Genomic DNA, 113,235 nt, shown 5'->3' on the forward strand with positions numbered 1-113,235 from the left:
CTGCACGCTGCCGAACCAGCCCACACCCACCGAAATCAGGCGGCTCCACCATCATCCCAGTCCCACCCCGAACAATCACACCAGGAACAAAACCGATCGCGCGCGATCGGCGACTCCCGCACGCCCAATGGATCACCCAATACCGAAATGGTCAACGGCGACCGACACCGACTACGTCGGCGGATCAACGCTCAACACACCGCAGGTCACAGGTACTGAGCAAATTCACTTCGATACGCCTGGAAGCGATCCTTGTCCGTGTCAAGCTCTTCCAGGATATCTATCAGAAAATCAGCATTGAATTTTGACAGTCGCGCGTAAAGAACCCAAATACCGTCACGGGCGCGTTCTATGCAACGGTCCACCAGGTCATGGTTTCCCAACTCCGTCTCGGATTCGTGCGGTTCGCCGAGAATGATGCTGTGCAACGCATTGAGTAACTCGCTCTCCACCCAGACCGGAGGATTCTCCGCATATGCGGCCAGAATCACATCCAATGCGGGAAGGGCCACCTCGTAGACCATTGACTGCACTTCAAGGCGATCCTCCAGGCTGACACCCACAGACTCGGCGGCATCCTCCGCGTCAAGCAGCCGCGTGAACACGTCCGCGATACCAAGGCCGCCGGATTCTGGCGCCCGGTAGGCAGACCAGTCATGTCTGCGCACCTCAAGTCTAGCGGCCCGCGCTTTCATAGCGGTCATCCGTCCTGCTAGTGGGAGAACAATGCTCTGGGAACGATGTTTTCCTCAGGAATCATACTTGAGCACCTCCGGCAGATCGCCTTCTCCTCCCACACCTTCTTGCCCCCGGGAGTTCTCTGGTATGCAGCAGCCCGGTTAAAAAGGACGTCTTTCATGTCCCAGCCGGTTTGCTGCAAGATATTTCCTTCAGCGCACTTACCCCGCCCCGAACACCCGACGGCGATGTCTCCCGTCTTGATGTTGATCGCACTCGTCCAGGTCCGCGTCTTGCCCGTACGCAAAGGCTCGCCTGCCTCATCCCGCAGAGCGTTTCCGTCACTCACCCGCGATTCCACGGTCCATGGACCCTTGGGAGAGTGCACCTTCACGGTCGGCTTGAAGTCGGCGCCGGCGCTCTTCGGACCGGCGTTCTTGCCGGCGCCCGGAGAACCACCACCGTTAGCCGGGCTCTCGGGTTTGGCAGGGGAGGTGTCCTTGGCTCCGGAGGGAGCGTCCTTCGGAGCCGCCGGCGGGTCCGGCTTCGGCGGAGTCGCCGCCTTCGGGACTGCCGGAGGAACGACGTCGTCCGCGGCTTTGGCCGCATCCTTGGCCTTGTCGGCGGTCTTGGCGGTGTCAACGGCAACATCGATGGCATCGACGGCCTCGTCGGCGTACTTCACGCCCTTTGCCGCGGAGGCGCCGTATCCGGCGATCGGGATCGCTGAGGCGAAGGAGAGCTTCGAGTCCACGTAGTTGCCCTCGGCGGCATACCAGACGCCGTTGATGAGGTCGGCAGCCTCACCGAACGCGGGCACCAGGCCGATGACGTCCAAGGCCAGGTGACCGGACTTGCTCCAGCCCCACCACATACCGGAAGGGTCGGGGAACGCGAACGGATTGTTTCGACCGTAGGCGAACGCGTTCAGCTGCTGCGGGTCGGCGAAGTCGATCACCGGGTCAGGCGAGAGGAAACGACCGGTTGCCGGGTCGTACTCGCGAGCTCCCACGTGAGTTAGACCCGTGACGGCGTCGTTCGTGCCGCCGACGAATCCCCTCTCCCCCGCCCAGGCTCCGGTGCTGCCGCGCACACCGCCGAACGGCAGCGTACGGCGCTGCACCACCTTCGAATCCGCCGCGTTGATGGACAGCTCGCTGGTGCCGTTCTGCCCACCTGCCAGCCACATCACGCCGGCCTTGATGCGCATCGCCACGGTCATGCCGGCGTAGCTGTAGTAGCGGGTCGCCGTGACCTTCTGGGTCCTGACGTCGGTGGTCGACGTGTCGAGCTTGAGCTCCATGCCGCCGAGGTAGAGCGTCACCGCCTTGCCGGTGATGTCCCGGCGGATCAGGCGGTTGCCGGAGGCGTCGTAGAGAAACGAGGCCACCACCACGCCGGCCTTGAGGATCTCGGAGACCCGGCCCTCAGCGTCCCAGCGGTACTCCTCGCCCGGCTTGCCGGCCAGGTTGCGCTTTCGGGTGTTACCGATCTCGTCGTACTCGTAGGTGTCAGCAGTCGTCACCACCTTGCCCGCGGTCGTGCTGGTGATGTCGGTGCGCTTGACCGCGTGTGCCGGCTGCGCGCCCTTGCCGAACGGGGTGTAGACCTTCTTGACGTCCGTGCCGGTGGAGACCGTCTTGTGGGTGGTCTCTTCGGTGCGGTTGCCGGAAACGTCGTACTTGAAGCTCTGCCAGTACGGGGCCGCGCCGCCGAGCACCGATTCGACCGGCGTGGCTGCGCAGGCGGTCGTCGCCTGGGCCCAGGCTTCGGTCAGCCGGCGCAGGTAGTCGTACTGGAAGCACTGGACGTCGGCCTTGGTGCCGGTCTGGCTCGGCTGGTCAGTGCGCGGCCGTCGCGGAAACGCAGCAACGGATCGGTAGGACGCACAGCACCGCGCATGGTGGCGTGCTCGTCGAGCTTCGCGGCGAGTTCCAGGGTGACCGGCTGCCAGCGAAGGGTCTCGCCTTTCTCCCGCAGCCGCACCAGACCCCGTCCACGATCAAGGTCCATGACCCGTAGTCCGAGGGCACCGCCGCGTCGGCATGCGGTCTCGGTGTGCAGGCGCAGCAGCAGGGCATCGAGCACGGCATCGTTGCCGCAGGTCCGGGCGACCCGGTTGATCTCGCTGAGCTCGCCCGGTGTCAACGCGCGCCGGCAACTGGGCAGCCGACGCGGCATAGCGACCCGGTGTGGCCGGGCTGGCGCCCACGGCGACAAATCCATCGGCGATCGCCCGGGTGAACAGCGCCCGGGCCGCGCTGATCGCGTTCTCGCCCGCGTGCCGCCCGCCTCGGCCATTGCGTCGCTGGCGGGCGGTGCGGGTGATGAGTGTCTGATCGTGGTCATGGGCGTCACCGGGCGGATCGGGCGGTACTTGGTCGCGGCGGTTCGGGTGGCTGGGCGCCAGACGGTCCCCACCGCGCTCTCGACCGGCACGGACGTGTTCTCCGGTGCTGGGCTCGACGCGGCGCTGGAGGGTGCCGACGTCGTGGTGGACGCGACGAACTCACCGCGTTCGGACGAAGTTGCGGCCACCCGGTTCTTCCTGACCGGGATGGGCCGGTCGCTGTACCACTTCTCATGGAACTCTGCACCGCCGACGAGGTCCTACGGTTGCTGCCGACGCAGTTGCAGGCGCTCACGCTGCCCGACCTGGCCACGGTCCTGACCGAGGTAACCCTGCTCATACCAAGGATGGGCCACGTAGACGGTGGCCCTCGCCTACATCGGAGAGTCTCCGGCTCGACCTTTCCCGCAGCACTCGAATCTGGCAACCTAGCCTTTAGTGACCGAACAGTTACTACAAGTGGCGGTGGTCTGGTTGACGCAAATGTCGTTGTTCGGGCCGCCCGAAGGTGGGCCGGAGCCGAAGCCGCCGATCGGCCAACTCGTGCGGCTCAACGTACTGATCACCGTGAAGGCAGCATCGAACCCGTCAGAGCGCTACGGCGAGACCGTCTGCGTTGCCGGGCTGAGCACAGATCTGCAGCGGCGCGGCTGGATCCGGCTGTACCCGATCAACTTCCGGGAGTTGGCCAGCGACGACCGGTTCCGCAAGTACGACGTGGTCACGGTGAACGCGAAGCCGAACCCGCAGGATCAACGGCGGGAGAGCTTCCGGCCGATCATGGAAACGATGGTGACCGATCGGCACCTCGAACCATGGAAGCCGCGCCGCGCGCTGCTCGACGAGTACGTCGAAGACTCGATGTGTCGCCTCAACCGTGCGGCCCAAGCCAACGCGAATGCCCAGTCCCTGGCCCTGGTCCGACCGCGGACGGTCGACGGCCTGGTCGTGGAGGCACACCCAGGCTGGACCCCGGACGAGCAACGCAAGATCGACGTCTACATAACCAGCCCGACCTGTTCAGCAGCTCCGACCGCACGGCGCTCGAGCCACCCAGGTTCCGTGCGAGCTACCGGTATCACTGCCATGAACCTGGCTGCGGCGGCCACCGGCAAGGCGTCCTGGACTGGGAATTGGTGGCTTTCCAGCGGCGTCTGGTCAGCGCGGGCGACGATGAGCTGCGCCGCCTGATTTCGGCGAAGTTCCTGGACGAACTGTGCGCTCCGAGCCGGGACGTCGCGTTCTACGTAGGCAATCAGGCCAAGCGGTCGCACGTATTCAGCGTGATGGGCGTCTACTGGCCGCCTAATCGGCCCCCGCCGCGTCAGATGCGCCGCTGAACTTCCTGGATCACGACTTGGCGGTGGCAACGGCTCTCGTCCGCCTCGAAACACAGGACCGCGACGCGCTCCCGCCGGCCAGCCTCGGCGACCGCGTCCAGTGCCGTTCGGGACTCCGGCCGACGCAATAGTTCCGCGAACAGCGTCCGCGCGTCCTCACGGGCCGCATCGGAGCCGGCGAAACCCGGGCGGTTCTGCTTCGGGTTTCCGAGCTCCCGCCGATGCTCGTAGAGGCCCCGCTTGCGCGACAGCGGGGTCAACCGGACGTCGACCAGCCGGGAGACGCCCATCGCTCGCAGCTTCGCGATGAGCTTTTCCGCGGTCTGCCCCTCATAGCCCACGCCGACCAGGCCATGCGGAGGACGCCGACTCGTTGTCACATGTTCCACCCTTTCACAACGCGGAACCGCGATCGCGCGGTGCGGGTCGTCCGCTCGCCGCCTTCCGGGCGGACCAAGAGGTGGATTTTCGATCCGTATACGCAACGTTTACACTAGGCTCGTGGAGGAGAACTACGAGTTCAGCGACGATAGCTACACCGCTCTGGGCGCCGCGGGCGTGGCATGGCAGGACGCGGTGTTCGTGCTGCGTCAGAGCCGGCCCGTCGTGCGCAGGCACATCGGGGCGGTGCTCAACGTGGCGGGCAGGGACCGGCAAGGGCGCTGGCTGGCCGTGGCGTTGATCGAACTCGATTCACACCGTGACGACCAGTACACCGTCGCGGGGGCGCGATACCTCGATGACGCGGAGATCGCCTCGATCGAGCGGATGCTGAAGGGATGACCATGACCGACAACAGCGATATCCAAGCCGCACTCGACAACCACGACTGGACCGGTGCCGAGATCGTCACCGACCGCCCCCGCGCGAAGATCGTGCACTCCGTACGCCTTCCCGCCGAATGGTCCGAGGCCCTCGAGGCCGAAGCTGATCGACGCGGCACCACCCCGTCACGACTCATGCAGGACTACATCGTCGCCGGGCTTCAGCACGACGCGGCCGCACCTGAAGGCATCGTCACGATCAGCAGGGCAGCGCTGCACCAGGCCATCGACGCGGCGCTGACCAACGCCGCCTGAGGATGCCGATGGGGTTCCGCGCCGATGGTCGCGATTCGATCGACGACTCCGCTCGCGGAACCCCCGGCCACCACGATCGGTCAAGTTTGGAGCTAACTCCGCGCTTCGGCCCAGAAGGGCGTCCGGCCGGGAATGACCAGCGGATGAGTGCCACCGAAAACCTCGGTGAACGCCCACGCGACGTCGGCCAGTCTGTATGAGGCGATGTAGGTGGGTGTCGCGCCTATCCCGCTGAGGGTGTGCCCGGCGAACGCTGCGGCCAGCGCGTAGGACCAGGTCGTGCGCTCGACGTTGGTGATCGTGGTGTGCCGGAACCAGTGGGTACTGAGGCCGATCTCGTCGGCCCACGCAAGCCGGTGGCGTACCCGCAGCCAGAGGCTGTCGAGCCGACGCCGGGTCCAGCAGTAGAGCGGGCAGGCGGGCTGCTGGAGATACTCCATCATCACGACAGAAACTGGTTGCTCTCGGACGCGGCTGCCTTTCTCGTCGAGCAGGATGGCTTGACGTGCTGGGCGCAGCTTGTCGGGTGTCAGGTTGAGCAGTCCCTCTCGGCGGCAGCCGGTTTCGAGCAGAAAAGTCAACAGTCCAGTTTCGTTGTCGCTGACGACGGCGTAGACGTCGGCGATCTGCTGGTCGGTGAGCGCGGTTCGCCGGCTCTCCGGCCGGCAGGGCTTCCGAACGGCTTTGGCAGGGTTGTGTCGTAGGTGACCGTCGGCCACGGCAATGTCGAAGAGCCTGCGGCAGGCACTGATGGCATGTTCCCGGGCGCTGGAGCCATTGACGGAGGTTCGCCGGCGCACAGCCATGGCTTGGGCCCACACACCCAGCTCGGTGACATCCGAGGTGACGACTTGGTCGATTTTACGGTTACCGTGCCGCTCGGCCAGCAGCTGCAGATACGAGGCGTAGAGGTCGCGGGTATTGGGTGCCAAGCCGACGAGTGACCGCGGAATCATCTCCGCAACGGTCGGCATACGCCTAGGCATCTTGGTCTCCGGCGGCACAGACTCGAACAACAGTGCCCGCCGGCCAGGGCAACGGTGTCTCGAGCTGACCGCCCTCGACGACGGCACGGCGAACGGACATCCCACGGACAGCCGGCAACAGCCGGGGCCGACTCTCGAGATGCAGCGACGTGATGTCGACGCAAGCGGCGGACGCAGCCGGGATCATCGGTGGTTGAAAGCATGTCATAACGGCCAGATCGGCCGCAAAGCTCCCCAACTTATGACCGTGCTTCGCCTCACGTGAGGCCGGAAAACGGGTTCACCGCTGGCCTGGCGAGGAAGACCCACTCGCCGGCCACCGCATGGCTTCGACATCGACTGCCTGAGATAGACGACAGTTGCAGATCGGTTGCCGAATGTCGCCGCAACCCACTCTGACACCAGATAGACGCATTGCTGAGGCAACGACGTGTCACGATGACCGTTCTACACGCGAAATCGGGTCTATGTATCCACTTAAACCCGACATATACTGAAATTGTGTCCGGAGATCGACACAAACCAATACCCTATCGGTGCCGATCATTGACCTTGAGCTGACTGTAGCCTGACTGCTTGATTGCTGGACGCATTGCCCGCCAGACCGCAACGCCAAGCAGAAGTGAGATCAGAAGGCCAGTGAGGTGATCTCAACAAGGAATGGCAGCTGATCTGGTACGACACGGGCAGATCGGTCCGTATCGGATGGTGCTGGAGACAGGCGTGGAGCCATCGATAGACAAGTCCTTGCGACAGAAACCAGTCTTCGAGAGGGCTCCACGTGATCGTCTATCCTGCCATGCTCGACGTGCCCAGGGAACCAGGGCTATTGCGTTGTCGGACGGCAGGGCTCAGAACTGGGGATTCGTGGTGTGAGTGGCCTCTGTGGCCACCCTCGAACCAACCCACGGGACACCCATGGGTGTCGACGAATTTTCTATGGTCCTCGAGGGATCATACAAGGCTCGCGCGCGACGGGTTCAAATAGTCGAGACTATGACTCTCAAACAGCGTTTCGAGAGCCTCGACCCCGTTCTCCTTCTTGTAGTCCCGTTCGGCCGACGTGATAGGAATCAACCATGCGACGGCCGTTCGCCCACTTTCGCATTCGAATGAGCTGAACTCGGCCGCCTCCACATAGGGAAACGAGAGGAAACCATGATCCAGGCTCGACCCGTCCCAGAGCTCCTTGCCGAAGTTCACTGTATGTCCGAGTCCCAAACGCGTACTGGTCAGGTGAAAGTGGGTTAGCGAATAAAGGAACTCAACTGCCCGAAGGTTTCTGTCGGGCGTGACTATAAACGCCTCGATACCATCTGGCTCGCCGCCGCTCATGCCGTTAGTGGCGTAGCACCAGGTCTGCTCACGTTGGAACTCCAGCACACTGAACCAGGACGGCAATTCAGAGAACCTGCCGGCGCTCAGTTGATGCCGCCGCGGGACGACCTTCCAGTGATCAACGAAGTGCGCCTTCGCGCACTGATCAAAACTCACAACCCTCACCCCCGAAGAACTCGCCGCGCATCTCCATTGAGTACTTTTGCATATCACGGCCTTGCCGATTGGAGTCCGAGCGATCCTGGAGCCCCATTCTGGATCTGTCGCTTCCGCTCGCTCGAAGCTCGGCCTCTGTCATCTCGATTCCCGGCTTCTCACCGATACTCGGATCACCCTCGTAGTATCGCTTGACAAGAGGCGGATCATGGTCAACAACCTGCCCCGATCCGGCCCCAAAAGCCTTACGATCAGCTCGAGTTGGAGTCCTACCGTAATGTCCGCGCCTGCTGTAAGGCGCGCCGCCAGCCTCGTCGTTATGGACCAGCACCGGGGTGTTCCCGGCCATCACATAGTACGTGTGGAGGTCCGCAACGGTGAAGTTGTACATCCAGCGGGTGCCTGTGTACGAACGTACCGCCAGCACGGACTTCGGAGAGCCGTCTTCGGAACGAAGTTCATTACCGGTCGTCAGCGCACTGGCGTCGACCCATGCGTAGGCAGACTCGTCCCAGAACGGGTGTTCGTCGGTAGTGCGGATCAGTGCCTGGTCGCCCGCTGCGGTGCGCACGGTGAGGTCGGTGAGCTCGCGGTCGTCGTTGACGAATGTGGCGGTGACTACGCGGGATTCCGTGCGGCCGATCTCCGGGTCGGTGGCGAGAACCTCGTCGCCGACCTTGATATCAGCGATCTTCTTGGTGCTGCCGTCTGCCATCAGAACGAGCGTCTCTGGCGCAAAGCTGTTGGTCTTGCACGAAGTGCGCTGCGGTGGTTCGGGCTTGAGTTCTTTCGGCGTTGCGCCGGACTTCGCCGCGGTTTTGGCTTTGTAGTTGGCGGCGCCGTCGCTGCAGGCCACTTCTAGGCACATAGCTACGGAGCGGTAAAACTGGACTTCGGCCAGGAACTTGCCGGAACATTCCTCTGAGCCTGTCGCGCATGCGAGGAAGACGTAGTTATAGGCCTCCCAGGCGCAGGATGCCGCGCAGCCGTAGTCTCCCAGCATGTCGGTCTGGGCGTACTCGTCCATCCGCGGCAGCAGCTTGTTCAGGTCGGGGCCGCCCTTGGGCATCACGATGTTGTTGACGGATTGGCGGCCGTCGTCCCGGGTGGTGACCTTGACGCCGTGCCGGCTGTGCCGGTTGCTGAAGCCGGCGGGCCGGTTCTTGGTGTTGTTGTCGGACCAGCCTTGCGGCCGTCCCTTCTTTCTGGCCTTCGGGGCGACCGGAACGGCGTTGTTGCAGGAGCTGATGCCCCCGCCATTGCCGCAGTCCGGGCGCAGGCCGGAGGGGTCGGACAGGGTGATCGGATTATTGTTGGCGTAGGAGTAGCCGTTCCACTGCTGCGGATCCATCAGGTCCTGGACCGGGTCGACCGAGAGGAACCGGCCCAGGACCGGGTCGTAGACGCGGGCGCCGACGTTGACCAGGCCGCTGGCGTCGATGTCGCCGCCGACGAAGCCCTTGACCGTCGGCCACTGCACGGCCTCGCCGCGACTCTCGCCGTAGGGCTGCTGCCGGCGGAGGGTGACCTTCTGCGTGGACGCATTCACGGTGACCGACTGGGTGCCCTGGTGGTCGCCGAACAACCAGCTCAGCGACTGGGCCGCCGGCGTCCGGGTAGCCACGGTCTTGCCGCTGAAGGAGTAGTAGCGGGTAGCGGTGGCCGTACCGCCGGTCGGCACCTTCAGCTCGGTGCCGGGCAGGTAGAGCGTGGTGCCGGTCTTGTCGCGGTGGACCAGGCGACCGCCGTCGGGATCGTAGAGGTTCGACGTCGTCGTGACGCCATTTTCCGCGATCGTGGCTTGCTTGCCCTCGCTGTCCCAGGTCAAGGTCTGTCCCGGGCGGGTCCACGCATTGCCGGAGTCGTCGTAGGTGAACGCTGCCGTGTTGGTTGTGCTCTGTCCCGGCAGCGTCGTGATCGTCGCGGTTACCGCGTGCGGGCGAACAACGCCGGCACCCGGAGTCGGCACCGTGTAGTCGGTGGTCTTGTCGCCTGTACTGGTGTGCTCGACCTGCTTGGTGCGGTTGCCGAGCGTGTCGATCGTCCAGTCGGTCCAGTAGGGCGCGGCACCACCGAGATTCGCCGCCGACGGCTCGACTGAGCACTCCACGCCGTTCTTAGGTGTCCAGGCGGAGGTAAGCCTCTGCAAGACGTCGTAGCCGAAGCACTGGTTGTCGGACGCGCCGACCTCAGGGGTGTCCGCGATGGCGAGCAGGTTGCCGTTGTGCTCCCAGTCGTAGCGTCGGCTGGACACCGTGCCGGTCGAGGTCTCAGGCTTGACCTTGACTTCTTTGACGCGGCGGGTGTCGTGCTCGTAGCTGACCGATTCCCGGGTGTAGACGCTACTGGCGGTCTTGAGGGTGGTCATGGTCGGTTCGGCGAACGCGCTGTAGTCCTGCAAAGCGACGTACGACCCGACGAGCGACAGGTTGGTGTCGAGGCTGGTGGGCAGACCAGAGGCGTCGTTGAACTGGGTCGTGACGGTCTCGGTGACCAGGCCGCCGGTCGCCGGGTAGGTCATGCCTGCGGGGGCGCCTGTGTAGGCCGAGTAGGAGTATCCGTAGACGTAGGTGCCAGCTAATCCGTTCTCTGCGGCCGGGATCACGTATTGCTCGCCGGAGATGTCATACCGCTGGGTGAAGCCGCGTGCCTGCCACTTGTAGGCGTTGCCGTTGTCGTACCGGATCGACTCGGTCATCTCGCCCTTGAGCGGGACACCGGTGTAGAGCTTGTCGTAGGTCCACGACGTGCGCTTGTTGGCTGCGGTGACGGCGGTGTCGTAGACCGCGGTCGGGCGGCCCATCCAGTCGTAGGTGTAGACGAGCTTCATACTGCGCGCGTCGGTGGTCGACTCGATCTCGTCGTATTGGGTGTAGGTCGAGGTGGTCTTGCCCTTGTCGGGGTCGACGCTTTCGATCTGACGTCCCAACAGGTCGTACTTCATCGTCCAGATGTTCTGTGACGAGTCCTGGACTGACGTCAGTTGGTCCTTGGCGTCGTAGCCGTAGGTGGTGGTCAGGTGGGGCCCGGAGGAAGCGCCTGGTGTGGTGTACTGCCAGGCCTCGGTGGTCCGGCCGAGGGCGTCGGTCACCGTCGTGGTGGAGGTGCCGCCCTTGGGCGGGACGACGGTCGTGCGGTCGCCCTCGTAGATGTTTGTGGTCCGCCAGCGCTCCACGACGTTTGCCACGCCGTCGCCGGCTCGGTAGGCCACAGCCGTCGCCCGGTCGGCCCGATCGAAGTAGGTCAGGTTCTGGCTGGGAATCGACCATTCTGGCGTCGAGTACAACGTCCCCGACGCGTCACCCTCCTCGGCGTGCGCACCGAATGTCGTCTCTGCACGGCCATGCGCGTCGTAGATGGTGTCCGTGACCACTCGGCCACCCCCGACGGCTTCGCCCTGGGTCTGCCGGGGACGTAGGAGGGCGTCGAAGATGTCGTAGACAACATCGGTGGTGCCGCCCGAGTTGAGGATCTCGGTCCTCACGTAAGGGTATGCCACCCGTGCGGGGTCGTAGTGATAGCTGTACTTCGAGGACGGCAGTGACTCGTGACCCGAACGGGTCCAGCCGATGTCCCACACCTGGGTGGTGCGGCCGAGGGCGTCGTACGCGGCCTCCGTCACGCGCCCGTTCGGGTCGGTGACCTTGGTCGGACGTCCCGCTGCGGCGTTGAACGTCGTGGTGGTCGCCCAGCCGAGCTGATTGGTGTCGGTACGTGTGGTGACCAGGCTCTTGGCCGGGGTCAGCACCGTGGTGACGGTGTTTCCGCGGTCGTCGGTGGAGGACTCCTGGCGGCCGAACTCGTCGAACGCCGCCTTGCTGGTGGTCTTCCACTCGGTGCCGCCGGCGGCTGTCCAGTTCTTCATCGTGTCGGCGCGGGTCAGCGCTCCGTACACCGGTGCCGTCGAGGAGGCGTCTGCGCCGTCGTAGAAGCTGATGCCGTCAGAAAGCATCTGGTCTGCCCGGGTCGGCGCGGTCGCGCAGGGCAGCGCCTTGACCGTCACCTGCTTGACCGTGGCCAGTAGGTGCTTCGTAGTGCTGCGGTTGTACGTCGTGGTCGTGCACTTCTCGTCGCCGGACGTCGAGACGTCGCCGTTGTCTTGGATCGTCGTCGGCATGCCGTAGTCGTCGTACGACGTCGTCGTGCTCGTTGTGCTCCAGCCGCGGGCACCGTTCACACCCAGGGCCGTCGCGGAGTACTGTACGCGAGGCGCGACGTATCGTGCGGTGACCGTGTCACCGTTGATGGTGCGGGAGGCAGTCGGGTCGGAGCGCCACGGGACGCTGACCGTCTTGCTGACGGGTTTGTCCTCGGTGCCGTTGTAGACGACCGACTCACGGACCATGCCTGCGAACTGGTCCTCGTCGTAGACGGTTTCGGATCCCAACGAGGCATCGACCGTCACAGTGCGCGTACCGCCGCTCGGGGCGGCCTTGTCGCCGTGCATGCCCCGCAGGTAGGTGGTCTTGGACAGTGACTGGTCCGCGTTACCGACCTTGGTGGTGACCGTGGCGAAGCCGCGGAACTGGTTCCACGTCTTGCGCTTAGGGTTGATCAAGCCGTCGTCGTCGGCGTAATGCCAGGCCGGGGTGCCCTCGTAGGCGTAGAAGGTGTTGACGGTCGGCGCCTGGTGACCGTCCTGCAGCTGGGTGTCGCCCTCCGAGACCCTGGTGACGACGTACTTGTGCCACCACTCGGTGATGTCCGCCCCGTCCGGGTCGTACGGGTCGGGCCCGATCACCGGATAGCAGAGCTTGGTGTTGTTCTGCGGCGTCGACGGCAGGTTGCCGGTCTTGCATTCCGGCAGCGAGTATTCGACCTGGATCTGCGCGCCGGTCTCGGTGAAAATGTTGCTCAGCCGCTGCCAGTTGTTCGTCGTGTTGGTCTTGGTCAGTACCCGGTTCGGCAGCGCAACCGGGTCGAAGGTCACCGGCGGCAGCGTCACCGTGCCGCCGACATGGCCCGCATGAACGATCGACTTGAGCCACAGGCCGCCCTTCTGGCCGTCGCCCGGCGACGGGAAGGAGTGCTCGAACGTGTACGAGTCGATGTTCTGCCAGTCCGCTGGTGCCTTGGTGGTGTCCCAGACCCGGGTCGTGACCTTCTTGAGGCGCTGGGTCGACCAGAACGTGGGGGTCATGTCGTCGCACTCGGTCGCCGAGGCCTTGCACTCCTGGTCCCACGGGGTGTCCGGCCAATGCGAACCGTCGTGCTCGGTGCAGTCCGACAAGCACCGGTCGGCGGTGTCAAAGATGACTTGGGCCAGCGGCTTCACGGAGCGATCGGCGCTCCCCCGGTCCCACGTGCCGTAGTCGATCCGTGCCAGCGTGCCGCCACGGACGTAGGAGACGTTCGTCGTCTCTTTAGCCTCGGCGCCGTACTGGTTCGTCTCCTTGTTGTACCAGAATGACGTGGTGTTGCCGCGGACGTCGATCGCGTAGTCCAGGTTCCAACGCCACGCCTGGGTGACCAGGGAGTCATGGAACGAGGTGGCGTGTCCGGGCTCGCCGGCGTGGTTGCTGTAGACCGGGACGGTCCAGGCCGAGTTCGTGTCGGTGCTCTGCCCGGTCAGTTTGTTCTGTCCGAAGAAGTACTGGGTGCCATCGGTGGAGGTAACCTTCCAGTGCTCGCCGTCGTTGTCGTCGTTGGCCGCCCCGGTCAGCCGTTCGATCTTCGAGCCGTCCTCGGACCGGGCGTGCCAGCCCTTTCCTGCCTCGTACACCAGCTCGGCGCTGCTGCCTCCCAGCGACATGGTGGCATTCTGGGAACGCCAGCACAGGTCGCCGGTGTACTCCGGGTTGTTGTCCCCGCCTTTCTCGTCTTCCGAGCACGGTACGTAGCGGCGCTCGATGAAGCCGGGCGAGTAGTCGAAGCCCTCACCGATCCAGGACGGCTGGTTGTTCGTCGCCGACGACCGGCCGTCCACGCTTGCCGAGGAGTACGACAGGCCCACCTCGGGCTGCGGGCCGCCCATCGCGACCGGGACCTTGATCGGGTACGACCAGTTGAAATCACCCGTGGAGCCGCCGGCTGACCAGGTCGACGACGGGGACAAGGATGTCGCCCCGAAGTCACCGGAGTCACCGGCGGAGGCAGCCGCGACGGCCACCAGCGATGTAGCGGCAGTGGAGGCTGTCACCGTCTTCTTCGCCGCGTCGTTTTTCGACGGCAGCGGTGTCGCTACACAACTTTCCTTGTCCGGTGTGGTGAGCGCACACTCGGGCAACGACCACATTCGCAGACGCGACGACCAGTTGCCGCCGTACGCGTGCTGGAACTTCGCATAGTCCACGGTTAGCTCGGCTGCCCCGGACACCCGGGCCACCACACCGGCTCGCCAGCGCTGCGGCACCTTGGCGCGGTCCACCACCACAGCGGACGGCGCGGCATTGGTCGTGGTGCTGCGGGCGGCGTTGTTCTTGTGCGGCGTGGCCACCACCGGGGTTCCCGCGGCCGGCCAGACCGGCGGCGGAAGCCGCAGGTCTGGAACATCCTTGTGTTTCCGGGCTACGCCGCGAACCTCTTTACCGTCGTCGCCGAGCGGTACGGACTGGGCGGTCAACGGGCCACTGGGCTGGGGCGGTTTCGCCTGAGCAGCGGGGACCATCATCGTGGACGCCACCAGGATGCCCGTTGCCGAAGCGGCGATCAGTCGTCTGACGCGATTCATCATCGTCCTATCGCCGCTCATGCGGTCTGCTCGTCATAGAGTGTCTCGATCTGAGCGCTGGTGAGCGCGCCCTGGTACGTCTGGACGTCATCGACGCCGCCGTACCAGGGGTCGGTGAACCTGCCCGCCGCGTTGTCCGAGGAGTACCACGCGCCGCCCACGATCAAGGGTCCGTTGGCCTGCCAGGCCGACGCCCAGGTATCCGTGTCCTGCAGGGCACCGTTGACGTAGAGCCGCATCTGCTTGGTCCCGGCGTCGTAGACCACAGCGAGATGGGCGAACGAGCCCTCGTCGTCGATGTCGAGGGCGCGTGGCGCGATCGTGTGGACCCATGTCTCGCCCAGGTCCGAGTCGATCGTCGAGGTCATGACCTCGAAGCGCTGCGCGGTAACACCATCCACCGTGGATTGGCGGGTTCCCAGATAGAACGCCGATTGCTTGGTGCCCTTGGGCGCCAGGGCAGTCATCGACGTGGTCACCGAGTCCACGTGGACCCAGGCCGACACGGTGAACGACTGGTCCGTCCGCAGTACCGGAACATCGGCGGCGTTCTTCTGCGTCACGCCGTACTCGCGGGTCGCGATGCCGTAGAACGGGTCCGCCGGGTCGTCGTACAGCAACTGCCGGGTGTCGAGGCCCAGGTAGCTGCCCCGTGAACCGCTCGAGATCTCCGCACCCTGGGTCAGCCGAACGTCCCGGCTCCAGGCCGCACCATCAGGAGCCGAGCAGGTATCGGCGATGGACGGGTCGTAACACGGCACCGCCGTCTCGAAGTCCCATCGGCCTACCTCGACCGGCTGAAGAATACCGGGCTCGTTGACACCGCCCGAACCCGGCTCGGCGGCGCGCTGACCGGTGAAGTCATGCTGAACCAGTGCCCGATCGAAAACCTGCACGTCCGCCACACCACCGACCAGGTAGTCGGTCCAGACGCTGCTCGACTGCTTGCGGTTACCGATGCGCAGCTTGCCGGTGCCGGCCCACGCGGCCGTCGCGTTGGCCTCCGCCTTCTGCACCCCGTTCACCCAGAGCCGCAGCTTCTTCTCCGCGGCGTCGTAAACCCCGGCCACGTGAGTCCAGCGGCCGGCGACGGCGGTGTTGATACCGCAGACGACCGTACTGGCCGCCTCCGTAGCATCGGAGACCCGCGTCGTGATGCAGAACGACTTGTCGGCCACGCCGTCGCTGTTGCGGTCGTCCGGACGGTACTGCAACTGGAAGTTGGCCACTTGGTCGCCGTCCTGCGAGACGATCGTGCGGTAGCCGCTCGTGTCGTCCACCCGGACCCACGCCGCTACCGCGAAACTCTTCGTCGTGTCAACCACTCCGGTCGCGGTGGTCATCGACCCGTTGCCGCTGAAGGTGGCATTTTGGCCGCCAATCAGACGCTGCTTGTCGGTCCACGTCACAGCGACCGGTGTCTCCAGCGAGGCGTCGGCCTGCTGGAAGGGCGCGGGATTGACGGGCAGCGCGGGCTGGGCGTCTGTCAACTCGGAGCCGGCTTCGGTGCCCGGATACGTCTCCAGCCCCCACCGCGCGATCGGCGGTGACGGGCGATCGACCGTGAACGTCAACGACCCGTCACCCTCGTTGAGGGTGCCATCGATGGCCTGCAGATACAGGACGTTCTCGCCGTACCGAGGCGCGGTCACTGTGACATCCACGGCCTTGCCGGTCACACCCGCGATGGTGCCGGCGGCGGCCTCGGTCAGCACCGCCTCGTTCCATCCGTAGCGGAACTTCGTGACGTCGGTGGCCGGCGAGCTGATTCGGACGGTGCCCTCCTGCCCCGGCCCTGCCGGGGTCGACAGCATGGTGGCGCTCACCGCCGGATCAGAGGTGTCCACCTTGAAATAGCAGTAGGCGGAAAAGGAACTGTTGATCGAATACGGTGCCGAGTCGGTCCCCATGACCCGGAACGCGTATGTCCTGCCGTCGACGGCTCCGGCCACCCGGTTGCTCATGTCCCGGGTGTTGGCCATCGTGGTGGTCGTCACCGGCGAGGTCTTCTTCACCAGGGTGGTACCGGAGACCTCGTACCACTCCCAAGTGCTCTTGATCGCCTGGCTGACGTCCGCGTCCGGCATGACCGCCGAGAAGTACGGGTTCGTGAGGCCGATGCTGATCGTCGTGCTCCGACAAGCGATACCGTTGACCTGCAGAGAGTTCGGGACACCGGGCTTGGCGTCGATATCGGCGATGAGCTTGGCATCACCGGGGAAGAACTTCTTCCACCGATCGGTGGCGCTCTCGTAGCCCTGGGTCTCGTTGCCCGCGCTGAACGCGATCGTGACCGTCGAGGCGCCCTTGCTCGCTACTCCGCTCAGCAGCGTGGTGACATTCCCGCCGGTGAAGTTGACGGTCATGTCGGGCTGCGGCGAATCGGAGCAGCCGCTGCCCTCGTTGGCGTGCGACTCCGCCGCCGACAGGTGCTGCAGGAAGGGTTTCGACGACTTCCAGGCCGTTCGCGGAGTCGCCGAGATCGGGTTCGAGCTGTACATGTGGGTCCATGTGTTGTCGCAGGACCAGGTGTGGTCGAGCGTCATCTGCACGTACGCGGACTCGATGTGTTTGCTCTTCAGGGTCGAGGTCGAGAACTCGAAGTACGACCGGTAGATCCGTCCGTCCGGGTCCTTGCCGACCCGTGCCCGCGACACATCACTGTTGTTCGTGTTGTTGTTCGTCGAGTACGCCCAACGGTTCTTGCCCTTGCTCCACGCCGGGTCGATGAAGACCGGGAATGTGGCATTCCCGCCGAGTAACGCCTCGTCCGGGCGCAGCACCAGGTCCCCGGAGGCGGTCACCTCGGTCTGCACGGGGGCCGTGCGCGCCGTATCGCCGGGCGCTCCCGCGGTTGACGGATCACCGGCGGCGCCCTGCACCGCAGCTGCTGCCTTGGCGGAGCTCTTCGCCGTTGTCACTGCGGTGCGTGAATCCCACATCGCCGGCGCCGGCGCCGATGCCAGCACGGCTCGACCCACCACAGCCTGCAGCGACCCGTCCCGCAGCCGCGAAACCTTCGCGTCCCCACCGAGTTCGAAGGTGATCTTCCGCAGTTCCGTATTCGTCGCAGCAGCAGCCGACTTGACCGCCAACACGTGGGAGAAGCCCAACTCCGTTGGTCGCACGATCAGGTCCACGCCCGGCATGACCTCGGCGTAGGTGGCCGTGGTACCGGCCAGCTTCGGTGCGTGCAGCGGACCGCCTGGCCAGCTCAACGTGAGCGTCTTTCTGCCATCGACCAAGGTGACCAGGGGACCTTTGCCATCGGCCGAGAAGCGCACATCCGCAACCGAAGCCCGAGGACGCACCGTACCGTCGGCGGCGTGCTCCAACGACAGATCCACGTCGGCCCACGAGCCATCGGAACGCTCGACTCGCTGCGGCACGGCCGTCGTCTCGTACGTCAGCCGCCCATCCGGCTCGGCAAACAGCTGCTCGTACTCCGTGCGATCGGCCATCACCTCAACCCGCGCGCCGGACTCTTCCGCGAGTTTCATCGCCGACTTCTCATCCGGTGCGGTCGCCGCAGCAGGCAGCCGCAGCGGCCCCAAAGCCGGCGGCACAGCAGCCGCCGCCACCGGTGATGCGACTACGGCAGCGACCAGGATCAGCGGTGCGCAAACCCATACCGTCGAACGCTTGAGAACCTTCGAGCAGGCATGAGCCCACACATCGACCACCACAGTGAATCCCCCGTTACGTGGAGCAGCGAGCGAACTCTAGAGGCATCGACGAACCCCTGTAAAACAAGATCACAAACAGCAACCATAAAACGGACACCCAGGCAGGAAAGCGCTGCGCCCGGTCACCCACGGCAAGGACCTACACGTCACTCCAATGACGAAACGCGCACCGCACCAAACCTACGACGCAATTCGACCACTATGGACATCGACCGCAGTTCACAGGCGAAATCACTACCGCTCACACCACTTCTTGGCACTCGATTCACCGTGACCGACGCTACGGTCCTCAGCACGGACCGGACCCCGCGACGATCAGACAGGGACAGCGGTACCCGGGCAAGGCAGACGCCGTAGCCCTCCATGCCCGGGCCGTTACACGCCGACGCATCGGTAGTCACGAGAACGTCCGGGGCCAACTCGGCCACGCCCGCACTCACTGTTCGTGGTAGAACTTCGCCCATGACGCCACGCGACACCGATGCCCCCGCGTCGCCTGAAACCTCGGCGCCAGCTTCGGCCGGGACCCGGTCCCTCCGACGTCGCTGGATAGTGGCCGCCGCTGCGGCGACCGCCGTGATCCTGGTCGGCGGCGGCGTCGGCATCGCCTACGCCCTCAGCACCGAATCGAATCGTCCCGACAACCTTTACGCCATCACCGTCATGCTGGACCCCGACGTCACCGCGGATCAGCAAGCAGCCGTGGAAGAAGAACTGAAGGGCTGGAACCCGACCATCGGGCCGGTGTTCAGAGGTTCCGGCGCCATCGCATCCATGGCCGCCGACGTGTACCAGGACGATCCCGAAACACTCGAGCGCGCCGCGGACATGCCGCTGCCGGCCATGATCGTCATGACCGTCGAGAGCCCCACCTTCAACTGCGAACCCGTACCCGCACTGCGCGAGCTACCCGGCGTGCAAAGCATCATGATCGACGGTGCCGCCAAGACCGGCGGCCGGCACGGCCGAATCGAATGCCCGTAGCACACACCAGTTCGGCAGACCCGCGAGAGCCAATGCGGGATTCGACTCGACAGCCGACACCACCACCCCATGAGGCATGACCTCGGTCCTGTGGGCAGAATCCGGTACCCCAGAGCACGGGAGCGTGTCCTCCGTCATCGCGTCCCCTCGGCCACTTGCGTCACGACCCGAGGGAAGACGCCTCCCCGTTTGTCAGCTCTGTTCAGCCATGCCGCATACCGCCAGCACAACCCTGCAGGCCCAAGAGCACGGTCCCGTCTCGAAAGGTTCTCCAGGGCGGGTGGTGTACGCCGAGCACCTTCGATCATGATGACCGCATGAACACAGGGAAGCGGCTGCTGGCGATCGGACTCCTGCTTGCGCTCGAGGGCTGCACCTCGCACGCCCCGGACGAAGCGCCGGAGACCTCCGCCCCGGCCGTGCCGCCCGTGGCCGTCGATGTACCCGCGGAATTCGTGGGCTGGTGGGACGGTCCCGGACCGGACGACTCCGGCGCAGACCCGGGGCAGGCGCCGAACAATCTGATCGGTCCGCACTACGGCGTACGGGTGTCCCAGGTCAAAGCCCTGCCACTGCTGCCCCTCGACGCTGCAAGGCGCGCCGCACTTCGGCAACCCGCCGGTGCGTCACCGCTGCAGCCGCCCACCACGACACCGATGACACTTCGGGCGGCTCCAGGACAGCAATTCGTCCTCGCCTGGCTAGCTAGCCAGGCAGGACTCGACGGCCAGGTCGCGACCGGGCTGGGCGCCGTGAACACCACCGTGAGCATCGGCGGCAGGTCCGTCGCGCTCGGGAAGCTTCCCACCGAGACGGTCCTCATGGTGTCCGCCCCCCAGGGCGCCGAGGTGCGGCTGGTGACCGGGGACCCAGGCCACCTGCAGTCGCTGGACCTGCGTACGGGCAAACGCCGCACGGGACCACCCGCGGTGTACGCCGACTTCCCCTCGTACCTCGGCGGCACCAGCAGCGGGTCACCCGGATACGCCCGGCTCCGCGCGAAGGGCCAGAACTATTCCACCACGCTTTTCCAGTGGGAAGCCGTGCGCAAACCCTGGGCCGGCGGCCTCGGCTACGCTCCGCGCGGCAAGGCATGGCTCGCGGTCGTAGTCAAGCTCGCCACTCAGCGGGACGTCACCGACAGCGGTGAACTCTCCCTCTCCCTGGACCCCGCCACCGCATTCCGGGTTGGCGGATCCAAGCCGGTACCCGGTTCCGTCAAACGCGTGGCCGACGAGGAGAACGAGGAGGCGGACTACAGCTTCGTCGTCGCCGTTGACGACGACTTCGGCAAGGGCACGCTGCACATCTCCCTGGACGGTGGAGAACTCCTAGTTGGCGGCAAACCGCGACAGTTCAGCGTCGTCGAAACCAAGGGCCTGTCCGTACCCTTCACCCTCCGGTGACGCCTCACCAACCGGACACCAAGCGAGCTTCTCCGCCTTGATGCAGCGGGTTACAGCCTTGGGTCTGCCGGCTTCAGGTAGCGCTGGCCCTCGTAACCGGCCGCGATGCCGTCCATCATCGTGTCGAGCGCCCGGCCCGGCCGCTTAACCTCGTCCCGGCCGCGGCCCGGACGGATCCGGTGGCCGAGGTTCTGCGGGCCGACCTGGGCGATGATCGGCAGCGCCCGGCGCACCGGCGCCATCACCCACCACACCAGCAGCGGCGCGAACAGCGCCGACGCCGCCAGCCTCGCCCGGGAACGTGTACCGCCGGCCCCACTGGCGCTGGGCGATGCTGAACTGCACCGGGCTGCCCAGCTCGACCAGGCAGTAGAGGCTGTAGTCGGCCACCCCCAGCGGCACCAGGGCCAGCCTCAGCACGTCCGACCGGATCCGGCGCAGCCGCCAGCCGACCTGGCGCAGGTACTCGACGACCAGCGGAGCGATCAGCAGAACACTGAACAGCCGGGTGAAGTTCACCAGGAACACGGTGATCGACCGCCGATCAGGCCGGGGTAGAGCTCTCAGCGCCTCCAAGGGATCATGAGGGTGCCGTGCGAGCTGCCGACGCGATCAGAGCCTTGGCCACCGTTCCGATGACGACCGGACGGAGCAGTGCGAGTTCGCCGATGACCCCGGTCCAGGCGTCGTTCTGCGGGACTCGGCTATCAGCAGGTCGGCCCGGGCGGGAAGGCCTCGGCGGCTATGGCCATCAGGGCCGCCGAGCGGATGTGCACCCGGGTGGTGCGCCGGGCAACCTCTACGGCCAGGTCGAGGTAACCCTGGGGGTGCCGAAACTCGTCCGGGACCCTGGCCAGGCCGTTCGTCTCGCGCCATGATCGAGTTGTGCGCATCCTTTGCACGCATTCAGGGATCGCAGCTCGATAGTTTGAACGGGCTCGACTCCGGAACGCCTGTGCTCTGCGACCGACTGACCTCAGCAGGTGCAGGGTTGTTGTCCGCGCGGGGTGGCTGTAGTCCGTAGGCGTGACAGTTCAGCGGTGCTGAGCGTGGCGACGGTGAACCGTCCTGGTCGGGGTATCGCCAGACCTGTCTGGCGAGTGGTAGCGGTGGGAGGAGCACATCTTCTCGAATCGCGGTGATCGCTATGCCGTCTCCCGCTTCCTCGTCTCCCGCTTCCTTCGATTCGTGGTTGGAGGCGCCGGTCACCGTGCGGCGGCGCGACCGGTCGACCGGCCCACGGCGTGGTTCGGGTGGGCTGCGGTTCGCGTTCTACGGGCGGATCTCGACGCTCGAGTATCAGGATCCGGTGTCCTCACGGGCGTGGCAGGTGGAGGCGGCCGAGCGGGTGGTCGCCGGGCGAGGGCGGATCGTGGCCGAGTTCTTCGACGTCGGCAGGTCCCGGAGCCTGCCGTGGCCGCGGCGTCCGCAGGCGGCTGCCCTGCTGGCCGCAGCGCAGAATCCGGATCGTAGGTTCGACGTGGTGGTGGTCGGGGAGTTCGAGCGGGCGTTCGCCGGCGGTGACGCGCCCGTGGTGATCGCCTTGCTGGCCTCGTTCGGGATACCGGTGTGGCTGCCCGAGGCACGCGGCCCGGTGGACTTGGCAAAGCCTGAGCATCAGGCGTTGTTGTTGATGTTGGGGCATCAGTCGGAGCGGGAAGTCCTGCGCAACAGGTTCCGCACCACGGCGGCGATGGCGGCGCAGGTCCGCGAACAGGGCCGCCATCTCGGTGGGCGGCCGCCGTACGGCTACCGACTCGTCGATGCCGGCCCGCATCCGAAGGCGATGCACGCCGGTTGGGGACGTCGTCAGCATCGTCTCGATGTGGATCCGGTGACCGCGCCGACAGTGCGATGGATGTTCGCGTGCCGCCTCGAGGGAATGAGCGCGGCGGGAATCGCGCGGCTGCTCAACGAGCGCGGTGTTCCGTCGCCCGGAGTGTATGACCAGGGCCGCAACCCGCATCGCAGCACCGCGGTGTGGACGCTGCGGACGGTGGCCGCGATCCTGGCTAACCCGCGGTACACCGGCCGGCAGGTCTGGAACCGGCAGTTCACCGATCATCGGGAGGCCGTGCCCGGGAATCGCCGGTCCAGCCGAGGCCCGGTGCGGGTGTGGAACCCCCGCTCCGATTGGGTGATCTCCGACGACCACACCCATCCCGCACTGGTCAGTGACGCCGACTTCCTGGCCGCGCAGCAGATCACCGCCCTCGCGGTACCAGCGGACGGCCGGGTGCACCGGTATCAGCTGACCGGCCTGCTCGTCTGCGCGCTCTGCGGGCGGCGCCTGGAAGGCCACTGGGTGAACCGGCGGCCGGGCTACCGATGCCGACACGGCCACACCACCGCCCAGGTAGCCGAGATGGAAGAGCCGGGCTGGGTGTACTGGTCGCAAACCCGCATCGTCGAGCACCTCGTTGCCACCGGCAACAAGGACCTGGCAGGTGTCGTTGACGCCGGCGACCTGGCCGCTCGTCTGCGGGCCCGGGACGCGCTGATCGTGTGCGGCCCGGACACGATCGCGGTCGACGAACCCCTTCCCGACGACACGGAAGCCGAAGTCGCATCCGCGGATGACGTTCAAACCACCGGCCAGCTCACCTTGCCGATGCCAACCCGGTCGCTCCGGCCGTCAGCCGAGAGAAATCCACGACCAGATCAGTGGATACCGAGGCCGAGACGGGAAAACGCACAGCCCCCATCGAGATCTATCCAGAATGTGAATGATCTCTTTGGGGGTTAACGTGTCCGGAGGGGGACTTGAACCCCCACGTCCGATAAAGGACACTAGCACCTCAAGCTAGCGCGTCTGCCATTCCGCCACCCGGACAAGGTGAGCACAGCATAACCGGGCCGACCTGCGGCTTGCATCCGCAACCCGCTGCCCGGGTGGGCTGCACAGGAGAGAAATATACACGCCCCCTCCCCCGCCCTCACACCACCCCTGACCCCGGACATACCCGGGCATCCCGGCCGCCCGTACTGGCGTAGGCGCAGTGTTGCGGGCAGCATGGCCTGCGTGTCCCAGCCGTCCCCGCTTCTCGCCGCCCGGCAGCGTGCCCTTGCCCTTGCCGATTCCGGTGATCTGGGGCAGGCGCGCGCTGTGCTCGAGCATGCCGTCGACCTGGGCCGGGCCAATCTCGGTGAGGACGATCCCGACGTTCTGCTGACCGCGCAGCAGCTCGCCGCCGTGCATCAGCTGGCCGGTGATCCGTCCGGGGCGCGGCGGGTGCTCGAGGAGGCTTATGCGGCCGGGCAGTGGCGGCTCGGGGATGCCGATCCGGTCATGCTTCTGATCTCGTTCGATCTCGGTGTGGTCGCCGAGGAGATGGAGAACCGGCATGAGGCCCGGCGGGCGTTCGGCCGGGTGGCCGCGCACGGGCCGGCCGTGCTCGGCGCGGAGCACTGGGCCGTTGTCCGCGCGCGCTCCTACCTCGGCGAGGACCCTCCGACGGTCCGCATGGAGCTGCCGGCCGAGCAGCTGCAGCGCTTCCAGGTTCCCACGCAGCGCGCGGCACCCCAAGACCAACAAGCACCGGTACGCCCGCAGCGCCCGGTGGCGGAGCCCTCGCCCCGTTACTTCCCCGCGCCACAAGAGGCCAGCGCTCCGCAGCCCGCACCCCCGGCCCCAATCTCGGAGCCCACTCCCCACTGGTTCCCCGCGCCGCAAGACGCCAACGCGCCTCAGCCCCTCACGGCGGAGCCGCCTCCCCACTACTTCCCCGCGCCACATGAGGCCAGCGCGCCCCAGTCCTCCACGTCAGAGCCGCCTCCCCACTACTTCCCCACCCCGCAGTCGGCGCCGCCGGGCTATCAGCAGGCCGCCGCCAGTCCGGTCCCGGCCGGATTCCAGCCAGGGCTGCCGGTGCCCCAGTCCGGTGGCCCCTACTTCCAGCAGTCCGTGCCACAGGTCACCTCCACAGCCCCGATCACCGATAGACCCGGCGATTCGTCGTACTCGCGGAAGGCGCCTGCCCTTTTCGCGGCTATTGCCGCGGTTTTCGGGGTGATCATCGCGGTGGTCGCGTTGGTTGTTGTTCTTGCCGATCGGGGTGACGATCCGGCCTCTGATGTGCCAACTCTCAGCGGGCCCGCCCCTAGCGATGTGCGCATGCGTGACTACGGATCGTCGGTGAAGCTCTTCTGGGCCGATCCCGCCAACGGGCGGGCCTCCTTTGTCATCACCGGTGGGCGGCCCGGTGAACAACTACGCCCCATGGGTCAGGTCGGGCCGACCACGACGACCTTCGATCTCAACGGGCTCAACGCTGACCTGGACTATTGCTTCGCGATCGTGGCCGTCTACACCACCAGCCAGTTCTCCACCTCGCCGCAGACCTGCACCAGCCGCTCGCCACGAACGAGCAAACCTTCGCCCGGCAAATGATGATCACTCTGGGCGATCACCACTGTCCACAACCGTGACTCACCGGGTGTCCACACCAGCCGCCATCCCCCTATGATGGCCTGCGTCCTGAACGGGGCGCCGCCGGCAAACGGGGAGGTAGGCACGCCGTGGCCAGTGCAGATGACGTGATCGGCCAGCGCAAGCGCCGCTGGCGCAGTCGTGGTGGCCTCGTCACCATGGGCACTGTCCTGAGCCTCGTCGCGGGCCTGGGACTCACCGTGCTCGGCCTCGGCGCCGCCGATCAGGCCGTCGCCAGCTACGACGCCGCCTCCTGGGTCTGGAGCAAGACCAAGGGCGAGGTGGCGCGGATCAACGGTGTCACCGCCCGGGTCGACACCCGGGTCAACGTGCCCAAGGCACGCGGCCACCAGATCGAGGTCGCGCAGAACGACCGCTTCGTGATCATGCGGGATCTGCAGACCGGCGTCGTCAGCTCGATGGATCTCTCCTCCCTGCAGATCTTCGTCAGCCCCGCGCCCGCTACCGGCGGCATCGGGGTCAGCGTCGCGCTGCGCGAGGACGCCGCCTTTGTCATCGACGCCGTTCAGGGTGAGGTGCGCCAGCTCGATCCGCGCACGCTGACCCCGATCGGCGAGCCGCTGCGCTACCCGCCCGGCATCACCGGCGGCGTCTTCGACGGTGCGGGCCGCTTGTGGATCGCCGTGCCCAGCGAGGGCACCGTGTCGGCCATCACCGCCGCCCCGCTGCCCGACAACTCCGCGACCGGTGGCGCCGGCGGTGGCCGGACCGCGGTCGGCCCCGCCCAGATCCGCACCGAGTCGGTGGCCGAGTCCAGCCACGACCTGGCGCTGTCCACCCTGGAGGACGGCGTCGCGGTGCTCGACCGCACCACCAACCAGCTGACCACGTTCCGCGGTGACGCCGAGGGCGTCTCGACCGTGCTGCCGCTGACCGGGCCGGGCATTCTGCCCGAGCACACCGACGGCGCGGTCGTGCCGGTCACGGTCCCTGACACCCGCCAGGTGTACGCGGTGCCCGAGCGCGGCGGTGTCGCGCAGTTCGCGGTGCCCGGCGACGGCAGTGAGCTGCAACCCGCGGTCGCCTGGGAGGGCTTCTTCTACGTCGCCGACGAGTCCACCGGCACCGTGCACGTCTTCGACGCCGCCGGCCGTGAGCAGCAGGACATCGGCTTCAAGAACGCCGGTGGCCCGCTGGAGCTCGAGGTCCGGGAGAACTACCTGTTCATCAATGCGCCCGGTTCGTCGACCGCCCGCGTCGTCGACAACGCCCACCAGGTGCGCGTGGTCGACAAGTACGCCGACGACGTGCTCGGTGGCGACCCGCCGCCCACCCCGCCGGACCCGCCGCCGCCCCCGCAGAAGCCCAAGAAGCCGCCGGTCGCCAAGCCGGGTGCGCCGCGCAACGTGCGCGCCGCCGCCGGCAACGCCGAGGTGCGGGTCACCTGGCGGGCCGCCGCCGCCAACGGCGCCGAGATCAGCAAGTACGTGGTCGAGGGCGCGGACAAGACCTTCCAGGTGGGCGCCAACCAGCGTTCGCTCAACGTCACCGGGCTGACCAACGGCGAGACGTACCGGTTCGCCGTACACGCGGTCAACAAGAAGGGCGACGGCCCGGCGCGCACCAGCAACGCGGTGCGGCCGACCGCCGAGGTCCCCGACGCGCCCACGGCCGCGAGCGCCGAGGCCAGACCCGACGGCACGGTCGTGGTCGACTGGCCGGCCGCGAACGGCCAGGGCCTGGAGATCGAGCGGTACGCGGTGACGGCGGTCAGCGACGGCACGTCCGCGCCGCTCGGCGAGGCCAAGGGCGAGACCAGCCTGACCATCAAGGACGGCGAGCTGGAGTACGGCAAGCAGTACGCGTTCACGGTCGTGGCCGTCAACGAGCGTGGCGCCGGCTCCAAGGCGTCCCCGATCAGCAACAGCGTCGTGCCGTTCACCAGGCCGGACCGGCCCGGGAACATCGACGCCGCCACCGTCAGCGACCAGGCCGGCGCCATCCGGGTCACCTGGACCGCCCCGGCAGAGAACGGCCGCCCGATCACCCACTACGCCGTGACGGCCGGCGGCAGGACCACCGACGTCACCGACGGCACCGGCGTCACGCTCAACGGCTTCGACACCGGCGCGACGGTGTCGGTCGAGGTGCGCGCGGTCAACGAGGCCGGCGACAGCGAGGCGGCGACAGCCACCGCCAAGACCCTGCCCCAGCCGGTCGTGACGATCACCGGCTCGTCGGCGACCTTCAACACCGCGACCGTGACCTTCAGCGTCAACGCCGGTGGCGCCCAGGCCACCTGCACGGTCAAGGCGAACAACGGCGGCGGCGACGCCTCCGGCGGCTGCTCCAGCCTCAAGGTGACCGGCCTCAAGCCGAGCACCAGCTACACCTTCACGGTGACCGCCAAGACCGCCGCCGGCACCAGCGACGCGCGCACCCGCACGCAGGAGACCGACGCCCTCTACGGCACGGCCACCTGCAACAACGGCGAGAACGGCGACACCGCCACGTACTGCAACGAGGATCGTGACGGGCGCAACGGCAACGAGATCTTCGCCAGCACGTCGCAGGAGAGCAAGCAGGTCGGCTGGGCCAAGCCCGGCACCCGGCTGCAGGCGTACTGCAAGGAGAAGGGCACCAGCATCGACTCCTACATCTACAACAACCACAAGGAGTCGAGCTGGTGGGTGCAGGTGAACTACTCCGGTAAGAACTACATCCCGTTCGCCTGGCTCAACCTCGACGGTGGCGACGACATCAACGACCTGCCCACCTGCTGAGGACCCCACCTGTGAGCAACGAACCCCTGCCGCCCCAGCACATCCAGGGCTTCGCCGCCGTGGCCGCCCAGCTCGCCGACCGGATCGGCGCCGTCGTGCTGGGCAAGCCCGAGGTCATCCGGCTCGCGCTCACCGCCATGTTCGCGCAGGGGCACGTGCTGCTCGAGGACGTGCCCGGCGTCGGCAAGACCACGCTGGCCCGGGCCATGGCCGCGGCGGTCCGGGGCCAGTGGCGGCGCATCCAGTTCACGCCCGACCTGCTGCCCTCCGACGTCTCCGGCGTGACGATCTTCAACCAGGCCAGCCGCGGCTTCGAGTTCCACCCCGGCCCGGTGTTCGCCAACATCGTCATCGCCGACGAGATCAACCGGGCGTCGCCGAAGACCCAGTCGGCGCTGCTGGAGGTCATGGAGGAGCGCCGGGTCACCGTCGACGGCGTGCCGCACCCGGTGCCGCAGCCGTTCCTGGTGGTGGCGACGCAGAACCCGGTCGAGATGGACGGCACCTACCGGCTGCCCGAGGCCCAGCTCGACCGGTTCCTGGTCAAGCTGTCGGTGGGCTACCCGGCCGAGGAGGTCGAGGTCGAGGTGCTGCGCGGGGCGGCGCTGCGCTCGCCCGACGCGCTGGAGCCGGTCACCGACACGGTCACGGTCGGCGAGATGGTCAAGATGGCGCTGCGGGTGCACATCGCCGATCCGCTCTACACCTACGCGGTCCGGCTGGCGGCTGCGACCCGCGACCACCCGCAGGTCCGGGTCGGGGTCAGCCCCCGCGGGGTGATCGCGCTGACCCGGGCGGCCTCGGCGTTCGCGCTGATCAACGGCCGCGGGTACGTGCTGCCGGAGGACTTCAAGGCGCTGATCGGGCCGGTGTTCGCCCACCGGGTGCTGCTGTCGCCGGACGCCCAGCTGCGCGGGGTGACCGCGGACGAGGTGCTGGAGGACGCGATCCGCTCGGTGCCGGTGCCCCTGCCGGACAATCAGCGCGTCGGGGCATGACCGCCTGCTCCCCGCACCTGCGGCAGAGCCGGCCGGCCCGGCCCGGCGGCAACCACCACGCGCCGCAGAGCCCAGCGGACCGGCCCGGCGGCAACCACCACGCGCCGCAGAGCCCAGCGGACCGGCCCGGCGGCGACCGCCGTGCGCGGCTGAGCTGGGCGGGTTGCGCGTGAGGCGGCTCGGGGGTTTCACCGTGCGCGGGGCCGGTGTTCTTCTTGCCGCGGTTGCCCTGCTGCTGGGCGGGTTTCGTTACGGCTACCCGGATCTGGCGTTGCTCGGGGCCGCCGCGACGGTTGCCGTGCTCTGTGGGGTTGTCTTCGCGGTGTGGCGGCCGGGGCTCGGTGTCGAGCGGGTCGCCAGCCCGGATCGGGTTGCTCGGGGTGAGCCGGCCACCATGACGCTCACCGTGCACAACACCAGCAAGCTGCGGGCCGCCAACCTGGTCGCCGCGGATCGGTGCGGGTCGTCGACCGTTCCCGTTCCTTTGTTGCGGTTGCGGCCCGGGCGGGACACCACCGTGCAGTATCCCGTGCCCACCCAGCGGCGCGGGGTGGTGCCGGTCGGGCCGTTGCGGGTCACCCGGACCGATCCGCTCGGGCTCCTGACGTTGTCGCGTACCTATGGTGGGGTCGCCACCGTCTGGGTGCATCCGCGGATTCATCTGTTGCGAGCGGTTCCGGCCGGGATGGCGCGCAGTCTGGACGGGCGGATCGACAAAGTGCCGCAGGGCACCATCACGTTCGACTCGCTGCGGGAGTACGTCATCGGGGACGAGCTGCGGCGGGTGCACTGGCGCAGTTCCGCCAAGGTCGGTGAGCTCATGGTGCGGGAGCAGCTCGACACCAGCGAGCCGACCATTGTCGTGCTGCTCGACGACCGGGGCGGGGCGCATCCGGAGGTGCGGGACGGCACCGCCGACTCGTTCGAGGCTTGTTGTGAAGCGGCTGCCTCCATTGTGGCCGCCGCCGTGCGTGAGGACCTTCCGGTGGCGCTGCATCTGGTGTCCGGGCCGGCGCCGGGGCCCTTCCTCGATGTGTTGACCGAGGCTGAGCTGCGGGCCGGCGACCTGACCCAGACGTTGCGGAGCCTGCGGCAGAACCGGATCGCTGACACGCTGGTCTACCTGACCGGGCCCGGTGGGCGGGCCGACCTGGGCGCGGTCAGCGCGTTGCGGGGCGCCTATCCGGTGGTCATCGCGGGGCTGTTCGGGGATCGGGACGCTGCGCCGGTGTCGGCCGGGGGCGGGCTCATCGTCATCGAGGCCGAGGACGGCGCACAGTTCGCCGGCGCCTGGGACGGGGTGCGCGGGTGGTGAGGTGGGCGCGGGCTGCGGTCGTACCGGTGGCTTTGGTGTTGGTGGTCGGTCTTTCCGGTGTGGTGCTCGGGCGGATCTATGCCGATGCGCTGCTCATGCAGCTCGTCGCGGGCGCGGCGCTGGGCTCGGTCGGGGTGAGTGTCGCCGCGCGGCGGCTGCCGTCGTGGACGGTTGCGCCGCTGTCGGTGCTGCTGCTCGCCGGTTACACGCTCGCGGCGCTGCGGGTGGCCGCCGACCGGGCCGAGCTGGCCGGGGCGCTGCCGGCGATCGCCGCCGACGCGCTGACCAACGGGATTCCGCGGCTGCTCACCGCGATGATCCCGGTCGAGTCGACGCCCGACACGGTGGTCGTGCCGGTGGTGGCGGCGTGGCTGGCCGGGCTGGCCGGCGCCGAGGTCGCGGTGCGGTCGGGGCGGGTGCTGCTCGGGTGCGCGCCGGCCGCGGCGCTCTACGCCGGCGCGCTGTACGTCGTCGGGCCCAACGCCGGGGCCGCCGGGTGGCCGACGCTGCTGTTCGCGGGGCTGGTCGCGGTGGCGCTCGCGGTCAGCGCCCGGCCGCCGGCCGGACCGTCGCTGTCCGGCGTACCCCCGAAGACCCGCGCGGCCGTGCGCGGCCGTGCGCTGGCCGGTGCGGCCGCCGGCCTGGTGGTCCTGATCGGCCTGATCGTCGCGGTCGGCCCGTGGGTCGGCGGCCGGGTCACCGCGACCCCGGTCGACCCCCGGCGGTACGTCGAACCGCCGCAGGTGGACAGCCTGGACGAGAGCCCGTTGAACCGGATCTCGGGCTGGGCGCTGACCCCGGAGCAGCGGCTGCTCGAGATCGGCCCGGCCGCCCCCGGCACCGGCCCGGTGCGGCTGCGGCTCGCGGTCCTGCCCGACTACGACGGGGTGACCTGGCGGGTCGGGGCCACCTACCGCAACGCCGGGCGGGTGCTGCCGAGCGCGCCCGCGCTGCCGGACGTGCCGGTGCGCCAGGTCACCCAGGACATCACCGTCGACGAGCTCACCGGGCGGCTGCTCCCGGTGGTGCCCACCCCGACCGGCGTCAACGGGGTACGCGTCGCCTACGACCCGGCCACCGGCACGCTGATCAGCCCCGAGGGGCTCAAACCCGGGGTGCGCTACACGGTCACGTCGCAGACCCAGGAGCCCGACCTCAACCTGCTGCCGTCCGCGGACTCCCCGACCGGCGACGAGGTGGCCCGCTTCCTCACCATCGGCGCCGGGGTGCCGGAGCCGATCAGCCGCCTCGCCGAGCAGCTCTCCGACGGCAACGCGGGCGCGTTCGACCGGGCTGCGGCCATCGAGGAGTTCCTGGCCGAGCACTACCGCAAGGTCGCCGACGCGCCGAGCGGGCACGCGTACCCGAACCTGGAGTTCTTCCTGTTCGGGCCGCGCGACCAGGGCGGGCAGCGGGGCACGTCCGAGCAGTTCGCGGCGTCGTTCGCGCTGCTCGCGCGGCTGACCGGGCTGCCGACCCGGGTGGTGGTCGGCTTCGACGCGCCCAAGGCCGGCGGCACGGTCACCGGCGGCGACGCGCTCGCCTGGCCGGAGGTGCTCTTCGACGAGCTGGGCTGGGTGGCGTTCGACCCGCTGCCGAAGAGCGACCAGCCCCGGCCGGTCGAGGAGGACTTCACCCCGAAGCCGTCCCCGCCGCCGACCTCCGACCCACCGCCGGCGTCGGAACAGGCGAGCGCCTCGGCGCCGCCGGCGGCGGTGGCTGCGCCGCCGGTGGCCAGGGACGGCGGGCCGGCGGGGGTGGTGGTGGCTGCCGGGGCTTCGGGGTCGGTGTTGTTGGTGCTGGTCGCGGCGGGGTTGACCGTGGTGGTGTTGCGGCGGGGGTTGCGGCAGCGGCGGCTGGGGGCCGGGGCGGCCGAGGAGCGGATAACCGGGGCATGGCTGGAGTTCACGGACGCGTTGCGGTTGGACGGGCGGCCGGTGCCGGTTCATCTGGCGGCCGGTGAGGCGGCGGCGTTCGCGGCGCGGCCGCCTGAGGTGCGGCCTGGCAGGGCGCGGAGGTGGAGATCCGGGCGGGGAACGGGTGCTGTTCCGGACGCGGTCGGGACTGTGCACGGCTCCGCGGAGGAGGCTCGCACGGGCACGGGCACGGGCACGGGCACGGGCACGGGCACGGGCACGGGCACGGGCGCAGGCGTCGTCGGCTCGGGCACGGGCGTCGTCGGCTCGGGCACGGGCGTCGTCGGCTCGGGCACGGGCGTCGTCGGCTCGGAGGATCCGGATCCGGACGCGGGGTCGGTGGGTTGGCGGCCGGAGGATGCGCCGGTTCGGCGTGACGCGGTGCCGGTGCGGGCTGCTGTCCCGCCGGAGGGTTTTGAGATGCCGCCGCTGGACGAGCTGGTGTCGGCCGTGAACACGGTGGGGTTTGCGCCCGGCGCGGCCGATGGGCGGCAGGCCGAGCGGGCGGGGCAGCAGGCGGTTGCCTATGCCGCGGCGCTGCGGGGGAAGAAGTCCTGGTGGAGACGGTTGTGGTGGAGTCTGCATCCCGGCCCGCTGCGCTGGCACCGCGACCGACACCCGGCGGGCCGCTGACACCCGACCCCGCGACCGTGCGCAGCCAATGGGTGATCCTGCTCCGCGAACGGGTGGCGCCGGCGGCCCGGAGGATTTCCAGCCCGTGGGCGGGTGGTGCCGGCGGCCCAGGTGATTTCCGGCGTCTTGGGCGGGTGGTGCCGGCGGCCCGGGTGATTTCCGGCCTCGTGGGCGGGTCGGTGGTCCAGTCGAAGCCGTAGCTCGCCCACGTGGCGCGTAGGGTCGACGGGTGAACCTGCGGGACTGGCTTGTCGGGCTCGGTGTCGCCCTCGGGTGTCTCGTGGCGAGCTGGGCGCTGCTGCTCGTGCTCGCCCGGCGCCTGCCACCCGGCATTCTGCGGGATCTGGCCGCGTTCATTCCCGATTGCGTCACCACCGTGCGGCGGTTGCGGAAGCATCCGCAGGTGCCGCGGCGGGCCCGGATCGCGATCATCATTGCCGGGATCTGGGTGGCCAGCCCGATCGATCTGATCCCCGAGTTCATCCCGGTGATCGGTCCGCTGGACGACATCGTGGTGGTCGCGCTGGCCCTCCGGTACGCCGGACGGCAGGTCCCGCGGGAGGTGCTGATGGCGGCGTGGCCCGGCGAACCACGGCTGCTGGAGCGGCTGCTCGGCCCGGCGCCCAGCCGGCCCGGCTGACCGGCGCCACCGCCGGGCAAGCAGGCCGGGGCAACGCCAAGCGACCAGGCCGGACAACCGCCAGGCGACCAGACAGGGCCAGCAGGCCGGGCGAGCAGACCGGGCCAGCAGAGCAGGCCAGCAGACCGGGCCAGCAGACCGGGCCAGCAGACCAGGCCAGCAGACCGGGCCAGCAGACCAGGCCAGCAGACCGGGACGCTGCCGCGGCGCTGTCGGTTCAGCCGTGGTCGGGATCGGGGTCTGGCGCTGCTGAGATGACTGCGCGCAGCTCGGCAGCTACCTCGGTGATCAGGTCGGTGAGTGAGGTGTCGCTGCCGGGCGCCACCCAGCGGGCGAACGCCAGCCGGAAGACCGTCACCCCGGACTCCGTGGCCAGGGTCGCCGTGGTCTCCCCGGTGCCCTTGGCGCGCAGCGCCGCCGCGATCGCGGCGGACAGTGAGCGCATCTTGTGCAGTTCGCGTTCCTGCAGCTCGGGGCTGCTGTCGATGATGGATTGACGCACCCGGACCAGGTCGAGGCGGTCGGCGAAGAGCTCCTTCGCCAGCCGGTGGAAGGCCGTGATGACCGCCTCGAACGGGGCGGCGTCCGTCTCGGTCACCGCCCGCACCGCCACCTCCTCCAGCAGCCTGCCACCGTCGAAGAGCGCCTCGCGTTTGTCGCCGAAGAGCCGGTAGAAGGTGCGTTTGTCGAGGCCGGCGCGGGCGGCGATGTCGGTGACCGTGGTGTTGTCGAAGCCGCGCTCGCGGAACAGTTCCATGGCGGCCGCCGCCAGGCGGCCGCGTGCGTCCGGTTGCCAGCGGGCCATGCCGGCGATGGTATCCGATGTCACATTGTGACATCTTCCCGCTCAGCCATGTCACAGTGCGACATCGCGGTGTACGGTCATGTCACGTTGTGACATCACCTTCGGGAAGGATCCACCATGCGCGTCTTCGTCACCGGGGCCTCCGGCCATCTCGGTTCCGCCGTCCTGCCGGAGCTGCTCCGCGCCGGGCACCAGGTTGTCGGCCTGGCCCGGTCCGACGCTGCGGCCGCCGCCATCGAGAAGCTCGGCGCCCGGGCGCGCCGCGGCGACCTGTCCGACCTTGACGTGCTGCGAGAGGAGGCCGCCGCCTCCGACGGGGTCGTGCACCTGGCGTTCCGCCACGACCTCATGCTCAGCGGCGACCTGGCCGGCGCCGCCACGGTCGACCTGCGGGCCCTCGCGGCACTGGCCGACGGCCTGGACGGCTCCGGCAAACCCCTGGTCGGCACGAGCGGGACGGCCATGCTCGCGATGGGTGGAGTCGTCGGCCGTCCCGGCACCGAGCGCGACGTCTTCCCGGGCGGCGGTTACCGGATCGACGCGGAGAACTTCGTGGCCGGGCTCGCCTCCCGCGGGGTGCGTTCCAGCATCGTGCGGCTCGCGCCCACGGTGCACAGCTCGCTCGACCACCACGGCTTCATCACCGTCATCGTTGCCGCCGCGCGGCAGCACGGCTACGCCGCCTACGTCGGCGAGGGCGCCAACCGCTGGCCGGCCGTGCACACTCTCGACGCCGCGGATCTCTACCGGCTCGCCCTGGAGAAGGCACCGGCCGGGTCGCGCCTGCACGCCGCCGCCGACGAGGGTGTCCCGTTCCGGGAGATCGCCACCGCGGTCGGCCGTAACCTCGGCATCCCGGTCCGGGGCATCCGCCCCGAGGAGGCCGAGGGGTACTTCGGTTTCCTCGGGTCGTTCGCGCAGATGGACAATCCGGCCTCGTCCGCGATCACCCGCGAGTTGCTCGGCTGGCACCCGAGCCGCCCCGGCCTGATCGCCGATCTGGACGCGGGACACTACTTCCAGCCATGACCGGTCCCGGGTTCGGTGGCTCACGTCACTGACCCGGGCACCCCGGGCGCGCCGCGCGGTGGCTTCCCGCAGGCTTCGGCGGGAGGACTTTCTGACATGTGTGCCGCCTGCGGAGTTCCCGCACACGCGCCGGTGACTGCCGTCGTACCCCGGAAGTTTGCCGCGCTGCGGAACAAGGACTGCCGTCCTTACCTCTTCGGGGCCGCGCTCGCGATGATGGCCGACAACATCGAGCACGTCATCACGTACTGGGTGCTCTGGGAGAGGTTCCATTCGCCCGCGCTGGCGGGCTTCCAGGTGATCAGCCACTGGCTGCCTTTTCTGTTCTTCTCCGTGTATTTCGGTGGGCTGGCCGACCGGTTCGACTGCCGCCGGGTCATCCAGGCCGCACAGGCGCTGTTCGCGCTCGTCTCGGTCGCCTGGGGTGTGCTGTTCCTGACCGGCTCGCTGCAGGTCTGGTCGGCGTGTGTGCTGCTGGTGCTGCACGGGCTCGCCGGGTCGCTGTGGGGGCCCGCCGAGCAGTTGATGCTGCACGACTTCGTCGGCGGCGACGAGGTGCCCAGCGCCGTGCGGCTCAATGCCACCTTCAAGAGCCTGGGTGTGCTGTTCGGGCCGGTGATCGGCTCCGCGCTGCTGCTCGGGCTCGGGCCGACCGCCGGCATCTTCGCCAACGTCGCGTTCTACCTGCCGCTGACCGTCTTCCTGTTCCGGACCCGGTTCACCGGGCACAGCCGTGCCGACGGGGCGCCGCGGCGGCGGATGGGCGTTGTCGACTCCGTGCGGGTGCTGCGTCAGGTCAGCGCCAACCGGACGCTGGTCAGCATGATCATTCTGGGTGGGCTGGGGTCGTTCTTCGTGGGCGCCTCGATGCAGTCGTCGATGCCGATCTTCGCCGGGGATCTGGGGGCGGGCAGCGCCGGCACGGCGTACGGGATCCTGCTTTTTGCCAACGGCGCGGGCGGGGTGATCGGCGGCATCCTGCTGGAGGCCACCGGCCGGTTGCGGCCGACCGTGCCGGCCGCCGTGGTCAGCACCGGCGTCTACGGGCTCAGCACGCTGCTGTTCGCGGTGTCGGCCAGCTATCCGCTGTCGGTGTTGTTGCTGGTGGTCGGCGGGGTCGCGAACCTGGCCTCGATGTCGATCGGGCAGACGCTGGTGCAGCTGCTCGCCCCGCCCGCGGACCGGGGGCGGGTGATCGGCGTGTACGGGATGTCGACCAACGGGCTGCGCTTCGGCAGCGGGATCACCGTGGGGTTGTTCGGGGCGGTGGTCGGGATCCACTGGTCGCTGGCGGTGAGCGCCGCCGCGTTGTGCCTGGGCACGGTGCTGGCCGGCGTCTCGGCCCGGCGCGCCTGAGCACCCACGTACCGGGAGCGTTGCGGGGCACGCCTACGGTGGACCGGGGGTGCGTGGAGATGTCGGACGTGCGTAAACCGTGGCTGCCGCCGCGCTGGTTCATCCGGCTCGCCTGGTCGGTGCACCGCGGGCTGTACCGCTTCTCCGGCGGCCGGGTCGGGCTGTGGCGCCCGAAACCCGGCAAGTGGGGCGCCATGCGGCTCACCACCAGCGGGCGCCGCACCGGCCAACCGCGCAGCGTGATCCTCGGCTACCTCGAGGACGGGCCGAACCTGGTCACGATGGCCATGAACGGCTGGGGTGACGGCGAGCCGGCCTGGTGGCTCAACCTGCTGGCGCACCCGGACGCGAGCGTGCAGCTCGCCGGCGGGTCGCACCCGGTGCGCGCCCGGGCCGCCGTGGACACCGAGCGCGACCGGCTGTGGCAGCGCTGGCGCGAGATCGACAAGGACCTCGACGCGTACGCCGCGCTGCGCTCGTCCCCGACCGCGGTGGTGGTGCTGGAGCCGCGCGCCGGGCAGGGGTGACCCGGCTCAGTTGCCCACGCCGAGGGTGGCCATGAACGCCGACGGATAGCGGTCGCCGCGGGCCGCGCCGGGCGGCACGGCCTTTTCGATCGCGGCGAGGTCGTCCGCGGCCAGGTCGACCGCCGCCGCCGGCAGCGCCTCGGCCAGCCTTTCCCGGGTACGGGCACCGACCAGCGGCACGATGTCCGGGCCCTGCGCGGCCACCCAGGCAATCGCCAGCTGGGCGACCGTGCAGCCGGTGGCGGTGGCGATCCGGCGCAGCGCCTCCACCAGGGCGAGGTTGTGTTCCACGTTCCCACCGGCGAACCGGGGGCTGAAGCCGCGGCTGTCGCCGGGGGTGGCGGCCCGGTCGGTGGACCAGTGCCCGGAGATGAGCCCGCGGGCCAGCACCCCGTACGCGGTCAGCCCGATGCCCAGCTCCCGCAGCGTGGGCAGCACCTCGGCCTCCACCGCCCGGGACAGCAGCGAGTACTCGATCTGCAGGTCGGAGACGGGGTGTACGGCGTGCGCCCGGCGGACCGTGGCCGCGTCGACCTCCGACAGGCCCAGGTGGCGCACGTACCCGGCGTTGATCATGTCCTTGATCGCGCCGACCGTCTCCTCGATCGGCACCGCCGGGTCCAGCCGGGCGGGACGGTAGATGTCGATGTGGTCGACGCCCAGCCGGGTCAGCGAGTACGCGAGGAAGTTCTTCACCGCCTCAGGGCGGCCGTCGACGCCGCCGAACTCGGGTCCGGGGCCCCGCAGCATGCCGAACTTGACGCTCAGCCGGTAGCTGTCCCGGTCCCGGCCGCGCAGCGCCTCGGCGACCAGCAGCTCGTTGTGGCCCATGGCGTAGAAGTCGGCGGTGTCGATCAGGGTGACGCCGGCGTCCAGCGCGGCGTGCACGGTGGCGATACTTTCCGCCCGGTCGGCCGGGCCGTACGCGCCCGACATGCCCATCGCTCCCAGGCCCAGCGCGGAGACGGCCGGCCCGGTGCGTCCCAAGGTTCGTGTCTGCATCATGGCCCCACCCTGCGCCGGGGCCGGCACCGGCGGGAGCGGAGCGTTCATCGTGGGAGCGCCGCTCCCTGGCTGCGCCGGCGCCGGGCGGGGCACGATGGGCTCATGCACCGTGCCGAGCTCGCCGACTTCCTGCGCCGCCGCCGCGAGGCGATCCGCCCGGCCGAGGCCGGCATCGCCGACGGGCCCCGCCGGCGCACCACCGGCCTGCGCCGCGAGGAGGTGGCGATGCTGGCCGGCATGTCGGTGGACTACGTCGTCCGGCTTGAGCAGGGCCGCAGCAGCCAGCCCTCGACCCAGCTGCTCGGCGCGCTGGCCCGGGCGCTGCGGCTGTCCGACGACGAGCGCGACCACCTGTTCCACCTGGCCGGCCACCGGCCCGCGCCCGGCGACGGGGTGGCGCGCCTGGCCCGCGCCGGGCTGATGCGCATGCTCGACCTGCTCGGTGACACGCCCGCCCTGGTGCTGTCCGACCTCGGTGAGGTGCTCGCGCAGAACCGGACCTCGCTGCTGCTGATGGGCGATCTCACCCGGTTCACCGGCGACCGGCGCTTTGTCACGTACCGCTGGTTCACCGACCCGGCCGCGCGGGCCGTGCAGCCGGGCGAGGAGCAGGAGCAGCACGCCCGGCGGCTCGTGGCCGACCTGCGGGCGGCCGCCGGTCGGCGGTCCGGCGATCCCGCCGTCGCCGGGCTCATCGACCGGCTGCAGGTTGCGAGCGCGGACTTCCGCCGGCTCTGGGCCGAACACGAGGTGGCGGTGCGGCGCGCCGACCGCAAGACCCTGCTGCACCCGCGGGTGGGCCCGATCGTGCTGGACTGCGAGACCCTGGTCACGCCCGACCAGCATCAGCAGCTGCTGGTGCTCAGCCCGGCCGACGAGCGGTCCCGGGAGCGGCTGGAGCTGCTGCGGGTGCTCGGCGTGCAGGAATTCGCCGCGGACGTCAGCTCTGGGCCTTGACCGCGACCAGGTAGCCGTCGGCCTCCGGGCTCCACTTCAGGTCGACCGCGCCGCTGGTCGCGGCGGCCTTGCAGAACTGCAGGAAGCTGCGGTAGCCGAGCTTCTTCTCGCTGAACTCCGGCGCCACCTTGCGGACCTGGTTCTTCAGCCCGGACAGCGCGGTCGACCCGTCGCCACCGGCAAGATCAAATACGACGGTACGGAGCAGCGCGAACGCCGCCTCCCGCCCGCCGTGCTCGGGCAGCGTGACCTCGGGATCACCCTTGGCCGACCCGCCGATCAGCTCGACCACGGTGTTGCCGGCGAGGTGGCGCAGCAGCTCCCCGAAGGCGCGGAAGCCGTAGTCGGCCTCGTTGAAGGTGGGATCCTTGCGCAGCAGCGTGCGCTTGAGCGTCGAGGCGGTCACCGTGCCGCTGGAGCTGCGCTGGAGCCCGGCCACGGTCTGCGCGACCAGCGCGGAGAGCGAGTCGATGTCGCGGACGGGCTCGTCCGGGACCGGCTGCGGCTCCGGCTCGGGCACCACCACCGGCTGCGGCGGGCTGACCGGACGGGTGGTCCGCGACCGCGGCGGCGGCGCCTCGACGCCCTCGAGCCGGTCGTAGTAGAGGAACTCGTCGCACGCCGGCGGCAGCAGCGCGGAGGTCGACTTCTCGACGCCGACGCCGATGACCCGCTTGTTGAGCTCGCGCAGCTTGTGCACCAGCGGGGTGAAGTCGCTGTCGCCGGTGCACAGCACGAACGTCGAGATGTACGACCGCTCGAACGCCACCTCCAGCGCGTCCACCACCATCTTGATGTCGGCGGCGTTCTTGCGCGAGGCGCCCATCCGCTGCGGGATGTCGATGAGCTCCACATGCGAACGGGTGAGCATCCGCCGGTCCTCGTCGAAGTACGACCAGTCGGCGTAGGCGCGCCGGACCACCACCCGCCCCCGCTCAGCGAGCGCGTCGGCGACCGGCCGCAACTCGAAGGACTGGCCGCCGAGGTGGTCACGCGCGCTGATCGCCAGATTCTCGTAGTCCAGGAACAATGCGATGCGCTCTTCGTGATCCACCCGGTCAGCGTACGCGTGGTGAGCGGCCGGCAGGTTCGACAATGGGGTGGTGGTCAAGATGCGGGTGACGCTGATCGTGGTGCTGCTGGCGATCACGCTGGTGGTCACGCTGGCGTGGTCGCTGCAACGGCGGCTGATCTACTTCCCCGACCGGACGGCGCCGCCACCGGCGGACCGGGCCCTCGCCGGGGCCCGCGACGTCACCCTGCGCACCACGGACGGGCTCAGCCTGGGCGCCTGGCTGGTCACTCCCCCACCGGGCACCCCCGACCGGCACCGGGCGGTCCTGGTCGCCCACGGCAACGCGGGCAACCGGTACGGCCGGGCTCCGCTCGCCACCGCCCTGGCCGCCCACGGGCTGACCGTGCTGCTCGTGGACTACCGCGGCTACGGCGGCAACCCCGGCAGCCCGACCGAGGACGGCCTGGCCCGCGACGTCCAGGCGGCCCGGGCGTACCTCATCGACCAGGCCGGCTTCCCCGCCGAGCAGCTGATCTACTACGGCGAGAGCCTGGGCGCAGCGGTGGTGACCGCGCTGGCCACGAGGCACCCGCCGGCCGCCCTGGTGCTGCGGTCGCCGTTCACCGACCTGCCGGCGGCGGGCCGGGAGCACTACCCGTTCCTGCCGGTACGGCTGCTGCTGCGGGACCGGTTCCCGGTCGCCGACCTGATCGCCGGGGTCACCGTGCCCACGCTGGTCGTCTACGGCACCGCGGACACGATCGTGCCCGCGGCGCAGAGCCTGGCCGTGGCCGAGCGCGCCGGGGGTCCGGTGCGGGTTGTCGCGGTCGAGGGGGCGGACCACAACGACGCGGTGCTGCTCAACGGGCGCCAGCTCATCACCGCGATCGTGGAGCTCACGCTCTGACCGATCAAGGCGCTATCGAGCGGACGGCCGCCGGCAGGGTGAAGTGCATCCGGGTGCCGCCGCCCGGGTTGTCGTCGGCGCGGATCCGGCCGCCGTGGCGTTCGACGATCCGGGCGCAGATCGCCAACCCGAGCCCGGTGCCGCCGTAGGCGCCGGATGCGTGCGCGCGGTGCAGGTTGGCGAAGATCGCGGTGTGCTGACCGTCGGGAATACCGATGCCGCGGTCGCGGACCTGTATCTCGACCCGGGGGTCGGCGCCCGGTTCCGGATCGGGCAGCTGCGCGGTGACCTCGATGCTGGCCGGATGCCCCGGCGGGGTGTACTTCAGAGCGTTCCCGATCAGGTTGTCAAAGACCTGGGAGATGCGGGCCCGGTCGCCGTGCACCCACGGCAGTTCCCCGACGATGAACGTCCCCGCGGTCGAGTCCGCGTCGAGGTGCTCGGTGCGGGCCGCCACGACCTCGTCGACCAGCGCCCTCAGATCAAAGTCCTCGTGTTTCTGCTCAGCCTCGACGGCGGCGTAGCTCAGCAGGTCGTCGATGAGCCGGCTCATCCGGGCCGCGCTTCCGCCGGCACGCCGGAGGACGTCGATGACGGTGGGGGCGGTGTCGTCGGTCAGCTGCGGAACGACGAGGTCGGCGATCACTTCCAGGTAGCCGATGACGATCGCCAGCGGTGCGCTCAGGTCGTGCGCGGCGACCGCGGCGAACATCTCCAGCTCGGTGCGCTGCGCGCGTTCGTCGGTGACGTCACGGTAGACGGCCACCGCCCCGGGGTTGCCGGACTCGGCGCTCAGCGGCCGGCCGCTGACGGTCAGCAGGACGCCGCGGGGGTGGGCGGCACTGCGCACGAGGATCTCGACGCCGTCACAGCTCTCCCCGGCCAGCGCCCGGGCCAACGGCGTCTCGTGGGCCGGGAACTCGGTGCGGCCATCGGGCCGGAACAGCCCGAAGGGCGGCCCCGCGACGGCGCCCCCGGAACGCTGCCGGACCCCCAGGTCCTCGGCCGCGCGGTTGCACATCACCAACGAGCCGTCCTGGGCGACGACCTCCACGCCGTCGCTGATGCTGTCGACCACGGCGTGCAACAGCTCGGCCTGGCCGCGGGCGTACGCCTCTTGGCGTGCCCTTTCGAAGTCCCGTTCGGCGGCCGCGTCGGCGGCGGTGGCCGCCGCGGTGACCATCAGTTCGGCGGTCGAGGATGCCTCCTCCAGGAGGTCCGACACCGCCTGCGCGGCGACCTGAGCGGCGGCCTCGGTGTCGCGGCGGGCCCGGTCGGCGGCCCGCACCGCCGCGGTCGCCGCGCTCACCACCATCGCCTCCGCGGTTGAGGCAGCGTGGGCGGCGAGCTCCTCGACCAGGTCGGTGCGGCGCGCGCCGGCGTGGCTGCGGCTGGCGGCCAGCAGCTTCTCGGCGGCAACGGTGGCAGCGGCGACCATCGCCGCGGCGGTCGCGGCGGCTTCGCTGACCACCTCCTCCACGTTACGAGCGGCAACCTCGGCGGCGGCGAGCGCCGTCTGCTGCGCCGACCGCGCCGCCTTGTCCGCGGCCGACCTCGCGGCGATAACCATCAACGCGGCGGTCTTGTCGGCCTCCTGGACGATCTCGGCGGCCACCCGCGCGGCCGTCGTCTCCGCCGCGAGCACCTCCGCGGCGACGGACTCCACCGCGACCGCGACCGCCTCCGCGGCACTGACATCCGCGAGCGGGGCCCTTTCCCTGATCACGAGCTCGTACGGATGCTGCGCGGAGGTCATGACTTCTTCTTTCGAAGGCGGAACCTCAGCTCGGCCCTGGTCGGCCGAGCTTGGGACGCGGGGGGTGTCACCAGCGTACTGTCCGGCCCGACCGAGCGTGCCGAACCGGCCACGTTTGTGGTCCGGATCTGGAGACGGGCGACTCACCGGCCGCGGCGGCCCGGATCGCTGTCAGCGGTTCGGCCGGGCCGGCGTCCTTGACCAGATTCCGGACGCCCCGGCGCGCAGGGCGGCGACGAGACGGGACGAGCACAGCCTGCAAGGACGCGGTTGGGCCGGATCAACAGCGCCTGTATCGAAGCCGCCGCCACGACATCGTGAGGCTGGATCGGTGTGCCGCGGCCGGACCGCCCTCGCCGCACCCGGCCAGGAGTTTCGGCGGCACCACGCTTGCTGCTGCAGATCAGCCTCTCCATCAAAGCGAGGGAAGTTCTGTGACAATTCCCCTGACCGGAGGACGGCGGCGCGAAACCGGGCGAATCGGCGATGGCGCGACTGCCCGGCGGGCGGAAAGATCGCCGATCGTGACAAGACGCAGCGGCCGGCCGTGGTTCCTCGGTGGAGCCGCTGTCGCGGTGATCGCCCTGGCTGTGTGGGCGCTGCGCCGATCCGAGATCGGCGATGTTGACCCGGTGAGTGCCGCGATCGGGCTCACCGGCCTGCCGTTGACGGTCGCAGGGCTGGTTCTGGCGTGGCAGGACCGCCGACGGCAGCAGACCGACACGGACGGCCTGGCCGTGCACTTGGCGCGGGCGGTCCGCCGCCGTGAGGAAATGGCCCGTCGGCAGCTGCTCGGCCGGTCCGCACACGCGATCGACCTGCAGTTCGACCTGCGGCAGGCGCCCGGACACGACGTGACGGGCGCCCGTCGTCAGGGCCGGCTCACGGAGCTGGCCGGCTACTACGACGATCTTCGACCACATCGCATGGTCATCACCGGCGCGGCGGGTGCGGGCAAGACGCTGCTCGCCATCGAGCTGATGCTGAAGCTGCTCACCGACCCGCCGGGGGCCGGCCCGGTGCCGGTACGCATCTCGGCCGCGACATGGGAGCTGAGCGACGAGCCGGGTGCCAAGCGGGAGGCCGACGCCGATCTCGTCCGCCGCTGGCTGGTCGATCACCTGGCCGGCGTCTACCGGATTCCCCGGCGGAGTGCGCAAGCGCTCGTCGATGAGGGCCGGCTGCTGCCGGTCGTCGATGGCCTGGACGAGCTGGACGCCACCGACCAGCCCGGATACGCCTCCCGGGCGGGTCGCGCCGTTCGCGCGCTCAACGCCTATCTTCAGGTTCACCCGCAGGCCCCGCTGGTCGTCACCTGCCGCAGCACGCACTACGGGGCGCTGACCGCCGATCACCTGCGGATCGAGGATGCTGCTCGGGTCGAGGTGCGTGCGGTCAGCGTGGCTCAGGCCCGCACGTTTCTCACCGCCCGGGCCGCAGATCTGCGGCGCTGGCGGCCGGTGCTGGACCGGATAGCCCGCGATCGGCACGGCCCCCTTGCGGTCGCACTGGCCACCCCGTGGCGGCTGACGCTGGCCGCGGTCGTCTACGAGCAACGCAGACGAACCAGCGAATTCGTCCGTGATCCTGCCGAGTTGCTCGATCCGTCCCTGGCCACCGCTGAGCAGGTCCGCGACCACCTGCTCGAGCTGTTCATCCCAGCCGCATCGGGCAACACCGGTGACGCGGCTCGCACCCGCCACAGGCTCGCGGTCCTGGCCTCCTACCTGCACGAGAACATCCGCCAGGGCCGTCGCCTCGGCGACCGGCCACTGTCGGGCACCGATTTGGTGCCCCACGAGCTGTGGCCGCTGGCCGGCGTCCGGCGTGTGCACGCGGTGACCTTGGCCCTGCTCGCCGCGCCCTGGCTAGTGCTGCTCGGGATCGCCACGCGCCGGTTGATGGATTTCTCGGACATCAACCTGCTGGCAGCCGGGGCACTGATCGCCCTGGTCCTCGCCGGGGTCGCCCGCGCGCTGCTGGTGCCGTGGCCGGAGCCGCAACGCCTGAGCATCAGCCGGCTGCGCACCCGGCGCTCGGCCGGTTTCCTGGCGGCACTGATCGGGTTCGGCGCGGTGATCGGCTTCCTCCTCGGCGCGGTCGCCGTGCCGGAGATGGAATCCGACTACCCCCTGGTGATCGGCGGCCTGGCGGCGGGGGTTGCCGGTCATCCGCGGCAGGCGTTGGCGGTCGGGATCGTGGCCGGCCTGACGGTCGGCGTCGCGTTCGGCGTCGCCCGCCCCCTCGGGGTCCGGGTGCCGAATCCCCGCACGATCGTACGAGACGATCTCATCGCATGGTTGGCATGCGGCCTGGCGTTCGGCGTGGTCGGCGCCTTGGCGGGCGGCATCGCGGTGGCGGTCACCTCCGCGTTCACGTTCGGTTTTCACATCTCCCGCCGGGGCGGCATCGCCATGTTCTTCACGATCGCGGTCGCTGCAGGCTTGTCCGCCACTCCCGTGACCGCCGCGGTAGGCGGCCTGGCGTTCGGACTCGCCGGCGGCCTGGCGTTCGGCCGGTTGAGCACGTTCTCCGAGGATTCCGACGTCCTGGCAGTCGGCCTCGTCGGTCTGCGCTACCTGGCGTTTCTGCTCTGCACCCGCTTTGCCCCGCACCGGCTACCGTGGCAACTCGGTCGCTTCCTCGAACGCTGCCACAGCGCGGGCTTGCTCCGAATGGCCGGCAACGGCTACCAGTTCCGCCACCGCGAACTTCAGGATCATCTGGTGCCGGCTGAGTGAGTCTCTGGTAGATGACTTACGACCACCTGACCGACGGTCAGTATGCGCCGTGAGGCGCTGTTGATTCGAGCGGAGGTGGGAGACCTTCGCCGTTGGTCCTGTCGCAGTAGGACAGCGGAGCCGAGGGCAGCCTGATCCGGGTGGTGCCGGGGAATTCCTTGGGTTTCTTGTTGCGGTCTCCGCAGGGCGGCATCATTTCGCCTCTGCTTGCCATCCACCCGAACAGATCCGCCCGAGGGCGTCGTGCTGGATCACCACAGTTTGAGCTGATCCGGATTGTCGTTCAGCCACTGCAGCGGCTGCGGCCAGACGTTGAGAGGCGGACGATTCGGGGTCTGGAGCAGCTTGACGTACTCCTGCGCCGGCACGGGTAGGTCGCAGGCAGGGCGTTCTTGAACGATCATGTGGTGACAAACGAGGTTCTCGATCCAGTAACGGTAGATGAACTGCTCGAAGTCCGGTGCCGCCCAGGTCGCGGACCGCAGGAAATCAATGGGCGAAAAGGCGGAGGCCTCTTCCGGGTCGTCGTCCGCATCTGGGGTGAAGAGCTCGGCGCTGCCGAGAACGGGGCACGAGCCGTCCGCGGCCAGGTAAAGGTAGTAGAACCAGCATCCCTGCTGATCGTGCATGAACCGCAGAAGGAAGCCGTGCTCCTCGACCGGGCTCGGAGCGAGATCCGACATCTTCCAGCCGTTGCCGGTGACGGACGGGACCCTTCGTTGCAGCTCGGCGCTACTCATGAAGGTGACGAACGAGGCCGGAAGCGCCAGGCCGGACCGCGCCAATCGGCGATCGACCTGGTGCAGCGCATGTTTCGGCACCGGGACCGGCTCCATGAAATGCGCGTCCGTCCCGGCCGGCCGGGCGGTCAGCCAGTCGAAACGGCCGGTGAACATGTGCTCGGGAAGCGGCGGCAGTCGGTCATAAGTCTCGTCATCGCAGAACCCGTCGGGTGTGAACTCGTAGTCGAGCGCCGCCCACCACTGCCGTTTGAACCGAACCACCGACATATTATGAGCTGCGGTGATCGGCGAGAACCCACCCGCCTGGTGGAGACGGTGTTGCGGCAGATCTCGGCCAGCTTCGAACTCGCGGTGCCCGGCGCCGCTCTCCGGCACCTGAGGCATCGGGCGGCGGTGCCCACAACGCACACCGCTTCCGCGCGCGCCGGCAAGAAACAGCCAGCCAACGAGACGGACCTGCCTGAGGCCGGTGCACCCGCCGCGCGTCAGGAACGTGGCAGCGTGCCCATGATTGCCGTGATGATGGCGAGCCGCAGTGACGTGTGCAGGTCGACGTGGAGCACGGCCAGGGCGGGTTCGGCCTTGTAGACGGCGAGCACGCTGGGCGGCGGCGAGCAGTACGTGGACAGTGCACCGGCCATGATCAAGGCGTGCAGGCAGACCGTCTGGGTGCCGTCTCCCAGCTCCGGCACGTGCTGCCGGATGAGGTCGACCATGCGAGCGAGGCTGTCCAGAGAGGCGCGCTTGTGGCGCATCACGACCTCGACCGAGACGTTGTGCTCCAGGACGCCGCCCTGCGCGCCGAACAGGTCGCACAGCACCACCCGGTCGGCGAGTGAACGGCTGAGGACCTCCGCCAGCTGCTCCGCCCGGTCCGCCGCGGGGAGCCCCGCGGTGATGCCGGCGGCCAGCTCGTCGGTCAGCTCCGGCAGCCAGTTCTGCAGGAAGTAGTCCAGGAGCTCGAGCAGCACCGCCTCGCGGGACTCGAAGTAGCGCAGCACGTTCGACTTGGCCAGGCCGACGCGCCGGCTCAGCTCGTTGAGGCTCACGTCGGCCACCGGCATCTCGTGGAGCATCGCCGCGGCCGTGTCCAGGATCGCCCGGCGCCGCATCTCGCGCTGCTCGTCGCTGCGGGCCCGCTGGAACGTCATGATCGCCATCCTAGCTTACAGACCGACGGTCTCTTGACAACAGACCGACGGTCTCTTAACGTTGCCCCTAACAGACCACCGGTTCTTTAGGAGACGACATGAGCGGCAAATGGACTGAGCGCGACATCCCCGACCAGCGCGGGCGGGTGGCGATCGTGACCGGCGCCAACACCGGCCTCGGCTTCGAGACGGCCCGGGCGCTGGCCGAGCGGGGCGCCTCGGTGGTGCTGGCCGTGCGGGACGTCGAGAAGGGCAAACGGGCCGCCGCCCGGATCAGCGGCGACGTCGCCGTACAGGAATTGGATCTGACCTCGCTGGAGTCCGTCCGTGCCGCGGCGGCCGACCTGCGCGCCGCCCACCAGCGGATCGACCTGCTGATCAACAACGCCGGCGTGATGTACACCCCGAAGCAGACCACCCGCGACGGCTTCGAGATGCAGTTCGGCACCAACCATCTCGGGCACTTCGCGCTCACCGGGCTGCTCCTCGACCGGCTCCTGCCCGTGCCCGGATCCCGGGTGACCACGGTCAGCAGCGTCGGCCACCGCATCCGGGCCGCGATCCACTTCGACGACCTGCAATGGGAACGCTCGTACGGGCGGGCCGCCGCGTACGGGCAGTCCAAGCTCGCCAACCTCATGTTCACCTACGAGCTGCAGCGGCGGCTCACAGCCCACGGCACCACCGCCGCGGTGGCCGCACACCCCGGCGTGTCCAACACCGAACTCGCCCGCAACTCCCCGGCGTTGCTCCGGTTGCCGCTGACCTGGCTCGCGCCGGTGATCACCCAGAACCCGGCGATGGGCGCGCTGCCGACGCTGCGCGCCGCCACCGACCCGGCCGTGCTGGGCGGGCAGTACTACGGACCCGACGGGATGGGCGAGGTCCGCGGTCATCCCCGGCTGGTCACCTCCAGCCCCGAGTCGTACGACGTGGGCGTCCAGCAGCGCCTGTGGGCCGTCTCCGAGAAGCTCACCGGGGTGGAGTTCCCCGTCTGACCGGCTCGTCCGCGGTCGGAGCACTAGCACCACGGGAGGAGGCGGCGCGGGGAGCCGGCCCCCGGATCTCCGATCGTGGGTGGATGGCAGGGGGCGGGCACGAGCCGACACTGGGCGGACCCCTTACCGAAAGCAGGTCCGTCCGTGCTCGCCACGCTCTCCGATCGCACCGCGTCGATCGTCTTCGTCCTGGTGACCCTCGGGGTCTCGCTGGGCACCGCCGGCCTCGCCGGAGGGCTGATCCTGGCCTTCTCCCCGCTGCTCGTGGTGCTGGTGATGCTGCTGGTCGTCACCCGCGAGGGCTACGGGCGGGCCGGCTGGCGCCGGCTCGGGACGGGCCGGCTCGGGCTGCGCTTCTGGCCGCTGACGATCGCCGCCACCGCCGGGGTCAGCCTGCTCGCGACCGCCGGGGTCGTCACGTTCGGCTTCGCCCGGTTCGCCGCCCCGCAGCAGCCGTGGCTGCCCGACGTGCTCGCGCTGTGCGTAGCCGGCCCGATCCTGGCGTTCGCGGAGGAGATCGGCTGGCGCGGTTATCTGCAGCCGCGGCTTGCCTTCCTGGGCGAACGGGCGGCGATGCTCACCGTCGGTGTCGTCTGGATCGGCTGGCACCTTCCGTACATCCTGTTCACGCCGCACTACCACAGCGACGGGAACCGGGCCCTGGTGCTCACGCTGTTCTGCGGCTCCGTGATCGCCTTCTCGTTCCTGATCGGCTACCTGCGGACCCTGTCCGCCAGCGTGTGGCCGGCCGTGCTGGCCCACTTCGCGCACAACGCCACCTTCGCCGCGCTGACCATCCCGATCGCCACCGAGCGGCCGGTGCTGGTCAACGAATACCTCAGCGGCGACACGGGACTGTTCGTGCTGCTCGGCACCGCCGCATGCGCTGCCGCGATCGGCGTCAGCCGGGCGCGGGCGAACCGTCTGCCGGTCCCAGTGTCTGGGCGAGGATGACGGCCTGCACCCGGTCGCGCACCTCCAGCTTGCGCAGCACCGAGCCGATGTGGGTCTTGACGGTGGACTCCGCCACGTGCAGCCGCGCGGCGATCTCGGCGTTGGTCAGCCCCAGCCCGATCGCCGCGAGGATCTCGCGCTCCCGGGCGGTGAGCCGCGCCAGGGTGGACGGCGCGGCGGCCGGGCGGCCGGCGGTGGGCGCGGCCGGCGCCACGAGGACGAACGAGTCGATCAGACGGCGGACCAGCCGGGGCGAGACGGGCGACTCGCCGGCCGCCGCGGCCCGGATCGCTGCCAGCAGTTCGGCCGGGCCGGCGTCCTTGACCAGATATCCGGACGCCCCGGCGCGCAGGGCGGCAACGAGCAGGTCATCGGAGTCGAACGTCGTCAGCATGACGACCCGCGGCGGGTCCGCGGCGGCCAGCAGCCGCCTGGTGGTCTCCACGCCGTCGAGGCCGGGCATCCGGACGTCCATCAGCACGATGTCGGCGCGGTGCTCGGGTCGCCGCAGCGCGTCGAGTGCCGTCTGCCCGTCGCCGGCGGACCCGACCACCAGCAGGTCCGGCGTCGCATTCAGGATCATCGCGAAACCGGCGCGGACGAGTTCCTGATCGTCGACGAGAAAGACCCGGATCGGTGCGGCCGGGCTCATCGCCGCACACCCCCGGCCGCGACCGGGATGGTCGCCTCCACACCGAATCCGCCGCCCGGGCGCGGACCGGCGGCCAGCGCACCGTCCAGGGCGCGGAGCCGTTCCCGCATCCCGCCGATCCCGTGACCCGGTGCGGCGACCAGGTCGAGGACACGACCGGCGCCGTCGTCCTCGACGCGTACCCGCACGGCCTGCGGCGTCCGCTCGACGGCGACCCGCGCCGTGGCCCGGGCTCCGGCATGTTTGAGCACGTTGGTCAGCGACTCCCGGACCACCCGGAGCACGGCGAAGCCCACCGCGGCGGGCAGCTGCTCGAACACGGCGGGGTCGGCGTGCACCTCCACCGGCAGCCCGGCCGCCCGCACCGCCGCGACCAGTTGCCCCAGGTCGCTGCGGCCCACCGACAGCCCGGCCGGCTCGTCCGCCGCCTCGGGATCACGGAGCACGTCGATGACGCCGCGCACCTCGGTCAGGGCGGTCCGCGCGGTCCGCGCGATGGTGGCAAGGGCCGCCCCGGCATCGGCGCGGTCCCACGGCTGCGCGTGCTCGGCGGCGTACTCGGCCCCGTCGGCCTGCACGATGACCACGGTGAGCGAGTGGGCGACGATGTCGTGGATCTCCCGGGCGGCCGCGACCCGCCCCCGCTGCGCCAGGAACCGCTCACGCTGCGAGCGGCTCTCCGCCAGCCGCGCGTGGGCCTCGGCCAGCGCCCGCATGTTGGCCTCGCGACCCCGCACCACGTTGCCGATCAGCCAGATCAACCCGGCGAAGACCGCGAGAAACACGCCGATGACCAGGGCGTTACGGGTGTAGTCCGGCTCGGTGCTCCACCGGAAGCCGGCCGCCAGGCACCCGGCCAGCGCCGCACCCAGCGCACCCAGCCGCACCGGCAGCGACGCCACATGCGCGGCGACCGTGTAGATCACGAGTGCCTGAGCGATGTTGGCCGGCAACGGAATCGGCAGCACCACGAGCTGAACCACGAAGATCCCGGCCGACCCGGCCAGCACAGCGACCGGCCGGCGACGCCGCAGGGCCAGCGGGAGAATGGTCGCGGTGGCGACGACCAGACCGGCCGGACCGGCGAGCAGGCTCAGCAGTCCGAAGACCGACCAGATCACGCCGGCGAGGAGTCCGTCGACCAGGAGCGGACGGGTTCGGGCCCAGCGGTCGGCTCGGGCTGCGAGCACCGTGCTCTGTTCCACAGCCCTCCCACCCCGTGCCGCCCTGGCCGGCCCCAGCTTAACCACGACCGGTGCGGTCACCAGGGGGCACCGACCGCGGACAACCGCGAACTCGTCCCTGCTGGGCGGCGGCGGAGTCGACGGCGTGATCCACCGCAAGGGCGGCCGCCGGGCCGACCACAGTGGAGGTGGTGCGCCTCGTGCTCTTCGACGAGCAGACCCGCCAGCTCGCCGGCCCCGTCTATCGGGGCTACCTCCGGGACCGGCCCGCGCGGTTCAGATCTCGTCGAGCCGGAAGCCGACCTTCATGGTGACCTGCACGTGCTCGACCTCGCCGTGCGCCAGATGACCACGGATCTCGGTCACTTCGAACCAGTCGAGGTTGTGCAAGGTCTGCGACGCCCGCTTGACGGCGTTACGGATCGCCTGGTCGACGCCGTCGGGGGAACTCCCGACGATCTCGGTCACGCGGTAGGTGTGCTCGCTCATGCCGTTCCCTTCGCAGCCACTGCCCTGGGATGGTGAAGTCCCGCTCATTATGGCGGTGAGCCTCGCCGGGCGCGGCCATGTCGGCGCACGGCTCCTCAGGAGACGCCGAACTCGTCCTTCATGACCTTGGCGACCGGCGACTCGGGCCGCTGCCGGGGCACGCCGTCGACGGTCACGTCGACCACCTCGTCGAAGAACGCGACCAGGCCGGCGAGCGGCGACGCGTCGGGCAGCGGGTCCGGGTAGGTCCAGGCCAGGTTCTCCCCCACCGCGAACGACAGGTACGTGGCACGCCCCTTGTACGGGCAGGCCGTCACCATGTCGCTGGGCAGAACCGCCGCCTTGACGTCCTCGCGCGGCAGGTAGAACCGCGGGTGCAGCTTCGTCTCGAACACGAGTGTCGGGGTGTGCGACTCGGCGAGCAGCACGCCGTCCCGTTCGATGCGCACGTGCCGGCTGCTGCGCCGCGCGTCGACGCGGGAGAACGGGTCACGCGGGTGGGAGAACACGGGCTCGTCCTCCTCCGTCCAGTCGAACGCGTCGAAATCGAACACGATGTGACCGGTGAGGTCCGTGTCGTCAGGCCGGAACGCGGCGCGCTCGCGAACCTCGTCCCCCACCCGGACGTCGTACGTCTGCCCGGGCGTGGAGTGCGCGGCGAACGGGATGCCGGGATGCAGCACCGGCGCGTCGCTCTCCGGAGCCGGCTCGACGGGTACGAGGTCGGCTCGGACATCCTTGTCCGGCACGGCGTAGGTGGGCACGATGCGGCGCGGTTCCCACAGCAGCAGCGCGGCACGGCTGTCGACGACGAGCCGGCCGCCGAGCCGGGCGCGGACCCATTTGTCCGTCGGTTCGTGCCGCAGCACCCCGAGCAGCCTCATCATCTCGTCACCGACGTTCCGACTCATGCCGGCAAGTCTTGCCGCTGCACCCACGCCCGGGCGCCTTTCATCGGATTCTCGACTTCCCGGGTGACGGGCTGACGCACAGTGATTCAGGCTACGAGCAGACGAAGGCCCAGCTCCGCCGCGTCGAGGGCAACGAGGTCCCGGTTGCGTTCGGCCCACCGGCCCGAGGCAAGATCCTCACGGAGTGCGCTCACCGCCCGCTGCTCGGCCTGCGGGCCGACTCTGGTCCAGACCGATACCGCGCGGCGCACATGCTCTTCCAGGTACGCCTCGGGCCGGCGCCAGTGCGCCTCGAAGAAGCCGTCCTCGCAGTCCCACGGGATGAGCACCGGCTCCGCACGTCCGCCGATCGCGCGGGTCAAATCGGCCAGCGACGGCCGGCCGGCGAGCAGGTCGGCGAACTCAGGCAGGTAGTCGCGGGTGAGCCAGAACCGCTGACGCCAGCCGGTGTCATCGGCGTCGTAGGTGAACACCACCACTCGGCGGGCCACTCGCCGCATCTCGCGCAACCCGGCGACCGGGTCCGGCCAGTGATGAACGGTGCTGACCGCCATCGCGACGTCGAAGGACTGATCCCCGAACGGCAAGTTGTCCGCGCCGGCGGCCACGCACGGCGCCGCACCCACAGGGCGCTGCGCCCGCATGACCGCCGAGGGTTCCACCGCCGTGACGTCACGGTCATGCGGTTCGTACGAGCCGGTTCCAGCCCCGACATTCAGTACTGTCCGTGCGTCCCCGAGCGCCTCCCAGATGCGCGCGGCGATCCGCGGCTCGGTGCGCCGCGTCGCCGGGTATGCGGATCCGATGGCGTCGTACAACTGCGCGCCGAACACCCTCAGTTGTTCCGCCGGCGTCGTCCTGATCCCCATCGCCCGTGCCTCCAGCTCTCGGTCTATAGCAGTCACCATGACCGCGGCGCGGTCGCGCTGTTCCACCAGCAGACCGCGCAGGAGGCGCAGGTGCGCAACCGCGTCGGCGGCCGGGTCGTCGATCAGTTCAGCGATCTCGCCCAACCCGAAACCCAGCCGCCGGTAGGCGAGGACCTCCTGCAGCCGCTCCACATCGCCTGCGGAGTAGACCCGATATCCCGCCGCGGTTCGCATGGAAGGCCGCATGAGCCCGATCTCGTCGTAGTGATGCAGCGTGCGCACGGTTACGCCGGCCAGCTCGGCCACGCGTCCCACAGTCAGGTGCTCCTCCACACCAGCGACTATGTGGCATGACGCCACGTGAGGGACAACCCCGTCGCTCCGAAGGCACGATTCCAGGGCACCGATCTTCGACCGCGGATGCTCAGATGGGTGCATGCAGAGACTGAACAGACAGACGAGCCCGGCCGGCGTGTCGACCGGCCCCTCGGGCGGCCGCGTCGGGCTGTGGATCAGCGGTTTGGTGGTGGTCGCGCTGGTCCTGCTGGGCACCGCGATCGCGCTCTTCTCCGGTTTTGACAAGACCACGGGCGGCCAGGTCGGCGTGGTGCGCAACGGCGGCGCCTTCGACAACAACCGCATCCGCCAGGTCATCACGCCCGGATCGGGCCTGACCTGGACGGGCATCGCGTCGGACACCCACAAGTACCCGGCGCAGCAGCGCTTCTACACGATCACCGCGGACACCTCCCGCGGCGACACCAGCGGCGTCGACGTGGTCACCACGCCGTCCAGCGACGGCGTCGACATGGGCATCGAGGGCACCATCTACTTCACGCTCAAGCTCGACGAGGCCAGCATCAAGGGCTTCGACGAGAAGTTCGGCACCCGCCAGTTCCGCGGCATCGACGGCGAGTTGCGCCACGCCTACGACGACGAGGCCGGCTGGGGCACGTTCCTCGACTCGATCGTCCGGCCGGTGATCGAGAACGACCTGCGCATCCAGGTCAACAAGTTCCGGTGCGCCGAGCTCGTGTCCAGCTGCGCGCTGGTGCAGAACACAACGCCTGGGACGGCCCGGCCCGCGCCGGTCAACCCGGCCGGCACGCAGAACAACACCAACATCGCCAAGATGCAGGACGCGGTGAACGAGAGCCTGCCCAAGGATCTCGACGACATGCTCGGCGGCGACTTCTTCGAGGGGATCCGCTTCAATCTCGCCCGGGTCACGCTGCCGAAGAACGTGCAGGACGCGGTCAACAAGGCACAGGCGGCGTATGCGGCGGTCAGCGAGGCACAGGCGCGGGTGGCCCAGGCGCAGGCCGACGCAGACGCGAACAAGAAGCGCCAGGAGGGCTACAACGCCTGCCCGGCCTGTGCTCAGATCGACATCATCAAGGCGTTCCCGCCCGGCCTGACCACGTACGCCCCGGGCGGCGCGGCGGCCGTACCGCTGAAGTGAGGTCCTGATGCGTGCCGTCGCCCTGCTGATCGGCGTGCTCGCGGTCGCTCTGCTGGTGGTGGCCGTCGCCGCCGCGGCCGGCGCGGCCGCACGGCGGCGGCAGGCCCGGCTGGCGGTGGCGGCCCGGTGGCGCATGCGCCACTACGCCGATCGGGGCAAGACGGTGGTGACGGTGGCGCTGACCCCACCGGACGGGCGGGTGATCGAGGAACACGTGGTCGACCGTTTCCCCGACGGCGACGCGAGCTGGGAACAGCGGTTCCTCACCGCGCGCGAGGAGGCGGAGCTGCGGGCGTTCCACCTCAACGCCGACCGCCCGGAGATCGGCGGCTGACCGGAGGCGTTCGGCTGGAAAACCTGAGTCCGGCCCGGCCGGCACCGCCCCGAGGCGGTGTCGCCCGTTCGGGTGTCACCCCTCGCTCCGCGGCGACATGCGCGTCACCCCGCCGAACGCTGGTTACGCTGCGTCAGCCCGATCCGCCATCGGCAGGGAGAGACCGGCAATGCAGCACCTGTACGCGCGGCGCCTGACGGGCATGCTGGCGGTCGCCGGCGTTCTCCTCGCCATCGGGGCGGGCCCGGCCCGGGCCGACGGGATCCACCGGGGTGACCCGATCTCGGTCGCCTTCCCGGACATCGAGGTGCCCGCGGGCGGCACCGCCATCGATCTGCTGGGACCGAACCTCTGGTCGACGGGCCCCACGAAGCTGACGAAGGCGAAGGTCGCCTACGACCTGCGCGGGGCCGCCGGGGTGCGGCTCACCCCGGGCGAGAGCGGCGGCAGATGTGTGCAGCCTTCACCGACCCGGGTCGTCTGCTCCGATCCGAGAGTGCTCTCGTTCGAGGGCGAGACGATCGAGCAGTACCTGCCCGTGGTGGTGAGAGCAGCCAGGACCGCCAAGGCCGGCGACACGGGGACGGTGACCATCACCTTCTCCGCCGAGGGACTGGCGCCGATCACCGGCACCAGCAAGGTGCGCGTCGTTGACGGCCGGGAAGACCTGGCTGCCACCGGCCCGTCGGCCGGGTCGATCGGCGGGATCGGCCTGCTGGTGCTCGGGGCCGGCGCGGTGAGCGTGCTGGCCGCGCGGCGCCGCCGAGCCCGCTTGCTCGCCTAGCGGGAGCGGCGGCAGCGATCGTCCCGGCGACCACGGTGGCCAGCCCTGCCAAGAAGGCCGACCACCTGCCCGGAACGGGAGGCCGCCCCGATCAGAAAGGCGCAGGCCCCCGTCCAGCCAGCGACATCAGAACCTGAGTAGCAAGCAACCGCCGAACCCCCGTGACCGCGACCTCTCCGATCTGGTCGTACGGCAGCTCCAACTGCAATCCGTCGCTGGCCTCGCGGATCTCCGCACTGACCTGGTCCGGGCGGAACGTCCCGCTCCACCCGTCGAGATTGCCGCGGTTGTTGGTCCCGAGCGAGGCCATTCCCTCCACGCGTGCGCCGTCGGCGAGGATCAGCGTCGCCGGGCCCGAATACGTCGTCATAGTGCTCAACCGTAACGGTTCGGCCGGTGCCGTGGCGCGACGCACACGGCACACGCCCCTCGCGCTCAGCGCTTGTCGTGGATCGTGACCGCGTACCCGTCCGGGTCGGTGAAGGTGAACGTGCGGCCGAACGGGCTGTCGAACGGCGGGGTCACGATCGGCACGCCGGCGGCGGCGAGCGCGTCGTGCAGGGCCTGCGCGTCCGTGCTGTGCAGCCACAATGCCACCCCGAGGCCGGGCCCGCCGGGCGCGTCCAGGTCGACGCCGGGCAGCGGGGCGCGGACCGCGAACGGGATCGGCGTGGTGGCGAACACGACCGCGCCGGGCGGGCTCGCCGGGGCCCGGTCCAGGCCGAGGTGGTGCTCGTAGAAGGCGGCGGCGCGGTCCAGGTCGCGAACCTGCAGGGCGATGAAGTCGGGTCCGGTGACGGTCATGGCACTCTCCTCGGTATGTCAAAGTCCTGACATGGCCCAGCGTATGTCAGGATACTGACATGACGCAACCAGAGCTGGTCGGCCCGGTCGAGAACGCGGTCGGCTACGTCCTCAAGGAAGCGGCGGTGGCGCTGCGGGCCGCCCTGGACGCGGTGCTGCGGCCGCTGGATCTCACCGTGTCGCAGTACGCCTGCCTGGAGCTGCTCGGGCAGCGGCCCGGGCTGTCGAACGCCGACCTGGCCCGCGGCACCTTCGTCACCCGGCAGTCGATGAACGTGGTGCTCCAGGGCCTGCAGGCCCGCGGGCTGGTCACCCGGCCGGCGACCGCCGCCCGGGGCCGCGAGCTGCCCGCCGTGCTCACCGAGGAGGGCCGCCGGCAGCTGCTCGCGACCAGCGCGGCCGTGCGCAGCGTCGAGAAGCGGATGTGCGCCGGGCTGAGCGCCGACCAGCAGCAGGTGCTGCTGGAGACCCTCGCGGCCTGCGTGCGGAACCTGACCGCCGGGGTTCAGCCCAGCAGCGACGGCACCGCCGAGGCGAACGCGTTGCCCGGGTCGTAGCGGCGCTTGGCGGCCAGCACCCGGTCGAGGTTGGCGCCGTAGGATTCCCGGGCGCGGTCCTCGTGCTCCGGGCCCAGCAGGTTGGGGTAGCCGCCGGGCAGCGCGACCGGGTCCAGCGCCGTGACCACCGAGTCGGCCCAGGCGCGGTGCCGGTCGGCCGAATCACCCGGCTGCCACGCCGCGATCACCTCGACCGCCTGGTGCGGGGCCCGCTGGGCGAAGGCGGTCGCACCCGGGTCGACCCGGGACGCGGCGCCGTGGAACCGGTTGACGATCAGCGCCGAGTACGGCGAGGACACCTCCGCGGCCCCGGTGACCAGCGCCTCCGCCGCAGCCGGGGACACCTCCGGGATCCAGCGGCTGCGCAGCAGGTAGTGGCTGCCGTCGAACATGCTCGCGTCGAACATGCTCAGCGCGGCCGAGTACGGCATCACCCCGATCTGATCGACCACCGGGTGCCCGAGCGAGCGCAGCCGGGCGACCAGCCGCTCCCCCACGGCCAGGTCGTCACCGCTGAAGAACGGGCACAGGAACGCCATCGGTCCCCGCGGCCCGGGCAGGAAGCCGGTCATGATCGTCAGCTCGTCCGGGGCGCCGTCGGTGATCTCGGCGTAGCCGGCCAGCACCGCGGCGCCCTCGGCGAACGGGAACATGAGCATGCCGGCGAGCACGGCCGGCTGGTGGTGCAGCCGGTACCGCAGCTCGGTGACGACGCCGAAGTTGCCGCCACCGCCGCGCAGCGCCCACCACAGCTCGCTGTCGTCCTCCGGCCCGGCGGTCACCGTGCTCCCGTCGGCCAGCACGACCTCGGCGCCGAGCAGGTTGTCCAGCGCCAGCCCGTACCGGCCGATCAGCGCGCCGTAACCGCCGACCGTGGTGAGCCCGGCCAGGCCGACCGAGCGCACCACGCCGGTGGCGGTGACCAGCCCGTGCGGCGTCGCCGCGGCCAGCAGGTCGGCGGTGAGCGCGCCGCCCTGCACGGTCGCGGTCCGCCCGGGCGCGTCGATCGTGACGCCCCGCATGCCGGCGAGGTCGACGACCAGGCCGCCGTCGCGCAGCGCCCGGCCCGCCCAGTCGTGGCCGCCGGCGCGCACCGACAGCGGCAGGCCCGCGTCGCGGGCGGCCCGGACGGCGACGCTGACCTCGGCCGGGTCGGCGCAGCGGGCGATCACGGCGGGCCGGGTCGTGACGGCGGCGTTCCAGACCTGGCGGGCGGCGGGGTAGGCGGGGTCGCCCGCCACGAGCAGGCGCTCGCCGAGCCGGGGCCGCAGCGTGCGGACGGCACCGTCGACGTCGGCCGGTGTGCTGATGGCGGTCATGACGCCTCCTGAGCAGGCGGGCAGGTGCGGCGACCGTACCTCCGCGGTCACCGTGCGTGCCGTCGTGAATACGACTCCCCGGGGCTGATCCGCCGGTCGCCGCGCCGACTAGGGTGGGCTCGCCTCATCGTCCGGCCGGCTGGGAGAGTCATGCACCATCAGATGTTCGTGGACGGCGCCTGGGTCTCCGCGCTCTCCGCCGCCACCACCGTCGCGACCAGCCCGGCGACCGGCGAGGAGCTCGGCACGGTGCCGGAGGGCGACCGGGCGGACGCGCGCGCGGCGATCGCGGCGGCCCGGCGGGCCGCACCCGGCTGGGCGCGGCTCTCGGCCTTCGAACGGGCCGCGCTGCTGCACCGGGTCGCGGACGTGATCGAGACCCGCCGCGACGAGCTGGCCCGCACGCTGACGCTGGACCAGGGCAAGCCGTTGCGCGCCGAGGCGTACGACGAGGTGGACGAGCTGGTCACGTACTGGCGGATGGCCGCGGAGGACGGCAAGCGGCTGGGCGGGCTGCTGCCGAACTCGGCCGGCACCGGCAAGCGGGCGCTGCTGGTGCGGCGCCCCCGCGGGGTGGTCGGGGTGATCACGCCGTGGAACTGGCCGTACACGATGCCCGCCGAGCTGATCGCGCCCGCGCTGGCCGGCGGCAACACGGTGGTCTGGACCCCGGCGCCGTCGACGGCCGTCTCGGCCGTCGCGCTGGCCGGCTGCCTCGCCGAGGCCGACCTGCCGCCGGGGGTGCTCAACCTGGTCACCGGGCCCGGCCCGGTGGTGGGTGACGAGATCGCCCGGCACCCGGGTACGGACGCCGTCGCCTTCATCGGCTCGACCGCCACCGGGCGTTCGGTGGCGAGCGCCGCGGCGGGCAAGGCGACGCTGCTGGAGATGGGCGGCAACGGCCCGCTCGTGGTGCTGGCGGACGCCGACCTGGACCGGGCCGTCGAGGGCGCGCTGCAGGCCTGTTTCCTGTGTGCCGGGCAGAGCTGCACCGCCGGCGAGCGGCTGCTGGTGCACCACGCGGTGCGCGACGACTTCGCCGAGCGGCTGGCCCGGGCCGTCGGCGAGCGGATCCGGCTGGGCGACCCGCGCGACGACGCCACCACGATGGGACCGCTGAACAACGCCGGCGTCGCGGCCAAGATGGACGAGCACGTCGCCGACGCGGTGCGGCGCGGGGCCAAGGTGCTGACCGGCGGCGCCCGCGCCACCGGCTTCCCCACCGACCTGTACTGGCCGGCCACCGTGCTCACCGAGGTGCCCGCCGACGCCGCGGCCGCCACCGAGGAGACCTTCGGCCCGATCGCGCCGATCGTCGGCATCGGCGGCCTGGACGAGGCCATCGCGCTGACCAACGCCTCCCGGTACGGGCTGCTGGCCGCCGTCTACACCGCCGACCTGAGCGCCGGGCTGGCGTTCGCGGACGCGGTGCGCACCGGCTGGGTCAACATCAACGAGTCCACCAACTACTGGGAGAGCCATCTGCCGTTCGGCGGCCGGGCCGGCACCGACAGCGGCCTGGGCCGGGTCGGCGGAGCGCACCCGATGGAGGCGTTCACCGAGCTGCAGACCGTGATCATCGGCTGACCCGCCGGGTCAGGACAGGGCCGTGCGCAGGGCGGCCCGGGCCCGCCGCGCGCGCGACTTCACTGTGCCTTCCGGTACGCCCAGCAGCAGGGCGGTCTCGCGTACCGTCAGACCGTCGAGGGCCGTGGCCCGCAGCACCTCACGCAGCTCGGCCGGCAGTTCGAGCAGGGCCTGCTCGAGGTCCTGCCCGACGCGCCCGGCCAGCGCCTCGTCCTCGGCGGCGGGCGCCGTCGCCGCGGCGAGCGGCACCGGCGGCAGCCGCCCCTGCCGGGCCCGCCGGCGGAACGCGTCGATCAGCCGGTGCGCGGCGATCGTCCAGAGCCAGCCCACCGCGCTGCCCCGGGCGACCGGGCCGGCGAAGCTGCCCGCCGCCCGCCAGACCGCGAGATAGGTCTCCTGCACCACGTCGGCGACCAGGTCGTCGTCGGCGCACCGGCGACGCAGCCGGACCAGCAGCCACGGTGAGGTGCGCCGGTAGAGCTCGTCGAACGCCCGCCGGTCGCCGGCGGCCGTGCGCCGGAGCAGTTCCCCCTCGTCGGCCGTGGCCGGGCCTCACTTCCGGTTGAGCCAGCGGTCCAGCCACGCGAACGCCTCGTCCTGCATCTCGCGGACGAACACGTGCCCCAGCCCCGGCCAGACCTTGGTGCTGAGCCGGTGCAGGGCCCGCTGCGAGGCCCAGACCGACCGCATCCTCGCATACGCCGCCTCGACCCCGGCCGGGGTGAACAGCGGATCGGCCTCCCCGTCGAGCAGCATCATCGGCCGGGGCGCGGCGATGCTCGCCACGTCCGGGATGTCCAGGTAGCGGTACAGGCCCGGGTGCAGCATGAAGAACGCCGACTGGCCGCGCAGCGTGTTGTTGCCCGGCACCATCATCTCCTTCAGGCCGGTCATCCAGCACGCCGAGACGGTCGCGGCGATGTGGTCCGACAGCGCCGCCACCTGCCACGCCCGGTAACCGCCCATCGAGAAGCCGACCGCGGCGATCCGCCGCTCGTCGACCTCGGGCAGCGACGCGAGCATCGCCGCCGCCCGCACGTCCTCGTACGCCAGCAGCCCGGCCGGCGACGACCCGAGGTTGAAGAGGTTGGCGGCCAGCGCCTGCTGACCCTCGTAGGCCAGGCCGCCACGGTCACCCCAGCCGAGGGCGTCCACGGCCAGCACCGCGTACCCGCGGGCGGCCAGCTCGTTGCCGAGGAAGCGGCCGCTGAAGTACCGGTCGGCCCAGGCCCGCGCCGACGCCCGGCGGGTCTCGTCGGCCCAGGGCTCGATCAGCTTCTCCTTGCCGATGTCGAATTTGGCGCCGTGGTCGTGCAGCAACAGCACGGCCGGGAACGGCCCCGGACCCTCCGGCACCAGCATCAACGCCCGCACCCGGCTGTGCCGGGTCACATCGAACAGCACCGAACGCTGCCGGTACCCGTCGCGCGGCTGCTCGTCGACGATCTCCACCGCGAACGGCGACCGGTCCTCGGGCTGCCACAGCAGCTCCTCGACCTTGCCGCGGGCCCGCCGCCGCCAGGCCCGGAAGTCCCCGCCGCGGTGCCGCCACGCCAGCGGGAAGGTCAGCTCGTCCTTGAGCCGCTCGGCGAAGACCGGCATGTTCCCGGCGACCACCGAGGGCCCTTCGGCAGCGACGGACATGCCGGCCGCGGCGGCGGCAGCGGCGGTGCCGGGGAGCTGGCCGGCGGCCAGGGCCACGGCCGGCAGGGTGACGAAGGCGCGACGCTTCATATATTCCCCTTGGTCGATGGATACCGACCGTAGGGAGCGCGGCTCGCCACTGTCAATCCACGCCGCGGGAGTCAGATCAGCTCGCGCGCCAGCAGGCCCATCGTGTACTCGTCGTACCAGCGGCCGTCGCGGCGGAAGACCTCCCGCAGGCGGCCCTCCTGCACGAAGCCCACCTTCCGGTACGCCCGCACGGCCGGCTCGTTCTCGGTCACCACGGTCAGGATGATCTTGTGCAGGCGCATCTGGTCGAAGCCGTACCGGCAGACCGTGCGGACCGCGTCCGTGGCGTGGCCCCGGCCCCAGGAGTCCTTCTCGCCCAGGTAGATGTCCAGCTCCGCGATGCCGAGCTCGGGTTCCGCCTGGCGCAGCCGGACCAGCCCGATGAGCCGGGCGTCGGCCTGGGTCTCGACGCCGAGCAGCAGGTCGCCGTACTCGTTGCGGTGCGCTCCTCGGTCAGCCACCTCGTCACCCGGGCCAGCGACTGCGGATAACCGTCCTGCATCCAGCGCATGACCTGCGGATCGTGGTTCCACCGCCACAGCGCCTCGGCGTCGGACGGTTCCATGGCCCGCAGGCGCACCAGCTCACCCATCATGATCATAGGGGTACCACGGCGCCGCGACGCGGACCGATTCGGGACCGGGTTTCCGGGGTAGGGAGAGACGATGAAGCTCGGCCTCCGTCTCACCACGGCCTCCGCCCTCGCCCTGCTGGTGCTGGTGCCGTTCGCGCTGATCGCGGCACTCGTGGCCGGCGGCTGGGCGCCGCTGCACGACCTCGACGAGGCCGTCACGAACTCGCTGCACAGCTGGGCCCTGGGTCACCCGCACTGGACCACGGCCAACGTGTGGTGGACGAACGTCTTCGCCCCGTTCCCGCTGCGGGCGGCCGCGCTCGGGCTGGTGATCTGGCTGCTCCGGCGCCGGGCGAAGCGGCTGGCGCTCTGGGTGGTGACCACGATGGTGGTGGGCGGGCTGCTCGGCGTGGTGCTCAAGCTGCTGGTCGGCCGGCACCGCCCGGACCTGCTGGAGCCGGTGGCCCGGGCGACCGGCTTCTCGTTCCCGTCCGGGCACGCGCTGAACGCGGCCCTGACCGCCGGGGTGTTCGTGCTGGTCCTGCTCCCGGTGGCGCGTGGCGCGTGGCGGTGGGTGCTGTGGGCGGCGGCGATCGGGGTGACGGTGCTGACCGGGCTGAGCCGGATCGTGCTGGGAGTGCACTGGACCAGCGACGTGGTGGCGGGCACGCTGCTGGGCGTCGCGGTGGTCACGGCGACGGCGGCGGCATTCCCCCGGCTGCGCCACGAACCGGTGGTGGAACAGGGCCTGGAACCGGACCTGGCGGACGCAACACCACGCTGACCGCCCCCTCTCAGACCGCTCGAACTTCGGCGAGCCGCTTGACCGCGTACTCGTCGTCCCAGCAGACGGCGGCTTCCCACGCGGCCGACGCTTGCGCGGCGAGGTCGAACGCGCCGTCGTCGAGCCCGGCGGCGTTGCCGGGCAGCACAAGATCAAGATCGGGGACGTCGACGTGCGACTCGTCCCAGTCGATCAGCGCGACCCGACGCGCGGTCATCCGGACATTGCCCAGGTTGTTGGAGTCGCCGTGGACGACGCAGGTCCGCCGCCCGGCAAGCCGCGCCCACGCCGCTCGGCACCGAACGACACCCTCAGCGGGCATCGCACCGAGGTCGATCCTCGTCCCGGTCTCGGCGTGCAGGAGATCGGCCGACGACCGCCAACCCGGGCGCTGCGGCCAGCCCCGGGTCAACCGATGCAGCTCCCGGAGCGTGCCGGCCACGCGACGCCAGTCGGCGGGCGTCTCGGGCGGTCCGCCCTCCAGATAGGTCATCACCAGCAGACCGTCGGCGAACAGCCGCCCGTCGCTGGTCGGTATCGGCACGGGCACCGGCAGACCCGCCCGGTCGAGGTGTTGCAGCAGCGCGGCCTCCCACGCCAGATCAGCATCGCTGCGGACACCGAGACGACCAACCGCGAGACGCCCGCTGACGCGCACGCTCCACACGTCGTTGGCGACCCCGCCGGTCAGCGGTTCGACGCGGGCGGCGCCTGCACCCCACTGCCCGAGTGACTCCCACCCCACCGGCCACATGCTACGAGGTTCAGGACGGGCCGGCAGCGCGGAAAGCGTCGAGCTCGGTGTCGGTGTCCAGCTTGGTCAGGTGCGCGGATCGGGCCACATCATGGCGGCGCAGTCCAACAGCACCCGGGCCTCCGCACGGTCGGTTCTCTGACAGGGAGTCGGACGGTACGCGGTCACCGGGGCCGCTCCGGTCCGGTTGCGGGACAGGCGGTACTACCGTGGCGGCGTGGAGACGCTGGCTTGTGGGCATGTCGCGTTTGCCGCGCCGTCGCGGATGTGTCCTCATCTGGTCCGGCCCGTACGGGAGGGTGTCGAGCACGTCCGGCTGCTGACCGGCCGGCGGCTGGAGTTCGATCTCGCCTGCGGGCAATGTGATGCCGCCGGGAAGCCGGTGACGCTCGTTGAGGTGTGCGAGGGGTGTGCGCAGCGCCTGGACGAGGATGCCGAGCACGGCAGCCTCACCGCGTGGCGGGGGCAGCCGGGCGTCGACGAGCGGCCCGAGGCGGTCGACCGTAGCGTGGTCGACTGGCGGTTGCCGGAGCTGACCGGGCCGGTCATCGACCTCGCGCCGTTCGGCGCGGATCCGGGCTGGCTGGCCCTGACCGCCGACGGCACGATCGCCGAGCTGGATCCCGACGCGGACCGGTGCGCCGTGCTGGCCACCGGCGTGCTCGTCGCCGAGCCGGACTACCAGCCGTGGGCGGGCCGGCCGTTGACGCCGCGGCTGCACGTGTCGGACTGCGGGCGCTTCGCCGCCGTCGTCAACGACTACGGGCGGTACGGCCGGGTCGTGGACCTGCACCGGCCGGGCACGACGACCCTGCGGCTCGACAGCGGCAGCTACCGCACCAACCTCGTGCCGTTCTCGCTGGTCTTCGCCCGGCACGAGGGCCGCGCCGTGGTCGTGCACCGCACCGACTGGAACCGTCTCGACGTGCACGACGCCGAGTCCGGGCGGCTGCTCACCGACCGGGCGCGTGAGCCGGTCGGTGCGGGGCAGCGGCAGGCGCACGATCTGGACTACTTCCACGGCCGCCTGCACCTGTCGCCCGACCAACGCTGGCTCGCCGACGACGGCTGGGTCTGGGCCCCCGTCGGGATGCCGGTGTCGTGGAGCCTGGAGCGGTGGCTGCGGGACAACGTGTGGGAGTCCGAGGACGGGCCGTCCTGGCGCCCGCTGTGCCAGCGCGACTACCGCTGGGACACCCCGATGTGCTTCGTCGGCGACACCCTGGTAGCGGTCAGCGGCATCGGCTACGACGACATCGCCATGCTCGACGGCGTACGCATCTTCAGCGTCGTCACCGGGGCCGAGGTCAGCACGTTCGCCGGGCCGGTCGGTGCGCTCTTCGCCGACCGCAGCCGGCTGTACGCCGCCGCGCCCGGCGGGTTGCAGGTCTGGGACCCGGTCACCGGGCACCGGACCGGCAGCGTGCCGGGTTTCGTGCCGACCTGCCACCACCGCGCCGCCGGTCAGCTGGCCGCCGTGCAGGACGGGGTGCTGCGGCGCTGGGACACCGCCGGCGGGCACGGAAAGTAGCGGGAGGCGGCCTCAGTGGCCGGCCCGGGTCAGCCGCGCCACGGCCCGCTGCTTGAGGGCGAAGCCTTCCTTGGCCGCGTCGCGCAGGCCGGCCACCAGCGGCGAGCGGGACCGGCGCGCCCACGGCACCGGGACCTCGGTGGTGCCGTACTTGGCCTTGTAGGAGTTGCCGCCGACGAAGTCGAACTCGGTCACGCCGCGTTCCTTGGCCCAGCGCAGCGCGTGCCAGATCAGCGCCTCGTTGGGGCGCAGGTGCTGGTGCTCGCGCCAGCTGGCGCCGCCCCAGAAGTACATCGTGCGGTGGTGCCAGGGCAGCACCGCGGTGGCGATGCAGCGGCCCTCGCCGTCGCGGGCGCGCAGCAGCAGGATCCGGCCCGCCGGGGCCAGGTTGCCGATCAGGGCGCGGACCCGCTCGATCGAATAGGTCGGCACCAGATTTTGTTTGGCGAATACGTCGCGTAGCTGATTGTAGAATTCCCCGGCGAATGCCGGGTCGCCCGGATCCGCTTCTTCGATGACGACTCCGGACTTGCCGGCCTTACGGATATTACGGCGGCAGGCACTGGCCATCGCGCCGAACAGCGCATCGGCATCGGGGCGCAGGTCGATCACCGCGGTCGGCGCCGCCGCCCAGCGCAGCCCCAGACCCTCGAGGTCCGGCTCGGTCAGGCCGCGGTCGCGGATCTCCAGGTGCGCGCAGCCGAGCTCGCCGAACGCGAACGGCATCAGGGCCGCCAGCGCGGCCCGGCGCGGCACCCCGGGAGCGAGGTTGAAGCCCACGTAGGAGGTGGTCCAGCCGGCCATCGGGCTGCCGAGAATCCGCAGGCCGTAACGCTTGGTCACCAGCCCGGTGAAGTGCCCGACGGTACGCGCGCCGTCGGTGACCGTGGCGAGCACCGGCTCGGCGCGCTGGGTCTGCGCCACGAAGCGCAGCCACTGCTCGGTGTGGAAGATCAGGCGGTCGTCGTAGGTGGCCCGGTCGGCCCAGAGCGCAGCCGTCGGCTCCACCCGATGCAGTGCCAGCATGAGATCCCCTCGGCGGCGCTGGAAGAAATAGGCCCTGTGCCGGATGATGCCCCGCCGTCCGTCCATTCCGCAAGGACCGTCCGGACGGTTCCCGAATTGATGTGAATACTCTTCATGTTCATTATGACAATTGCTACTGACGCACCCCGGCCCGCATTTGTCAGGGTGGGTGGGACACCGGAGCCGACGCAGCAGGGGGTGGCGCGACATGGCATCGCCGGCCGGATTCAAGCGACGGCTGAACGAGCTCGGGCTGCGCAGCAGACTGCGGGCCCGCCCGCGCGTGCAGGGCCGGATCCTGGCCCCGGCCGGGATGTTTCGCCGGCTGCCGGCCACCGCCGGGCTCTACTTCCCCTTCTACCACGACGTGCCCGCCGAGTACGCCGGTGATCTGCGCCGGCACCTGGCCGCGTTCGCCCGGCGCGGCCCGCTGGTCTCCTGGGACGAGGCCCTCGACGTGCTCGCCGGGCGCCGCCCGCTGACCGGCCCGATGTTCTGCCTCTCCTTCGACGACGGGCACCTCAGCTGGCGCGACGTCGTCTCGCCGCTGCTGCTGGAGCTGCGGGTGCCGGCCACCTTCTTCCTCACCTCCGGGCTGGTCGGCCGGCCCGGCAACCTCACCTGGAACGACTGCCGCAGCCTGGCGGTGGCCGGGCACCACTTCGGCTCGCACACCGTCACCCACCCCCGGCTGGCGGATTCCGACGACGACGCCGCGGTCCGGGAGATCCTCGACTCCAAGAAGGAGATCGAGGACCAGCTCGGCGTCGAGGTGCGCGACTTCGCCGCCCCGTACGGCAATCCCGCCGTGGATTTCCTCGACCGCGACCTGCGGACCGTGCGCGAGGCGGGCTACCGCAGCTTCGCCACGACGTTGCGGGCGCCGATGCACCCGGGCGACTCCCCGATGTGGATCCAGCGCCAGGGCCTGCACCCGGCCTGGCCGCTCTGGGCCGTGCGGACGCGTGTCCATGACTGAGCAGCGCATCTACCTGTCCCCGCCGGACGTCGGCGAGGTCGAGCGCAAGCTGCTGCTCGAGGCGTTCGACTCCAACTGGGTGGCGCCGGTCGGTCCCGACCTGGACGCCTTCGAGGCGCAGGTGGCCGAGCTGACCGGGGTCCGGCACGCGGTCGCGCTCAGCAGCGGCACCGCCGCGCTGCACCTGGCCCTGACCGCGGCCGGCGTCCGCCGCGGCGACACCGTGCTGGTGCCCTCCTTCACCTTCGCCGCCACCGCCAACGCGGTCATGTACCTCGGCGCCCGGCCGGTGTTCCTGGACAGCACCGCCGACTCCTGGAACCTCGACCCCGGGCTGGTCGCCGAGGAGCTGCGGCTGCGGGCCGGCCGCGGCCAGCTCCCCCGGGCGGTCGTCGCCGTCGACATGTACGGCCAGTGCGCCGACTACGACCCCCTGCTGGAGGCCTGCGACCGCTACGGCGTCGCGCTGGTCGAGGACGCGGCGGAGGCGCTCGGCGCGACCTACCGCGGCCGGCCGGCCGGGTCGTTCGGGCTGGCCGGGGTGCTGTCGTTCAACGGCAACAAGATCATCACCACCGGGGGCGGCGGCATGCTCGTCACCGACGACGGCCGGGTGGCGAACCGCACCCGGTACCTGGCCACCCAGGCCCGCGAGCCGGTGCCGCACTACGAGCACCGCGCGGTCGGCTACAACTACCGGTTGAGCAACCTGCTCGCCGCGGTCGGCCGCGGCCAGGTGCAGCGCCTCGGCGAGCTGGTCGCGGCCCGCCGGCGCACCGCCCAGTACTACCGCGCCACGCTGGGCGACCTGCCCGGGCTGACCTTCATGCCGGTCGCCGACTACGGCGTGCCGAACTGGTGGCTCAGCTGCCTGCTGGTCGACGAGACGGCGTTCGGCGCGGACCGCGACCGGATCATCGAGCACCTGGGCGGGCAGAACATCGAGGCGCGGCCCGCCTGGAAGCCGATGCACCTGCAGCCGGTGTTCCGCGACTGCGTGATGCGCGGCGGCGCGGTCAGCGCCGAGCTGTTCCGCCGCGGGCTGTGCCTGCCGAGCGGCTCCGCGCTCACCGACCACGACCGGGAACGCGTCGTCGCCGCCGTCCGCGCGGTGGCCCGATGACCGCCGAGCGAGAGGGCCGGGACGGCATGCGCATCGTCTACATCCACCAGTACTACTGCAACCCCACGATGACCGGCGGGATCCGCTCCTACGAGCAGGCCCGCCGGCTGGTCGCCCGGGGCCACGAGGTGCACGTCATCACCACCGACATCACCGGCGGCAGGCGGTCGCTGGGCTGGCGGCGCACCGACGACGACGGCATCCAGGTGCACTGGTTCTCCGTGCCGTACTCCAACCACATGTCCTTCGCCCAGCGGCTGCGCGCCTTCGCCGAGTTCATGATCGTGGCGGCGGTGAAGGCCACCGTGCTCAAGGCCGACCTGGTGTTCGCCACCAGCACCCCGTTGACCGTCGCGGTGCCCGGCGTGCTCGCGGCCAAGCTGCGCCGGGTGCCGTTCGTCTTCGAGGTGCGCGACCTGTGGCCCGAGGTGCCGATCGAGATGGGCGTGCTGCGCAACCCGGTTGCCCGGTGGCTGGCCGGGGCGCTGGCGAACCTCGCGTACCGCAGCGCCGAGGAGGTCGTCGCGCTCTCCCCGGGCATGGCGGCCGGGGTCACCGCGCGCCGGCCCGGCACCCGCACCACGGTGATCCCCAACGCCGCCGACCTGGCGATGTTCGAGGTGGCGCCGGAGGCCGTGCGGGGCTTCCGGGAGCGGCACCGCTGGCTCGGCGACCGGCCGCTGATCGTCTACACCGGCGCGCTGGGCCGGGTCAACGGCGTGGAGTACCTGGTCCGGGCCGCCCGCCGGATGGCCGAGACAGACGCCGAGGCGCAGGTGCTCATCGTCGGGCACGGCAAGGAGTGGGACGAGACCAAGCGGCTGGCCGCCGAGTACGGGCTGCTCGACCGCACCGTGCACATGTGGGAGCAGGTGCCCAAGGCCGACCTGCCGGTGATCCTGGGCGCCGCCACGCTGTCGTCCAGCTTCGTCCGGCCGATCCGCGCCCTGTGGGACAACTCGGCCAACAAGTTCTTCGACGCGCTGGCCGCCTCCCGGCCGATCGCCGTCAACTACGGCGGGTGGCAGGCCGACCTGCTGACCGAGACCGGCGCCGGGCTGGTGCTCGACCCGTACGACGCGGACGGGGCCGGCGTGCTGCTGGCCGCGCACCTGCGCGACGAGGTGTGGCTCAAGCAGGCCCGCGAGGCCGCCCACCGGCTCGCCGTCGAGCGGTTCTCCCGGGACCTGCTCTTCGCACAGTTCGAAGCCGTCCTGGCACGGTCGGCGGCCGGCCGCCACCGGGGCCTCGCCCGCGCGGGCCAGACGATCGGGGAGAAGCAGAGTGGAACTGCGTGAGTACGTGCGGGCCTGCCGGCGCCGGTGGGTGTGGATCGTCCTGCCGCTGCTGCTGGCCGCCGGGCTCGCCGCCGGGCTGACGCTGACCGCCGCGCCGGCCTACCGCTCGTCGATGGTGCTGTTCGTGACCACCGGCAGCGGCGACCCGGACGCCAAGGCGAGCCGGCTCAACTCCTACATCGCCCTGCTCACCGGCCCGCGGGTGGCCGAGACCGTGATCACCAAGCTGGACCTGCCGCTGAGCACGGCCGAGGTCCAGCGCAGCCTGTCCGCCCAGGTGCAGGACGGCACCGACCTGCTGGTGGTCTCGGCCACCGACGCCTCCGCCGAGCGCAGCGAGGCCATCGTCACCGCCGCCACCTCGTCGCTGGTCAGCCTCGCCAAGCAGCTGGACCCGCCGGCCGCCGCGCCCACCGACGGACCCACCCCGTCGGTCACCATCGCGCAGCAACCGGTCACCACCCGGGTGCCCGGCAACCTGGTCCGCAACATCGGCTTCTCCGCGGTGCTGGGCCTGCTGATCGGCGCCGTCGCCGTCGCGGTCCGCGAGGCCACCCGCAAGACCGTCGCCGAGGAGGACGACCTGCGCCGGCTCGGGCTGGGCGCGGTCGGCGTCATCTCCCTCGGCGGCCGGTCCGGGCGCAACGGCTACCCGGACGAGGCGCTCGCCGAGGCGTTCCGGCGGTTGCGCAGCCTGCTGCCCGACTTCGCCGGCCTGCACGAGGGCACCGAGCGCGGCACGTCGCTGCTGCTCACCGGCGCCCAGCCGAAGGAGGGCACCACCGCCGTCGCGTGCGGCCTGGCCATCGCCATGGCCGAGACCGGCGCCTCGGTGGTGCTGGTCGACGCCAACCTGCGGACCCCCGGGGTCGGCCGCTACCTGGCGCTGGACACCAGCCGCGGGCTGGCCGACGTGCTCTCCGGCGCGGCCGCCGTGCCCGACGTGCTGCAGGACTCGCTGGACGGCCGGCTCACCGTGCTGCCCTCGGGCCGGCAGCCGGCCGACCCGGGCGAGATCCTGGCCTCGCCGCGGCTGAGCGCGGCCCTGCGCGCCCTCACCGAACGCTTCGACGTGGTGATCGTGGACGCGCCGCCGCTGCACGGCGTCGCCGACGCGGCGGTGCTGAGCAAGGTCACCGACGGCGCGCTGCTGGTGGTCCGCGCCAACCGCACCCGTACGGTCGACGTCGAGCGCTCGATGGACCTGCTCGAACGGGTGGGCGCCAAGCTCGCCGGCGCCGTCCTCAACGCGCTGCCGAAGAAGCTGCCCACCGGCGGCTCCTGGCAGCCCAGCCCCGTGGTGCCGGCCACACCGTCCGATCCGGAACTGGTCACCGAGCTGTTCGGCGCCGACCCGGCCGCAACCGCCGACGACCCGGCCGGCGGCGACGGCGAGCCCGCGGCCGCCCGGCCGCACCCCGGCACCGTGCGGGGCCGCGCCCAGGTGGTCAAGGCCACCGTCGGCACGCCCGAGGAGGCCGAGCAGCAGCCGCGCGACGAATCCGGCACGGCGGTGATCCGCGGGCAGGCCCGGGTCGTCGTCGCCCAGCCCGCCGACGAGCCGGCCCGGCCCGAGCCGCCGCACCTGCCGGTGCAGCGCACCCCGGACGAGAAGCCGCAGCCCGGTGAGTGAGCTGCAGGCGGAGCGCGCCACGCCGCAGGCGGGCACCGCCGCCGCGCCCCGGGGCCGCCCGGCTGCCTGGCTCACCGCCCAGCTCCGCGAGCCGTACGTCAAGCTGCTCGCCTCGCAGGTGCTGACCGGCGGCGTCGCGCTGGCCGCCAACGTGCTGATGGTCCGCGCGCTGAGCCCGTCCGGCCGCGGCGAGGTCGCGCTGATCCTCCAGGTGGTGTACCTGGCCACCCAGGTGCTGCTGCTGGGCACCGAACGCAGCTTCGTCGCGAGCTACCACGCCGTCACGCCCGCCGCCGCGGTGCGGGCCTACGCCCGGCTGCTCGTCGTGCCCGGCGGCCTGACGCTGGCCGTCGCGGCCGGCTTCGCCGTGCTGGCCCCGGACCGGCTCGATCCCGGCACGCTGATCATCGCGCTGATCGTCGGCTACGCCGCCGCCGAGGCCACCAGCCTGGCGACCCGGGCGATCGCGATCTGCGTCGGACGGGTGCGCGACTTCCTGTACGCCCGCATCATCGAGTCCCTGCTGCTGCTGGCCCTGCTGGTCACCCTGTTCGTGGCCGGCGCCACCCACCCGGCGGTGTGGATCCTCGCCTACCTGATCTCCGGTGCGGTGCCCACGCTGGCCTACCTGATCGTGTGGCTGCGGCTGCCGGCGCCCGCCGCCCCGCCGCTGGCCCACAACCGCACCGTCCGGCGGGAGGGGCTGGCGCTCTTCCCGGCCGCGCTGTCGAACATGGCGATGCTGCGGGCCGACCGCCTCGCGCTGCCGGTGCTGGCCTCCACCTCCGCCCTCGGCCTGTACGCCGCCGTCGCCACGATGACCGAGCTGCTGGCCTGGCCGCTGCGCGCGTACGCGGACTCCCGGCTCGGCAAGTGGCGGGCCACCCACCGCGAGGGCGCCCTGGACACCCGCCCGATCGTCACCGCCGCGGCCGTCTACTGCCTGGTGGTGGCCCCGCTCGCGGCCGGCGCGCTGTACCTGCTCATCGTGCCGCTGTTCGGCGCGCAGTACGCCCCCGCCAAGGTCGTGGTGCTGCCGCTGGTGGCCGCCGCCGGCCTCTACGCCGTCTCGCGGATCAGCCTGGGCCTGCTGATCGCCCGCGGGCACAGCGCCCTGGTGTCCGCCGCCGAGATCACCGGCTTCGCGATCAGCTTCGCCGCGTACCTGCTGCTGATCCCGCCGTACGGCATCCTCGGCGCCGCGTACGGCTCGCTGCTCGGTTACGGCTCCTGCCTGCTCTTCGCCCTGGTCGCCAGCCGGCTCACCCGGGACCGGGCCGGACGGGAGCCGGCATGAGCTGGCTGCGCAGCCCGCGGGTCTTCCTCGCCCCCGCCCTGGTGCTGATCCTGGTCGCCATCGGCGGGCGGTTCACCCTGGACCGGGCCGGCTTCCTCGACCTGGCCTGGGTGGACCTGCGGGTGATCGGGCTGCTCATCGCCCTGGTCGTGCTCGCCGTCGACGTCGCCCGCCGGCCCCGGGCGCCGGGCGGGCGCCGGCGCGAGGGCTGGCTGGTGGTGACGCTGCTGTTCTTCCTGTTCCAAATCGCCTCCGGGCTGTGGGCGCCGTCGGCCTCGCGGGTCGGCCCGCAGACGCTCGACCTGGTGCTGCTGGGCGTGCTCACCGTGGCGTACTACGTGTACACCCTCGGCGACCCCACGGTGGTCGTCCGCACCACGTTCCTGCTGTTCTTCGTCGCGGCGATCGTCTTCGCCCTCGCCGCGCTGTTCATCAACGGCCCCGGCGAGCAGGGCCGCTACTCGGCGTTCGGCGGCGGCCCGAACGTCTTCGTCCGGATCGAGATCCTCGGCGTGATCAGCGCCGTGGCCCTGTACCTGTGCACCCGCCGGATCCTGCCGCTGCTGGTGATCCCGCTGTTCCTGCTGGCCGCGGTGCTGAGCGGGTCGCGGGCCGGGCTGCTGGCCGGGGTGGCCGTCGGCGTCGCCGCCCTGTTCAAGATCCGCAGCCGGCTGCGGACCGGCCCGGTGGTCGCCGCCGGCGTCGTGCTGGTGCTCGCCACGGCCACGATCTGGGCGTTCGCCCCACCGGCGTTCACCGACCTGTTCCAGGAGCGGTTCGTCGAGCAGACCGTGCAGCAGCGCTACCTGTCCGACCGCACCGACATCTGGGCGGCCGCGTGGCGGATCGCCGTCGAGCACCCCATCGGCGGCGCCGGGCTGGACGGCTTCTACGGCCTGATCGGCGTCAACCAGGCCGTCGAGTACCCGCACAACTATGTCCTCGGCGTCGCGGCGGAGGGCGGCCTGATCGGCATCGGGCTGCTGACCGCCGCGATCGTGCTCTGGGCCCGGACCGTGCGCGGCGGCGGCGCCCGCCCCCAGGCCACCGGGCTCGCCGTGGCCGCCGCGGTCTTCGTCGGGCTGAGCAGCCTGTTCTCCGGCGACTACTACGACGCCCGGCTGGCCTGGCTGTTCGCCGCCATGGCCGCGGCGGCCGCGGTGGCCCCGGCGCTGCCGGCCACCAGCACGCCGCCCGTGCCGGACCGGGAGCCGGTGCCGCGATGACCACCGACCACCTGAGAATCGGCCGGCGGGCGGTGCTGCTGCTCGGCCTCGCCTCGCTGACCGCCGCGAGCGCACCGCCACGCGCCGACGTACCGACGATCATGCAGCCGCTGCCGGCGGCGCCGGCCGCCCCGCCGAGCCGGGCCGAGATCAAAACCGTGGCGCACTGGGCGGCGGTGTTCGAGCAGAGCTGGGACTACCAGTACGCGAACAGCCTGCCGCTGAGCCGGTCGGCGGACAGCTGGGACCACTACGACCTGTCCTACTCGCTGGACGCGTGCGTGGCGATGTTCCGCGCCACCGGCGAGCGCCGTTACCTCGACCGCGCCCTGGAGTTCACCGAGAACGTGGCCGGCTCCGCCCGGCCCTCGACCGACCTGCGCGCCAGCACCTTCCGCGACGACTACCGCGGCTGGGCGTCGAGCAAGACCGGGCAGGGCGGCGACGAGGTGCCGCTCTACGAGAGCTACTTCTGGCGGTACGGGACCGCGCTGCTGGTCGCCATGCGCGACAACCCGGCGGTCCGCGCCGACCCGGACTACCGCGCCCGCTACGACCGGCTGCTGGACTTCGCCGAGACGCACGTGTTCGCCAAGTGGCTGGCCCGCGGCGCCGGCGAGACGATCTACCGCGAGCGCACCCACATGGCGGCGCACTGGGCGCTGATCGGGCTGCACCTGTCCCGGATCACCGCCGATCCGGCCCGCCGCGCGCGGTACCTCGAGGTGGTCGGCAACATCGACCTGCACCTGCCGGGCAGCGGCGCGAGCCTGCGCGGGCAGTTGCGGCGCCACCCCGTCGAACCCACCGCGTACTTCTGGAGCGACGTCTGGGGCTCGGCCCGGCGGCCCGGGCAGGACGTCAGCCACGGCAACGGCGTCATGGCGTACGTCGTCGAGGCGCGCGACCGCGGCCGGCCGTGGACCCGGGACGACATGGCGGCCTTCGGGGCGCTGCTGACCAAGGTGATCTGGCCCGGCGGCAGCATCTACCGCGCGTACGTCGACGGCACCGGCGCCGACAACGGGTGGTTCTCCGACGGCTTCGTCAAGCTGGGCCGCTACGACACCGCCGTGCAGCTGCGGCTGGAACGGCACGAGGTGGTCAACGATCAGTTCGCCGCCAACATGGCGCTCAACGCCCGGATCCTGCGGTCGTAAGGGAGGCATCACCGTGAAGGCTTCGCTGCTGGAACCCGCGGCGCGCGAGTGGAAGGAGGCGCTGCAGCAGACCCCGCACGACATGTACCACGAACCGGCGTACGTCGAGCTCGACGCGAAGCTGTACGGCGGCACGCCGACCGCCTTCTCCTACGCCGAGCCGGGCCACCGGCTGCTGCTGCCGTTGATCCTGCGCGACGTGCCGGGCTCGGACCTGCGCGACGCGCTGTCGCCGTACGGCTATCCCGGCCCGATCGGCAGCGGCGACGCCGGCTTCTGGCAGCGGGCCTGCGCCGCGCTCCTGGAGACGCTGCGCGCCGAGGGCATCGTGACGGCGTTCGTCCGGATGCACCCGCTGCTGGCCGCGCCACTGTCCACTCTGGAGCAGTTCGGCACGCTGGTGCGGCACGGCGAGACCGTCTCGATGGACCTGACGGTCGACCTCGAGGAGATGTGGAGCCAGACCCGCAGCGACCACCGCAACCACATCAACCGGGCGCGCCGGGCCGGCACCCGGATCGTCTTCGACGACTGGGACCGGCTCGGCGAGTGGGTGGAGGTCTACCACGACAACATGCGCCGGGTCGGCGCCACGTCGTACTACTTCGTCACCCGCGAGCACCTGGCCGCCCTGCACGACGCCGTCGGCGACCGGATGCACCTGGCCGTCGCGCTGGAGGGTGACGAGGTGGTCGGCGGCAACACGTTCTTCACCCACCACGGCATCGCCACCGGCTACCTGTCGTCCACCCGGCGGGCGCCCCGACGCTACGCCGACGAGCTGCTCTACGACGAGGTGCGGCGCTGGTGCAAGAGCCACGGCGACCGGGTGTTCCACCTCGGCGGGGGCAAGGGCGGCAGCAACGACTCATTGTTCTCGTACAAGGCGGGCTTCTCGCCGGGCCGGCACGCGTTCCACACCTGGCGGGTGGTCGCCGACCCCGTCGCGTACCGCTCGCTGGTGACCGGCCACCGGCCCGGCGCCGACCCGGACGACCGGTCCGGCACCTTCCCGCCCTACCGTTAGGAGCTCGGCATGCGCATCACCTGCGTCGGCGGCGGCCCCGCCGGCCTGTACTTCGCGGTGCTGGCGAAGCTGGCCGACCCCGCGCACGAGATCACCGTGCTGGAACGTAACCCGGCCGGCGTCACGTACGGCTGGGGTGTGGTCTTCTGGGACGACCTGCTCGACGACCTGTTCCGCTACGACCCGGTCAGCGCCGAGCGCATCTCGCAGGCGGCCTGCCGCTGGGACTCCTACGAGGTCCGCGCCACCGGCAAGGCCGTCACCCACCTCGCCGGGTACGGCTTCAGCCTGGGCCGGCGCGAGCTGCTGGACATCCTCGCCGCCCGGGCGCGGGAGCTGGGTGTCGACGTCCGGTTCCGCGATGAGCTGACCGAGGTCCCCGACGCCGACCTGGTCGTGGCGAGCGACGGCGCCGGCAGCCGCATCCGCGACCGGTACGCGGAGCACTTCGGCGCCGAGATCGAGGTGGGCCGCAACAAGTACATCTGGCTCGGCACGCCGCACGTCTTCGACACGTTCACGTTCGGCTTCGAGCGGACCTCGGCGGGCTGGATCTGGTACCACGCCTACCCGTTCGACGGCGAGACCAGCACCTTCATCGTGGAATGCACGCCGGAGACCTGGACCGGGCTGGGCCTGGACCGGCTGGACGCGGCCGCGGGCTGCACCCGCCTGCAGGAGATCTTCGCGGCCCACCTGGACGGCCGGCCGCTGATCGACCACCGCGCCGAGGCGGGCGGCACCGGCTGGCAGAACTACCGCCGGCTGACCAACCAGCGCTGGGACCACGGCAACGTGGTGCTGATGGGCGACGCCGCGCACACCACCCACTTCGCGATCGGCTCGGGCACCAAGCTGGCGATGCAGGACGCGATGGCGCTGGCCGACGCGATCTCCGGCGGCGACGACCTGGCGGTGGCGCTGGAACGCTACGAACACCGCCGCAAGACGGCGCTGGCCCCGCTGCAACGCGCGGCCAAGGCCAGCAGCGAATGGTTCGAGCGGGTGCCGGACTATGTGGACCTGCCGGCCAAGCAGTTCTCGTACGCGCTGTCGAACCGGCGCGGCGAGTATCCGATGTGGCGCTACGTGCTGCACCTGGCCACCCAGAACGCGGTGCCGCGCACGCTGCTGCGATGGGCGTTGAGCGCCCGGCGGTCGATCCGGGCCCGCCGCCGGCCGAGGCTGGCACCGGCCAACGCGACGCCGGAGCGGCAGCGGGAGCCCGCCCGGACGGGCTCGGGGACGACGCCGGGCTGACCGGCGGCGACTGGGTGCGGTCGCGGATCCTGAGCCGGCGCGAGTCTTGACGGTGCCCTCGCTCAGGTACAGCCGGGAGGTGATGTCTTTGTTGCGGGCGCCCGCCGGATGAGCCGCAGCGCGGCGCGCCTGGTGTCGTGCGCCCGATGCTCGCGTCGTTCACCAGCGGCTTCGCGGAGCCCGAATCCTGGACCCGCGTTTCCTGGAGCGCATCTGACGGATCATGGTCAGCTCCGGTCGGTCGACTTTCGCCATTCATCGCCGTCGCAGCCTCTACGGCAGCCTTCCCGCAGATCTTGATGAGCTAAAACGTTCCAGCCACACCCCACCGCTACAAGGTCCACCACTGGCACCCCTTTCCTCCTGAGATGACCCCTCAGCCTCCACACACCCCCCAAGGGCCAATCGCGCATACCGGACGAACCCGGCTACAGGCTGGATCACGGGGAGAACCGTGATCCAGAAATGGCGAAAGTCGTAACGGTCTTTGAGCTTGTCGTACGGGTGGCGACGGCCCGGGATCGTGTGCGGGACCCGCCGGGCGCGTAACGAGCGCCGGTCGCCTTCGACCCGTACGCCTTGTCCGCGAGTAAATGGTCAAGCCGCTTGCAGGGCCGGCCCTGACCGCCGGGCCGGGCCACCGCAACGTTGTCCAACAGCGGCACCAACTCTCTGGTATCGCTGGCCTGACCCGGTGTGAGCCGTCTGAACAGGCTCCGGCCACGTCCTTCGGCGAGCAGATGGGCGTCAGCATCGGTCTGCAGACGCTGCTCGATCCTGGCCCGGGTCCCGTCCTGTTCCCACCGCGAGAACCGGTGATCACGCCACCGGCCACCACGCTGCGGGTCCATGCTCGGCAGCAGCGGCGCAAGCCGTTCCCAGTCCCGGTCAGTCAGATCACCAGCCACGACATGACAACGATCGGTCATCGATGCCGGCAATGATCCGTCAGATACGTTCTAGGCTGGAGCTAGAGGCCGTTCATGGCGGGCAGGCTGACCGTGATCAGCAGCGGGGCCGCCAGTAGCCACAGCCACCACCGGGCCGACCGGTGCCGCCGCAGCCAGGCCAGGATCAGGCACACCGCGGCGGCGCCGGTCAGCACGAACACCAGGAGCCACAGGTACTGGTGACCCTCGTTGCCGGCGGTGCCCCAGGAGGTCAGCTCCGGCAGGAACCACAGCAGCATGAAGGCGTTCAGCAGCAGCAGCGGCACGACCGGAACGGACACGACCCAGATCGCCGTGGTCCGCAGCGCCGGCTGCCCCTGCGCGTTCATCCGGCCGCCGGGACGTCCCGGCGCACCACCCAGTGGTTCTTGCCGAGCCGGCGGGTGCGCCGGAAGCCCTGGCTCTCGAACATCGCCGCCGTGCCGTTGTGCAGGAACGACGAGGAGGGCTTGCGACCCTCGGTGTCCTCCGGGTAGCTCTCCACCGTCCCGCCGCCGCGCCGGGCGATCTCCCGCAGGGCGCCGGCGAGCGCGGCGGCGGCGACCCCCTGCCGGCGGTGTCGCTTGTGGACGTAGAAGCAGGTGATGCGCCACTCCGGCAGGGTGTCGAGGCCGGCCTGGTAGGCGCGGCCGTGCTTGATCCGGGGCAGCTCGTCGGTGGGGCCGTACTGGCACCAGCCGACGCAGTCGGTGCCGTCGTAGACCAGGGCCGCGTGGGTGGTGCCCTGCCGGACCCGTTCCTGCTTGGCGGCCCGGTGCTGCGCCGCGGTGGTGCCGCGGGCCAGGCCGTCGGCGTGGAAGCCCATGCACCAGCAGCCGCCCCACACGCCGTTCTGGCCCTCCACCAGCCGGGCGAAATCCGGCCAGGTCGTCTCGTCGAGGTACTTCACCTGAAAACCGGTCATCGCTGGCCCCCGCGGCTGAGTGCGTCGGCGGAATTCTAGACCGGCCGGGCCCGCGCCGCCGTCTCAGAACAGGGTCAGCGGCCCGATCGGCGCGGGCACCGGCAGCGCCTCGAGCCGCGGCACCCGGGCCCGGACCTCGGCGTGGAAACGGCGCGCCAGCAGCGGGGCGTCGGCGTTGTCCGGGGTGTGCACGAACACGGTCGGCGAGCGGCCCTCGCGCAGCCAGCCGGCGGTCACCTCGACCCAGTGCTGCCAGCCCTCGACGGTCTCCGCCGTGGCGTCCCGGCCGAGGTAGCGGACGATCGGCCGATCGGTCAGCGCCCGCGAACGGCGCGGCATCCGGGGCTTCTTGGTCCAGGCGTCGCGCTCGGCGTCGCTGGTCGGCGGGTGCCGGAAGAACGCCGTGGTGTCGAACGGGACCCATTCGGCGCCGGCGTCGGCCAGCACCCGTTCCAGCCCGGCCGTGGCGCGCTCGTCGGTGAAGAACTCCGGGTGGCGCACCTCCACGGCGTACCGGTGGGCGGTGGGCAGCCGGCGCAGGAAGCGGTCGAGGACCGGCACGTCGGCGGGGGTGAACGAACCCGGCAGCTGGATCCAGAGCGCGTGGGCCCGCGGGCCGAGCGGCTCGATCGCGTCCAGGAAGATCCGCAGCGGGTCGTCGACGTCGGCGAGCCGGCGCTCGTGCGTGACGACCTTCGGCAGCTTGAGCACGAACCGGAAGCCGGGCTCGGTCTGCTCGGCCCAGGAGACCACGGTGTCCCGGGCCGGCGTGGCATAGAAGGTGGTGTTGCCCTCGACGGCGGTGCACCAGCCGGCGTACGCCCGCAGGCGCTCACCGGCCGGCAGCGGGTGCGCCACGAACCGCCCCTGCCAGGACTTGAGCGACCACATCGCACAACCCACCTGAAGCCGCATGAGTCCGAAATTATAGGTGGCCCTCGCGTCGCGCCTCGCCGGTGGCCTGCGGGTGTCCGCCGCGCGGGCTCAGCGGCGGGCACTCGGCGAGCAGCGCCCGCACGTAGGCGGCGGCGACCACGGACGCGTAGCCGCGCCAGCGACGGGTGGTACGGGCGTCGCCGTAGTCGCTGATCCCGCGGACCACGAACCATTCGAGTCCGCCGGCGAACCCGGCGCTGCCGATGCCCTTGCCCTCCATCTCCAGGGCGATCATCCGGTGCGACTCCGCCAGCGCGTCGCGCACCTTCGCGCTGCGCAGGGACCGGTCGGCGCTGCCGATCATCCCGAGGTGCACCTTGGGCAGGCCCGGGAGGTGACCGGACGCGTCGGCCGGCGGGTGCGCGACCGTGCGACCCGCGTCGTCGGGGTCGCCGACGACATCCGTGCTGTCCGCGGGCCGCGCGTAGCCGGGCAGGGGCGCCAGCGCGACGTCCACCCACTTGTCCCACGGCCGTTCCCCGCCGATCTCCACCGCGGCGAGGAACCGCGCGAGCCGGACCAGCTGCGGGGACGGCAGCGGGAAGGACTGCCGCGGGCGCCGGCCGGCGTCGGTCTCGACCACGTGGTCGTAGTCGGCGATGCCCCAGGTCGCCACGGCGATGTCGCCCAGCCGCACGTGCCGCTCGGGGTGCCCGGGCCGGGGCACCCCGCAGGCGATCCCGCACATCACCACGGTGTCCACGGACGGGAAGCTGCGGATCAGGTTGGCGCACGCCTCCGCCGCCGCGGTGTTGCCGGTGTCGCCGAGCAGCGTGAGCACGACCTCGTGCGGCCGGTCGGCCGCCCGGCTCGGCAGCCGTCCCCGGACGTACAGGGCCCGGTCGCCGGCGACCGTGTGCGGGTGGCGCGGGTCGTCGAGCACCGCCCGGACGGCCGCGAACTCCTCGGGCAGAGCCGTCACGACCCCGAACACCGGCCCGGCTCCGGCCGTGCCGGGGGCCGATGCCAGCCGGTCGCCCTCGATGACGTTGTGGTTCCCGCTGACGAACCGGTTCGCATGGACGTCGCCGTGGATCGTGAAGTTCTGGTCGGTCGTCATGCCTGCCCCTTGTCCCCGAAGGTGTTGCTGTTGCCGAAACCGACCATGTCGGCGCGGACGTTGCCGACGTTCCAGTTCTGGATGTTGGTGATCGCGAGTCCGGTCGCCAACTGCTCGACGTCGATGCCGTGCTCGCGGAGATAGGCCTTGATCGAGGTCATCAGCCGGTCCCGCAGCCGGTCGTTGATCCGGATGAGGTCGCGGATCACGAAGTGGTCGAGCTCGTCCGGGTCCGCCCAGCAGACGCCCTCGCGGACGGACATCACGGCGCCGAGGTCGTAGAACCAGCCGTACCGGGCCGCCAGCCGCCAGCGGCTGCGTTGCGTCAGCCGGTGCAGCCACTCGGCGACCGACGCGGCGCAGCGCAGCGGGCTGCCGAACACCGCCGCGGGCGTGTGCCTGGTCCAGATCCGGATCGCCCGGCCGCACTGGTCCCGCAGCCGGATCGGCACGGTGTCGATCAGGGCCCGCACGTCGGGCTGGATCGGCGGGATGACCAGCGGCACGAACTCGATGGACAGCGTGCCGCCCTGCAGCAGCGGGCGGACGAGGATGCACACCGCGATGTCCCCGCCCCGGCAGACCTCCTGGACGTAGAAGTAGACCCGCCGGTCCTCAGCCCGGTCGGACTGCCGGAGCTCGCGGGCCAGGTACTCCCAGTCGACCCGGGAGCGGGGCAGCGGCTGCTCGGCCGCCACCAGGTCCGACTCCCAGGCGATCTTCCGGCCGTCGACGTAGAGGCGGTGCCCGGCGGTCAGCTGCCGGGCGGCCGAGCTCTCCACCGCGTTCTCGATCGCGAACTGCGCCTCCAGCCACTCGTGGAAGTCCACGATGTCGAAGAGCTCGAACGAGTCCTCGGTGCCCGCCGCGCGTTTGGTCACGTCGATGTCGGTCTTCCACGGCCGGACGATGAAGCCGTTGCCGACGAACGGCGCGGCGGCCCGTGACTCGCTGTACGCGACCACGTTGGCCGTGGCGAGCTGCCCGACCCGCCGTTCCAGCTCGCCGTTCAGCCGGGCGGCCAGCTGCCGGGCCGGTGGCGCGCCCGCAGCCAGGACGGCGGCCGCGCGGCGGTGGGCCCAGGCCGACTCGCCGACCACGACGAACCAGCCGAGCGCCAGCCCGGTCAGCGCGACGGCCACGCAGGTCCACAGCACCGGCTGGGCCAGCACGAGCCCGGCCGCGAGCGCCGCGAGGAGCGCCGTCGCGGCCAGCCACCGCAGCGGTCCCTTGCGGTGCCGGTCCCGGCCGTTGCGCCAGGCCCACGTGAACCACGCCCGGAGCGCGCGCTTGACCTGCCGCCGGCCGGCCCAGCCGGCGATCGTCAGGGCCAGCACCAGGCTCGCCCGGAGCAGCCCGAGCTCGGCGGTGAGCCGTACCAGGATCAGGCCGCCCACCGAGAACGCGATCAGGCAGCAGAGCGCGTCGCGGAACCGCCGCAGCCGGCGGGCCGCGCCGGCGTGCCGCAGCAGGGCGACCGGGTCCTCGGTGAGCGAGGGCGCACCCGCCTGCGGGCGCCCGTTCATGATCCGGAAGGTGTAGTCGGCGAAGCCCTCCACCAGATGAGCCGCCGCGCACAGCGTCTGATCCACGGTACGGCGCTCGGGTGTCCCTTCCCTCGTCCTGAGCCGCCGGGGTGGCGGTTTCAGCACCGTGGTCACACGTCCTCCTCGGAACGGTCGCGGGCGGCCCGGACGGACACCGACTAGGCTCTTCCGTGCGGGGAGCCGCAAGGCCAGGGTGATCAGTCGGGAACCGGTATCGAGACTGATTCGCGCCACCGGCACCGCACAAGTCCAACAGACCAACTCCGGACGCCGGCGGGTTCGTCCCAGCTCAGACGAGTCCGGCGCCGTCCGGCCGCGGACACGGCGAGGACCCCATGAGCCTCAGGATCTCCGGCACCGATCCGGCGACGGCCCTGCGCGATTTCTGCGGCCTCCTGCGCGACCTGCGCAACGAGGCGGGCGGGCCCACGGTCATGTCGCTGGCCGCGGACAAGTCGATCCCGCTGCGCCGGGCGCACATCTTCGCCACCCTCAGCGGGAAGATCGCCAGGCCACCGAGCTGGCGGTTCGTCGAGGCGTTCGTGCGCAAGTGCGCGACGTACGCGCACGCCCACCAGACCACTATGGAGATCACCACCGACCTCCGGGAATGGGAACGCGAGCACAAACGGCTCCTGCGGCTGTGGGACCGCCACCGGCGCGAGCAGCACACGGCCGACTCCATCGCGGACCGGCTCGGCAAGGCCCGCGGCCGGGTCCTGACCATGCAGGACATCACGTACTACCCGGTGCGCACCGCCGACGCCGGGGCACCCCGGCGGCTCGCGGTGGTGACCGGCGACATCCGGCAGGTCCGGTGCGCCGACGTCTGGGTGAACTCGGAGAACACCGAGATGGAGATGGCCCGGGTGCACGAGTTCTCCGTCTCGGCGATCATCCGGTACGAGGGCGCCCGGCACGATCCCCGGGGACGCATCGCGGAGGACCTGATCCAGCACGAGCTGTCGGCCAGGGTCGCCGCACACCGGCCGGTGGAGCCGGGCTCCGTGGTGGTCACCGGCCCGGGAGAGCTGCACCGGCGCAACGGCGTCCGGCACCTGCTGCACGTCGCCGCCGTGTACGGCGAGCCCGGCTCCGGCTTCCACCAGATGAACGAGGTCAGCCGGTGCATCACCAACGCGCTGCAGGCCGCGGAGAAGCTCGAGACACCGGACGGCGACCGGCTCACCGTGCTCTTCCCGCTGCTCGGTGCGGGCAGCGCCGGCGGCGACCTGCGCCGGACGGCCACGCAGCTGATCCACGCGGCCCGCAACTACCTGAGCGCGGCCGCGGCGACCCGCATCGGCACGGTCTTCTTCCTCGCCTACACCGACGTCGAGCTGCGGGCCTGCCAGGTCGCGCTGCGCACCGCGGGGCTGCGACCCGAGCCGTGACCCCGCCCGCCCTCAGCGCAGGGTGATCACGTTGCCGGAGATCAGCGCGGACGCCTCCGACGCCAGGTAGGCGATCACCTCGGCCACCTCGGCCGGCGTGGCGACGTGCACGTGGGCGGTGCTGCCCGCCACGAACTCGCGGACCGCGTCGGTCACCCAGCCGGTGTCGGTCACCGGTGGATGCACGACGTTGGCGGTGATGCCCAGCTCGGCCAGCTCCACGGCGGCGGACATCGTGTAGCTCGTCTGCGCTGCCTTGGCCGCGCCGTACGAGACCTCCTCCGGAAAGCCCAGCGCGCCGCCGGAGGTGAGGCCGATGATCCGCCCCCAGGTCGCCCCACGCGCGGCATGCCGGCGGGCGAACTCGGCGATGAGCAGCGCCGGCGCCATCGCGTCGACGGCGAACTGTGGCGCCCAGGTGGCCTCGGTGACCGGCTGCATCACCCGGCCGTGCTGGTCCACGACCCGCGGGCTGAACGTGTCCTGCACCCAGCCGGTCGCGTTGTTGACCAGGATGTCAACCGGCCCGAAGGCCGCCTCCGCCCGGTCGAACAGCCGCCGCGGCGCCCGCGGATCGGTGAGATCCTCGTCGACGGCGAGGGCAGCCCCGCCGCGCTCGCGGATCGCGGCTACAACAGCGTCGGCGGTCCGCGCCCGGTTGCGCCGGTAGGCATCCGGCACGGCCGGATCCACCGGATCCTGGATCGACCGGTACGCGCAGACCACGGCGCAACCACGCGCGGCGAGGGCCTCGGCAGTGGCCGCACCGATCCCGTGGTTGGCACCGGTCACCAGGGCGACGTGCGGAGCGGGGGTGAGGGGCATCGACGCAGCCTGCAACACCGCCGCCCACTCGGCAACATCGTTTCCCGGCCGTGCGGCCACCCGGCGGGGACGGGGCCCGGCGGGTCGCCGGTCAGGGCGTAGGCAGGGCGGCGCGGGCCGACCGGATCATCTCCACCGCCTCGTCGCCGGTGCGGCCGTGGTCGAGCAGGTCCTGCATGATGTTGCGGAACAACTTGGTCGTCTCCGGCTCTGTGGTCAGCGTGTCGTGGCCGGCCGCGGCCTCGACGAACAGCACGTCCGGGTGGCTCTTGCCGAGCTGCAGCAGCTCGAAGGTGCCGCCGAGCCCGGAATGGTGCACCAGCTCCAGCGGGGCCACCCCGACCGTGTACACCGAGGTGTCCGCCGCCAGCGCGGCCAGGTGGTCGAGCTGGCGGCCCATCGCCTCCGGGCCGCCGACCGGGCGCCGCAGCACCGCCTCGTCGATCACCGCCACGATCCGCGGCGGGTCGGGCCGGTGCCGCCGCTCCCGGAAGGCGCGCTGCCGGTCCATCCGCAATTTGACCCGGGCCAGCACCTCCTTGTCGGTCGGGCTGCGGCGCATCGCCAAGGCGGTGATCGCCCGTCCGTATTCCTCGGTCTGCAGCAGCCCGGGAATGAACAGAAGCTGCCAGATATTGATGGTGGCGGCCTCGTTCTCATATCCCACGAAGCGCCGGAAATCGCCGGCCAATCGGTGTTCGCTGTACCACTGGCGGGCCCGGGAGGCCTGGGAGAGGCCGGCGAGCGCGGCGACCTCGTCCTGGTCGGCGACGCCGTAGTAGGACAGCAGCGCCCGGACCTCGAGGGGCTGGACGGTGACGTCGCCCTTTTCGACGCGGGTGAGCTTGGATATCGACCAGCCGGTGTGGGTGGCGACGGTCGTCATGCTCAGCTCGCTCTTTTCGCGGAGCTCCTTGAGGCGCAGACGCACGAGCTCGCGCGCGACGGTGGGCCCGACCTCCACCGCTGGCGGAATGCCGGCCGGATCACCCATGTCCGCCATGGCCCCAGTCCATCCCGTCGGCGAAACACGACCGTCCTGTCTGCGCAAGGCGACCAGCAGAATCCTAGCTCGCGAACGCTCCCGGGCGGGTTGTGGCCGGCGCGGCGGCGAAGGTGCCGAGCACCTCGGCGATCCGGTGCACGTCGGCCGGGTCGCAGCGGTGGTCCACCGGCACGGTCAGGATGCGGGCTGCCAGGTCGGCGGCTTCCTCGTCGCCGCTCCACACCCCGTGGCGGTCCTGCCGCCAGTGCACCGGTGCGAAGATCCCGTGCCCGGCCAGGTGGGCCAGCAGCGCGTCGCGGACCGGTTCGGAGCCGCAGAGCAGCTGCACCCGGAACGGCGCCGACGCCGCCGAGCCTCCGGTCAGGACCTGCCAGCCGGGGCTGCGGACCGCCAGCGCGCCGATCAGCGCGTGCGCGTTGCGGGTGCTGGTGGCGCGCAGCCCGGCCAGGTCCAGCAGCGGCAGCATCGTCCGGGTCAGCGTGATCGCCGGGCCGGCGCTGCCCAGCAGGGTCTGTTCGCCGCGTTGCTGCAGGGCGCGGAAGCCCTCCTTGGGCACCGGCCGGCCGTCGAGCCAGGCCTGCTTGAGCAGCATCGCGGCGAGCTTGAGGTGGGCGCCGGGGCTCTCCGGGCCGCGCGGGCGGGGCAGGTCGAGACCGCGGGGCGACCACAGCAGACCGCCGTCCGGCAGCGGCAGCGTCTTGCGCAGCGAGGCCACCGCGTACGGGGCGGTGCTGGCCCGCGCCCAGGCGCTGAACGGGTCGTGCGAGTGGTCCTCCACCACGGTGATGCCGGGGTGCGCGCGCATCCAGGCGTCCCACGGCTGCTGCTGGTCACGGCCGAACAGGTTCTGCGCCAGCACCACGTCGCCGGTCGTGGCGCGCAGCGTCTCCAGCCGGGGTCCGCGGCCGTCCGGCAGGTGGCGGTACCAGGCGATCGGCACGTACGCCGACAGCGCCTCGGCCACGCCCATGCAGAAGAACGACGGCACGTGCAGCCGGCCCCATGGTGCCAGCCGGCGCAACAGTGTGCTCAGTGCCCCGCAGGCGGTGGCGAACAGCTCGTACCGGTGCGGCAGCAGGGGATCCGGCGTGGCCGCGAGGGCCGCCGGGTCCCAGGGGAACTCGGAGCCGATCTCAGGCCGCACGTCGGACATCCTCGGCCGCCCGCTGGATGTTGAGCTCGTCGATGTGCACCGGCGGCTCGCCGCGGTGCAGGGTGGCCACGGTGCGCCAGAGGATGCGCAGGTCCAGCGCCGGCGACCGGTGGTCGACGTACCAGCGGTCCAGCGCGAACCGCTGCGGCCAGTCGATGTCGTCGCGGCCGTTGACCTGAGCCCAGCCGGTGATGCCGGGCTTGACCTCCAGCCGCCGGGCGTCCTCGGCGGAGTAGTGCGCGACCTGTGGCAGCACGTCCGGGCGGGGCCCGACCAGCCGCATCTGCCCGCACAGCACGTTCACCAGCTGGGGCAGCTCGTCCAGGCTGGTGCGCCGCAGGAAGGCGCCGCAGCGGGTGATCCGCGGGTCGTTCTCCACCAGGCCGAACGGGTCGGTGATGCCGAGCTCGGCGCTCAGCGCGACCGAGTCGTGCACCATCGTGCGGAACTTGAGCATCCGGAACGGCACGCCGCCGAGCCCGGCCCGGTCCTGCACGAACAGGATGCCCGGGCCGTCGGCGATCCGGATCCAGGCCGCGATCACCAGTATCACCGGCGACAGCAGGACGAGAGCGAGAGCGGCGGCCAGTCTGTTGAGACCTTCCCCAAGCACGGCGACTCCTGACGGTTAGAGCGACTCGACGTTCGGTCCGGTGACGCGGTGCCGGGTGTCCAGGACGTAGCCGGCGTGCTGGACGACCAGGTCCAGGTCGAAGCTGTCGTGGTCGGCGAGCAGCAGCACCGCGTCGGCCGCGGCGAGCTGGTCCGCGGTCGCGGCGACCCGCACCACCCGCCGGTCCACGTGGCCGTCCTCGACCACGTGCGGGTCGGCGGCGCGGACCTCCGCGCCCATGTCCAGCAGCAGCGAGGCGACCCGGCGGGCCGGCGACTCGCGGGCGTCGCCGGTGTTCTTCTTGTAGGCCAGCCCGAGCAGCAGCACGGTCGAGCCGTTGACCGCCTTGCGCCGCTGGTTGAGCGCGGCGACCAGGCGCCGCACCACGTAGTCCGGCATGTGGTTGTTGATGTCGTTGGCCAGCTCGACGAAGCGGAAGCTCTGGCCCAGCGTCCGCTGCACCCGCCAGGACAGGTACGACGGGTCGATCGGCAGGCAGTGCCCGCCGACCCCCGGGCCGGGCACGAACGGCAGGTAGCCGAACGGCTTGCTGGACGCCGCCTCGATCGCCTCCCAGACGTCGATCCCGAGCTCGTGGGCGAACACCGCCAGCTCGTTGACCAGCGCGATGTTGACGTGCCGGAAGGTGTTCTCCATGAGCTTGGCCAGCTCGGCCACCTTGGGGTCGGAGACCGGCACGGTGTGCTCCACGACCGAGTCGTAGAAGGCCCGGACGTGCGCCAGCGAGGTGGGGTTGATGCCGGAGACGACCTTGGGGGTGGTGACCAGGCTCCAGGTGCGGTTGCCCGGGTCGATGCGCTCCGGGCTGTAGCCGAGATGGAAGTCGACGCCGGCGATCAGCCCGGAGCCCTCCTCCAGCAGCGGGGCGACCAGGTCGGTCGTGGTGCCCGGGTAGGTGGTCGACTCCAGCGCGACCGTGGCGCCGGGACGCAGGTAACGGGCCAGGGTGCGGGCGGACTGCTCGATGTAGTTGAGGTCGGGCGTACCCTCGCGCAGCGGGGTCGGCACCGCGATCACCGCGACGTCGAAGCCGGCGCAGGAACGCGGGTCGGACGAGGGCTGGAAGGTGCCTGCGTCGAGGATCTCCTGCAGCGCCGCCGAGCCGACGTCGTCCACGTAGGACTCGCCGGCGGCGAGCCGCTTGATCCGTTCGGCGTCGACGTCGAAGCCGACCACCGAGTGGCCGACCTGGGCGGCGCGGACGGCCAGCGGCAGCCCCACGTACCCCTGTCCGGCGATGACGACCCGCATGCGTGCTCCCTTCGAGCCTGGTTGCCGCTACGCGGCGGTGGTCTTGTTGCGGTTGCGCCCGGTGCGGTTGAGCGCAACCGGCGCCTGGGCCACCCGGGCCGGGGACAGCGCCGGGCTCTCGGCCAGCCAGCGCAGCACCGCGATCAGGTCCTCGCGCGGCGCCGCCGGGTCGAGCAGCGACAGCACCGCGCCGTCCAGCGGCGGCACCGGCGCCTGCGAGATCAGCGGGTGGTGCGGGCGGTGGTCGGGCTCGTCCGGCCCGAGCAGGACCTCGGCGAGCTTCTCCCCCGGCCGCAGCCCGGTGAAGACGATCTGGATGTGCCGCTCGGCCGCGTCGGCGATCCGGCGGGCCACGTCGTGGATGCGCACCGGCTCGCCCATGTCGAGCACCAGCACCTCACCCGAGCTCTCGATCGCGCCGGCCTGGACCACCAGCCGCACGGCCTCCTGCACGGTCATGAAGTAGCGCGTCATCTCGGGGTGCGTGACGGTGATCGGGCCGCCGGCCTCGACCTGCGCGGCGAAGGCGGTCAGCACCGAGCCGCGGCTGCCCAGCACGTTGCCGAACCGGACGCTGCAGTAGGTGCCGCGGGCCGCCTCGTCGGCGGCGGCGGTGAGGCGTTCGGTGATCCGCTTGGAGTAACCGAGCACGCTGACCGGTTCGGCGGCCTTGTCGGTGGAGATGTTCACCAGCCGGTCCACGCCGTGCCGCAGCGCGGTCTGCAGGATCTGGTACGTGCCGATGATGTTGGTCTTGAGGGCCTCGGAGGGGTGCATCTCCAGCAGCGGCAGGTGTTTGAGGGCGGCCGCGTGGAACACCACCTGCGGCCGGTGCTCGGTGAAGACCTCGTCGAGGCGCTGCTGGTCGCGGATGTCGGCGACGACCAGGTTGCGGTCGTCGAGCATGCCGCGGCCGTCCAGCGAGAGCTGCACGGCGTGCAGCCCGGACTCGTCGCGGTCCAGCATGACCAGCTCGGCGGGGTGGAACCGGGCGACCTGCCGGCACAGCTCCGAGCCGATCGAGCCGCCGGCGCCGGTGACCAGCACCCGCCGGCCCGCCAGGTAGCCGGCCACCGCGGCCAGGTCGATGCCGATCTCGCGGCGCCCGAGCAGGTCGGCGTGGCTGACCGGCCGGATGTCCTCGACGCTGACGGTGCGGCCGAACAGCTCGACGACCGGCGGCACCACCTTCAGGTCGACGTTGAGCGGCCGGGCCAGCCCGGTCAGCTCGCGGACCAGGTCGGCGTTCGCGCTGGGGATGGCGATGAGCACCGCGTCGGCGCCGAACCGGCGGACCACCTCGGCCATCGCGTGCCGGTCGCCGGACACCGGCACGCCCATGATCCGCAGCGTGCGCTTGGTGGGGTCGTCGTCCAGCAGCGCGACCGGCACGTACGGGCTGAACGGGCTGCGCAGCATCGCGCGGATGACCTGGGTGGCACCCTCGCCGGCGCCCATCACCACGACCCGGGTGCCGGCCTCCGGCGAGGGCCGCAGCCGCTGGTCGTCGATCAGCCGTACGGCGTAGCGCACCCCGGCGGCGAGCACCAGCGCGATCAGGCCCGCGCCGATGATGGCCGAGCGCGGCACCAGCCGGCCGAGCAGGGTGTCCAGCACGAAGACCACCGGGGTGGTCACGGCCGCGGTCTTGGCCAGCGCGGCGATCTCCTCGAAGCAGCCGTACGACCAGCGGCCGGTGTAGAGGCCGAAGCGCAGGCCGGCGACGGTCTGCACGACCGCGGCGACCATCGCCAGCACCAGCAGCCGGGACAGGTCGACCCGGTAGAGGTCGCCGTCGTGGCGCAGCAGCGTGGCGATCAGCAGGGCGACGGCCAGCGCCGCCGCGTCGACGCCGGCCCGGGCCGCACGGCCGGGGAGCGCGGCCCGGAGCCACGGCGCCATCCGGGGGCTCCGGGCCCGCCACTCTCCCGGCGCCGGGTCGCCCGCGGTGGCGTCGGGCGATGCTCGCCGTACCTGCATGGATTTCCCCCCTGTGCGAACTGGTCAGGAAAAAGGGAGCGCCCGCAGCACTCATTCCGGCTTGGCGAAATGGCGCGGGCCGCTCGTCGTTCATTGCTTTTCAGCGCTTGTGAATAAAGGTTGCCAGTCGCCGCAGAAGCAGCACAGTAGCAATTGTCACGGCCTACATGAATATGTTTCACGTACGGCACGCGGGGTGATCAGGAGCCCTCGATCGCTTACCGCGCAGGCACTTTCGGCCCCGTGATACCTCCGTTCGGCCGGTTCGCGAATGCGTTTTGGGCCATCGGCGGCTTTCACGTTCGACATGACATCTGCGACTTCCCTTACCCGCGACAACTCTGACAGCGTCGTTGTCGCGGGCGCCGAACCAGGAGCAGAAAATGACGTCTTACCGCGCGCACATCGGCACCGGGACATGAGGGTGCTGCACGTCATCAGCACGCTCGCGCACGGCGGCGCCGAGCACCAGCTGCGGCTGCTCGTGCGCCGGCTGCCGCACGACTGCGAGGTGGTCACGCTGTCCCGGCCGGGAGCGGTCGCGGAGGCGTGGCGCGCCGACGGCACGACGGTGCACGAGCTCGGCGACGGCGGGAACCCGGCCACCACGGCCCGGTTGCGCCGGCTTATCCGGCACGGCCACTTCGACGTGGTGCACACCCACCTCTACCGCGCCTGCGTGCAGGGCCGGTTCGCCGCCCGGCTGGCCGGCGTCCGGCCGGTGGTGGCCACCGCGCACCACCTGAGCGAGCGGTCGGTCGAGGGCCGTCCCGCCTCCGCCGGGGTGCGCGCGCTCTACCTGGCCGGTGAACGCGCCGGCCGGGCCACCATCGCGGTGACGCCCGCGGTGGCCGGGCGGCTGCGCGCGTGGGGGGTGCCCGACGCGCGGGTCACCGTCATCCCCAAGGCGCTCGACGCCGCCGAGTACCGCTACGACCCACAGCTGCGCGCCGCGGCCCGGGCCCGGCTGGGCATCGCGCCCGGCGTGCCGGTGGTGGGCGGGGTGGGCCGGCTGGAGCACGGCAAGGGCTTCGACCGGCTGATCCGCGCGGTCGGCGCGGCGCCCGGCGCGACCCTGTTGCTGGTCGGCGACGGCCCGGCCCGGGTGGCGCTGGAACGGCTCGCGGTCATCGAGGGCGTCGCCGACCGGGTCCGGTTCGCCGGGGCGGTGGGCCACGTCCGGGAGATGCTCTGCGCCATGGACGTCTTCGCCTCACCCGCCGGGCCGGACAGCTTCGGGCTGGTGGTGCTCGAGGCCCTGGCCGCCGGGCTGCCCGTGCTGTACGCGTCCTGCCCGCCGCTGGAGGACCTGGCCGCGACGCGGGCCGCCGTACCCGGATCGCACCGGCTCTCCGCGCGCGACCCGGAGTCGCTGCCCCGGGCTCTGCGCACCGAGCTGCTCTGTCACCAGGAGCGGCACGGCGCCCGGCTGCCGCCCCGCTCGGCCGGCGACCGCTACAGCGCCACCGGGCTGGCCGACTCGGTCGCGCGGGTCTACGACCGGGTGGCCGGCCGGTGAGCCGGCGCCGGCTCCGGCTCGGGCCGGGCCAGCGACCAGGGCCGCAGCAGCCGCCGCCCGGAGGCTGAGCGCAGCACCCGCCGCAGGAGCAGGAAGCCCAGCAGCGCGCCCAGCGAGTTCGAGATCAGGTCGTTCACGTCGGCCCAGCGGTTGCCGTGCCAGGCGAGGTTGATCACCGCCTGGGTGATCTCGATGGCGAGACTGCCCAGCAGGCCCACCAGCACGACCCGGCGCCGCTCGCGGACTCCGGCCACCAGGTACAGCACCGCGGCCAGCGGCAGCGTCATGACGATGTTGAGCAGGAAGTCGTCCACCCGCATCGTGGTCAGCGGGACCAGGATGATCCGGTAGAGCTCCGCCGGGCCGGCGCCCGGACCCCAGGCCAGGTGCAGCGGCAGCAGGGTCGCGCCGATCACCGCGACCGCGTACCAGCCGGCCAGCCACACGGTGGCCAGCCGGCGGGCGCTCACCATGCCGCGCCGGCGCAGCAGCAGCCAGGACACGACCATGAGAACGCCGCCGAGCGGCAGCAGGATCGGCAGCGCCGGCACGTCGAGCTGGTGGGATGGCATCCGGGTCAACGGTACGTCGCCCGGCGGCGGATCCCGGGGCTCAGTGCAGCCATCCGTCCTTGCGGGCGATCCGGATCGCGTCGAGGCGGTTGCGGGCGCCGGTCTTGGTGATGACCGCCGACAGGTAGTTGCGCACGGTGCCGCCCGACAGGTAGAGACGCCCGGCGATGTCGCTGACCGACTCGCCCTCGGCGGCCAGGCCCAGCACCTCGAGCTCGCGGGTGCTCAGGCCGCGGTCGGTGTTGAGCGAGGCGGCCTGCAGCAGCGGCGAGACGACCCGCTCACCGGCCGCCAGCCGGCGGATCGAGTCCGCGAGCACCGCGCCGGAGACGTCCTTGAGCAGGAAGTTGAGCCCGCCGGCCCAGCGCCGGGGCGGGAGCATGCCGCGCTTGGCCGGGTCGCAGAGCAGCAGCATGGCGCAGGACGGGATGGTGGCGTGCAGCTCGGCCGCGATCGGCAGCACCTGGCTGACCATGTACTCGGTATCGATGACGATCACTGTTGGCCAGAGTTCCGCAGCCCGCTGGGCAAGGTCGTTGCCGAACGGCAGCGTGCCGACGTAATGGAGATCAGGCTTGGCCTCGAGGAGCACCCGGACCGGAACGCCGAAGTATCCCTCGTCTCGAACCACCGCTACCCGGATCATCGCACCACCTTCACCGATGGACCCCCGGCTTGTGGCCGGACGTCGATTGTCGGGAACGCCTGACCTCCCCAGGTTTACTTCGGAGACGCCAGTCGAGTAGATCGCCGATCGGTATCGACAAATCTGCACACGCCATCATGTACAACAACGTTTTCCCAGCTCACGGCAGATTCGTGCCGATGAATTGCCGCACTGATCGACACCTGTCAACTTACCGCCGGGACGACTGCCGGACATCCGGGATAGCCGATCGACCGATGCAGGTATGCCGGATCATCACGATGGGCAACCAGATTGACGCGCTCGGTAAGCCCGACACCTGATGGGAAAATTGTGCGTGTCACTCTTATCGCGTTTCCTGGGACAATCGGGGAAAGTCAGGCCTGGTTTTGCGCGTGGCCCGCAGCGGGTACAGCGCCGGGCATGGCAGCTATCGCGGTTCAGGCCCTCAAGCGGGTGTTCGCCCCCGTCGCCGTGTTGCTCGGCGTCATGATCACCCTGGGTCTGCTCATCACCAAGGTCATGATGCACGTGTGGCCGCTCACGGTCGAGGACTCGGTCAACCGCGAGCTCGAGCGTGACCGTACCCACGAGGTCAGTCTGGTGTCGCTGATCTTCAGCACGCTGGCCAGCACCCCGGCGATCATCGCGGTGACCGTGCTGGCCGCGATCGTGCTGCGGCTGACCCTCAAGCGGTGGCGCGAAGCCGTGTTCCTGTGCGCCGCGGTGTGCGCGCAGGCCCTGGTCTTCTTCCTCACCACGCTGGTCATCGACCGGCCCCGCCCGGACGTGGTGCACATGGACACCTCGCCGCCGACGTCGAGCTTCCCGTCCGGCCACACCTCCGCCGCGGTCGCGCTCTACCTCGGCCTGGCCGTGATCCTGTTCCGGGTGGCGAACCGCACCTGGCTCGAGCGCGCCGCCTGGCTGCTGCTCATCGTGCCGATCGGCGTGGCGCTGACCCGGATGTACCGCGGCATGCACCACCCCAGCGACGTCCTGGCCTCGTTCCTCAACGGCGGCGTCTGCGTGCTCGTGATGACCCGCGCGATCCTCAACCGCGACGGCATCCCGGGGCCCGGCTCCCGGACCCGCCGGCTCACCAGCGCGAAGGTGTGAACATCGGCGCCGGCTGCCACTGCACCAGGGCAGCCGTCGCGTCGTCGCGCAGCTCACCGTTCTCATAGGACACGATCTCGTGGATCAGCTTGCGCATCGTCTCCGCCGGTGAGCCCTGCGCCAGCGCCGCGACGATGAAGTCGACCAGCCGGTCCAGCCCGAACAGCTCACCGTCGGCCGACCGGGCCTCGGTGATCCCGTCGGTGTACAGCATCAGCGTGTCCCCCGGCTCCAGCAGCAGCTCGGTGACGCCGGGCGGGCGGGGCAGCATGTGCCCGAGCCCCAGCGGCAGCGCGGTCGGGGTGGGCAGCGCGGTCAGCGCCCGGCCGTCGCGGATGTGCAGCTCCGCCGGATGCCCGGCGGCGATCCGGCGGTAGACCCCGGTCGCGGTGTCGAGCTCGCCCAGCACGGCGGTGACGAACGCGCCGGGATACTGCGCGCGGATCCACTTGTCGATCGACCGGTACGTGTCCACCAGGTCCAGCCCCGAGCGCCGGGCATTCCGGTACGTGTTCAGCGTCAACGTGGTCAGCGCGCTGGCGCTGATGCCGTGCCCGACGGTGTCGAACAGCGCGATGTGCACGATGTCGCCGTTCGCCGCGTAGTCGAAGGCGTCCCCGCCCACGTCGTAGCAGGGTTCCAGGACCGCCGTGACCAGGGCGCTGTTCGCGGCGAAGGTCAGCGGGGGCAGCTGGTTCCAGATGATCTCGGCGGCCAGCTGCATCGGCAGCCGGCGCCGGGTCCGCTCCACCGCGTCACCGTAGAACCGCCGGCTCGCGATCAGCTCCGCGACCAGCGCGGCGATCACCCGGAAGTCCCGGCGCTGCCGGTCGTCCGGCTCCACGTGCAGGTGGACCTCGAGGACACCCAGGCGTTCCGCGCCGTGCAGCAGCGGCAGCCAGAGACAGGCCTGCTCGGTGGTCGGCTCCGCGGTGCAGAACGAGACCCCGGCCAGCGTGCCGTCGACCTTGCGCGGCTCCGGGTCACCCGGGGTGCCCTGCAACGGCCACAGCGAGAGCTGCTCGTAGTCCACCAGCAACACCGTCACGCTGACGGCGTCGAGCAGGGGCGCGACCTCGGTCAGCGCCAGCGGCAGGTCCTCAGGCCGGCTGCGATAGCGCAGGTCGAGCAGGCGCCGTACCGCTTCCATCGAGTCGGACACGCGGATCACCTCCATCATGCCCTTCCCCGAACCTCGGCCCGCCCAACCACCACGTCACCGGGATCCCGCGGCGGACACCGAGCGTCCGCGTGGTCCAGGGACTCCAGGATCCACCGCGCCGTCAGCGCCTGGTGGTAGGTGTCACCGTACTCGGCGAACGGGCGCACCCCCTGCCGGCAGGGCCAGGCCTTCCCGGCGCTACCCGGCGTACTCGCCCCGTTGTGCGTGGCCATCAACGCGTGTCGGGCGGGCGGGTCGCGGCCCGACCGCCCTGCTGGATGTTCTTTGGCGGCGAATTGGCCGCTTGCTAACCGTTGCTTGACCGACTGCTGGGATACCGATCTCTAGCGTTGGGGACGTCCGTTGAGGGCACCCCCGGCGATCGGATTCGTTCGGTCGTGCTGCGTTCGACGGACCTCCCCTCGTCCGCGATCCAAGGAGAAACCTCGTGAAGCTCAAGCTCATCGTCCCGGTCGGCCTGCTGGTGATCGGTGGCCTGTCCGCCTGCACCGGCACGGACACACCGGCGGCGACCCCGGCCGGTAACCAGCAGGCGGCTGCCGCCGAGGCGACGCAGGCTCAGGAGCCTGGCGAGAAGAAGAAGGAAGAACCGCTGACCGGCGAGGTGAAGGAAAAGGCGGAACAGGCCGCGCTGAAGAAGTACCCCGGTGTGGTGAAGAAGTCCGAGTACGACGTCGAGAACCCCGGCATGCTGGCCGTCGAGATCGAGCAGTCCGGCGGCGAGGTGGAGGTGTACCTCGACAAGGACTACAACGTGATCAAGACCAAGGACGAGAAGGGCGAGGCCGAGGACGACTGACCCCGCACTGATGGCAGGCTGGACAGATGCGCGTGTTGCTGGTCGAGGACGACAACCGGATCGCCGGCCCTCTCGAGGAGGGTCTGGCCCGCTTCGGCTTCACCGTCGAACGGGTCAGCACCGGCGCCGCCGCCCTGTCCGCCGCCCCGTCCGATCTCGTCCTGCTCGATCTGGGCTTACCGGACATGGACGGCATCGACGTCTGCCGACAACTGCGCACCGTCTCCGCCGTCCCGGTCATCATGCTGACCGCCCGATCCGGCGAATCCGACCGGATCGTCGGGCTGGAGCTCGGTGCCGACGACTACCTCGCCAAACCGTTCAGCCTGCGCGAGCTCATCGCCCGGATCCGCGCCGTGATCCGCCGCGCTCAGGCCGCCCCGGTCCCGGCCACCACCGCCACCACCCCGCCTTCACTGGGGTCGGGCACCGGAGCACAGCAGCTCGGGCCGCTGCGCATCGACCGCCGCACCCGGCACGTACACATGAACGGGCAGCCGGTCGCGCTGTCGCCGAAAGAGTTCGACCTGCTGGCGCTGCTCGCCGAGGACCCCGGCGCGGTCTGTTCCCGGCAACAGATCATCGACACGGTCTGGGACCCCAACTTCTTCGGCCCCACCAAAACCTTGGATGTGCACGTCGCCGCGGTACGCCGCAAGCTCGGCGACCCGGCCACCATCGAGACGATCCGCCGGGTCGGGTTCCGCCTCACCCTCACCGGTACCACCCCGTCGGCCGACTCGCAGGCCGTGGCGTGACCCGGCGGCTGCTGGTCAGTTATCTGTCGCTGACCCTGCTGGTGCTGCTCGCCCTGGAGATCCCCCTCGGGCTGCTCTATACGCGGGGTGAAACCGACCGGTTCCTGTCCGCGATCGAACGTGACGCGGTGGTGCTCGCCGAGAACGCCGAGGAAGCCATCGAGAACGGCGACGTCGCCGAGGTCCCGGACATGCTCGCGGAGTACGCCCGCAACACCGGCGGCCACGCCGTGGTCGTCGACCCGGACGGCAGCAAGGTCGCCCGCTCGGCGGGCACCCCGACCGACGCCGACCTGGCCGCCGATCCGGACATCGCCGCCGCGCTGCGCAATCAACGCCGCTCCGGCACCCGCGTCACCGCCGACGGTGCTCACGAGCTGTATGTCACCGTGCCGGCCGCCTCCGGCCGGACGATCCGCGGCGCCCTCCGGATCACCTACCCCGCAACCGCCGTCACCGACCGGACCACAGCAGCGTGGTGGCTCCTCACCGGCGTCGGGCTCGCGGTCCTGCTGATCGCCGCCGCCGTCGCGTCCGGCCTCGCCCGGTGGATGACCCGACCCGTGCGGGAACTCGAAGCAGCCACCACCCGGCTCGCGTCCGGCAGCCTCGACACCCCGCCACCGGCTGACCTCGGGCCGCCCGAACTGCGCCGCCTCGCCGCGACCTTCACCGACACCGCCGGCCGGCTGCAACACCTCATCGCCGCCCAGCGGTCTTTCGCCGCGGACGCCTCCCACCAGCTCAAAACCCCACTCACCGCGCTGCGGCTACGTCTGGAGAACCTCGAACCCGCCCTCGATCCCCGCGCGCTGCCCAGCCTGGACGAAGCCGTCGCCGAGACCGACCGGCTCACCCGGATGGTCCAGGGCCTGCTCGCCCTGGCCCGCCTTGAGGACGCCGCCACCGACCGCATCCCGGTCGACGTCGATGACCTCGTCACCGACCGCGCCGCGAGCTGGGCACCGTTCGCCGCCGAACATGACGTCACCCTCACGGTCACCGGCCCCACCGTCGGCCGGGCATGGGCCGCCCCACACGCCCTGGACCAGATTCTCGACAACCTGCTCGCCAACGCCCTGCGCGCCGCACCGGCCCGCAGCACCGTCACCATCAATCGGCGCCCCACCACCGACGGCATCAACATCCACGTCATCGACCAGGGCACCGGGATGAGCGCCGCCGACCGCAAACGCGCCTTCGACCGCTTCTGGCGCGCCCCCGACGCCGGCGACGACGGCTCCGGCCTCGGCCTGGCCGTCGTCGCCCAACTCGTCCGTGCCAGCGGTGGACACATCACCCTCGACCCGGCACCCCGCACCGGCATCGACGCAGTCATCCACCTGCAACCCGTACAGCCAGGCCGTTCCCGGACCGACCGCAAGTGACCCAACCCCACAGCCGCACGGAACCACCAGCCCAAAGCCCACCCGGCGGGTCCACCAGTTAGGCTGGCCTAACTCGAGCGGGGGGTGGGCGTGGCGCAACCGGAGTCGCTGGCGGATCTGCTGGGTGGGCGGCGGGCCGCGCTGGACGCGACCGTGCCCCCGGTGGTCTTCGTGGCCGGCTGGCTGGCCGGCGGGCGCTCGGTCTGGGTCGGCGCCGGCGCCGCGCTGGTCGCCGCGCTGGTGGTGGCCGGCTGGCGGCTGCGGCAGGGTGACAAGCCGCGGGCGGTGCTGATCGGGCTGCTCGGGGTCTGCGTCGCCGCGCTGGTCGCGCTGCGGACCGGGCGGGCCGAGGACTTCTTCCTGGTGCAGATCGTCACGAACGCCGCCAGCGCGCTGGCCTGGGCGGTCAGCATCGTGATCCGCTGGCCGCTGCTCGGCGTCATCGTCGGCGCGGTGCTGGGGCAGAAGACCCGCTGGCGGCAGGACCCGGAGCTGCTGCGGGCGTACTGCCGGGGCAGCTGGGTGTGGGTCGCGCAGTATCTGGTGCGGCTGGCCGTGTTCATCCCGCTCTGGGCCGCGCACGCGGTGGTGGCGCTGGGTGTCGCCCGCGGCCTGCTCACCTGGCCGCTGGTCGCCGCCTGCCTCGCGGTGAGCTGGTGGGTGATCCGCCGCAGCCTGTCGGCCGGCCACCCCGGGCTGCGGCATCCGCGCTCAGCGGTCGACGCCCACGCCGACCGGATCCCGTGACTCGGCCATCTCGTCGAAGCCCTGGCGGTGCATGGCCCCCCACTCCGCCTTCCGGCCGTGCAGGGCGCCGAACGCGCCGGCCACCTGCCAGGCGGCGAGGATCTGCCGGTAGCCGAAGTTCTCCAGGATCGCCGCCGCCACGCCGCGCAGCAGGTCGCTCCAGCGCGGGTAGCGGTGGAACGACACCTCCTCGATGAACAGCGAGATCAGGCTGATCAGCAACCCGTAGCCGTACGCGACCAGCACGAAGCGCCAGACGAACGCGACGTCGACCGCGCCCGCCCAGAGGCCCAGCGGCAGCAGCACCAGGGCGGACAGCTCGATGAACGGCGCCAGCAGCTCGAAGACCACGTAGTACGGCAGCGCGATCAGCCCGATCCGGCCGTACCGGGGATTGGCGATCATGCCGCGGTGCTTGCGCAGGATCTCCGCGATGCCGCGGTGCCAGCGGCGCCGCTGGCGGCCCAGCACCCGCAGGCGCGACGGCGCCTCGCTCCAGCTCACCGGCTCGGCGACGAAGATCACCCGGTAGTCCTGCCGGCGCCGGCGCAGGTGGTGGTGCAGCCGGACCACCAGCTCGGCGTCCTCGCCGATGGTGTCGGTGGCCATGCCGCCGATCTCCACCACCAGGTCGCGGCGGAAGACGCCGAAGGCGCCGGAGATGACCACCAGGCCGCCGAGCCGCGACCAGCCGGTCCGGCCCATCAGGAACGCGCGCAGGTACTCGACCACCTGGATCCGGACCAGCCACTGCCGGGGCATCCGGACGTCCACCACCCGGCCGCCGACCACCTTGCAGCCGTTGGCGATGCGGACCACCCCGCCGCACGCCGCGACCCGCAGCGGATCGTCGCCGAAGGGCTTGGCCACCGACAGCAGCGCGTCCGGGTCCAGCACCGAGTCGGCGTCGACCATGCAGATCAGCGGGTGCCGGGCCAGGTTGATGCCGACGTTGAGCGCGTCCGCCTTGCCGCCGTTGGTCTTGCGGACCACGGTCAGGGTCTCCGGGTTGGCGCGGGCGACGTGCACGGAGAGCACCTGCGAGTGGTACGGCACCTCGGCCGGCACCACCCGCGGCACCTCGACCAGGTCGAACTCGGCCCGGAGCAGCTCGAAGGTGGCGTCGCTGGAGCCGTCGTCGACCACCACGACCTCGTAGCGCGGATACCGCAGCGAGGTCATCGCGGTCACCGCCGCGACGATCCCGGCGCCCTCGTTGTACGCCGGCACGATCACCGACACCGGCAGGGTCAGCGGGCTGCGGAACATGTCGTCGGCGCCGGCGAACGGCGCCCGCCGCAGGTGCCGGGCGAACTCCAGCCCGGCCATCACGACGAGCACCAGGTAGCTGCTGTTCAACGCGACGAAGTACGCGAAGATCCCGACGTCGGTGTACCGCAAAACCTCGCGGACCAGCTCGGCCGTCACGCCCCGGCCCCCACCCGGTCGGCGCCGACCCGGGCCAGCGCCAGCGCCTCCTGGGCGTGGCTGGCCGACACCGACGGCCGCGCGTGCGCACCGGTCCCACCGTCCCGGCGCTGTTCGGCCTCGACCGCGGCGACCAGCGCGTCGGTGCCCGGCTCCCCGAGCCGGCGCAGCGCGTGCGCGGCCTCGTGCGCGACCTGGAACTGCTCGTCGTCGAGCAGGCCCGCCAGGATCGGCACCGCGGCCGGCGAGCCCAGCTCGCCCAGGGCCCGGGCCGCGGCGGCGCGCAGCGGCGCGGGCCGGGACGGCTCCAGCGCCAGGGTCAGCGGTTCCAGCGCGCCGCGGGTGCCGAGCTTGCCGAGGTTGACCGCGGCGGCCACCCGGACGTCGAGGTAGCTGTCCTCGCGCAGGACGCGGGCCATCCGGTGCACCGAGCCGGCGGCGCCGAGCAGGCCGAGCGCGTCCAGGCACACCGCGCGGACCCGGGCCTGCGGGTGGTCGAGCGCGGCCGACAGGGTCACCTCGGCGTCCGGACCGAGCTGGACCAGGGTGTGCGTGGCCAGCAGCGACGGCACGGGGTCGGCGCGGTCCAGGCCGGCGATGATCCGCCAGGCGGCGGCCGGGTCGCCGATCCGGCCCAGCGCCCGCACCGCGACCACCCGGACCTCGTCGTGCCGGTCGCTGAGCAGCCGGCACAGCTCGGGCACGGCCTGGCGCAGCTCCAGGTCGCCGAGCACCTGGGCGGCCCGGGCCCGCTTGACCCGGCTGCGCGAGCGCAGGTCACCCAGGGCGGCGCGGGCGATGCCGCGGCGCAGGAAGACCGAGACCAGCCCGGCGTGCGCCTCCCCGCGCAGCTTGCCGAGCAGCGCGAGCGCGCCCGGTTCGGCCGCCCGCCAGGCGTCGTCGGGGATGGCCACCAGGTCGTGGCTGCCGTGCTCGCCGTTGTCGGCGACGAAGGCCAGCAGCGCGCGGCGGGGCCCGGCGGCCAGCGCGGCCAGCCGGCGGTGCCGGCGTTTGCGCCGCACCCGGACCACGACGATGGCGGCGGCGGTCACGGCGACGATGCCGGCCAGTATCTCGAGGACGATCGTGAACAGCCCGAGCATCAGCGGCTCACCCGGGCCAGCGCGGCCTCCACCCGTTCCTGCAGGTCCCGGGGGCTGAACGGCTTGACGATGTACTCGGTGGCGCCGGCCGCGTACCCCTGCTCGAGGTCCTGGGGCCGCGACCGTGCGGTGAGCATGATGATCGGCACGGCGGGGCCGAGCGAGCCCGCGCGCAGCTCGCGGCAGACCTCGATGCCGGACATCCGGGGCATCCGCACGTCGAGCAGCACCAGGTCCGGCGGGTGGTGCGCGACCGCGCGCAGCGCGGCCGGCCCGTCGGCGGCCTCGACCACGTCGAAGCCGGCCTTGGTGAGCTTGTACGACACCAGGTGCCGGATGTCCGGATCATCCTCGACCAGGAGGATCGTGCTCATCGCCCTCCCACCCGTGCGTCCCGCGAGCCCGCCTGTGCCGCCCAATATATCCGTTATGCGAGCATCGTTCGCGGCGAACGGTAGCAATGCGGCAACCCACGTCCGCCGCGCTCAAACCCCCCGGGCCGGCGTCGATAGAGGGGGCGTGAACATGCGTGCTCTCAGCCGGCGCGGCGTCGCCGTGGCAGCCACCGTCCTGACCCTCGGGCTCGGCACCGGCGCCGCGGCGGCCGGCGGCCTCGCCCTGGCCGCCCAGGACGCGAGCACCGCGGCGCTCCAGCTGCGGACCGCGAGCGTGCGCGGCGCCCTGGACACGACCTTCCAGCGGTACGCGGACACGATGCACGACCTGGTGGCCGCCGCCGGCCGACCCACCGTCCCCCTGGCGCCGACGGTGACCCGCATCGCCGGCCAGCGCCTGCCCGGGGCGCACCGGATCCTCGTGCTCGGCGCCGACCGCACCCTGCGCGCCCAGCACACCGCCGACGGCAGCACCCCGCCGGCGCCCCGCACCCTGGCCGCCGAGCCCGAGCTGGCCCGCGGCCTGGACCTGGCCCGCGACACCGGCCGGCTGACCGCCAGCCCCGCGCACGTCCTGCCCGCCGACGCGGGGCTGCCCCCGGCGCTCCGCCAGCCGGCGTTCCAGCTCATCGCCCCGGTGCACGACGGCGGGTTCCGCGGCTGGGTCGTGCTCGCCGTCCGGGCCACCGACCTGCTGCGCGAGTCGTTGCGCGGCGCCGGCGTCACCGGCGTCGCCACCGTGCTGACCGAGACCTCGCCCGCCGGCGTGCGCCACGAGGTGACCCGCTGGGCCGAGGGCGTCGGCCCGGTCGGCGACCGCAGCGTCACCATCAACGTCGGCCCCGCCGGGCACACCTGGCAGGTCCAGGTCCGCCCCACCACGGCGCTGGTCGGCGCCGCCCGCGCCGCCGCGGCCCCGCTCACCCTGCTCGGCGCCGTCCTGATCAGCGTGCTGTGCGCCGCCCTGCTGCTGGCCGCCGACCGGGGCCGGAGCCGCGCCGAGGCGCGCCTGCGGCGGGCCGCCCGCGAACGCCGCGACGGCCTCGCCCGGCACCGGGCCGAGCTCGACGCGCACCGGGCCGAGCTGGCCCGCCAGCGGGACCGGGCGCTGGTCACCGAGCAGCAGCTGCGCGACCGCGAGGCGGAGCTGACCGGCTTCGCCGCGGCCGCCGCCGACCATCTGCACGCCCCGCTGCACACCATCGCCGGCTTCACCGAGCTGATGCTGGAGGACGGCACCCAGCTCGACCCGGCCACCCGCGGTTTCCTGGGCCGGATCGGCGCCGGCACCGGCCGGATGCTGTCGCTGGTGGACAGCCTGCTGGTCTACGCGACCACGAACGACGCCGCGCTCAAGCTCGAGCCGGTCGACGTGGGCGGCCTCGCGCTCGGCGTGGTGGCCGGCTGCCTCGACCACGTCACCGGTGAGCCGCCCAGCGTCGACGTCGGCGACCTGCCGGTGGTCACCGCCGACGCGGACCTGCTCGGCGAGGTCATCAGCCGGCTGGTGGACAACGCGGTGCGCTTCGTCCGGCACGGCACGGCGGCCCGGGTCACCATCACCGCCCGCGAACACACCCCCGGCCGGTGGCGCATCGAGGTCGCGGACCGCGGCATCGGCGTACCCCAGGAGCAGCGCACCCGGATCTTCGCGCCGTTCCACCGGGCCCCGGCCGCCGAGGGTTTCCCCGGCGCGGGCCTCGGGCTGGCCGTCTGCCGGCGCATCGTGGACCTGCACGGCGGCGAGCTCGGCGTCGAGCCGAACCCCGGCGGCGGCAGCCTCTTCTGGTTCACCCTGGCCGCGTCCCCGGTGGCCCCGGCCCCGGGCCCGGAGCTGCTGGCGGCCGATCTGGCCTGACGGCTGGCCTAAGCTCGCAGGCATGGTGGAGCAGGCGAGCAGGCTCAAGAACGTCCGGTACGACATCCGTGGCCCGGTCCTGCGGCGGGCCCAGGAGCTGGAGGCGGCGGGGCACCGCATCCTCAAGCTGAACCTGGGCAACCCGGCGCCGTGGGGGCTGAGCACACCGGAGCCGATCGTCGCGGACATGGTGCACAACCTGGCCGACGCCGAGGGCTACAGCGACGCCCGGGGCATCTACTCCGCGCGGGTCGCCGTCGCGCAGTACTACCAGACCCTCGGCGTCGAGGACGTGCAGCCGGACGACATCTTCCTCGGCAACGGGGTCTCCGAGCTGATCATGATGTCGCTGCAGGCACTGCTCAACACCGGCGACGAGGTGCTCGTGCCGAGCCCGGACTATCCGCTGTGGACCGGCGCGGTGACGCTGTGCGGCGGCCGGCCGGTGCACTACCGGTGCACCGCGAGCGAGGGCTGGGCGCCCGACCTGGAGCACGTGGCCGCCCAGGTCACCTCGAACACCCGGGCGCTGGTCATCATCAACCCGAACAACCCGACCGGCGCGGTCTACTCCAAGGAGACGCTGCTGGGGCTGCTGGAGATCGCCCGCCGGCACCACCTGCTGGTGCTGGCCGACGAGATCTACGACAAGATCCTGTACGACGACGCCAAGCACGAGTGCGCCGCCGCGCTGGCGCCGGACCTGCTCGTGCTGACCATGAGCGGGCTGTCGAAGGCGTACCGGGCGGCCGGCTTCCGGTCCGGCTGGATGGCGGTCAGCGGCCCGAGCGCGCACGCGACGGAGTACCTGGAGGGCCTGCAGCTGCTGGCCAACATGCGGCTGTGCCCGAACGTGCCGGCCCAGCACGCCGTGCAGACCGCGCTCGGCGGCTTCCAGAGCATCAATACCCTGATCCGCCCGGGCGGCCGCCTCTACGAGCAGCGCAACCACGCCTGGCAGAAGATCAACGAGATCCCGGGCGTGGACTGCGTGCTCCCGGCCGGCGCGCTCTACCTCTTCGCCCGGCTCGACCCCGCGATCCACAAGATCCGCGACGACCAGCGGATGATCATCGACCTGCTGGAGCAGCAACTGATGCTGCTCTCCCACGGCACCGGCTTCAACCTGCCCACCCCGGACCACCTCCGGATGGTGTTCCTGGCCCCGGTCGACGTGCTCGACGACGCCACCGACCGGCTGCGCCGCTTCCTGGCCACCTACGAGCAGTAGCCGCGCGCCGCGGCGGTCAGTGCTCGTGCAGATGGGTGCGCTGACCGTCGTGGTCGAGGATGCACAGGATCTCCGCCGGGCCGCCGTGCGCGCCGAAGGCGTGCGGGATCATCGTGGAGAATTCCGCCGCCTCACCGGCGCGGACCAGGATGGTGCGCTCGCCCAGCAGCAGCTCGACGGTGCCGGACAGGACCGTGAACCAGTCCTTGCCCGGGTGCACACCCATCTCCGCGGTGTCCCGCGGCGGCGCCGGGCGGCTGAGCCGGATCTTGGCGACCGTGCTGCCCGGGTCGCGGCTGAGCAGCCAGGTGGTGCGGCCGCGGGCCTCGTCGCGGTGCGGCCGGATCACCACGTCGTCGTCGGTGGCGGGCTCCACGAGCTGGTCCAGGGTGGTGCCCAGGGCGCGGGCGATCGGGGCGAGCTGGTCCAGCGCGATGCGCCGGTGGCCGGTCTCCAGCCGGCTGAGCGTTGACGGGCTCAGATAACAGCGCGCGGCCAGGTCGTCGAGCGACCAGCCCCGGGCCACCCGCAGGCCGCGGATGCGCTTGCGGACCAGGCCGTCCAATTCTCCGTCTTGCGTCATACGCAAGATGCTATGCCGTACGCGCAAAGCACGGCTAGGGTCGGGCCATGACGGATCACCACCACCACGGGCCGGGCCACGACCACAACCACGGTCACGACCACGGGCAGATGGACGACGACGCCTTCGCCGAGATGATCGACCTGGATGCCGAGGTGCTGCACGAGTACCTCACCGGCCTGTTCGGCTGGCTGCACGAGCGGTCCGGCGGGCGTACCCGGCGGATCCTGGACGTGGGCAGCGGGAGCGGCACCGGCACGCTGGGTCTCGCCGGGCGTTTCCCCGAGGCCGAGATCACCGCCGTGGACCTGTCCGCGCCGATGCTGCACCGGGTGCGCGACAAGGCCCGCGCCCTCGGCGTGGCCGACCGGATCCACACCCGGCAGGCCGACCTGGACGCCGGCTGGCCCACGCTCGAACCGGTGGACCTGGTGTGGGCGTCGGCGTCCCTGCACCACCTGGCCGACCCGGACCGGGTGCTGACCGACATCCTCGGCACGCTGCGCCCCGGCGGCCTGTTCGCCGTGGTGGAGCTGGCCTCGTTCCCCTACTTCCTGCCCGCCGACCTCGGCCTCGGCCGGCCCGGGCTGGAGGAACGCTGTCACGCGCTGGCCGGCCGGGACGTCCCGCTGCTCGGCGCCGACTGGGGTCCCCGGCTGCGCAAGGCGGGCTTCACGGTCGAGGCCGAGCGGCGGTTCGACATCGCGCTCACCCCGCCGCTGCCCGAGGCGACCGGACGGTACGCCCAGGCCGTGCTCAGCCGGCTGCGCAGCGGACTGGACGACCGGCTCGACCCCGACGACCGGGCGACGCTCGACACGCTGCTTTCCGGCGACGGGATGCTGTCCCGCACCGATCTGACGGTCCGCACGACGCGGACGGTGTGGCTGGCCGTACGCCCGTGACCGACCGCGACGCCGCCATCGCCGAGCTCGGCCGGCGTGATCCCCGGTTCGCGCTGATCGTGGCCCGCTTCGGGCCGCCGCCGGCCTGAGACCGCGAGCCGGGCTTCCCGACCCTGCTGCGGATCGTGCTGGAGCAGCAGGTCTCGCTCGCCTCGGCCCGGGCCGCGTACGACCGGCTGACCGCGGCCGTCGACCCGCTGACGCCGCAGGGCTTCCTGGCGCTGGACGACGCCCGCCCGCCGGCGCCGACCCTAGCTTGCTCTTCACCTGCGGCGATCTCGCTCTTAGCCTGCGGCGTTCTTGCTCTTTAACCTGCGGCGATCGAGCCGTCGGCGCGCCGGCCGTTCCACTGCAGGTCCGCCATCGCCACGGCGGGAGCCGGCGCCCGGTACTGCATGGCGTCCCGGACGTTCTTCTGCACCGCCACGGCGCCGAACAGCGTCATGGCGAACGCCAGGCCGTAGAAGCCCTTCTCGCTGAGCGCCATGCCGCTGTTCCACAGGCCCACCGTCAGCATCACGACCGACAGCGCGATCACCGACCACGACAGCCCCAGATACAGCGCCGACACCGGCAGGCCCTCGGCCCGGTCCCGGACCGCCTTCTGCAGCGACACCGCGGCGAACAGGCCGAGCACCAGGACCGCGGCGTAGAAGCCCTTCTCGCTGCGGGTCATCGAGGCGTTCCAGAGCCCGACCGCGAAGGTCGCCACCCCGAGCACCAGCGCCGCCCAGGAGGCGCCGACGAAGGCGGCGGTGGGCTTGGCGGGCGAGAACGGCTGACTGGTCACGGGACTCTCCGAGGTGTCACGCGGGCCTCCGGTGAGTGCCCGTTGCGTCAGCACAGCCTGCGTGACACCCCGGCCTGGATCCTGAGTAGCGGTACCTAACGGCGGTAGGTAGGCACCCGGGTCCGCGCTCGCAGGCGACGGCTTCGTCACCCGCGAACACCAGGCAGCGGTCGCCCGTCGCGGTGCCGTCGGCGCCCTGCACGGTCCCCGGTGCGCCCGGCGGCCCGCCGATGCCGTCCTCGTCGTCACCAGTGCCGCAGTACCGCTTGTTGTTGCCGGTCTTGCCGCGTCCCTGCCCGGGCCACCGTCCATCGTGTCGCCGCCGCCGCTGCCGCCGTACGCGACCGTCCAGAGGACCGACTTTGTTTGACCACCGTGTCGTTCCTGGCGCCGAGCGTGCAGCGCACTTGGTCCGGTCGCCCGTGACCGCCCTGCAACCCGTACCCGCCTTGATCCGGACCCGGTCGTCGAACGTCACGGTCCGCCGGACAGGCTGACCGTCACCTTGCTGGTGAGGTTCGAGCCGGCCACGAACCGCACCTCCGACTTCCCCGCGGACGAACGCCTGCCCGGTGCTCGCGGCCTGCGCGGGCGCGGCGGCGATCCCGGTGGCCGCCGCCACTGACACGAAATGCCGACCGGGAGCGGTCGCCTCCCCACTTTGCCGACGATGTCAAGCTCTATGCTCCGGGCGTGGCCACGAGCGGGATGAACGGGATGGATCTCAACGAGGTGCTGCTCGCCGTGGAGAAGGCCGCGCCCGTGGACGCGGTGAAGGCGGTGACCCGCAAGATCGGCGTGAGCCTCGGCGCGTTGTGGGTGTCGTTCCTGGTCGCCGACATGAGCGGCCGGGCCCTGGTCCGGCTGGTGCACGTGCCGATCGGCGACGTCTCCGGGGCCCGGCGCCAGGACGAGGACATCGCGCTGGTCCTGCCGTTCGACGGCGGGCCGCAGGAACAGGCACTGCGCGCCCAGCAGGCGCTCGTCGAGCAGAACGGCGGCGAGTTCGTGATCCGGGCGCCGGTCACCCAGCGCGGCGAGGCCATCGGGCTGCTGGAGATCGCCCTGCCCGCGGCACCACCCGACGCGGCCGTCCGGCGGGTGTCCGAGGCCGCGCACACGCTGGCCTTCGTGGTGATCGCCAACCGCCGGCACACCGACCTGTTCGAATGGGGCCAGCGGACGACGCCGTTCACCCTCGCCGCGGAGATCCAGCGGCGGCTGCTGCCCCCGTCGTTCACATGTGAGGCCGACTCGTTCACCCTGGCCGCGTGGCTGGAGCCGGCCGCCAGCATCGGCGGGGACACCTTCGACTACAGCCTCGCCCGGGACCTGCTGCACCTGAGCATCACCGACGCGGTGGGCCACGGCGTGCAGAGCGCGCTGACCGCGACCCTGTGCGTCAGCGGCCTGCGCAACGCCCGCCGCCGCGGCGGCACCCTGCTCGACCAGGCCGACGCCGCGAACCAGGCCCTCATCGGCAACGCCGTGGACCGGTCCGCCTTCGTCACCGGCATCCTCGGCCGGCTGGACCTGCGCACCGGCGTCCTCGCCGTCGTCAACGCCGGGCACCCGATCCCGCTGCTCGTCCGCGACGGCACCGCGCAGTTCGTGGCGCTGCCGGTCAACCGGCCCTTCGGCCTGCTGCGCGACAAGCCGTTCCGGCACAGCCAGCTCGCACTGCGCCCCGGCGACCGCCTGGTCATGCTCACCGACGGCATGCTGGAACGCGACGCGGCCGCGCTCGACCTGCCCGGCCAGCTGGAGCACCTGTGCGCCCTGCACCCGCGGGAACTGGTCCGGGTGCTGGGCGACCTGCTGCTCGACCTCGCGGGCCCCGGCGGCACCCTGCCCGACGACGCCTGCCTGCTGGTCCTCGACTGGCACGGCGGCCACGGCGAAACCCGCAACACCGACGCCGGCGCCGACCCGGACCGGGCCTCCGCCCAACCCGCCGAAATTTCCGGCTGATCGGACCGTCCTCCGTGGCTACGGTCTCGGCCGGACACCCGTTGTTCTTCGCGGCGCCACCGACTTCTTCGCGGCACCGGGCTCGGCCGCCGGGGGTTCAGTCGCCGGCGGCCAGTTCCGGGGAGCTTACGCAGGCGGCCGCGGTGGTCGCGGCCAGGTCAAGACACTCGCCCAGCGGTGCGCCGGCGAGGTGGGCGCTGAGGAAGCCGGCGAAGAACGCGTCACCCGCCCCGTTGGTGTCCACCACCTCGGCCACCGGCGCCGCAGCCACCTCGACGATCTCGCCGCCGGGCACCAGGGCCAGCGCGCCGCGGGCGCCGCGGGTGCAGACCGCCAGGCGCTTGCCGGCGGCGACCTGCTCGCGCAGGAACCGGTGCGGGTCGGGCAGCCGTTCGTCGCTGACGAAGAGGTAGTCGGCGGCCGCCAGGAACTCGGCGTGGAACGCGCTGCGGCCGTCGTAGTCGTGCAGGTCGCACCACACCGGCTTGCCCAGCGCCCGGGCGGCCGGCAGCGCCTGTCGACTGTGGTCGGCCAGGTCGACGACCACGGCGTCCGCGTCAGCCAGAACAGCAGCCTGCCGGGCCGGCACCGGCGCGGCGGCCTCCGGCAGGGTCAGATAGACCGACAGCCGGCGGCCGGCCGGGTCCATGAGGTTGACGTGCCGCTCCGAGCCGTTGCCGGAGCGCCTGACGAGCAGGTCGATGCCGGACGGCCGCAGGGCCCGCCGGATCGTCTCGCCGGTGTCGTCGTCGCCGAGCAGGGTGCACAGGCTCACGCCGAGACCCAGCCGGCGCAGGTTCAGGGCCTTGCCGGCCGACGTGCCACCCAGGCACTCGTGATGCCACCCCGCGAACACCGTGTGCGGCTCCGCGGGCGGCAGCTCCGCCACGTGCACGAGCAGGTTCCAGGAGACCGGCCCGACAACGTAGACCCGCGGCGGCACCATGTGCCCAGGCTACCGGGAAGGCGGGACGACCAGCCCCACCTCGTACGCGATGATCACGAGCTGGACCCGGTCCCGGGCGTCGAGCTTGACCGGCAACCGTCCCACGTGGGTCTTCACCGTGCCGATCGTGATGTGCAGGGCGGTGGCGATCTCGGTGTTGGACCGGCCGAGCCCGACCAGGGTGAGCCCCTCACGCTCACGGTCGGTGATGCCGTTGGGCACGCAGGCCTCCACAGCGGGCGGCGGACGCCCGGCGAACTCGGCGATCAGCCGGCTGGCCTCGATGCCGGCCATGCCGGGCATCCGGATGTCCATCAGCACGACATCGGGTCGCACCTCGCCGGCCAGGCGCACCGCCTCCGCACCGGTCGCCGCCTCGCCGACGACCTCGACGTCCGAGGTGTCGGCGATGACCATCCGCAGCGCGGCGCGGCGCGGCGCGGCGCGGCGCGGACCAGCGTGTGGTCGTCGGCGAGCACGATCCGAACCGTCATCGGAGCCCGGCCGGCACCGGCAGCCTCATCGACGGACGGCCCCGGCGGATGGATCGCCGCGCCGTCACCGTCCCGGTCCGCAGCGCCGACGGGCAGCCGGCGACCGTCACCCGGACCCTGTACTCGTCCCGGCACATGATCGGCGATCGGCTCGACGGACCGACGGGCTCGGCCCGGCCGGGTCACCGACCGCTTCACCGAGGAGGGGATCAACGCCGATCCGGCCCTGCGCATCACCCGTCTGCACGGCTGAGCGGACGGGCCCGGCCCGGGGTGGCGGCCCCGGGCCGGGCGGATCAGGTCAGACCGACCACCACACCGTAGTGTCCGGCGGGATCTCGACCTCGTCGTCCGACAGCTCGATCGGCCCGCTGGTCAGCAGCGCCTCCCCCGGTCGTCGCACCCGGATCGGCTCGTTCGTCATGTTGACCGTGCACCGCAGCGCCGCCCCGCGTTCGAAGGCCAGCAGGCCCTCGGGTGCCGGGCACCAGCGCAGATTGTCCGCCGCGCCCAGCGCCGGGTCCGCCTTCCGCAGCGCCAGCGCCGCCCGGTACAACTCCAGTGTGGATGCCGGGTCACCTTGCTGGGCCGCCACGCTCAGGTTCGCCCAGTTCTGCGGCTGGGGCAGCCAGCTGCCGCCGTCCGGTGGGCCGAAGCCGTAGGGTGCCCGGTCTCCTTCCCAGGGGATCGGCACGCGGCAGCCGTCGCGGTAGCCGTCCTGGCCGGTCGCGCGGTGGAATGCCGGGTCCTGGCGGACCTCCGCTGGCAGGTCGATCACCTCGGGCAGGCCGAGTTCCTCGCCCTGGTACAGGTACGCCGATCCGGGCAGCGCCAGCAGCAGCAGCGTCGCCGCGCGGGCCCGGCGCAGACCGGCCACCGGGTCGACCTCGGCGGGCTTGCGGCCGGCCACGTCGCCCTCGTCCGACTGGAGCAGCCGGGTGGTGTGCCGGACCACGTCGTGGTTGGACAGGGTCCAGGTGGCCGGGGCGCCGACCTGGCGCATCGCCGTCAGGGACTCGTTGATGACCCGGCGCTGGGCGGCCGCGTCCCAGGCCGTGCCCAGGTAGCTGAAGTTGAACGCCTGGTGCAGTTCGTCCGGGCGTACGTAGTTGGCGACCCGGTCCAGGGTGGGCGCCCAGGCCTCGGCCACCGCGATCCGCTCGCCCGGGTACTCGTCGAGGATCGTGCGCCAGCTGCGGTAGATGTCGTGCACGCCGTCGCGGTCGAAGCACGGGCTGACGCCCACGTCGAGCAGGTGCCATTCGGTCTTCGCGCCGACGTCGGGCAGGCCCGCGGCCTTGACCAGGCCGTGCGCCACGTCGATGCGGAAGCCGTCGACGCCCAGGTCCAGCCAGAAGCGCAGGATCGTTCTGAACTCGTCGGCGACCGCCGGGTGGTCCCAGTTGAAGTCGGGCTGCTGCGGGGCGAACAGGTGCAGGTACCAGTCGCCCGGCGTGCCGTCCGGGTCCGTGGTGCGGGTCCAGGCCGGGCCGCCGAAGATGGACTGCCA

The 113,235-nt window shown here is 71.3% G+C and carries 99 protein-coding genes and 1 tRNA gene (1 of these 100 only partly in view); 48 read left to right on the top strand and 52 right to left on the bottom strand.

Annotated features, from left to right (window positions below; genetic code table 11):
- Positions 1-206: 206 nt before the first annotated feature.
- From ACIBQZ_RS28520 to ACIBQZ_RS28530, 3 genes are read right to left on the bottom strand one after another with little or no spacing between them, the layout of a single operon-like run.
- Positions 207-704, bottom strand: coding sequence for a hypothetical protein (locus tag ACIBQZ_RS28520; protein ID WP_396091878.1), 498 nt, complete (start codon positions 702-704; stop codon positions 207-209).
- An 8-nt stretch (positions 705-712) separates the two neighbouring features.
- Positions 713-2,398 (bottom strand): RHS repeat-associated core domain-containing protein, encoded by a 1,686-nt coding sequence (locus tag ACIBQZ_RS28525; protein WP_396091879.1) that lies wholly within the window; start codon positions 2,396-2,398, stop codon positions 713-715.
- Positions 2,399-2,451: 53 nt separating this feature from the next.
- Positions 2,452-2,859, bottom strand: coding sequence for a hypothetical protein (locus ACIBQZ_RS28530; protein WP_396091880.1), 408 nt, complete (start codon positions 2,857-2,859; stop codon positions 2,452-2,454).
- A gap of 607 nt (positions 2,860-3,466) precedes the next feature.
- Between ACIBQZ_RS28530 and ACIBQZ_RS28535 the strand changes: the two genes are divergently transcribed.
- Complete coding sequence (locus tag ACIBQZ_RS28535) at positions 3,467-4,219, top strand: hypothetical protein (RefSeq protein WP_396091881.1); 753 nt, start codon at positions 3,467-3,469, stop codon at positions 4,217-4,219.
- A gap of 133 nt (positions 4,220-4,352) precedes the next feature.
- Here the strand turns inward: ACIBQZ_RS28535 and ACIBQZ_RS28540 are convergent, their stop codons facing one another.
- Positions 4,353-4,709 carry a DUF488 family protein gene (locus ACIBQZ_RS28540; protein WP_396091882.1) on the bottom strand — a complete coding sequence of 119 codons (357 nt, stop codon included), beginning with the start codon at positions 4,707-4,709 and terminating at the stop codon, positions 4,353-4,355.
- A gap of 160 nt (positions 4,710-4,869) precedes the next feature.
- Between ACIBQZ_RS28540 and ACIBQZ_RS28545 the strand changes: the two genes are divergently transcribed.
- Together ACIBQZ_RS28545 and ACIBQZ_RS28550 are read left to right on the top strand one after the other, a co-directional pair.
- Positions 4,870-5,151, top strand: coding sequence for a hypothetical protein (locus tag ACIBQZ_RS28545; protein WP_396091883.1), 282 nt, complete (start codon positions 4,870-4,872; stop codon positions 5,149-5,151).
- Positions 5,148-5,447, top strand: coding sequence for a hypothetical protein (locus tag ACIBQZ_RS28550; RefSeq protein WP_396091884.1), 300 nt, complete (start codon positions 5,148-5,150; stop codon positions 5,445-5,447). The genes ACIBQZ_RS28545 and ACIBQZ_RS28550 overlap by 4 nt, the downstream gene beginning before the upstream one ends.
- Positions 5,448-5,539: 92 nt before the next feature.
- On the opposite strand, the gene ACIBQZ_RS28555 is transcribed toward ACIBQZ_RS28550, so the two are convergent.
- The 4 genes from ACIBQZ_RS28555 to ACIBQZ_RS28570 all read right to left on the bottom strand — a co-directional run bounded on the left by ACIBQZ_RS28555 (position 5,540) and on the right by ACIBQZ_RS28570 (position 18,283).
- Positions 5,540-6,421 (bottom strand): tyrosine-type recombinase/integrase, encoded by an 882-nt coding sequence (locus ACIBQZ_RS28555; RefSeq protein WP_396091885.1) that lies wholly within the window; start codon positions 6,419-6,421, stop codon positions 5,540-5,542.
- A gap of 966 nt (positions 6,422-7,387) precedes the next feature.
- Positions 7,388-7,927: a suppressor of fused domain protein gene (locus ACIBQZ_RS28560; RefSeq protein ID WP_396091886.1), complete on the bottom strand. Its 540-nt coding sequence runs from the start codon at positions 7,925-7,927 to the stop codon at positions 7,388-7,390.
- Positions 7,917-14,618 carry a polymorphic toxin-type HINT domain-containing protein gene (locus tag ACIBQZ_RS28565; protein ID WP_396091887.1) on the bottom strand — a complete coding sequence of 2,234 codons (6,702 nt, stop codon included), beginning with the start codon at positions 14,616-14,618 and terminating at the stop codon, positions 7,917-7,919. Before ACIBQZ_RS28565 ends, ACIBQZ_RS28560 begins: the two co-directional genes overlap by 11 nt.
- Positions 14,615-18,283: a LamG domain-containing protein gene (locus ACIBQZ_RS28570; protein ID WP_396091888.1), complete on the bottom strand. Its 3,669-nt coding sequence runs from the start codon at positions 18,281-18,283 to the stop codon at positions 14,615-14,617. Before ACIBQZ_RS28570 ends, ACIBQZ_RS28565 begins: the two co-directional genes overlap by 4 nt.
- 462 nt (positions 18,284-18,745) lie before the next feature.
- On the opposite strand from ACIBQZ_RS28570, the gene ACIBQZ_RS28575 reads away from it, so the two are divergent.
- Together ACIBQZ_RS28575 and ACIBQZ_RS28580 are read left to right on the top strand one after the other, a co-directional pair.
- Positions 18,746-19,267 (top strand): permease-like cell division protein FtsX, encoded by a 522-nt coding sequence (locus ACIBQZ_RS28575; protein ID WP_396091889.1) that lies wholly within the window; start codon positions 18,746-18,748, stop codon positions 19,265-19,267.
- 317 nt (positions 19,268-19,584) lie between these two features.
- Positions 19,585-20,673 carry a hypothetical protein gene (locus tag ACIBQZ_RS28580; RefSeq protein WP_396091890.1) on the top strand — a complete coding sequence of 363 codons (1,089 nt, stop codon included), beginning with the start codon at positions 19,585-19,587 and terminating at the stop codon, positions 20,671-20,673.
- A 144-nt stretch (positions 20,674-20,817) separates the two neighbouring features.
- On the opposite strand, the gene ACIBQZ_RS28585 is transcribed toward ACIBQZ_RS28580, so the two are convergent.
- Positions 20,818-21,192, bottom strand: a complete 375-nt coding sequence (locus tag ACIBQZ_RS28585; RefSeq protein WP_396091891.1) for a hypothetical protein — start codon at positions 21,190-21,192, stop codon at positions 20,818-20,820.
- A gap of 188 nt (positions 21,193-21,380) precedes the next feature.
- Positions 21,381-21,566, bottom strand: a complete 186-nt coding sequence (locus tag ACIBQZ_RS28590) for a hypothetical protein (protein ID WP_396091892.1) — start codon at positions 21,564-21,566, stop codon at positions 21,381-21,383.
- 299 nt (positions 21,567-21,865) lie between these two features.
- On the opposite strand from ACIBQZ_RS28590, the gene ACIBQZ_RS28595 reads away from it, so the two are divergent.
- Positions 21,866-23,419 carry a recombinase family protein gene (locus ACIBQZ_RS28595; protein ID WP_396091893.1) on the top strand — a complete coding sequence of 518 codons (1,554 nt, stop codon included), beginning with the start codon at positions 21,866-21,868 and terminating at the stop codon, positions 23,417-23,419.
- A gap of 2 nt (positions 23,420-23,421) precedes the next feature.
- Here ACIBQZ_RS28595 and ACIBQZ_RS28600 read toward each other — a convergent pair.
- Positions 23,422-23,506 (bottom strand) — tRNA-Leu (locus tag ACIBQZ_RS28600).
- A gap of 189 nt (positions 23,507-23,695) precedes the next feature.
- On the opposite strand from ACIBQZ_RS28600, the gene ACIBQZ_RS28605 reads away from it, so the two are divergent.
- The 6 genes from ACIBQZ_RS28605 (at position 23,696) to ACIBQZ_RS28630 (ending at position 33,348) form a co-directional block, all read left to right on the top strand.
- Positions 23,696-25,063 (top strand): tetratricopeptide repeat protein, encoded by a 1,368-nt coding sequence (locus tag ACIBQZ_RS28605; RefSeq protein WP_396091894.1) that lies wholly within the window; start codon positions 23,696-23,698, stop codon positions 25,061-25,063.
- 128 nt (positions 25,064-25,191) lie between these two features.
- Positions 25,192-27,846 (top strand): fibronectin type III domain-containing protein, encoded by a 2,655-nt coding sequence (locus ACIBQZ_RS28610; RefSeq protein WP_396091895.1) that lies wholly within the window; start codon positions 25,192-25,194, stop codon positions 27,844-27,846.
- Positions 27,847-27,857: 11 nt separating this feature from the next.
- A complete protein-coding gene (locus tag ACIBQZ_RS28615) occupies positions 27,858-28,844 on the top strand; it encodes an AAA family ATPase (protein ID WP_396091896.1) in 987 nt (328 codons plus the stop codon).
- A 169-nt stretch (positions 28,845-29,013) separates the two neighbouring features.
- Positions 29,014-30,159 carry a DUF58 domain-containing protein gene (locus ACIBQZ_RS28620; RefSeq protein ID WP_396091897.1) on the top strand — a complete coding sequence of 382 codons (1,146 nt, stop codon included), beginning with the start codon at positions 29,014-29,016 and terminating at the stop codon, positions 30,157-30,159.
- Positions 30,160-30,185: 26 nt separating this feature from the next.
- Complete coding sequence (locus ACIBQZ_RS28625; RefSeq protein ID WP_396091898.1) at positions 30,186-32,708, top strand: DUF3488 and transglutaminase-like domain-containing protein; 2,523 nt, start codon at positions 30,186-30,188, stop codon at positions 32,706-32,708.
- Positions 32,709-32,943: 235 nt separating this feature from the next.
- Complete coding sequence (locus ACIBQZ_RS28630) at positions 32,944-33,348, top strand: YkvA family protein (RefSeq protein ID WP_396091990.1); 405 nt, start codon at positions 32,944-32,946, stop codon at positions 33,346-33,348.
- Positions 33,349-33,565: 217 nt separating this feature from the next.
- On the opposite strand, the gene ACIBQZ_RS28635 is transcribed toward ACIBQZ_RS28630, so the two are convergent.
- On the bottom strand, positions 33,566-34,153 hold the full coding sequence (locus ACIBQZ_RS28635; RefSeq protein WP_396091899.1) for a TetR/AcrR family transcriptional regulator: 588 nt from the start codon (positions 34,151-34,153) through the stop codon (positions 33,566-33,568).
- A 117-nt stretch (positions 34,154-34,270) separates the two neighbouring features.
- Between ACIBQZ_RS28635 and ACIBQZ_RS28640 the strand changes: the two genes are divergently transcribed.
- From ACIBQZ_RS28640 to ACIBQZ_RS28650, 3 genes are all read left to right on the top strand, one after another.
- A complete protein-coding gene (locus tag ACIBQZ_RS28640) occupies positions 34,271-35,182 on the top strand; it encodes an SDR family oxidoreductase (RefSeq protein ID WP_396091900.1) in 912 nt (303 codons plus the stop codon).
- 132 nt (positions 35,183-35,314) lie between these two features.
- A complete protein-coding gene (locus tag ACIBQZ_RS28645) occupies positions 35,315-36,538 on the top strand; it encodes an MFS transporter (RefSeq protein WP_396091901.1) in 1,224 nt (407 codons plus the stop codon).
- 59 nt (positions 36,539-36,597) lie between these two features.
- On the top strand, positions 36,598-37,065 hold the full coding sequence (locus ACIBQZ_RS28650; RefSeq protein WP_396091902.1) for a nitroreductase/quinone reductase family protein: 468 nt from the start codon (positions 36,598-36,600) through the stop codon (positions 37,063-37,065).
- 6 nt (positions 37,066-37,071) lie between these two features.
- Here the strand turns inward: ACIBQZ_RS28650 and ACIBQZ_RS28655 are convergent, their stop codons facing one another.
- Positions 37,072-38,070 (bottom strand): aldo/keto reductase, encoded by a 999-nt coding sequence (locus ACIBQZ_RS28655; RefSeq protein WP_396091903.1) that lies wholly within the window; start codon positions 38,068-38,070, stop codon positions 37,072-37,074.
- Positions 38,071-38,172: 102 nt separating this feature from the next.
- On the opposite strand from ACIBQZ_RS28655, the gene ACIBQZ_RS28660 reads away from it, so the two are divergent.
- Positions 38,173-39,027, top strand: a complete 855-nt coding sequence (locus tag ACIBQZ_RS28660) for a helix-turn-helix transcriptional regulator (RefSeq protein WP_396091904.1) — start codon at positions 38,173-38,175, stop codon at positions 39,025-39,027.
- On the opposite strand, the gene ACIBQZ_RS28665 is transcribed toward ACIBQZ_RS28660, so the two are convergent.
- A complete protein-coding gene (locus tag ACIBQZ_RS28665) occupies positions 39,011-40,081 on the bottom strand; it encodes an NYN domain-containing protein (protein ID WP_396091905.1) in 1,071 nt (356 codons plus the stop codon). The genes ACIBQZ_RS28660 and ACIBQZ_RS28665 overlap by 17 nt on opposite strands.
- Positions 40,082-40,139: 58 nt before the next feature.
- Here ACIBQZ_RS28665 and ACIBQZ_RS28670 point away from each other — a divergent pair, with 58 nt between their 5' ends.
- Positions 40,140-40,949, top strand: coding sequence for an alpha/beta hydrolase (locus tag ACIBQZ_RS28670; protein WP_396091991.1), 810 nt, complete (start codon positions 40,140-40,142; stop codon positions 40,947-40,949).
- Positions 40,950-40,953: 4 nt separating this feature from the next.
- On the opposite strand, the gene ACIBQZ_RS28675 is transcribed toward ACIBQZ_RS28670, so the two are convergent.
- Positions 40,954-42,705, bottom strand: coding sequence for an ATP-binding protein (locus ACIBQZ_RS28675; RefSeq protein ID WP_396091906.1), 1,752 nt, complete (start codon positions 42,703-42,705; stop codon positions 40,954-40,956).
- 434 nt (positions 42,706-43,139) lie between these two features.
- On the opposite strand from ACIBQZ_RS28675, the gene ACIBQZ_RS28680 reads away from it, so the two are divergent.
- Complete coding sequence (locus tag ACIBQZ_RS28680) at positions 43,140-45,446, top strand: NACHT domain-containing protein (RefSeq protein WP_396091907.1); 2,307 nt, start codon at positions 43,140-43,142, stop codon at positions 45,444-45,446.
- A gap of 251 nt (positions 45,447-45,697) precedes the next feature.
- Here ACIBQZ_RS28680 and ACIBQZ_RS28685 read toward each other — a convergent pair whose 3' ends face one another.
- On the bottom strand, positions 45,698-46,573 hold the full coding sequence (locus ACIBQZ_RS28685; RefSeq protein WP_396091908.1) for a hypothetical protein: 876 nt from the start codon (positions 46,571-46,573) through the stop codon (positions 45,698-45,700).
- A gap of 101 nt (positions 46,574-46,674) precedes the next feature.
- Positions 46,675-47,340 (bottom strand): TetR family transcriptional regulator, encoded by a 666-nt coding sequence (locus ACIBQZ_RS28690; protein ID WP_396091909.1) that lies wholly within the window; start codon positions 47,338-47,340, stop codon positions 46,675-46,677.
- Positions 47,341-47,438: 98 nt separating this feature from the next.
- Here ACIBQZ_RS28690 and ACIBQZ_RS28695 point away from each other — a divergent pair, with 98 nt between their 5' ends.
- Positions 47,439-48,338 (top strand): SDR family NAD(P)-dependent oxidoreductase, encoded by a 900-nt coding sequence (locus tag ACIBQZ_RS28695; protein WP_396091910.1) that lies wholly within the window; start codon positions 47,439-47,441, stop codon positions 48,336-48,338.
- A 144-nt stretch (positions 48,339-48,482) separates the two neighbouring features.
- The gene (locus tag ACIBQZ_RS28700) at positions 48,483-49,292 is read left to right on the top strand and encodes a type II CAAX prenyl endopeptidase Rce1 family protein (protein WP_396091911.1); all 810 of its coding nucleotides are present in this window, start codon (positions 48,483-48,485) and stop codon (positions 49,290-49,292) included.
- Here the strand turns inward: ACIBQZ_RS28700 and ACIBQZ_RS28705 are convergent.
- The 5 genes from ACIBQZ_RS28705 to ACIBQZ_RS28725 all read right to left on the bottom strand — a co-directional run bounded on the left by ACIBQZ_RS28705 (position 49,240) and on the right by ACIBQZ_RS28725 (position 53,730).
- Positions 49,240-49,944: a response regulator gene (locus tag ACIBQZ_RS28705; protein WP_396091912.1), complete on the bottom strand. Its 705-nt coding sequence runs from the start codon at positions 49,942-49,944 to the stop codon at positions 49,240-49,242. The genes ACIBQZ_RS28700 and ACIBQZ_RS28705 overlap by 53 nt on opposite strands.
- Positions 49,941-51,149: a sensor histidine kinase gene (locus ACIBQZ_RS28710; protein ID WP_396091913.1), complete on the bottom strand. Its 1,209-nt coding sequence runs from the start codon at positions 51,147-51,149 to the stop codon at positions 49,941-49,943. Before ACIBQZ_RS28710 ends, ACIBQZ_RS28705 begins: the two co-directional genes overlap by 4 nt.
- A gap of 255 nt (positions 51,150-51,404) precedes the next feature.
- Complete coding sequence (locus tag ACIBQZ_RS28715; protein ID WP_396091914.1) at positions 51,405-51,617, bottom strand: dodecin; 213 nt, start codon at positions 51,615-51,617, stop codon at positions 51,405-51,407.
- 95 nt (positions 51,618-51,712) lie between these two features.
- Positions 51,713-52,528, bottom strand: coding sequence for a DUF427 domain-containing protein (locus ACIBQZ_RS28720; RefSeq protein ID WP_396091915.1), 816 nt, complete (start codon positions 52,526-52,528; stop codon positions 51,713-51,715).
- 86 nt (positions 52,529-52,614) lie between these two features.
- Complete coding sequence (locus ACIBQZ_RS28725) at positions 52,615-53,730, bottom strand: MerR family DNA-binding transcriptional regulator (RefSeq protein ID WP_396091916.1); 1,116 nt, start codon at positions 53,728-53,730, stop codon at positions 52,615-52,617.
- A 103-nt stretch (positions 53,731-53,833) separates the two neighbouring features.
- On the opposite strand from ACIBQZ_RS28725, the gene ACIBQZ_RS28730 reads away from it, so the two are divergent.
- The 3 genes from ACIBQZ_RS28730 to ACIBQZ_RS28740 all read left to right on the top strand — a co-directional run bounded on the left by ACIBQZ_RS28730 (position 53,834) and on the right by ACIBQZ_RS28740 (position 55,977).
- Positions 53,834-54,859: an SPFH domain-containing protein gene (locus ACIBQZ_RS28730; protein ID WP_396091917.1), complete on the top strand. Its 1,026-nt coding sequence runs from the start codon at positions 53,834-53,836 to the stop codon at positions 54,857-54,859.
- Between the two features lie 7 nt (positions 54,860-54,866).
- Positions 54,867-55,193: a hypothetical protein gene (locus ACIBQZ_RS28735; RefSeq protein WP_396091918.1), complete on the top strand. Its 327-nt coding sequence runs from the start codon at positions 54,867-54,869 to the stop codon at positions 55,191-55,193.
- A gap of 169 nt (positions 55,194-55,362) precedes the next feature.
- Positions 55,363-55,977, top strand: coding sequence for a hypothetical protein (locus tag ACIBQZ_RS28740; RefSeq protein ID WP_396091919.1), 615 nt, complete (start codon positions 55,363-55,365; stop codon positions 55,975-55,977).
- Between the two features lie 91 nt (positions 55,978-56,068).
- On the opposite strand, the gene ACIBQZ_RS28745 is transcribed toward ACIBQZ_RS28740, so the two are convergent.
- Together ACIBQZ_RS28745 and ACIBQZ_RS28750 are read right to left on the bottom strand one after the other, a co-directional pair.
- A complete protein-coding gene (locus ACIBQZ_RS28745) occupies positions 56,069-56,347 on the bottom strand; it encodes a hypothetical protein (protein ID WP_396091920.1) in 279 nt (92 codons plus the stop codon).
- A gap of 65 nt (positions 56,348-56,412) precedes the next feature.
- Positions 56,413-56,781: a VOC family protein gene (locus tag ACIBQZ_RS28750; protein WP_396091921.1), complete on the bottom strand. Its 369-nt coding sequence runs from the start codon at positions 56,779-56,781 to the stop codon at positions 56,413-56,415.
- Between the two features lie 59 nt (positions 56,782-56,840).
- On the opposite strand from ACIBQZ_RS28750, the gene ACIBQZ_RS28755 reads away from it, so the two are divergent.
- Positions 56,841-57,338 carry a MarR family winged helix-turn-helix transcriptional regulator gene (locus tag ACIBQZ_RS28755; protein ID WP_396091922.1) on the top strand — a complete coding sequence of 166 codons (498 nt, stop codon included), beginning with the start codon at positions 56,841-56,843 and terminating at the stop codon, positions 57,336-57,338.
- On the opposite strand, the gene ACIBQZ_RS28760 is transcribed toward ACIBQZ_RS28755, so the two are convergent.
- On the bottom strand, positions 57,287-58,657 hold the full coding sequence (locus ACIBQZ_RS28760) for an FAD-binding oxidoreductase (RefSeq protein ID WP_396091923.1): 1,371 nt from the start codon (positions 58,655-58,657) through the stop codon (positions 57,287-57,289). The two genes, ACIBQZ_RS28755 and ACIBQZ_RS28760, sit on opposite strands and share 52 nt — an antisense overlap.
- 150 nt (positions 58,658-58,807) lie before the next feature.
- On the opposite strand from ACIBQZ_RS28760, the gene ACIBQZ_RS28765 reads away from it, so the two are divergent.
- The gene (locus ACIBQZ_RS28765; RefSeq protein WP_396091924.1) at positions 58,808-60,244 is read left to right on the top strand and encodes an aldehyde dehydrogenase family protein; all 1,437 of its coding nucleotides are present in this window, start codon (positions 58,808-58,810) and stop codon (positions 60,242-60,244) included.
- Between the two features lie 9 nt (positions 60,245-60,253).
- Here the strand turns inward: ACIBQZ_RS28765 and ACIBQZ_RS28770 are convergent, their stop codons facing one another.
- The 3 genes from ACIBQZ_RS28770 to ACIBQZ_RS28780 form a co-directional block, all read right to left on the bottom strand.
- Entirely contained in the window at positions 60,254-60,769 is a 516-nt protein-coding gene (locus tag ACIBQZ_RS28770; protein WP_396091992.1) for an RNA polymerase sigma factor, read from the bottom strand.
- Positions 60,770-60,796: 27 nt separating this feature from the next.
- Positions 60,797-61,978, bottom strand: a complete 1,182-nt coding sequence (locus ACIBQZ_RS28775) for a dienelactone hydrolase family protein (protein ID WP_396091925.1) — start codon at positions 61,976-61,978, stop codon at positions 60,797-60,799.
- A 71-nt stretch (positions 61,979-62,049) separates the two neighbouring features.
- Positions 62,050-62,439, bottom strand: coding sequence for a GNAT family N-acetyltransferase (locus ACIBQZ_RS28780; protein ID WP_396091926.1), 390 nt, complete (start codon positions 62,437-62,439; stop codon positions 62,050-62,052).
- A gap of 204 nt (positions 62,440-62,643) precedes the next feature.
- Between ACIBQZ_RS28780 and ACIBQZ_RS28785 the strand changes: the two genes are divergently transcribed.
- Positions 62,644-63,336, top strand: a complete 693-nt coding sequence (locus ACIBQZ_RS28785) for a phosphatase PAP2 family protein (RefSeq protein ID WP_396091927.1) — start codon at positions 62,644-62,646, stop codon at positions 63,334-63,336.
- 10 nt (positions 63,337-63,346) lie between these two features.
- Here the strand turns inward: ACIBQZ_RS28785 and ACIBQZ_RS28790 are convergent, their stop codons facing one another.
- Positions 63,347-64,090: an aminoglycoside phosphotransferase gene (locus ACIBQZ_RS28790; protein ID WP_396091928.1), complete on the bottom strand. Its 744-nt coding sequence runs from the start codon at positions 64,088-64,090 to the stop codon at positions 63,347-63,349.
- 217 nt (positions 64,091-64,307) lie between these two features.
- Between ACIBQZ_RS28790 and ACIBQZ_RS28795 the strand changes: the two genes are divergently transcribed.
- On the top strand, positions 64,308-65,621 hold the full coding sequence (locus ACIBQZ_RS28795; protein ID WP_396091929.1) for a hypothetical protein: 1,314 nt from the start codon (positions 64,308-64,310) through the stop codon (positions 65,619-65,621).
- 12 nt (positions 65,622-65,633) lie between these two features.
- Here ACIBQZ_RS28795 and ACIBQZ_RS28800 read toward each other — a convergent pair whose 3' ends face one another.
- Positions 65,634-66,647 carry a lipid II:glycine glycyltransferase FemX gene (locus ACIBQZ_RS28800; protein ID WP_396091930.1) on the bottom strand — a complete coding sequence of 338 codons (1,014 nt, stop codon included), beginning with the start codon at positions 66,645-66,647 and terminating at the stop codon, positions 65,634-65,636.
- Positions 66,648-66,855: 208 nt separating this feature from the next.
- Between ACIBQZ_RS28800 and ACIBQZ_RS28805 the strand changes: the two genes are divergently transcribed.
- The 9 genes from ACIBQZ_RS28805 to ACIBQZ_RS28845 are packed head-to-tail and all read left to right on the top strand — an operon-like array spanning position 66,856 to position 77,650.
- On the top strand, positions 66,856-67,626 hold the full coding sequence (locus tag ACIBQZ_RS28805; protein ID WP_396091931.1) for a polysaccharide deacetylase family protein: 771 nt from the start codon (positions 66,856-66,858) through the stop codon (positions 67,624-67,626).
- Positions 67,619-68,749: an aminotransferase class I/II-fold pyridoxal phosphate-dependent enzyme gene (locus ACIBQZ_RS28810; protein WP_396091932.1), complete on the top strand. Its 1,131-nt coding sequence runs from the start codon at positions 67,619-67,621 to the stop codon at positions 68,747-68,749. Before ACIBQZ_RS28805 ends, ACIBQZ_RS28810 begins: the two co-directional genes overlap by 8 nt.
- On the top strand, positions 68,746-70,047 hold the full coding sequence (locus ACIBQZ_RS28815; protein WP_396091933.1) for a glycosyltransferase family 4 protein: 1,302 nt from the start codon (positions 68,746-68,748) through the stop codon (positions 70,045-70,047). The genes ACIBQZ_RS28810 and ACIBQZ_RS28815 overlap by 4 nt, the downstream gene beginning before the upstream one ends.
- Positions 70,034-71,680: a polysaccharide biosynthesis tyrosine autokinase gene (locus ACIBQZ_RS28820; protein WP_396091934.1), complete on the top strand. Its 1,647-nt coding sequence runs from the start codon at positions 70,034-70,036 to the stop codon at positions 71,678-71,680. Before ACIBQZ_RS28815 ends, ACIBQZ_RS28820 begins: the two co-directional genes overlap by 14 nt.
- A complete protein-coding gene (locus tag ACIBQZ_RS28825) occupies positions 71,673-72,977 on the top strand; it encodes a lipopolysaccharide biosynthesis protein (RefSeq protein WP_396091935.1) in 1,305 nt (434 codons plus the stop codon). The genes ACIBQZ_RS28820 and ACIBQZ_RS28825 overlap by 8 nt, the downstream gene beginning before the upstream one ends.
- On the top strand, positions 72,974-74,203 hold the full coding sequence (locus ACIBQZ_RS28830) for an O-antigen ligase family protein (RefSeq protein WP_396091936.1): 1,230 nt from the start codon (positions 72,974-72,976) through the stop codon (positions 74,201-74,203). The genes ACIBQZ_RS28825 and ACIBQZ_RS28830 overlap by 4 nt, the downstream gene beginning before the upstream one ends.
- A complete protein-coding gene (locus ACIBQZ_RS28835; RefSeq protein WP_396091937.1) occupies positions 74,200-75,363 on the top strand; it encodes a hypothetical protein in 1,164 nt (387 codons plus the stop codon). Before ACIBQZ_RS28830 ends, ACIBQZ_RS28835 begins: the two co-directional genes overlap by 4 nt.
- Before the next feature lie 13 nt (positions 75,364-75,376).
- Positions 75,377-76,390: a GNAT family N-acetyltransferase gene (locus ACIBQZ_RS28840; RefSeq protein ID WP_396091938.1), complete on the top strand. Its 1,014-nt coding sequence runs from the start codon at positions 75,377-75,379 to the stop codon at positions 76,388-76,390.
- A gap of 9 nt (positions 76,391-76,399) precedes the next feature.
- Complete coding sequence (locus ACIBQZ_RS28845) at positions 76,400-77,650, top strand: FAD-dependent monooxygenase (protein WP_396091939.1); 1,251 nt, start codon at positions 76,400-76,402, stop codon at positions 77,648-77,650.
- A gap of 970 nt (positions 77,651-78,620) precedes the next feature.
- Here the strand turns inward: ACIBQZ_RS28845 and ACIBQZ_RS28850 are convergent.
- From ACIBQZ_RS28850 to ACIBQZ_RS28870, 5 genes are all read right to left on the bottom strand, one after another.
- Complete coding sequence (locus ACIBQZ_RS28850) at positions 78,621-78,929, bottom strand: hypothetical protein (protein WP_396091940.1); 309 nt, start codon at positions 78,927-78,929, stop codon at positions 78,621-78,623.
- Positions 78,926-79,504 (bottom strand): GNAT family N-acetyltransferase, encoded by a 579-nt coding sequence (locus ACIBQZ_RS28855; RefSeq protein ID WP_396091941.1) that lies wholly within the window; start codon positions 79,502-79,504, stop codon positions 78,926-78,928. Before ACIBQZ_RS28855 ends, ACIBQZ_RS28850 begins: the two co-directional genes overlap by 4 nt.
- A gap of 63 nt (positions 79,505-79,567) precedes the next feature.
- Complete coding sequence (locus ACIBQZ_RS28860; RefSeq protein WP_396091993.1) at positions 79,568-80,395, bottom strand: DUF72 domain-containing protein; 828 nt, start codon at positions 80,393-80,395, stop codon at positions 79,568-79,570.
- 34 nt (positions 80,396-80,429) lie between these two features.
- Positions 80,430-81,500, bottom strand: coding sequence for a hypothetical protein (locus tag ACIBQZ_RS28865; RefSeq protein ID WP_396091942.1), 1,071 nt, complete (start codon positions 81,498-81,500; stop codon positions 80,430-80,432).
- Complete coding sequence (locus ACIBQZ_RS28870; RefSeq protein WP_396091943.1) at positions 81,497-83,092, bottom strand: hypothetical protein; 1,596 nt, start codon at positions 83,090-83,092, stop codon at positions 81,497-81,499. The genes ACIBQZ_RS28865 and ACIBQZ_RS28870 overlap by 4 nt, the downstream gene beginning before the upstream one ends.
- 290 nt (positions 83,093-83,382) lie before the next feature.
- On the opposite strand from ACIBQZ_RS28870, the gene ACIBQZ_RS28875 reads away from it, so the two are divergent.
- The gene (locus ACIBQZ_RS28875) at positions 83,383-84,441 is read left to right on the top strand and encodes a macro domain-containing protein (RefSeq protein WP_396091944.1); all 1,059 of its coding nucleotides are present in this window, start codon (positions 83,383-83,385) and stop codon (positions 84,439-84,441) included.
- Between the two features lie 12 nt (positions 84,442-84,453).
- Here the strand turns inward: ACIBQZ_RS28875 and ACIBQZ_RS28880 are convergent, their stop codons facing one another.
- The 6 genes from ACIBQZ_RS28880 to ACIBQZ_RS28905 form a co-directional block, all read right to left on the bottom strand.
- Positions 84,454-85,266, bottom strand: a complete 813-nt coding sequence (locus ACIBQZ_RS28880) for an SDR family NAD(P)-dependent oxidoreductase (protein WP_396091945.1) — start codon at positions 85,264-85,266, stop codon at positions 84,454-84,456.
- Positions 85,267-85,357: 91 nt separating this feature from the next.
- A complete protein-coding gene (locus ACIBQZ_RS28885) occupies positions 85,358-86,269 on the bottom strand; it encodes a helix-turn-helix domain-containing protein (RefSeq protein WP_396091946.1) in 912 nt (303 codons plus the stop codon).
- Between the two features lie 64 nt (positions 86,270-86,333).
- Positions 86,334-87,416 (bottom strand): hypothetical protein, encoded by a 1,083-nt coding sequence (locus ACIBQZ_RS28890; RefSeq protein WP_396091947.1) that lies wholly within the window; start codon positions 87,414-87,416, stop codon positions 86,334-86,336.
- Positions 87,406-88,038, bottom strand: a complete 633-nt coding sequence (locus ACIBQZ_RS28895; protein ID WP_396091948.1) for a sugar transferase — start codon at positions 88,036-88,038, stop codon at positions 87,406-87,408. The genes ACIBQZ_RS28890 and ACIBQZ_RS28895 overlap by 11 nt, the downstream gene beginning before the upstream one ends.
- A 15-nt stretch (positions 88,039-88,053) precedes the next feature.
- Positions 88,054-89,310, bottom strand: a complete 1,257-nt coding sequence (locus ACIBQZ_RS28900) for a nucleotide sugar dehydrogenase (RefSeq protein WP_396091949.1) — start codon at positions 89,308-89,310, stop codon at positions 88,054-88,056.
- Positions 89,311-89,337: 27 nt separating this feature from the next.
- A complete protein-coding gene (locus ACIBQZ_RS28905) occupies positions 89,338-91,290 on the bottom strand; it encodes a polysaccharide biosynthesis protein (RefSeq protein WP_396091950.1) in 1,953 nt (650 codons plus the stop codon).
- A gap of 418 nt (positions 91,291-91,708) precedes the next feature.
- Here ACIBQZ_RS28905 and ACIBQZ_RS28910 point away from each other — a divergent pair, with 418 nt between their 5' ends.
- Positions 91,709-92,809: a glycosyltransferase gene (locus tag ACIBQZ_RS28910; protein ID WP_396091951.1), complete on the top strand. Its 1,101-nt coding sequence runs from the start codon at positions 91,709-91,711 to the stop codon at positions 92,807-92,809.
- Here the strand turns inward: ACIBQZ_RS28910 and ACIBQZ_RS28915 are convergent.
- Together ACIBQZ_RS28915 and ACIBQZ_RS28920 are read right to left on the bottom strand one after the other, a co-directional pair.
- Positions 92,785-93,381 carry a VanZ family protein gene (locus ACIBQZ_RS28915; protein ID WP_396091952.1) on the bottom strand — a complete coding sequence of 199 codons (597 nt, stop codon included), beginning with the start codon at positions 93,379-93,381 and terminating at the stop codon, positions 92,785-92,787. The two genes, ACIBQZ_RS28910 and ACIBQZ_RS28915, sit on opposite strands and share 25 nt — an antisense overlap.
- A gap of 40 nt (positions 93,382-93,421) precedes the next feature.
- Complete coding sequence (locus ACIBQZ_RS28920) at positions 93,422-94,027, bottom strand: response regulator transcription factor (protein ID WP_396091953.1); 606 nt, start codon at positions 94,025-94,027, stop codon at positions 93,422-93,424.
- A gap of 423 nt (positions 94,028-94,450) precedes the next feature.
- On the opposite strand from ACIBQZ_RS28920, the gene ACIBQZ_RS28925 reads away from it, so the two are divergent.
- The gene (locus ACIBQZ_RS28925) at positions 94,451-95,146 is read left to right on the top strand and encodes a phosphatase PAP2 family protein (RefSeq protein ID WP_396091954.1); all 696 of its coding nucleotides are present in this window, start codon (positions 94,451-94,453) and stop codon (positions 95,144-95,146) included.
- Here ACIBQZ_RS28925 and ACIBQZ_RS28930 read toward each other — a convergent pair.
- Positions 95,127-96,308 carry a PP2C family protein-serine/threonine phosphatase gene (locus ACIBQZ_RS28930; RefSeq protein WP_396091955.1) on the bottom strand — a complete coding sequence of 394 codons (1,182 nt, stop codon included), beginning with the start codon at positions 96,306-96,308 and terminating at the stop codon, positions 95,127-95,129. The genes ACIBQZ_RS28925 and ACIBQZ_RS28930 overlap by 20 nt on opposite strands.
- A 448-nt stretch (positions 96,309-96,756) precedes the next feature.
- Between ACIBQZ_RS28930 and ACIBQZ_RS28935 the strand changes: the two genes are divergently transcribed.
- From ACIBQZ_RS28935 to ACIBQZ_RS28950, 4 genes are all read left to right on the top strand, one after another.
- Positions 96,757-97,128, top strand: a complete 372-nt coding sequence (locus ACIBQZ_RS28935) for a hypothetical protein (RefSeq protein ID WP_396091956.1) — start codon at positions 96,757-96,759, stop codon at positions 97,126-97,128.
- 26 nt (positions 97,129-97,154) lie between these two features.
- Complete coding sequence (locus ACIBQZ_RS28940; RefSeq protein ID WP_396091957.1) at positions 97,155-97,886, top strand: response regulator transcription factor; 732 nt, start codon at positions 97,155-97,157, stop codon at positions 97,884-97,886.
- Positions 97,883-99,274: a sensor histidine kinase gene (locus tag ACIBQZ_RS28945; protein ID WP_396091958.1), complete on the top strand. Its 1,392-nt coding sequence runs from the start codon at positions 97,883-97,885 to the stop codon at positions 99,272-99,274. Before ACIBQZ_RS28940 ends, ACIBQZ_RS28945 begins: the two co-directional genes overlap by 4 nt.
- 90 nt (positions 99,275-99,364) lie before the next feature.
- Positions 99,365-100,021 (top strand): DUF3159 domain-containing protein, encoded by a 657-nt coding sequence (locus ACIBQZ_RS28950; RefSeq protein WP_396091959.1) that lies wholly within the window; start codon positions 99,365-99,367, stop codon positions 100,019-100,021.
- Here the strand turns inward: ACIBQZ_RS28950 and ACIBQZ_RS28955 are convergent.
- Genes ACIBQZ_RS28955 through ACIBQZ_RS28965 form a run of 3 tightly spaced genes read right to left on the bottom strand, consistent with a single transcriptional unit; the run spans position 99,986 to position 102,926 of the window.
- Complete coding sequence (locus tag ACIBQZ_RS28955; protein WP_396091960.1) at positions 99,986-101,449, bottom strand: glycosyltransferase family 2 protein; 1,464 nt, start codon at positions 101,447-101,449, stop codon at positions 99,986-99,988. The genes ACIBQZ_RS28950 and ACIBQZ_RS28955 overlap by 36 nt on opposite strands.
- On the bottom strand, positions 101,446-102,552 hold the full coding sequence (locus ACIBQZ_RS28960) for a HEAT repeat domain-containing protein (RefSeq protein ID WP_396091961.1): 1,107 nt from the start codon (positions 102,550-102,552) through the stop codon (positions 101,446-101,448). Before ACIBQZ_RS28960 ends, ACIBQZ_RS28955 begins: the two co-directional genes overlap by 4 nt.
- Positions 102,552-102,926 (bottom strand): response regulator transcription factor, encoded by a 375-nt coding sequence (locus tag ACIBQZ_RS28965; protein WP_396091962.1) that lies wholly within the window; start codon positions 102,924-102,926, stop codon positions 102,552-102,554. The genes ACIBQZ_RS28960 and ACIBQZ_RS28965 overlap by 1 nt, the downstream gene beginning before the upstream one ends.
- Before the next feature lie 970 nt (positions 102,927-103,896).
- Here ACIBQZ_RS28965 and ACIBQZ_RS28970 point away from each other — a divergent pair.
- Positions 103,897-104,805 carry an ATP-binding protein gene (locus tag ACIBQZ_RS28970; protein WP_396091994.1) on the top strand — a complete coding sequence of 303 codons (909 nt, stop codon included), beginning with the start codon at positions 103,897-103,899 and terminating at the stop codon, positions 104,803-104,805.
- A gap of 22 nt (positions 104,806-104,827) precedes the next feature.
- Positions 104,828-106,036, top strand: coding sequence for a pyridoxal phosphate-dependent aminotransferase (locus tag ACIBQZ_RS28975; RefSeq protein WP_396091963.1), 1,209 nt, complete (start codon positions 104,828-104,830; stop codon positions 106,034-106,036).
- A 16-nt stretch (positions 106,037-106,052) separates the two neighbouring features.
- Here ACIBQZ_RS28975 and ACIBQZ_RS28980 read toward each other — a convergent pair whose 3' ends face one another.
- Positions 106,053-106,619, bottom strand: a complete 567-nt coding sequence (locus ACIBQZ_RS28980; protein WP_396091964.1) for a helix-turn-helix domain-containing protein — start codon at positions 106,617-106,619, stop codon at positions 106,053-106,055.
- A gap of 47 nt (positions 106,620-106,666) precedes the next feature.
- On the opposite strand from ACIBQZ_RS28980, the gene ACIBQZ_RS28985 reads away from it, so the two are divergent.
- Positions 106,667-107,524, top strand: coding sequence for a class I SAM-dependent methyltransferase (locus tag ACIBQZ_RS28985; RefSeq protein ID WP_396091965.1), 858 nt, complete (start codon positions 106,667-106,669; stop codon positions 107,522-107,524).
- Positions 107,525-107,649: 125 nt separating this feature from the next.
- Positions 107,650-107,835 carry a hypothetical protein gene (locus tag ACIBQZ_RS28990; protein ID WP_396091966.1) on the top strand — a complete coding sequence of 62 codons (186 nt, stop codon included), beginning with the start codon at positions 107,650-107,652 and terminating at the stop codon, positions 107,833-107,835.
- Here the strand turns inward: ACIBQZ_RS28990 and yiaA are convergent.
- Positions 107,832-108,314 (bottom strand): inner membrane protein YiaA, encoded by a 483-nt coding sequence (gene yiaA, locus ACIBQZ_RS28995; RefSeq protein WP_396091967.1) that lies wholly within the window; start codon positions 108,312-108,314, stop codon positions 107,832-107,834. The two genes, ACIBQZ_RS28990 and yiaA, sit on opposite strands and share 4 nt — an antisense overlap.
- 693 nt (positions 108,315-109,007) lie before the next feature.
- Here yiaA and ACIBQZ_RS29000 point away from each other — a divergent pair.
- Positions 109,008-110,285, top strand: a complete 1,278-nt coding sequence (locus ACIBQZ_RS29000) for a PP2C family protein-serine/threonine phosphatase (protein WP_396091968.1) — start codon at positions 109,008-109,010, stop codon at positions 110,283-110,285.
- Positions 110,286-110,382: 97 nt separating this feature from the next.
- Here the strand turns inward: ACIBQZ_RS29000 and ACIBQZ_RS29005 are convergent, their stop codons facing one another.
- The 3 genes from ACIBQZ_RS29005 to ACIBQZ_RS29015 form a co-directional block, all read right to left on the bottom strand.
- Entirely contained in the window at positions 110,383-111,231 is an 849-nt protein-coding gene (locus tag ACIBQZ_RS29005) for a carbohydrate kinase family protein (protein ID WP_396091969.1), read from the bottom strand.
- Positions 111,232-111,240: 9 nt separating this feature from the next.
- Positions 111,241-111,648: a response regulator transcription factor gene (locus ACIBQZ_RS29010; protein WP_396091970.1), complete on the bottom strand. Its 408-nt coding sequence runs from the start codon at positions 111,646-111,648 to the stop codon at positions 111,241-111,243.
- A 378-nt stretch (positions 111,649-112,026) separates the two neighbouring features.
- On the bottom strand, positions 112,027-113,235 hold the 3' portion of the coding sequence (locus tag ACIBQZ_RS29015) for a glycoside hydrolase family 13 protein (RefSeq protein ID WP_396091971.1). It continues 477 nt past the right edge of the window; only the last 1,209 of its 1,686 coding nucleotides appear in the window; its start codon lies beyond the right edge, outside the window; it ends in the stop codon at positions 112,027-112,029.

Origin of the sequence: Actinoplanes sp. NPDC049599, assembly GCF_044465625.1 — a bacterium.
Classification (GTDB): domain Bacteria; phylum Actinomycetota; class Actinomycetes; order Mycobacteriales; family Micromonosporaceae; genus Actinoplanes.

What these genes read in the sequence shown, in the direction of transcription:
- ACIBQZ_RS28760 (WP_396091923.1), bottom strand. Translation starts at nt 58,657, where the DNA reads ATGACCGCCATCAGCACACCGGCCGACGTCGACGGTGCCGTCCGCACG.
- ACIBQZ_RS28675 (WP_396091906.1), bottom strand. Translation starts at nt 42,705, where the DNA reads ATGACCTCCGCGCAGCATCCGTACGAGCTCGTGATCAGGGAAAGGGCC.
- ACIBQZ_RS28790 (WP_396091928.1), bottom strand. Translation starts at nt 64,090, where the DNA reads ATGTGGCCGGTGGGGTGGGAGTCACTCGGGCAGTGGGGTGCAGGCGCC.
- ACIBQZ_RS28850 (WP_396091940.1), bottom strand. Translation starts at nt 78,929, where the DNA reads ATGAACGCGCAGGGGCAGCCGGCGCTGCGGACCACGGCGATCTGGGTC.
- ACIBQZ_RS28885 (WP_396091946.1), bottom strand. Translation starts at nt 86,269, where the DNA reads ATGGCGGACATGGGTGATCCGGCCGGCATTCCGCCAGCGGTGGAGGTC.
- ACIBQZ_RS28960 (WP_396091961.1), bottom strand. Translation starts at nt 102,552, where the DNA reads ATGCTCGGGCTGTTCACGATCGTCCTCGAGATACTGGCCGGCATCGTC.
- ACIBQZ_RS28575 (WP_396091889.1), top strand. Translation starts at nt 18,746, where the DNA reads ATGACGCCACGCGACACCGATGCCCCCGCGTCGCCTGAAACCTCGGCG.
- ACIBQZ_RS28655 (WP_396091903.1), bottom strand. Translation starts at nt 38,070, where the DNA reads ATGATGCAGACACGAACCTTGGGACGCACCGGGCCGGCCGTCTCCGCG.
- ACIBQZ_RS28740 (WP_396091919.1), top strand. Translation starts at nt 55,363, where the DNA reads ATGCAGCACCTGTACGCGCGGCGCCTGACGGGCATGCTGGCGGTCGCC.
- ACIBQZ_RS28685 (WP_396091908.1), bottom strand. Translation starts at nt 46,573, where the DNA reads ATGCCTCAGGTGCCGGAGAGCGGCGCCGGGCACCGCGAGTTCGAAGCT.
- ACIBQZ_RS28925 (WP_396091954.1), top strand. Translation starts at nt 94,451, where the DNA reads ATGGCAGCTATCGCGGTTCAGGCCCTCAAGCGGGTGTTCGCCCCCGTC.
- ACIBQZ_RS28565 (WP_396091887.1), bottom strand. Translation starts at nt 14,618, where the DNA reads ATGAGCGGCGATAGGACGATGATGAATCGCGTCAGACGACTGATCGCC.
- ACIBQZ_RS28550 (WP_396091884.1), top strand. Translation starts at nt 5,148, where the DNA reads ATGACCATGACCGACAACAGCGATATCCAAGCCGCACTCGACAACCAC.
- ACIBQZ_RS28705 (WP_396091912.1), bottom strand. Translation starts at nt 49,944, where the DNA reads ATGAGCCCGGCCGCACCGATCCGGGTCTTTCTCGTCGACGATCAGGAA.
- ACIBQZ_RS28980 (WP_396091964.1), bottom strand. Translation starts at nt 106,619, where the DNA reads ATGACGCAAGACGGAGAATTGGACGGCCTGGTCCGCAAGCGCATCCGC.
- ACIBQZ_RS28985 (WP_396091965.1), top strand. Translation starts at nt 106,667, where the DNA reads ATGACGGATCACCACCACCACGGGCCGGGCCACGACCACAACCACGGT.
- ACIBQZ_RS28880 (WP_396091945.1), bottom strand. Translation starts at nt 85,266, where the DNA reads ATGCCCCTCACCCCCGCTCCGCACGTCGCCCTGGTGACCGGTGCCAAC.
- ACIBQZ_RS28715 (WP_396091914.1), bottom strand. Translation starts at nt 51,617, where the DNA reads ATGAGCGAGCACACCTACCGCGTGACCGAGATCGTCGGGAGTTCCCCC.
- ACIBQZ_RS28845 (WP_396091939.1), top strand. Translation starts at nt 76,400, where the DNA reads ATGCGCATCACCTGCGTCGGCGGCGGCCCCGCCGGCCTGTACTTCGCG.
- ACIBQZ_RS28530 (WP_396091880.1), bottom strand. Translation starts at nt 2,859, where the DNA reads ATGCCGCGTCGGCTGCCCAGTTGCCGGCGCGCGTTGACACCGGGCGAG.
- ACIBQZ_RS28635 (WP_396091899.1), bottom strand. Translation starts at nt 34,153, where the DNA reads ATGGCCCGCTGGCAACCGGACGCACGCGGCCGCCTGGCGGCGGCCGCC.
- ACIBQZ_RS28815 (WP_396091933.1), top strand. Translation starts at nt 68,746, where the DNA reads ATGACCGCCGAGCGAGAGGGCCGGGACGGCATGCGCATCGTCTACATC.
- ACIBQZ_RS28905 (WP_396091950.1), bottom strand. Translation starts at nt 91,290, where the DNA reads ATGCAGGTACGGCGAGCATCGCCCGACGCCACCGCGGGCGACCCGGCG.
- ACIBQZ_RS28555 (WP_396091885.1), bottom strand. Translation starts at nt 6,421, where the DNA reads ATGCCGACCGTTGCGGAGATGATTCCGCGGTCACTCGTCGGCTTGGCA.
- ACIBQZ_RS28830 (WP_396091936.1), top strand. Translation starts at nt 72,974, where the DNA reads ATGAGCTGGCTGCGCAGCCCGCGGGTCTTCCTCGCCCCCGCCCTGGTG.
- ACIBQZ_RS28855 (WP_396091941.1), bottom strand. Translation starts at nt 79,504, where the DNA reads ATGACCGGTTTTCAGGTGAAGTACCTCGACGAGACGACCTGGCCGGAT.
- ACIBQZ_RS28775 (WP_396091925.1), bottom strand. Translation starts at nt 61,978, where the DNA reads ATGAAGCGTCGCGCCTTCGTCACCCTGCCGGCCGTGGCCCTGGCCGCC.
- ACIBQZ_RS28735 (WP_396091918.1), top strand. Translation starts at nt 54,867, where the DNA reads ATGCGTGCCGTCGCCCTGCTGATCGGCGTGCTCGCGGTCGCTCTGCTG.
- ACIBQZ_RS28590 (WP_396091892.1), bottom strand. Translation starts at nt 21,566, where the DNA reads ATGCGCACAACTCGATCATGGCGCGAGACGAACGGCCTGGCCAGGGTC.
- ACIBQZ_RS28800 (WP_396091930.1), bottom strand. Translation starts at nt 66,647, where the DNA reads ATGCTGGCACTGCATCGGGTGGAGCCGACGGCTGCGCTCTGGGCCGAC.
- ACIBQZ_RS28865 (WP_396091942.1), bottom strand. Translation starts at nt 81,500, where the DNA reads ATGACGACCGACCAGAACTTCACGATCCACGGCGACGTCCATGCGAAC.
- ACIBQZ_RS29005 (WP_396091969.1), bottom strand. Translation starts at nt 111,231, where the DNA reads ATGGTGCCGCCGCGGGTCTACGTTGTCGGGCCGGTCTCCTGGAACCTG.
- ACIBQZ_RS28805 (WP_396091931.1), top strand. Translation starts at nt 66,856, where the DNA reads ATGGCATCGCCGGCCGGATTCAAGCGACGGCTGAACGAGCTCGGGCTG.
- ACIBQZ_RS29010 (WP_396091970.1), bottom strand. Translation starts at nt 111,648, where the DNA reads ATGGTCATCGCCGACACCTCGGACGTCGAGGTCGTCGGCGAGGCGGCG.
- ACIBQZ_RS28730 (WP_396091917.1), top strand. Translation starts at nt 53,834, where the DNA reads ATGCAGAGACTGAACAGACAGACGAGCCCGGCCGGCGTGTCGACCGGC.
- ACIBQZ_RS28835 (WP_396091937.1), top strand. Translation starts at nt 74,200, where the DNA reads ATGACCACCGACCACCTGAGAATCGGCCGGCGGGCGGTGCTGCTGCTC.
- ACIBQZ_RS28695 (WP_396091910.1), top strand. Translation starts at nt 47,439, where the DNA reads ATGAGCGGCAAATGGACTGAGCGCGACATCCCCGACCAGCGCGGGCGG.
- ACIBQZ_RS28910 (WP_396091951.1), top strand. Translation starts at nt 91,709, where the DNA reads ATGAGGGTGCTGCACGTCATCAGCACGCTCGCGCACGGCGGCGCCGAG.
- ACIBQZ_RS28785 (WP_396091927.1), top strand. Translation starts at nt 62,644, where the DNA reads ATGAAGCTCGGCCTCCGTCTCACCACGGCCTCCGCCCTCGCCCTGCTG.
- ACIBQZ_RS28875 (WP_396091944.1), top strand. Translation starts at nt 83,383, where the DNA reads ATGAGCCTCAGGATCTCCGGCACCGATCCGGCGACGGCCCTGCGCGAT.
- ACIBQZ_RS28745 (WP_396091920.1), bottom strand. Translation starts at nt 56,347, where the DNA reads ATGACGACGTATTCGGGCCCGGCGACGCTGATCCTCGCCGACGGCGCA.
- ACIBQZ_RS28690 (WP_396091909.1), bottom strand. Translation starts at nt 47,340, where the DNA reads ATGACGTTCCAGCGGGCCCGCAGCGACGAGCAGCGCGAGATGCGGCGC.
- ACIBQZ_RS28650 (WP_396091902.1), top strand. Translation starts at nt 36,598, where the DNA reads ATGTCGGACGTGCGTAAACCGTGGCTGCCGCCGCGCTGGTTCATCCGG.
- ACIBQZ_RS28765 (WP_396091924.1), top strand. Translation starts at nt 58,808, where the DNA reads ATGCACCATCAGATGTTCGTGGACGGCGCCTGGGTCTCCGCGCTCTCC.
- ACIBQZ_RS28660 (WP_396091904.1), top strand. Translation starts at nt 38,173, where the DNA reads ATGCACCGTGCCGAGCTCGCCGACTTCCTGCGCCGCCGCCGCGAGGCG.
- ACIBQZ_RS28900 (WP_396091949.1), bottom strand. Translation starts at nt 89,310, where the DNA reads ATGCGGGTCGTCATCGCCGGACAGGGGTACGTGGGGCTGCCGCTGGCC.
- ACIBQZ_RS28520 (WP_396091878.1), bottom strand. Translation starts at nt 704, where the DNA reads ATGACCGCTATGAAAGCGCGGGCCGCTAGACTTGAGGTGCGCAGACAT.
- ACIBQZ_RS28720 (WP_396091915.1), bottom strand. Translation starts at nt 52,528, where the DNA reads ATGAGTCGGAACGTCGGTGACGAGATGATGAGGCTGCTCGGGGTGCTG.
- ACIBQZ_RS28670 (WP_396091991.1), top strand. Translation starts at nt 40,140, where the DNA reads ATGCGGGTGACGCTGATCGTGGTGCTGCTGGCGATCACGCTGGTGGTC.
- ACIBQZ_RS28640 (WP_396091900.1), top strand. Translation starts at nt 34,271, where the DNA reads ATGCGCGTCTTCGTCACCGGGGCCTCCGGCCATCTCGGTTCCGCCGTC.
- ACIBQZ_RS28940 (WP_396091957.1), top strand. Translation starts at nt 97,155, where the DNA reads ATGCGCGTGTTGCTGGTCGAGGACGACAACCGGATCGCCGGCCCTCTC.
- ACIBQZ_RS28580 (WP_396091890.1), top strand. Translation starts at nt 19,585, where the DNA reads ATGAACACAGGGAAGCGGCTGCTGGCGATCGGACTCCTGCTTGCGCTC.
- ACIBQZ_RS28975 (WP_396091963.1), top strand. Translation starts at nt 104,828, where the DNA reads ATGGTGGAGCAGGCGAGCAGGCTCAAGAACGTCCGGTACGACATCCGT.
- ACIBQZ_RS28915 (WP_396091952.1), bottom strand. Translation starts at nt 93,381, where the DNA reads ATGCCATCCCACCAGCTCGACGTGCCGGCGCTGCCGATCCTGCTGCCG.
- ACIBQZ_RS28750 (WP_396091921.1), bottom strand. Translation starts at nt 56,781, where the DNA reads ATGACCGTCACCGGACCCGACTTCATCGCCCTGCAGGTTCGCGACCTG.
- ACIBQZ_RS28860 (WP_396091993.1), bottom strand. Translation starts at nt 80,395, where the DNA reads ATGTGGTCGCTCAAGTCCTGGCAGGGGCGGTTCGTGGCGCACCCGCTG.
- ACIBQZ_RS28810 (WP_396091932.1), top strand. Translation starts at nt 67,619, where the DNA reads ATGACTGAGCAGCGCATCTACCTGTCCCCGCCGGACGTCGGCGAGGTC.
- ACIBQZ_RS28755 (WP_396091922.1), top strand. Translation starts at nt 56,841, where the DNA reads ATGACGCAACCAGAGCTGGTCGGCCCGGTCGAGAACGCGGTCGGCTAC.
- ACIBQZ_RS28920 (WP_396091953.1), bottom strand. Translation starts at nt 94,027, where the DNA reads ATGATCCGGGTAGCGGTGGTTCGAGACGAGGGATACTTCGGCGTTCCG.
- ACIBQZ_RS28965 (WP_396091962.1), bottom strand. Translation starts at nt 102,926, where the DNA reads ATGAGCACGATCCTCCTGGTCGAGGATGATCCGGACATCCGGCACCTG.